99 protein-coding genes, 2 tRNA genes and 1 riboswitch (1 of these 102 running past the window's edge) are annotated in these 115,343 nt (G+C 60.0%); of the genes, 20 read left to right on the top strand and 81 right to left on the bottom strand.

Annotated elements, in window-relative coordinates; genetic code table 11:
* Nucleotides 1-2,333 carry the 5' portion of a PD-(D/E)XK nuclease family protein gene (locus ACTQX9_RS03645; protein ID WP_441540509.1) on the bottom strand. Its footprint begins 766 nt before the window's first position, so 2,333 of the gene's 3,099 nt are visible here — the first part of the coding sequence; it begins with the start codon at nucleotides 2,331-2,333; the stop codon falls past the left edge of the window.
* Nucleotides 2,334-2,573: 240 nt separating this feature from the next.
* Nucleotides 2,574-2,873, bottom strand: coding sequence for a YerC/YecD family TrpR-related protein (locus ACTQX9_RS03640; RefSeq protein ID WP_154515917.1), 300 nt, complete (start codon nucleotides 2,871-2,873; stop codon nucleotides 2,574-2,576).
* 326 nt (nucleotides 2,874-3,199) lie between these two features.
* Between ACTQX9_RS03640 and ACTQX9_RS03635 the strand changes: the two genes are divergently transcribed.
* Nucleotides 3,200-3,565, top strand: coding sequence for a phage holin family protein (locus ACTQX9_RS03635; protein WP_441063510.1), 366 nt, complete (start codon nucleotides 3,200-3,202; stop codon nucleotides 3,563-3,565).
* Between the two features lie 137 nt (nucleotides 3,566-3,702).
* On the opposite strand, the gene ACTQX9_RS03630 is transcribed toward ACTQX9_RS03635, so the two are convergent.
* Nucleotides 3,703-4,131 (bottom strand): RrF2 family transcriptional regulator, encoded by a 429-nt coding sequence (locus ACTQX9_RS03630; RefSeq protein WP_154515923.1) that lies wholly within the window; start codon nucleotides 4,129-4,131, stop codon nucleotides 3,703-3,705.
* 252 nt (nucleotides 4,132-4,383) lie between these two features.
* On the opposite strand from ACTQX9_RS03630, the gene cysK reads away from it, so the two are divergent.
* Together cysK and mnmA are read left to right on the top strand one after the other, a co-directional pair.
* Nucleotides 4,384-5,322, top strand: coding sequence for a cysteine synthase A (cysK, locus tag ACTQX9_RS03625; protein WP_441054804.1), 939 nt, complete (start codon nucleotides 4,384-4,386; stop codon nucleotides 5,320-5,322).
* Between the two features lie 17 nt (nucleotides 5,323-5,339).
* Nucleotides 5,340-6,605: a tRNA 2-thiouridine(34) synthase MnmA gene (gene mnmA / locus ACTQX9_RS03620; protein ID WP_441540508.1), complete on the top strand. Its 1,266-nt coding sequence runs from the start codon at nucleotides 5,340-5,342 to the stop codon at nucleotides 6,603-6,605.
* Between the two features lie 8 nt (nucleotides 6,606-6,613).
* Here the strand turns inward: mnmA and ACTQX9_RS03615 are convergent, their stop codons facing one another.
* From ACTQX9_RS03615 to ACTQX9_RS03600, 4 genes are all read right to left on the bottom strand, one after another.
* On the bottom strand, nucleotides 6,614-7,987 hold the full coding sequence (locus tag ACTQX9_RS03615) for a hypothetical protein (RefSeq protein WP_441540507.1): 1,374 nt from the start codon (nucleotides 7,985-7,987) through the stop codon (nucleotides 6,614-6,616).
* Between the two features lie 138 nt (nucleotides 7,988-8,125).
* Nucleotides 8,126-9,145 (bottom strand): M42 family metallopeptidase, encoded by a 1,020-nt coding sequence (locus ACTQX9_RS03610; protein WP_117635086.1) that lies wholly within the window; start codon nucleotides 9,143-9,145, stop codon nucleotides 8,126-8,128.
* Between the two features lie 264 nt (nucleotides 9,146-9,409).
* Nucleotides 9,410-10,576 (bottom strand): lactaldehyde reductase, encoded by a 1,167-nt coding sequence (fucO, locus tag ACTQX9_RS03605; RefSeq protein WP_154515935.1) that lies wholly within the window; start codon nucleotides 10,574-10,576, stop codon nucleotides 9,410-9,412.
* A gap of 229 nt (nucleotides 10,577-10,805) precedes the next feature.
* Complete coding sequence (locus tag ACTQX9_RS03600) at nucleotides 10,806-11,522, bottom strand: YoaK family protein (RefSeq protein WP_154515938.1); 717 nt, start codon at nucleotides 11,520-11,522, stop codon at nucleotides 10,806-10,808.
* Between the two features lie 250 nt (nucleotides 11,523-11,772).
* Between ACTQX9_RS03600 and ACTQX9_RS03595 the strand changes: the two genes are divergently transcribed.
* A complete protein-coding gene (locus ACTQX9_RS03595) occupies nucleotides 11,773-13,917 on the top strand; it encodes a YgiQ family radical SAM protein (RefSeq protein ID WP_441540506.1) in 2,145 nt (714 codons plus the stop codon).
* On the opposite strand, the gene ACTQX9_RS03590 is transcribed toward ACTQX9_RS03595, so the two are convergent.
* The 3 genes from ACTQX9_RS03590 to ACTQX9_RS03580 all read right to left on the bottom strand — a co-directional run bounded on the left by ACTQX9_RS03590 (nucleotide 13,914) and on the right by ACTQX9_RS03580 (nucleotide 18,308).
* The gene (locus tag ACTQX9_RS03590; protein WP_441540505.1) at nucleotides 13,914-14,825 is read right to left on the bottom strand and encodes a CPBP family glutamic-type intramembrane protease; all 912 of its coding nucleotides are present in this window, start codon (nucleotides 14,823-14,825) and stop codon (nucleotides 13,914-13,916) included. The genes ACTQX9_RS03595 and ACTQX9_RS03590 overlap by 4 nt on opposite strands.
* A gap of 102 nt (nucleotides 14,826-14,927) precedes the next feature.
* A complete protein-coding gene (locus ACTQX9_RS03585) occupies nucleotides 14,928-15,131 on the bottom strand; it encodes a type II toxin-antitoxin system RelB/DinJ family antitoxin (protein WP_117734431.1) in 204 nt (67 codons plus the stop codon).
* Between the two features lie 972 nt (nucleotides 15,132-16,103).
* Entirely contained in the window at nucleotides 16,104-18,308 is a 2,205-nt protein-coding gene (locus ACTQX9_RS03580; RefSeq protein WP_441540504.1) for a DEAD/DEAH box helicase, read from the bottom strand.
* Nucleotides 18,309-18,951: 643 nt separating this feature from the next.
* Here ACTQX9_RS03580 and ACTQX9_RS03575 point away from each other — a divergent pair.
* The 4 genes from ACTQX9_RS03575 to ACTQX9_RS03560 all read left to right on the top strand — a co-directional run bounded on the left by ACTQX9_RS03575 (nucleotide 18,952) and on the right by ACTQX9_RS03560 (nucleotide 22,604).
* Nucleotides 18,952-21,294: a heavy metal translocating P-type ATPase gene (locus tag ACTQX9_RS03575; protein ID WP_441540503.1), complete on the top strand. Its 2,343-nt coding sequence runs from the start codon at nucleotides 18,952-18,954 to the stop codon at nucleotides 21,292-21,294.
* Nucleotides 21,295-21,441: 147 nt separating this feature from the next.
* On the top strand, nucleotides 21,442-21,663 hold the full coding sequence (locus tag ACTQX9_RS03570) for a heavy-metal-associated domain-containing protein (RefSeq protein WP_154515953.1): 222 nt from the start codon (nucleotides 21,442-21,444) through the stop codon (nucleotides 21,661-21,663).
* A 48-nt stretch (nucleotides 21,664-21,711) separates the two neighbouring features.
* Entirely contained in the window at nucleotides 21,712-21,984 is a 273-nt protein-coding gene (locus ACTQX9_RS03565) for a metal-sensing transcriptional repressor (RefSeq protein WP_441540502.1), read from the top strand.
* A gap of 146 nt (nucleotides 21,985-22,130) precedes the next feature.
* Nucleotides 22,131-22,604 (top strand): hypothetical protein, encoded by a 474-nt coding sequence (locus ACTQX9_RS03560; RefSeq protein ID WP_441540501.1) that lies wholly within the window; start codon nucleotides 22,131-22,133, stop codon nucleotides 22,602-22,604.
* Nucleotides 22,605-22,694: 90 nt separating this feature from the next.
* Here ACTQX9_RS03560 and ACTQX9_RS03555 read toward each other — a convergent pair whose 3' ends face one another.
* The 5 genes from ACTQX9_RS03555 to gltB all read right to left on the bottom strand — a co-directional run bounded on the left by ACTQX9_RS03555 (nucleotide 22,695) and on the right by gltB (nucleotide 33,302).
* Nucleotides 22,695-24,065, bottom strand: coding sequence for an amidohydrolase family protein (locus ACTQX9_RS03555; protein WP_441540500.1), 1,371 nt, complete (start codon nucleotides 24,063-24,065; stop codon nucleotides 22,695-22,697).
* Nucleotides 24,066-24,556: 491 nt separating this feature from the next.
* Complete coding sequence (locus tag ACTQX9_RS03550) at nucleotides 24,557-25,633, bottom strand: hypothetical protein (RefSeq protein WP_441540499.1); 1,077 nt, start codon at nucleotides 25,631-25,633, stop codon at nucleotides 24,557-24,559.
* Nucleotides 25,634-25,985: 352 nt separating this feature from the next.
* Entirely contained in the window at nucleotides 25,986-26,693 is a 708-nt protein-coding gene (locus ACTQX9_RS03545) for a hypothetical protein (RefSeq protein WP_427747714.1), read from the bottom strand.
* 424 nt (nucleotides 26,694-27,117) lie between these two features.
* Nucleotides 27,118-28,599: a glutamate synthase subunit beta gene (locus ACTQX9_RS03540; RefSeq protein ID WP_427747713.1), complete on the bottom strand. Its 1,482-nt coding sequence runs from the start codon at nucleotides 28,597-28,599 to the stop codon at nucleotides 27,118-27,120.
* 5 nt (nucleotides 28,600-28,604) lie between these two features.
* A complete protein-coding gene (gltB, locus tag ACTQX9_RS03535; RefSeq protein WP_441540498.1) occupies nucleotides 28,605-33,302 on the bottom strand; it encodes a glutamate synthase large subunit in 4,698 nt (1,565 codons plus the stop codon).
* Nucleotides 33,303-33,779: 477 nt separating this feature from the next.
* Between gltB and ACTQX9_RS03530 the strand changes: the two genes are divergently transcribed.
* The gene (locus ACTQX9_RS03530) at nucleotides 33,780-35,072 is read left to right on the top strand and encodes an Nramp family divalent metal transporter (protein ID WP_441540497.1); all 1,293 of its coding nucleotides are present in this window, start codon (nucleotides 33,780-33,782) and stop codon (nucleotides 35,070-35,072) included.
* Between the two features lie 469 nt (nucleotides 35,073-35,541).
* Here the strand turns inward: ACTQX9_RS03530 and ACTQX9_RS03525 are convergent, their stop codons facing one another.
* The 6 genes from ACTQX9_RS03525 to ACTQX9_RS03500 all read right to left on the bottom strand — a co-directional run bounded on the left by ACTQX9_RS03525 (nucleotide 35,542) and on the right by ACTQX9_RS03500 (nucleotide 38,152).
* Entirely contained in the window at nucleotides 35,542-35,685 is a 144-nt protein-coding gene (locus ACTQX9_RS03525) for a rubredoxin-like domain-containing protein (RefSeq protein ID WP_035137395.1), read from the bottom strand.
* Between the two features lie 90 nt (nucleotides 35,686-35,775).
* Complete coding sequence (locus ACTQX9_RS03520) at nucleotides 35,776-36,279, bottom strand: flavin reductase family protein (RefSeq protein ID WP_427717758.1); 504 nt, start codon at nucleotides 36,277-36,279, stop codon at nucleotides 35,776-35,778.
* Between the two features lie 232 nt (nucleotides 36,280-36,511).
* Nucleotides 36,512-36,982, bottom strand: coding sequence for an SsrA-binding protein SmpB (gene smpB / locus ACTQX9_RS03515; RefSeq protein WP_006235325.1), 471 nt, complete (start codon nucleotides 36,980-36,982; stop codon nucleotides 36,512-36,514).
* Nucleotides 36,972-37,889, bottom strand: a complete 918-nt coding sequence (locus ACTQX9_RS03510; protein ID WP_154515983.1) for a hypothetical protein — start codon at nucleotides 37,887-37,889, stop codon at nucleotides 36,972-36,974. The genes smpB and ACTQX9_RS03510 overlap by 11 nt, the downstream gene beginning before the upstream one ends.
* A 95-nt stretch (nucleotides 37,890-37,984) precedes the next feature.
* Nucleotides 37,985-38,061, bottom strand: a tRNA-Glu gene (locus ACTQX9_RS03505).
* Between the two features lie 17 nt (nucleotides 38,062-38,078).
* A tRNA-Gln gene (locus ACTQX9_RS03500) sits at nucleotides 38,079-38,152 on the bottom strand.
* Between the two features lie 308 nt (nucleotides 38,153-38,460).
* On the opposite strand from ACTQX9_RS03500, the gene ACTQX9_RS03495 reads away from it, so the two are divergent.
* Complete coding sequence (locus ACTQX9_RS03495; protein ID WP_441540496.1) at nucleotides 38,461-38,652, top strand: hypothetical protein; 192 nt, start codon at nucleotides 38,461-38,463, stop codon at nucleotides 38,650-38,652.
* A 212-nt stretch (nucleotides 38,653-38,864) separates the two neighbouring features.
* Here the strand turns inward: ACTQX9_RS03495 and ACTQX9_RS03490 are convergent, their stop codons facing one another.
* The 14 genes from ACTQX9_RS03490 to rpmE form a co-directional block, all read right to left on the bottom strand.
* Nucleotides 38,865-39,230, bottom strand: coding sequence for an arsenate reductase family protein (locus ACTQX9_RS03490; protein WP_441063541.1), 366 nt, complete (start codon nucleotides 39,228-39,230; stop codon nucleotides 38,865-38,867).
* Nucleotides 39,231-39,346: 116 nt separating this feature from the next.
* Complete coding sequence (locus ACTQX9_RS03485; RefSeq protein WP_441540495.1) at nucleotides 39,347-39,922, bottom strand: VanZ family protein; 576 nt, start codon at nucleotides 39,920-39,922, stop codon at nucleotides 39,347-39,349.
* Between the two features lie 111 nt (nucleotides 39,923-40,033).
* Nucleotides 40,034-40,639 carry a recombinase family protein gene (locus ACTQX9_RS03480; protein WP_427717749.1) on the bottom strand — a complete coding sequence of 202 codons (606 nt, stop codon included), beginning with the start codon at nucleotides 40,637-40,639 and terminating at the stop codon, nucleotides 40,034-40,036.
* Nucleotides 40,640-40,813: 174 nt separating this feature from the next.
* Entirely contained in the window at nucleotides 40,814-42,949 is a 2,136-nt protein-coding gene (locus ACTQX9_RS03475) for a ribonuclease R family protein (RefSeq protein ID WP_441540494.1), read from the bottom strand.
* Nucleotides 42,950-43,216: 267 nt separating this feature from the next.
* Nucleotides 43,217-44,137, bottom strand: a complete 921-nt coding sequence (ftsX, locus tag ACTQX9_RS03470) for a permease-like cell division protein FtsX (protein WP_154515997.1) — start codon at nucleotides 44,135-44,137, stop codon at nucleotides 43,217-43,219.
* Nucleotides 44,124-45,341, bottom strand: a complete 1,218-nt coding sequence (gene ftsE, locus ACTQX9_RS03465) for a cell division ATP-binding protein FtsE (RefSeq protein ID WP_441540493.1) — start codon at nucleotides 45,339-45,341, stop codon at nucleotides 44,124-44,126. The genes ftsX and ftsE overlap by 14 nt, the downstream gene beginning before the upstream one ends.
* A gap of 449 nt (nucleotides 45,342-45,790) precedes the next feature.
* Nucleotides 45,791-46,732: a transketolase family protein gene (locus ACTQX9_RS03460; protein WP_427793358.1), complete on the bottom strand. Its 942-nt coding sequence runs from the start codon at nucleotides 46,730-46,732 to the stop codon at nucleotides 45,791-45,793.
* Nucleotide 46,733: 1 nt separating this feature from the next.
* Complete coding sequence (locus ACTQX9_RS03455; protein ID WP_154516003.1) at nucleotides 46,734-47,564, bottom strand: transketolase; 831 nt, start codon at nucleotides 47,562-47,564, stop codon at nucleotides 46,734-46,736.
* 207 nt (nucleotides 47,565-47,771) lie between these two features.
* Nucleotides 47,772-48,662, bottom strand: coding sequence for a YitT family protein (locus ACTQX9_RS03450; RefSeq protein WP_441048319.1), 891 nt, complete (start codon nucleotides 48,660-48,662; stop codon nucleotides 47,772-47,774).
* A gap of 162 nt (nucleotides 48,663-48,824) precedes the next feature.
* Nucleotides 48,825-49,973 carry a peptide chain release factor 2 gene (gene prfB / locus ACTQX9_RS03445; RefSeq protein WP_441540492.1) on the bottom strand — a complete coding sequence of 383 codons (1,149 nt, stop codon included), beginning with the start codon at nucleotides 49,971-49,973 and terminating at the stop codon, nucleotides 48,825-48,827.
* Complete coding sequence (gene secA / locus ACTQX9_RS03440) at nucleotides 49,973-52,780, bottom strand: preprotein translocase subunit SecA (protein WP_441540491.1); 2,808 nt, start codon at nucleotides 52,778-52,780, stop codon at nucleotides 49,973-49,975. Before secA ends, prfB begins: the two co-directional genes overlap by 1 nt.
* A gap of 157 nt (nucleotides 52,781-52,937) precedes the next feature.
* Complete coding sequence (locus tag ACTQX9_RS03435; RefSeq protein WP_427794657.1) at nucleotides 52,938-53,210, bottom strand: hypothetical protein; 273 nt, start codon at nucleotides 53,208-53,210, stop codon at nucleotides 52,938-52,940.
* Nucleotides 53,197-54,300: a hypothetical protein gene (locus tag ACTQX9_RS03430; RefSeq protein WP_441044638.1), complete on the bottom strand. Its 1,104-nt coding sequence runs from the start codon at nucleotides 54,298-54,300 to the stop codon at nucleotides 53,197-53,199. Before ACTQX9_RS03430 ends, ACTQX9_RS03435 begins: the two co-directional genes overlap by 14 nt.
* 191 nt (nucleotides 54,301-54,491) lie before the next feature.
* Nucleotides 54,492-54,917: a 50S ribosomal protein L31 gene (rpmE, locus tag ACTQX9_RS03425; RefSeq protein WP_154516018.1), complete on the bottom strand. Its 426-nt coding sequence runs from the start codon at nucleotides 54,915-54,917 to the stop codon at nucleotides 54,492-54,494.
* A 349-nt stretch (nucleotides 54,918-55,266) separates the two neighbouring features.
* Here rpmE and ACTQX9_RS03420 point away from each other — a divergent pair, with 349 nt between their 5' ends.
* From ACTQX9_RS03420 to ACTQX9_RS03410, 3 genes are all read left to right on the top strand, one after another.
* Complete coding sequence (locus ACTQX9_RS03420) at nucleotides 55,267-55,554, top strand: ACT domain-containing protein (protein ID WP_006235289.1); 288 nt, start codon at nucleotides 55,267-55,269, stop codon at nucleotides 55,552-55,554.
* Nucleotides 55,555-55,628: 74 nt separating this feature from the next.
* A complete protein-coding gene (locus ACTQX9_RS03415) occupies nucleotides 55,629-57,047 on the top strand; it encodes a citrate synthase (protein ID WP_441540490.1) in 1,419 nt (472 codons plus the stop codon).
* 87 nt (nucleotides 57,048-57,134) lie between these two features.
* Nucleotides 57,135-57,977 carry a Cof-type HAD-IIB family hydrolase gene (locus ACTQX9_RS03410; protein ID WP_441042310.1) on the top strand — a complete coding sequence of 281 codons (843 nt, stop codon included), beginning with the start codon at nucleotides 57,135-57,137 and terminating at the stop codon, nucleotides 57,975-57,977.
* 118 nt (nucleotides 57,978-58,095) lie between these two features.
* Here ACTQX9_RS03410 and ACTQX9_RS03405 read toward each other — a convergent pair whose 3' ends face one another.
* The 4 genes from ACTQX9_RS03405 to ACTQX9_RS03390 form a co-directional block, all read right to left on the bottom strand.
* The gene (locus ACTQX9_RS03405; RefSeq protein ID WP_441540489.1) at nucleotides 58,096-58,890 is read right to left on the bottom strand and encodes a Cof-type HAD-IIB family hydrolase; all 795 of its coding nucleotides are present in this window, start codon (nucleotides 58,888-58,890) and stop codon (nucleotides 58,096-58,098) included.
* A gap of 205 nt (nucleotides 58,891-59,095) precedes the next feature.
* A complete protein-coding gene (locus ACTQX9_RS03400) occupies nucleotides 59,096-60,916 on the bottom strand; it encodes an adenine deaminase (RefSeq protein WP_441540488.1) in 1,821 nt (606 codons plus the stop codon).
* A 358-nt stretch (nucleotides 60,917-61,274) separates the two neighbouring features.
* Nucleotides 61,275-62,486: a tyrosine--tRNA ligase gene (tyrS, locus tag ACTQX9_RS03395; RefSeq protein ID WP_117769435.1), complete on the bottom strand. Its 1,212-nt coding sequence runs from the start codon at nucleotides 62,484-62,486 to the stop codon at nucleotides 61,275-61,277.
* A 96-nt stretch (nucleotides 62,487-62,582) separates the two neighbouring features.
* The gene (locus ACTQX9_RS03390; protein ID WP_441540487.1) at nucleotides 62,583-64,541 is read right to left on the bottom strand and encodes a U32 family peptidase; all 1,959 of its coding nucleotides are present in this window, start codon (nucleotides 64,539-64,541) and stop codon (nucleotides 62,583-62,585) included.
* 160 nt (nucleotides 64,542-64,701) lie between these two features.
* On the opposite strand from ACTQX9_RS03390, the gene ACTQX9_RS03385 reads away from it, so the two are divergent.
* Nucleotides 64,702-66,882 (top strand): transglycosylase domain-containing protein, encoded by a 2,181-nt coding sequence (locus tag ACTQX9_RS03385; RefSeq protein ID WP_441540486.1) that lies wholly within the window; start codon nucleotides 64,702-64,704, stop codon nucleotides 66,880-66,882.
* Nucleotides 66,883-67,054: 172 nt separating this feature from the next.
* Here the strand turns inward: ACTQX9_RS03385 and ACTQX9_RS03380 are convergent, their stop codons facing one another.
* The 24 genes from ACTQX9_RS03380 to yqeB form a co-directional block, all read right to left on the bottom strand.
* Nucleotides 67,055-67,492: an arginine repressor gene (locus ACTQX9_RS03380; protein WP_154516043.1), complete on the bottom strand. Its 438-nt coding sequence runs from the start codon at nucleotides 67,490-67,492 to the stop codon at nucleotides 67,055-67,057.
* A 132-nt stretch (nucleotides 67,493-67,624) separates the two neighbouring features.
* Entirely contained in the window at nucleotides 67,625-68,674 is a 1,050-nt protein-coding gene (locus ACTQX9_RS03375; protein ID WP_441540485.1) for a glycosyltransferase, read from the bottom strand.
* A gap of 146 nt (nucleotides 68,675-68,820) precedes the next feature.
* The gene (gene truA, locus ACTQX9_RS03370; protein WP_427717709.1) at nucleotides 68,821-69,645 is read right to left on the bottom strand and encodes a tRNA pseudouridine(38-40) synthase TruA; all 825 of its coding nucleotides are present in this window, start codon (nucleotides 69,643-69,645) and stop codon (nucleotides 68,821-68,823) included.
* 92 nt (nucleotides 69,646-69,737) lie between these two features.
* Entirely contained in the window at nucleotides 69,738-70,220 is a 483-nt protein-coding gene (gene rplQ, locus ACTQX9_RS03365; protein ID WP_271742473.1) for a 50S ribosomal protein L17, read from the bottom strand.
* 30 nt (nucleotides 70,221-70,250) lie between these two features.
* Complete coding sequence (locus tag ACTQX9_RS03360) at nucleotides 70,251-71,192, bottom strand: DNA-directed RNA polymerase subunit alpha (protein WP_154516055.1); 942 nt, start codon at nucleotides 71,190-71,192, stop codon at nucleotides 70,251-70,253.
* Between the two features lie 32 nt (nucleotides 71,193-71,224).
* Nucleotides 71,225-71,821 carry a 30S ribosomal protein S4 gene (rpsD, locus tag ACTQX9_RS03355; protein WP_006235275.1) on the bottom strand — a complete coding sequence of 199 codons (597 nt, stop codon included), beginning with the start codon at nucleotides 71,819-71,821 and terminating at the stop codon, nucleotides 71,225-71,227.
* Nucleotides 71,822-71,840: 19 nt separating this feature from the next.
* Nucleotides 71,841-72,245, bottom strand: coding sequence for a 30S ribosomal protein S11 (rpsK, locus tag ACTQX9_RS03350; RefSeq protein ID WP_006235274.1), 405 nt, complete (start codon nucleotides 72,243-72,245; stop codon nucleotides 71,841-71,843).
* Nucleotides 72,246-72,259: 14 nt separating this feature from the next.
* Entirely contained in the window at nucleotides 72,260-72,634 is a 375-nt protein-coding gene (gene rpsM / locus ACTQX9_RS03345; protein ID WP_154516058.1) for a 30S ribosomal protein S13, read from the bottom strand.
* 14 nt (nucleotides 72,635-72,648) lie between these two features.
* The gene (rpmJ, locus tag ACTQX9_RS03340) at nucleotides 72,649-72,762 is read right to left on the bottom strand and encodes a 50S ribosomal protein L36 (RefSeq protein ID WP_006363204.1); all 114 of its coding nucleotides are present in this window, start codon (nucleotides 72,760-72,762) and stop codon (nucleotides 72,649-72,651) included.
* Nucleotides 72,763-72,912: 150 nt separating this feature from the next.
* Nucleotides 72,913-73,131: a translation initiation factor IF-1 gene (gene infA / locus ACTQX9_RS03335; RefSeq protein ID WP_035137443.1), complete on the bottom strand. Its 219-nt coding sequence runs from the start codon at nucleotides 73,129-73,131 to the stop codon at nucleotides 72,913-72,915.
* A 232-nt stretch (nucleotides 73,132-73,363) separates the two neighbouring features.
* Nucleotides 73,364-74,152, bottom strand: coding sequence for a type I methionyl aminopeptidase (gene map, locus ACTQX9_RS03330; RefSeq protein WP_329738298.1), 789 nt, complete (start codon nucleotides 74,150-74,152; stop codon nucleotides 73,364-73,366).
* Nucleotides 74,149-74,775 (bottom strand): adenylate kinase, encoded by a 627-nt coding sequence (locus ACTQX9_RS03325; protein ID WP_441540484.1) that lies wholly within the window; start codon nucleotides 74,773-74,775, stop codon nucleotides 74,149-74,151. Before ACTQX9_RS03325 ends, map begins: the two co-directional genes overlap by 4 nt.
* A gap of 18 nt (nucleotides 74,776-74,793) precedes the next feature.
* Nucleotides 74,794-76,080, bottom strand: coding sequence for a preprotein translocase subunit SecY (gene secY / locus ACTQX9_RS03320; protein WP_370450586.1), 1,287 nt, complete (start codon nucleotides 76,078-76,080; stop codon nucleotides 74,794-74,796).
* Nucleotides 76,074-76,523: a 50S ribosomal protein L15 gene (gene rplO / locus ACTQX9_RS03315; protein ID WP_006235267.1), complete on the bottom strand. Its 450-nt coding sequence runs from the start codon at nucleotides 76,521-76,523 to the stop codon at nucleotides 76,074-76,076. The genes secY and rplO overlap by 7 nt, the downstream gene beginning before the upstream one ends.
* A gap of 3 nt (nucleotides 76,524-76,526) precedes the next feature.
* On the bottom strand, nucleotides 76,527-76,709 hold the full coding sequence (rpmD, locus tag ACTQX9_RS03310; protein ID WP_154516067.1) for a 50S ribosomal protein L30: 183 nt from the start codon (nucleotides 76,707-76,709) through the stop codon (nucleotides 76,527-76,529).
* Between the two features lie 2 nt (nucleotides 76,710-76,711).
* Nucleotides 76,712-77,236 carry a 30S ribosomal protein S5 gene (rpsE, locus tag ACTQX9_RS03305; protein WP_154516070.1) on the bottom strand — a complete coding sequence of 175 codons (525 nt, stop codon included), beginning with the start codon at nucleotides 77,234-77,236 and terminating at the stop codon, nucleotides 76,712-76,714.
* Between the two features lie 14 nt (nucleotides 77,237-77,250).
* Nucleotides 77,251-77,619, bottom strand: coding sequence for a 50S ribosomal protein L18 (gene rplR / locus ACTQX9_RS03300; protein WP_118270231.1), 369 nt, complete (start codon nucleotides 77,617-77,619; stop codon nucleotides 77,251-77,253).
* Nucleotides 77,620-77,694: 75 nt separating this feature from the next.
* Nucleotides 77,695-78,231, bottom strand: a complete 537-nt coding sequence (gene rplF / locus ACTQX9_RS03295) for a 50S ribosomal protein L6 (RefSeq protein ID WP_370450587.1) — start codon at nucleotides 78,229-78,231, stop codon at nucleotides 77,695-77,697.
* A gap of 33 nt (nucleotides 78,232-78,264) precedes the next feature.
* The gene (rpsH, locus tag ACTQX9_RS03290) at nucleotides 78,265-78,663 is read right to left on the bottom strand and encodes a 30S ribosomal protein S8 (RefSeq protein WP_006235262.1); all 399 of its coding nucleotides are present in this window, start codon (nucleotides 78,661-78,663) and stop codon (nucleotides 78,265-78,267) included.
* Nucleotides 78,664-78,782: 119 nt separating this feature from the next.
* Entirely contained in the window at nucleotides 78,783-78,968 is a 186-nt protein-coding gene (locus ACTQX9_RS03285) for a type Z 30S ribosomal protein S14 (protein WP_022094280.1), read from the bottom strand.
* 79 nt (nucleotides 78,969-79,047) lie between these two features.
* Nucleotides 79,048-79,605 carry a 50S ribosomal protein L5 gene (rplE, locus tag ACTQX9_RS03280; RefSeq protein WP_154516073.1) on the bottom strand — a complete coding sequence of 186 codons (558 nt, stop codon included), beginning with the start codon at nucleotides 79,603-79,605 and terminating at the stop codon, nucleotides 79,048-79,050.
* Nucleotides 79,606-79,990: 385 nt separating this feature from the next.
* On the bottom strand, nucleotides 79,991-81,304 hold the full coding sequence (locus ACTQX9_RS03275; protein ID WP_441038792.1) for a uracil-xanthine permease family protein: 1,314 nt from the start codon (nucleotides 81,302-81,304) through the stop codon (nucleotides 79,991-79,993).
* 298 nt (nucleotides 81,305-81,602) lie between these two features.
* Nucleotides 81,603-82,646 carry an XdhC family protein gene (locus ACTQX9_RS03270; protein ID WP_441540483.1) on the bottom strand — a complete coding sequence of 348 codons (1,044 nt, stop codon included), beginning with the start codon at nucleotides 82,644-82,646 and terminating at the stop codon, nucleotides 81,603-81,605.
* 9 nt (nucleotides 82,647-82,655) lie between these two features.
* Nucleotides 82,656-83,450 carry a selenium-dependent molybdenum cofactor biosynthesis protein YqeB gene (gene yqeB, locus ACTQX9_RS03265; RefSeq protein ID WP_441540482.1) on the bottom strand — a complete coding sequence of 265 codons (795 nt, stop codon included), beginning with the start codon at nucleotides 83,448-83,450 and terminating at the stop codon, nucleotides 82,656-82,658.
* A gap of 102 nt (nucleotides 83,451-83,552) precedes the next feature.
* Here yqeB and yqeC point away from each other — a divergent pair, with 102 nt between their 5' ends.
* Entirely contained in the window at nucleotides 83,553-84,290 is a 738-nt protein-coding gene (yqeC, locus tag ACTQX9_RS03260; protein ID WP_441540481.1) for a selenium cofactor biosynthesis protein YqeC, read from the top strand.
* A gap of 113 nt (nucleotides 84,291-84,403) precedes the next feature.
* Here yqeC and hydA read toward each other — a convergent pair whose 3' ends face one another.
* The 6 genes from hydA to dpaL form a co-directional block, all read right to left on the bottom strand.
* Nucleotides 84,404-85,771: a dihydropyrimidinase gene (gene hydA, locus ACTQX9_RS03255; RefSeq protein WP_441540480.1), complete on the bottom strand. Its 1,368-nt coding sequence runs from the start codon at nucleotides 85,769-85,771 to the stop codon at nucleotides 84,404-84,406.
* 8 nt (nucleotides 85,772-85,779) lie between these two features.
* Nucleotides 85,780-86,394, bottom strand: a complete 615-nt coding sequence (locus tag ACTQX9_RS03250; protein ID WP_441032350.1) for a nucleotidyltransferase family protein — start codon at nucleotides 86,392-86,394, stop codon at nucleotides 85,780-85,782.
* A gap of 180 nt (nucleotides 86,395-86,574) precedes the next feature.
* Nucleotides 86,575-87,525 carry a carbamate kinase gene (arcC, locus tag ACTQX9_RS03245; RefSeq protein WP_441032353.1) on the bottom strand — a complete coding sequence of 317 codons (951 nt, stop codon included), beginning with the start codon at nucleotides 87,523-87,525 and terminating at the stop codon, nucleotides 86,575-86,577.
* A 14-nt stretch (nucleotides 87,526-87,539) separates the two neighbouring features.
* The gene (ygeW, locus tag ACTQX9_RS03240) at nucleotides 87,540-88,742 is read right to left on the bottom strand and encodes a knotted carbamoyltransferase YgeW (RefSeq protein WP_441032356.1); all 1,203 of its coding nucleotides are present in this window, start codon (nucleotides 88,740-88,742) and stop codon (nucleotides 87,540-87,542) included.
* 201 nt (nucleotides 88,743-88,943) lie between these two features.
* Nucleotides 88,944-90,329 carry a YgeY family selenium metabolism-linked hydrolase gene (locus tag ACTQX9_RS03235; protein WP_441032358.1) on the bottom strand — a complete coding sequence of 462 codons (1,386 nt, stop codon included), beginning with the start codon at nucleotides 90,327-90,329 and terminating at the stop codon, nucleotides 88,944-88,946.
* A gap of 239 nt (nucleotides 90,330-90,568) precedes the next feature.
* Nucleotides 90,569-91,783 carry a diaminopropionate ammonia-lyase gene (gene dpaL / locus ACTQX9_RS03230; RefSeq protein WP_441032361.1) on the bottom strand — a complete coding sequence of 405 codons (1,215 nt, stop codon included), beginning with the start codon at nucleotides 91,781-91,783 and terminating at the stop codon, nucleotides 90,569-90,571.
* A gap of 277 nt (nucleotides 91,784-92,060) precedes the next feature.
* On the opposite strand from dpaL, the gene ACTQX9_RS03225 reads away from it, so the two are divergent.
* The 3 genes from ACTQX9_RS03225 to ACTQX9_RS03215 all read left to right on the top strand — a co-directional run bounded on the left by ACTQX9_RS03225 (nucleotide 92,061) and on the right by ACTQX9_RS03215 (nucleotide 94,311).
* Nucleotides 92,061-92,714, top strand: a complete 654-nt coding sequence (locus tag ACTQX9_RS03225; RefSeq protein WP_441540479.1) for a helix-turn-helix transcriptional regulator — start codon at nucleotides 92,061-92,063, stop codon at nucleotides 92,712-92,714.
* 46 nt (nucleotides 92,715-92,760) lie between these two features.
* Entirely contained in the window at nucleotides 92,761-93,525 is a 765-nt protein-coding gene (locus ACTQX9_RS03220; RefSeq protein ID WP_441540478.1) for a hypothetical protein, read from the top strand.
* Nucleotides 93,526-93,789: 264 nt separating this feature from the next.
* Nucleotides 93,790-93,880: riboswitch (SAM riboswitch) on the top strand.
* An 8-nt stretch (nucleotides 93,881-93,888) separates the two neighbouring features.
* Nucleotides 93,889-94,311 (top strand): hypothetical protein, encoded by a 423-nt coding sequence (locus ACTQX9_RS03215; protein ID WP_441540477.1) that lies wholly within the window; start codon nucleotides 93,889-93,891, stop codon nucleotides 94,309-94,311.
* Between the two features lie 245 nt (nucleotides 94,312-94,556).
* Here ACTQX9_RS03215 and ACTQX9_RS03210 read toward each other — a convergent pair whose 3' ends face one another.
* The 11 genes from ACTQX9_RS03210 to ACTQX9_RS03160 all read right to left on the bottom strand — a co-directional run bounded on the left by ACTQX9_RS03210 (nucleotide 94,557) and on the right by ACTQX9_RS03160 (nucleotide 111,388).
* Nucleotides 94,557-95,141, bottom strand: coding sequence for a DUF4230 domain-containing protein (locus tag ACTQX9_RS03210; RefSeq protein ID WP_441042527.1), 585 nt, complete (start codon nucleotides 95,139-95,141; stop codon nucleotides 94,557-94,559).
* The gene (locus ACTQX9_RS03205) at nucleotides 95,134-95,862 is read right to left on the bottom strand and encodes a DUF4230 domain-containing protein (RefSeq protein ID WP_441042526.1); all 729 of its coding nucleotides are present in this window, start codon (nucleotides 95,860-95,862) and stop codon (nucleotides 95,134-95,136) included. The genes ACTQX9_RS03210 and ACTQX9_RS03205 overlap by 8 nt, the downstream gene beginning before the upstream one ends.
* Nucleotides 95,863-96,312: 450 nt before the next feature.
* On the bottom strand, nucleotides 96,313-96,948 hold the full coding sequence (locus ACTQX9_RS03200) for a hypothetical protein (RefSeq protein WP_427795000.1): 636 nt from the start codon (nucleotides 96,946-96,948) through the stop codon (nucleotides 96,313-96,315).
* A 14-nt stretch (nucleotides 96,949-96,962) separates the two neighbouring features.
* Nucleotides 96,963-97,958 (bottom strand): restriction endonuclease, encoded by a 996-nt coding sequence (locus ACTQX9_RS03195; RefSeq protein WP_427795001.1) that lies wholly within the window; start codon nucleotides 97,956-97,958, stop codon nucleotides 96,963-96,965.
* Nucleotides 97,959-98,076: 118 nt separating this feature from the next.
* Nucleotides 98,077-100,218: a BREX system Lon protease-like protein BrxL gene (gene brxL, locus ACTQX9_RS03190; protein WP_441540476.1), complete on the bottom strand. Its 2,142-nt coding sequence runs from the start codon at nucleotides 100,216-100,218 to the stop codon at nucleotides 98,077-98,079.
* 8 nt (nucleotides 100,219-100,226) lie between these two features.
* A complete protein-coding gene (gene pglX, locus ACTQX9_RS03185; protein ID WP_441540475.1) occupies nucleotides 100,227-103,694 on the bottom strand; it encodes a BREX-1 system adenine-specific DNA-methyltransferase PglX in 3,468 nt (1,155 codons plus the stop codon).
* Nucleotides 103,695-103,704: 10 nt separating this feature from the next.
* Nucleotides 103,705-106,284, bottom strand: a complete 2,580-nt coding sequence (gene pglZ, locus ACTQX9_RS03180; protein WP_441540474.1) for a BREX-1 system phosphatase PglZ type A — start codon at nucleotides 106,282-106,284, stop codon at nucleotides 103,705-103,707.
* Between the two features lie 5 nt (nucleotides 106,285-106,289).
* The gene (gene brxC / locus ACTQX9_RS03175; RefSeq protein WP_441540473.1) at nucleotides 106,290-109,862 is read right to left on the bottom strand and encodes a BREX system P-loop protein BrxC; all 3,573 of its coding nucleotides are present in this window, start codon (nucleotides 109,860-109,862) and stop codon (nucleotides 106,290-106,292) included.
* 11 nt (nucleotides 109,863-109,873) lie between these two features.
* Nucleotides 109,874-110,479, bottom strand: coding sequence for a DUF1788 domain-containing protein (locus ACTQX9_RS03170; protein ID WP_427795007.1), 606 nt, complete (start codon nucleotides 110,477-110,479; stop codon nucleotides 109,874-109,876).
* Nucleotides 110,476-111,084, bottom strand: coding sequence for a DUF1819 family protein (locus ACTQX9_RS03165; protein ID WP_441540472.1), 609 nt, complete (start codon nucleotides 111,082-111,084; stop codon nucleotides 110,476-110,478). The genes ACTQX9_RS03170 and ACTQX9_RS03165 overlap by 4 nt, the downstream gene beginning before the upstream one ends.
* Nucleotides 111,074-111,388, bottom strand: coding sequence for a YlcI/YnfO family protein (locus ACTQX9_RS03160; protein ID WP_441540471.1), 315 nt, complete (start codon nucleotides 111,386-111,388; stop codon nucleotides 111,074-111,076). Before ACTQX9_RS03160 ends, ACTQX9_RS03165 begins: the two co-directional genes overlap by 11 nt.
* Nucleotides 111,389-111,506: 118 nt before the next feature.
* On the opposite strand from ACTQX9_RS03160, the gene ACTQX9_RS03155 reads away from it, so the two are divergent.
* Nucleotides 111,507-113,444, top strand: a complete 1,938-nt coding sequence (locus tag ACTQX9_RS03155) for a hypothetical protein (protein WP_441540470.1) — start codon at nucleotides 111,507-111,509, stop codon at nucleotides 113,442-113,444.
* Between the two features lie 32 nt (nucleotides 113,445-113,476).
* On the opposite strand, the gene ACTQX9_RS03150 is transcribed toward ACTQX9_RS03155, so the two are convergent.
* Nucleotides 113,477-114,211, bottom strand: a complete 735-nt coding sequence (locus tag ACTQX9_RS03150; RefSeq protein WP_441540469.1) for an exonuclease domain-containing protein — start codon at nucleotides 114,209-114,211, stop codon at nucleotides 113,477-113,479.
* A gap of 496 nt (nucleotides 114,212-114,707) precedes the next feature.
* Here ACTQX9_RS03150 and ACTQX9_RS03145 point away from each other — a divergent pair.
* On the top strand, nucleotides 114,708-115,343 hold a 636-nt coding region (locus ACTQX9_RS03145), incomplete at its 3' end, for an IS110 family transposase (protein ID WP_441540468.1).

The raw sequence follows: 115,343 nt of genomic DNA, 5'->3' as shown, positions 1-115,343 counted from the left end.
AGGTTTTCGGGCGTCACACGCTCCATGCCCTCTTGGGGCAAACGGGCATGCAGATGTTCCAGCACGTCGTGGACAAAGTTGCCCTTCTCCATGTTGCCAAAACCCGCGTCGATAGACTGGGGCTTAACGCGATACGAGACGAACCAGCACAGCGGGCAGGTGGAATAGGCCTCGATCTGCGAGGCAGACGTCAGACGCGGTACAAGCGGCGCGTCCTCGCCCTCGCCGTCCCGACGGCGCAAGACCAGATATGGCACGGCCGCCTCGCTCAAATGCTGAGGAGCCTCGCATGCCACGCGCTCGCGCTTGAGGCCCTTGCCGGCTGCAGGGTCAAAATCACCTACGATATCGCCCTCGCCCACGCATGTCACCTGAGCGGCACCGGTGGCCTCGGCATGCGCCCGCAACTCGGTCCACACGGCAGCCGGATAGCACTCGCGCGCCTGGCGATCGTGCGTCACGCGCGCAAGCGCAACCGGGCCACGTGCCGCCCGCATCGCGTGGCCAAAGCGCACGCGCAACAAGGCCGCAGGCTCAAGCGTCACGCCCTCGCGACCAAGGCTCGCAGCCAACGTGGCCAGCGGTCCTTCCTCGTGTGAGAGCGGATAGCTGTCCAGATCGACATCGGCAAACAGCACGGCATCGTAGCTGCCGGGGCGCAGAGCCGCCACATCGGCAAGCGAGGCAAAGCGAACCTGGGCACGTGGCGCACCGTCAACCTCGTAGGTCTCGTAATCGTAGGCGGTGCTACGCTTGTCCACCTTGGTGCGAATGCCATCGAGCACGGGCACGGTCGCGGCCTGCGACACGTCGAGCGCGCGGGCGTCATTCATAAGGATGTCGATGGCGTGGCGCAGCAGGGCCGCCTCCGCTTGGCGACGAGCTTGGCCATCCAGGCTGCCCAGCGAGCGATCGGGCAACGCCTCGGCAACGGCAAGCATGGCCTTGAGCGCCGTCACGGGCTTGTCGCGCCACAGTGCCTGGAACACGTCCGAGACCACACACGGTACGTTCTTAAACCAGTTTTCGTCGCTCGCCGCCTTGCGTGCGCCCCTCACCTGGCCTTGCACGCTCTGCAGCAGGCTCTTAACGCCCGCGGTAGTCTTGCTACGCGAGAGACGCATATTCTTATCGAAGATACGGGCATTGGCTGCATCAGCGCCCGAAAGCGGGCTGTAGATCCAGTCGGCAAGCTCAGGCGCGGGCCACCACTCGGTCTTTGACGCCACACCCTCATCGGCCGCCTTCATGCGCTCGATCAAGCTGGCAAGCGCCGCAAACTGCCTGCCCGCAATGGATTGGGAAAACGCCGTGAATTCAGTTGTCTCGGCAGCGATATGACGAGCCGCCAGACGAGAGGCGAGCTCACCGAACAGCTGGGGTGCCCGGGCAGAAACAACGAGCACGCGTACGGGGTCGGCGGAGAGGCCGGCGGTATCGTCGGCCCCGAAACCCTGGCGCGCTTTTACCAGATCATCAATTGCGTCCGCATAAGCATGAGCGCGGGCGTGGGGGCCCGCGACCTCAATAAAGGCAGGCTGAGCGGTAGCTCCACAAGCGGCATCAGACGCGACGGCGTCCTCCCTCAGCGGCGCGACCTCAAACAGCACACCGCTGGCATCAAATGCCGCGGCAAGTTCCTCGCGCATCGCCGCCTGCTCGCGAGCAAGCAGCACGACGACCTCTCCCCCACTGTTCGCCACAGCAGACAGCAGCTCGAGCAGACCGTGCGTAAACGACGTGACGCCGCGTACACAGACGGCACGGGCGCACGCCGGCAGATTATCGGCCAGAGCGCTGGCCATAATGTCAGCCGCCTCGCAGGGCTCGACCATATCTCGACGGTCCAAACCGCCCGCGTAGGCACGCAAAAGCTCGAACACACGAGCCTCGGCATCGCTTTTTGGCTCAGGCCGGCAATTGTTGCCACGGCATCGCTCGGCAGCTGTCCCCGCCACACCTGGCAGCACATCGCGGGCCATACGCGCAAGCATGCGCACCGTGCCCTGGCTGCGCGAAAGCGGCTGCAGGTCGACATCATCGAGACGCGTGACCATGTCCGAAAACAGCATCTGGCGCTGCAGGTTGTCGACGAAACCGCGCCCGTCGCCCAAAAGCTCCCAAAGCGAGCGAAGCCACGACGCGGGCGTCTTGTAATCGATGCCCAGCGAAACGCCGGCTTCCGCCGCATCATGACGGCACAGGTCGAGCTCGGCAAACGTTGGCGCCAGCAGCACGGCACGCCCGTGGCGGGCAATAAGGTCGGCAAGCAGCGCCGACTCGGCATCGCTCAAATCCGTGCCGGCATTAGTGGTATAGATTCGAACAGGCATGGTCCTCCACTCAAACTGTTCGCAATAATCAATGCATCCATCCTACCCGCCCAAGCGGACACATTGCCACCGCAGCTTCATCTTTTGGCGCTTTGGAGACAAGTCGCTTTGCACCACGTTGGTGCCAAGGGGGCGGACTCGTCCGTTGGTGCAAGCGAACCTGGCCCCTTTGCACCAATTATTCGGCATATAAAAACCGCCCCCGGAGGAGCGGTTTTTCACAATTCGTTTTGCCGCGGCCTATTCGCCATCCTCCAGCTTAATGAGGATCTTGCGGTAGCCACCGTACTCGCCGTTGAGCGCCTTGGATACACGGCTCACCGTGGTGGACGAAGCGCCGGTACGGACCTGAACCTCGACATAGGGCTCGCCCTCGTCCAGGTAGCGCGCGACCTGCAGACGCTGCGATAGATCGCAAATCTCGCGCGGTGTGCAGATATCGGTCAAAAACGCTTGGATATCTTTCTCGTCGTCCAAAAGACTAAATGCGTGGACTAGCTGCTTGACATCAGGCTTGTCAAACATGTTCTCGATATTCATCGATCACCGCCAAACCCGCCAAAAGGCATCGAAGTTGATACTGGCACCGGGCATCGTTCGCCCATTCTATGCAATAGGGCAACGCATGTGGCTTTTGCCCGTAGTAGTTTAGCACACCACCAAACTAAAGTGACAAGACTCTCTGTCAGTGGCGCGTTTTTTAGGACGAACGCCGTTTTGAAACCGAATGCGCACGCAAGCTCCACGAATATCTGAGACAATGGGCGCCCAACGCAGAGGCGCGCGCCAAGGCAACCATCCGATTCGCCGCGGCAAACGAGCTTACGCGCCACCAACACGTCACGCGCACCGGAAAGGAACCCACCATGCGCTTCTTGCTCAACTGGCTTTTGACCTCAATCGCTATCGCGATCGCCACGTTCCTCGTCCCCGGCATTCAGCCCTTCGGCATGGCCGACGCCTGGGTCTGCTTTGCCTTTGTGGGACTGTTCCTCAACATCGTCGACTCGCTCGTCAAGCCGCTCCTGACGGTCATCTCGCTGCCGCTCACCATTATCACGCTGGGTATTTTTCAGCTTGTAGTCAACAGCTTTATGCTCGAGCTTGCCAGCTACCTATCGGTAAATCTGCTGGGAGCGGGCATCTCCATTGCCAGCTTTGGGTCGGCCTTTATGGGTAGCATTTTGGTGTCCATCACTCGAAGCATCTTCGACAGCATCGCCAGGAACTAAAGCAACCGGATACGGACCGCCACAACACGCCAAAACGAAGGCCGTCCATCGCAACGATGGACGGCCTTCGCCTTTGTCAAGCCTCAGAGGACAAAAGAATCTACCATTTCTACCCCGTCCCCAAATGGCTGGTGGGGCTAGATGACGTAGTCGTAGCCCCCGTTGGGGGCGACGAGCGCATCGAGCGTCACACCGTCGAGGTAGTCGTTGATGAGCTTGTCCAGGTTCTTCCACACGTCGAGCGTGGGGCACTCATCAGATCGCGAGCAGCCCTTGCAGTCGCCATCCAGGCAGGCGACCGGCGCCAGGCTGCCCTCGGTCAGGCGCAAGATCTCTCCCACCGTGTACTGCTCGGGCGGGCGCGTGAGCACGTAGCCGCCGCCCTTGCCACGCATGCCCGAAAGCATGTTGGCGCGCACGAGCGTAGCCAAGATGTTCTCGAGATATTTCTCGGAAATCCCCTGTCGCGCCGCGATCTCTTTGAGCGGGATGCGACCGGCCGCCTGGTGCTCGGCCAGGTCGACCATAACGCGCAGGGCGTACCTGCCCTTAGTAGAAACCAACATATATAGTGCTGCCTTTCGGTCTTTTAATCCGTTGAAATTCTAGCCGAAAAATTGGCTTTGAAAATACCCATTCCAGTCAAGGTGGTTAATCGGCTCGTAATAATCTCCTATTTCCTATTGCATTACTAGGCTTTAGTGTCTACTATGCTTGCCAACAGCTAAATGAACAACCTATAAGGTTTATGGGTTTAGCTACTAGGCCACCGTAAAACCACACGGTATCCAGTCATTTGAACACTTTGGAGGTTCACCATGAGCAAGGTTTATACGTCCATCGATCAGCTTATCGGCCACACCCCGCTTTTGGAGCTCACTCACTTTGAGGCCGATGAGGACCTCAAGGCCCGCGTGCTCGTCAAATTGGAATACTTCAACCCCGCCGGGTCCGTCAAAGACCGCGTCGCCAAGAACATGATTGACGAGGCCGAGAAGGCCGGCAAGCTCGTGCGTGGCGGCGACTATACCATCATCGAGCCCACGAGCGGCAACACTGGCGTCGGCATCGCCTCGGTGGCGGCGGCTCGCGGCTACAAGGTGATCATCACCATGCCCGAGACCATGTCCGTCGAGCGCCGCAAGCTTATGCAGGCATACGGTGCACAGCTCGTGCTCACCGACGGCTCCAAGGGCATGAAGGGCGCTATCGCCAGGGCCGAGGAGCTGCAGAGGGAGACCCCCAACAGCATCATCGCCGGCCAGTTCGTGAACCCCGCCAACCCCGCCATCCATAAGGCCACGACCGGCCCCGAGATCTGGGACGACACCGACGGCAAGGTCGACATCTTCGTCGCCGGCGTTGGCACCGGCGGCACCGTGACCGGTGTGGGCGAGTTCCTCAAGGAGCAGAACCCCGAGATTCAGGTTGTCGCCGTCGAGCCCGCCACCTCCCCGGTACTCTCCAAGGGCCAGGCCGGTCCGCACAAGATCCAGGGCATCGGTGCCGGCTTTGTGCCCGACGTCCTCGACACCCAGGTCTATGACGAGATCATCCCCGTCGAGAACGACGACGCCTTTGCCACCGGCCGCGCCGTGGGCCACAAGGAGGGCGTGCTCGTGGGCATTTCGTCCGGTGCCGCCGTGTGGGCCGCGCTGCAGCTGGCCAAGCGCCCCGAGAACGAGGGCAAGACCATCGTGGCACTGCTCGCCGATACCGGTGAGCGCTACCTGTCCACGGCACTGTTCCAGGACTAGAGCCTTTTTCCCATAGGTTGAGCTCAGGGACGAACCTGCCTCCTCTCTCTCCCGACGGTCTGAGCCCATCCCGTCAGGGTGTCCCACGAGACGTCCGAACTTGCTACAATGTCTGCGGCGCGGAACCAGCCTCCCGCGCCGCTTTTCTTTTTTGGCCACATGCCACCAAGGAGAACCTCCCCATGCACAACAAGCGCGTGCTCGTCGCCATGAGCGGCGGCGTCGATTCCAGCGTGACTGCCTATCTGCTCAAGTGCCAAGGCTACGAATGCGTCGGAGCCACTATGCGCCTCACCTGCCCTGCGCCCGATCCCGTCACGGGCATGAGCAAGGTCGACCGTGACATCGCCGATGCAAAGGCCGTCGCCGATCGCCTGGGGATACCTCACCATGTGCTCGACCTGCAGCAGGCCTTCGACCGCAACGTTATCGAGCGCTTCGTGACCGCCTACCAGGAGGGGCTGACGCCCAACCCGTGCATCATCTGCAACCGCCATATTAAGTTTGGCGCGCTGCTCGACGCGGCACTCGATATGGGCTGCGACTACATTGCCACGGGTCACTACGCCAAAACGAGCCAAGCGCCCGATGGCACCTGGCAGCTGCACCGCGGCGAAGACTCCAAGAAGGACCAGAGTTACTTTTTGTATTCGCTCACGCAAGAGCGCCTGGCACGCACAATCTTTCCGCTGGCAGGGTTGGACAAAGAGCGCGACGTGCGCCGCATTGCCGCCGAGCAGGGCTTCATCAACGCCAAGAAGGCCGAGAGCGAGGATATCTGTTTTATCGCGGACGGCGACTACGCGGGCTATATCGAGCGCCGCTGTGGGCATGCCGCCGAGCCGGGCGATATTGTATGGCGCGACGGCAGCGTGGTCGGACGCCACAACGGCGCACTGCGCTATACCGTCGGCCAGCGCAAGGGCCTGGGCGTCGCGATGGCGCGCCCCGTGTATGTAACGGGCGTCGATGCCGCCAACAACATTGTGCATCTGGGCGAGGCTGAGGACCTGACGGCGACAGCACTCACGGCCAACGACTGGATTTGGAGTGCCCCTGCCGACCGCATGGAGGCAGAGCTCACATCCGGCGACATTCGCGTGGACACCAAGTACCGCTACCGTCAAAAGGACCAGGCAGCGACCCTTACACGTGGCGCCGACGGACAGATGCTTCTGACCTTTGACGAGCCGCAGCGCGCCGTCGCCCCCGGCCAGGCCGTCGTTATCTATCGCGGCGACATCGTCCTGGGCGGCGGCACGGTAACTGCCGCCATCAGGTAGCCGCAGGATTATCGCCGCACGTGCCGAAGCACTTCAACAGCAGCATTCACCTCGATTACGCGACGCTCGAGGCCGCGGCAAATGGACTCGAGCCGGCCCTCCGCTGTGGCCCATTCGCTCTGCGAAAGAATCTCAATCGCCTCATCAACAAATCCGTTGAGCCGCGATGAATCGAACCAATCGAGTGAGTCCGCAAGCGCCAGCTGGACGGAAGGGTCGGGCCCAAACGGCTTAGCAGAAAACCCAAACTCCCCAGCTGCGAGCACGGCAGTTGGTACGTTGTACCACAGGCAGTTGCCGCTATCGAACAGCGGAGCAGGCCTTATCTCCAGGGTGTCGACATTGCGGATGATGCCGAAGTTTCGCCAATGGCGATCGCTGTTGGCCAAAAGGGCATCGCAGACAATCATCTGCGACATAGACCTTCTCACGGCAGCCTCGTCTGCTCCATGCTTACCAAGGAAGCGGCAGTACCGGTCGTATGTCGAGTTTCCCCGCTGGCTACCAAGTGCGCCCTTGACGTAAACAGCCGGAACGTATTCCTCGCGGCCGTCAAGAAAGTCGTCGCACAGACACACAGGGCCATCGAACATCCGCTCAACCGTATAAGGAACAAACTCGCCCTCCGACAACAAGCGACGATGTAGAGCCGTTGCAACCGCCTCGTTAAAGGGACGCTGATCGTCCATGCCGCGCCCCTTGACCAGAACGCGAACAGCATTGCGAATCATCCACGATTTAGGAAGCTCGCCCTCGGATGTGTTGTCGGGATTTTTAAGACCGATGCCCTCCAGCCAACCCGAACGTCCCTCGGGCGCCGATCGCTCAAAATCATTCTCGAAGTAATTGAGGTTTCGCCATTTGAGCCCGTCGCATTCTGCCGGCCGCAGCCAATAGCAATCCGAAAGCGAGAGGCCCAGGCACTGAACCGGGACCTCGATGCCACTGGCAATTCCCAGTTCACGATAGCGCGAGACGAGTCCGGGGCGAACATCGGGCACCGACCGATGGCTCCACCACACGTTGAGCTCCCGTTTATTCACCGTAGGAGAAGAGCTCGAGCACGTGCCAAACGGCATTCGTTGTGCATCGAGGACCTCCGCGATTTCGAAGGGAAATTCGCGCGACGGATCAAATGAGACATGCGCGACCTCATGGTCGGCCGACATCAGCGTAAACTTGCGCCCCACATCGGCCGCAGGACGGCGTCCACGTTTGCGGACCTTTTGATAAGCGACCGCGGAATTGTACTCGACCATCTTCCGTCCGCCCACAATATCGCACGCGAGCGTTCCCGATGCGGCAAGTTGAGATATGCGGGCTTTCGTAACGCCCAGCAGGCGGGCAGCATCACCCATAGACAAGTACTCAGACGTATCCATACACCGCATCACCTCGTTAAGTAATTTACACGTTTAGTTAATAGATTACATATATCATAATACTAAACGACCAAAAGCGAAAAAAAGCCCGATAAATCGGGCTTTAGCGATTGGTCAGCCGAGTCGCAAGCTGCTCCCCTAGCGCTGAACGTAGGCGCGAACCAGCTCGTAGGTATTGCGCACGCCGTCGATGTGGCTGCGCTCGTAGTTGTGGCTCGCGTACACGCCAGGGCCGATCAGGCCGTGACGGATGTCGTAGCCGGCAGAAAGCGTGGCCTCAACGTCCGAGCCGTAATGCGGGTACACGTCGATGGCGTAATCGAGCTCCAGCTCGCGCGCGATATTGGACAGCGTGGTCACCAGATCGTAGTTGTAGGGGCCGCCCGAATCCTTGGCGCAAATCGACACCATGCGCTCGGTGCAGCCCAGATCGTCACCCACGCAACCCATGTCCACGCTGATCATCTCGCGCGTGTCGGCCGGCACGAAAGCGCCACCGTGGCCGACCTCCTCGTACACCGTAAAGAGCAGTGAAACCTTGCGCGAAAGCGTCACCTCGCCAGCGGCGACGGCACGCGCCAAGCCCAGCAAAATGGAGGCCGACAGCTTGTCATCCAGGAAGCGGCTCTTAATGTAGCCGCTCTCCGTCACCGTGGTACGCGGGTCCATAGCGATGATGTCGCCCGTCTGAATGCCCAGCTCAAGCACGTCATCCTTGCTGTCGACATTCTCATCGAGCAGGATTTCCATGTTCTTCTCGATGGTCTTGACCGGCTCGTCGGCCACGTGCGCCGAAGGCTCGGTATTGAGGACCACACCCGTGTACACATTGCCATCGCGCGTGTAGACGGTGCAGTTCTCGCCATCGGCCGTAGACCACTGATGCCCGCCGAGCGTCGTGGGACGCAGGCGACCATTGTCCTTAATGGAGCGCACCATGGCGCCCAGGGTATCGACATGGCTCGCCAACACAAGCGGCTCGCCCTCGCCGCCAAGCTCAACCAGCACGTTGCCCTTATTGGAACGCTCGGGGCCAAAGCCCATATCGCGCAACGTTTCCATTAGATAATCAGTCGCCGCACGGGTATAGCCCGTAGGCGAAGCAATCGAGGTAAGCGCCTTCAACTGGTCAGTAATATAGGAGAGCGTAGAATCCATCTTGGACACCAAAGTCACCCTTTCATATCGAATTAAACCCACAGCAACAATACCACCGCGAACCATCTTTTTACCTAGCGAGACAACCCATCGGGCTTCTCAGAGCAGCGCCCACCACGATAACGAGCCGGCGGGCCCCGCCCGTTAGCCCCAGAATCTTTCCGCAGGACAGAAGGAGGCCCCGCCGCACGTAGTGCGCAGCGGGGCCTCCGACATGTCCGAGGACGATTGTGGGGCTAACGGGCAGGGGACCGCCGAACCATGTTAGGCAGCCGGGCAGATCTTCTTGAAGAGCTCGATGACGTCGTCGAGCGTCGCCTCGCGCGGGTTGCCCGGGAAGCAGGCATCGGCCATGGCGTCCTTGGCCAGGACCTCGATCTCGTCAGCCTTCATGGCCTCGCAGACGTGCGGGATGTTCACGTCAGCGGAGAGCTGCTTAACGGCGGCGATAGCGGCGTCGGCAGCCTCATCGGTGCTCATGCCCGTGGTGTCAACGCCCATGGCGACGGCGACCTTGGCCAGGCGCTCGGCGCAAACCGGCTTGTTGAACTCCATGGCAATCGGCAGCAGCATGGCGCAAGCGACGCCGTGAGGGGTGTCGTAGTGAGCGGACAGGGTGTGAGCCATGGCGTGATCGATACCCAGGCCAACGTTAGAGAAGCCCATGCCGGCGACATACTGACCAAGAGCCATGCCCTCGCGGCCGGAGCCGGGCTGGCCGGACTTGGCCTCGGCAACGGAGTCGCGCAGGTTCTCGCTGATCAGCTTGATGGCCTCAAAGTGGAACATGTCGGAGAGCTCCCAAGCGCCCTTGGTGGTGTAGCCCTCGATGGCGTGGGTCAGAGCGTCCATGCCGGTGGAAGCGGTCAGGCCGGCGGGCATGGAAGCCATCATGTCGGGGTCGACGACGGCGACCTCGGGGGCGTCGTTGGTGTCGACGCACACGAACTTGCGGACCTTTTCGGGGTCGGTGATGACGTAGTTGATGGTCACCTCAGCAGCGGTACCGGCGGTCGTCGGCACGGCGATGGTGAACACGGCGTGGTTCTTAGTGGGAGCAACGCCCTCGAGGCTGCGGACATCGGCGAACTCGGGGTTGTTGATGATGATGCCGATGGCCTTGGCAGTGTCCATAGAGGAGCCGCCACCGACGGTCACGATAGCATCAGCCTCGGCGGCCTTGAAGGCCTCGACGCCGTCCTTGACGTTCTGGATAGTGGGGTTGGGCTTGATCTCGGAGTAGAGGCTCCAAGCGATGCCGGCGGCATCGAGCTCATCGGTCACCTTAGCGGTAACGCCAAACTTGACCAGATCGGGATCGGAGCAGACGAAAATCTTCTTGTAGCCGCGACGCTGGAGCTCGCCGGGGATCTCCTTGATGGCGCCGGAACCATGATAAGAAATGGTGTTGAGAACGAAACGATTAGCCATTGATAGCCTCCCATCGTGTGCGGGGCACCCATTACGCCCCACGCTATGGCTCCCATCCTAACGCTTTTGAAGCGAAAAACGCGTGAGAACGTCAGATTATTTAAAGCGTTTCAACAACTGGTATCGTCACCGCCTGACCACTAAACAAAAAAGGGGCGGCCGAGATGACCGTCCCCTCCCCATTATTGATCAGTGTGGCAAGGGGTCAGCCCCTTGCCACACCCTGCCGCTATTTTTGGCAGGCCTCTTTCCAATCTTCGCAGGCGCGCTTCCAGCGAAAACGCAGGTCGCGCTCGCGGTCGATAAACATGATGGCAAACGCCACGAACAGCAGCACGCTCGCCACCGCAATAGCGTGCAGCCCCATGCGCTCAATACACCAGTTTCCCAGCACAGCGCCAAACACAAAGGTAAAGATCACGCCAAAGTACAGCAGGCCGTTTTCCAAAAAGCCGCGCTTGTGGGTGATGATGTAATCGTCCACGTTTTGCAGCGCATTGCGCAGGTTACCGATGCACATGGTCGTGGCAATGCCGTGACCGTGGATCTTGCGGAAGCTCTCGACCTGCATACCGCAGGCAAACGAGATGAGGCAGTTGGCGAGCAAGTTGTAGCCGCCACCGGGGATAAAGCTCACGCCCAGCAAGATGACGGCTTCAAAGAACACCGTCACCTGGCGCCAGTGAATCACGCTGCCAAACCGTTCGTGTACCAGGTCGGCAAGCATAATGCCCACGGCAAACGACACCACAGGGAAGAAATAGCGCCCCGCGAGCGCCCAATTGCCCTCCGAGATGCTCACGCCCACCAGCAAGATGTTGCCCGTCTGCGCGTTGGCGAAAACATGGTCGCGCCCAATGTACGAATAAACGTCCATAAAGCCACCGGCGAGCGCCAAGATGATGCCCAGCTCAATAGACTCCGATATCTGTTTGGCACGCTGCATCGTCGTGCGCCCTCCTTGTTGACGACCCTCTCGTGCGTTGGCGGAAACATAGCCGCCGTTCATACTGTAACCCATTGACAACATGGCGCGCCCGCGAGACGGACTCCCCAACGCGCAGATACACCGTCTGGAAACAAACGGCGGGCGCGGCATCGACACCCGACACCTCATGTACTCCACCAGTCTTTTTAGACCCGTCCCAAAAAGACTGGTTACAATTACGTGCAGCATACAAACACCGGGAGGAATCGTGGCAAAAAAGCCCCAGGACGCTCAGCACAACCAGCACGGCAAGCATGCCCAACGCGGCCAGCAGCAAAAGCGTGGAAGCAAAGCCCAGGGCTCGCGCCCCGCGCATGCCCCGGCAGCGCCTGTCCGCCCCTGGCGCCCGGGCCGCGATAAGTTTCTCCCCGTCAGCCGCGCCGACATGGATGCGCGCGGCTGGGACCAGTGCGACTTTGTCTACATCTGCGGCGACGCCTACGTGGACCATCCCAGCTTTGGCATGGCCATCATCAGCCGCGTCCTCGACGCGCACGGCTACAAGGTGGGCATCATCTGCCAACCCGACTGGACCGACCCCGCCAGCATCACCGTGCTCGGCGAGCCGCGCTTGGGCTTTCTCGTCAGCGCCGGCAACATGGACTCCATGGTCAACCACTATTCGGTGACCAAGCACCGCCGCCACACCGACGCCTATACCCCCGGTGGCGAGGAGGGGCACCGCCCCAACCGTGCCGTCACGGTCTACGGCAACCTCATCCGCCAGACATTCAAAGACGCCCCCATCATCATCGGCGGCATCGAGGCAAGCCTGCGTCGCTTGGCCCACTACGACTACTGGCAGGACAAGCTCAAGCGCTCGGTACTGCTCGACTCGGGCGCCGACATCCTCATCTACGGCATGGGCGAGCACGCGATTGTCGAGATCGCCGACGCGCTCGACGCGGGACTGCCCGTCGATCAGATTACCTATATCAACGGCACCGTCTACCGCACGGGTTCGCTCGACGAGGTCTACGACTACGACCTGCTGCCCAGTTGGGACGACCTTACCGCCGACAAGCTCAACTACGCGCGCAGCTTTAACGTGCAGCAGCAGAATATGGACCCCATCACCGGACATCGCCTGGTAGAGCCCTACCCCAACAGCGTCTATGTGGTGCAGAACCCGCCGTCGGCGACGCTCACCACCGACGAGATGGACGAGGTGGCCGAACTCCCCTACGCACGCGATTGGCATCCCGATTACGACGCAGCGGGCGGCGTGCCGGCCTTTGCCGAGATCAAGTTTTCGATCAGCTCCAACCGCGGCTGTTTTGGCGAGTGCTCGTTTTGCGCGCTCACCTTCCACCAGGGTCGCGTGCTGCAGATGCGCAGCCACGACTCGATCATGCGCGAGGCCGAGCTGCTCACGCGCGATCCCGAGTTTAAGGGCTATATCAACGACGTGGGCGGGCCGACGGCCAACTTTAGCCGTCCCGCCTGCGACAAGCAGCTCAAGCACGGCGTATGCAAGAACAAGCGATGCCTGTGGCCGAGCGTGTGCAAGAACATGGTGGTCGACGAGAGCGGCTACACCCAGCTGCTGCGCGACCTGCGCCAGCTGCCGGGCGTCAAGAAGGTCTTTGTCCGCAGCGGCATCCGCTTCGACTACACCATGGCCGATGCCTCGGACGAGTTTTTGCGCGAGCTGCTGGAGCACCACGTCTCGGGCCAGCTACGCGTAGCACCCGAGCACGTGAGCGACGCGGTGCTTTCCGTGATGGGCAAACCGAGCCGAGCCGTCTACGACGCATTCTGCCGTAAATTTGAACGTCTGAACCGCGAATATGGACTCAAGCAGTACGTGGTGCCGTATCTGATCTCGAGCCACCCCGGATCGACGATGAAGGAAGCCGTGGACCTTGCCGAGGCCGTGCGAGACATGGGCTACATGCCCGAGCAGGTGCAGGACTTCTACCCCACGCCGTCCACCATGTCGACGTGCATGTACTACACCGGCGTGGACCCGCGCACCATGGAGCCGATCTATGTGGCGCGCGACCCGCACGAGAAGGCCATGCAACGCGCGCTCATCCAGTATCGCAAGCCCGAGAACTACAAGCTCGTGCGCGAGGCGCTAGAGAAAGCTGGGCGTCGCGATTTGATCGGCTACACCAAGCATTGCCTGATCCGCCCCGTGCCGCCACGCCCGGGCGAGACATCTGCCGGCGGCGGACATGGTACCGGCAAGAAGGGCGGCAAGGGCCACGGTGGCACTGGCGGCGCTGGAGCCAAGGGGCCCAAGGGCGGCAAGGGCCACGGCGGCATGTCGCGCGCGCAGAACACCGCCGGACGCAACCGCGCAGCTCAGGGGCGTCAGGGTGCCAACGGAGGCGGTCGCCGCAACTAAGGCAGCAATGCGCTCGCTGCGTCCATCCCACACGCGTGGCGCAGCGAGCGCATTGCCTCAACGAGGATGACGCCGGCGATGGCGACCGTAATTGCCACGTCGAGCGGCGTGTTCACAAACCAGAGCAGGCCCATGAGATACGACCCGGCATTAAAGGCAAAGTGCAGCAGGATCGTGTAGCGGAGCTTTCCGGTCGTCACGAGCACCCAACCAAAGATGAGGGCGGCGGCACCCGCGTAGCAACCCTGCACCCAATTCATGTGCATAAAACCGAAGATTGCCGCCTGCAGCACAATCGCCGCGGCGACACCCCACGTGCTTGGGGCCGCCCAGGGCACTATGGCGCCGTCTTGCGCACTCGCACGACGCCGGCGCTTCCAGAGCGGACGGCACTGGGGATTAAACGCACGCAGCGAAAACTCAAAGATAACACCGCGCACCAGGAGCTCTTCGCAAAACGGCGCGCCGAGCACCGTGGTCAGGACGGCAAGAGGACTGGTGTCGCCCATGCCCGTTTCCTCGACAAGCTCGCTGTAGTCGGCCGCGGCATCGGGCAACAGCGACAGCACGGCGTCGGTCACGTAGCTAACGACCACCTGCAGGGCAAGACCGATCACGATAACGCAGGCGATGCGTTTCCACGCCCCACGCGCTCCCCCGCCGAGCGGATGCTCGCTTTGCGAACGCGCCATAAACGAGCGCGGCCACAGATAACGCCACCACAGCAGCGCCATCAAAAACGACGCCGTCTGAGCGGCGGCCTGAAGCAATTGAATGTCGAGGTCATCGATCGAAAAACCCATGAACACCGATGCGACGCCAAGGGCGGAGAACAAAACGACGCTCAGGGCAATATCGACAGCGACGACGCCAAAACAGGCAAGCGCCCAAATCATCGCATTGAGCATGCCAACCTCCTCCCGACAGGTAGTCATTTAAGAACGTCCCCAACGACTACCCTAACTGCCGGCAGACAAGTAACGTCCCCAAGTACCGGCAGTTTGGGACAGTCATTGTTGATGAGAATCGGGTGCAGTGCCAAAGGCCCCGTTGGGCGAGATGTCGAACGGGAAGGTGCCGCAGCGATTGAACGCGGCGATAAACATGCGGATGGCGTTGGACGGCGTGGTACCCACGAGCTGGGTTGCCGCCGCGAAGGCCGCCTTTTCCTCGGGCAAGACCTTCGCGACAACCGGGGTCATGTGTTCTGCCATGGCGCTTCCTTTTTGAAACAACGGTAGTGCGGATAGATGCGGGCCACGCGGCTGGGCGACGGGCTGTGAAGGCAACCCGATTGGCCCGCATCTGGAGTTTGTTTCTGCGGCGTTGGTATTACTTGGTATTCCTAAGTTATACCCAGCAGATAGAATACCACACCCGGCCCCATGGGGACGGAGAAAAGACGGATTATTTTGTTGCTGGGTTAGTATTTAGAGCGTGATGATGTCCGAGATATCGAGGGCCTAAGCGTCGGCGTATGGCGCGCCCAGGCTGGGTATCCGACGCATGGCGCCCTATTGTCTTGCATAATTTCGCTTATGCCATGCATAAAAAGACGGGGGCACCCCTTCTCGTCCCAACGTACCCCCGCTTGTACCGTGCAAAAACCGGAGTTTTCAGCATCGTGGCCCCCGCAGGCGGTGCCGAAAATCGTGGACGCCGCGCGATTGGTGTCGTTTTGGAGCACGGTGCGACGCGAAACGCGCGTTATCGCCGCGCCGGACGCCGTCAGCCAACCCAAATCGCCTGCCGAAGGATCCCGCTGGCTCAAATAGACGCTTCCGGCGCGTATGCAGTCACCCCGGCTTGCTGAAAACTCCCAAAAATGCACGGCGCGCCCCGGGGGACCCGTGCGCGCCACGAAAAACACGCCCGCATCCAAAAGAATGCGAGCGCGAAAGCCGGATGGCGGCAAGGGCGCCAGGCAGCGGGCGAAATCCCCGGCGTGTCCGCCCGGGCACCGCAGCCGCCGCGCGTCAGCAGAAAACCTCATGCCCTGCGTCGATGTCGGCCCCCGCGTACGCGAATCTCCAACTAGATCGATAGCCCGTATCTCTTGCCGCGACCGTCTCCGCGCGTTTCCACGAAGAAGACTCGCCCCAACTAATACTGAGCCCACTAAAAGGGCCCCGAGCATAGTCTGCTCGAGGCCCAAACTCGTGTCGCCTTACCGCGCGACGCGTATGTTACTTGCGCTTGCCGCCGCCGTCACCGGGGCGACGGGAGCTGCCGCCGCGCTTGCCGCCACGATTGTTACCATAGCTGCCACGGTTATCGCGACCGCCGGCACGGCCACCACGGGAGCCGGCCTGGTTGCCGCCGCGACCGCCACGGTGGCCGCCGCGACGCTCTTCGCGGGTATCGTCGTAGTTGCGCCAGTCATCGCGACGATCTCGACTGGCACGCGGATCGCGACGATCGCGCGACTCGCCAGAACGGCCGGCGCCACTGCGGCCGCCATTGCCGCGAGCATCCTCGCGACGCTCACCGCCGCGGCCGCCGCGCTCTTCAAAGCGCTTGCCGCCACGGGACTCGCCGCCGCGGCCACCGCGCTCGTCATCGCGACCGGAACGACGACGGTCGCCCGCGCCGCGCTTGCCGCCGCGCGAGCCACGGCCCTCGTCCTCGCGCTCAACACGGCGTCGACCGCCGCGGTCCTCGTCCTCACGACGACGGCGGTGCGCCTCGCCCTGGAACTGCTTGGCACGGCGCTCGGCACGGTTGCCGCGCGGGGCCGGCTCGACGGCACCAGCACCTGCACGCTCCTCGGCAGCCACCTCGCGGGCCACGCTCTCCACGGCCTCGTCCACGCGAGCCTGAATGCCCTCGCGCACGCGGGTCTTGCCGCCGCGCTTGGGACGGCTCGGGCGCTCGCTGTCGCCACGACGCTCATCGCGACCGCGGTTGGAACGACCGGCCACATCGCCGTAATCGTCGCCGTTGCGCTTGCCGTCGCGACGCGCCTGCTCAAGCTTCTTCTTGCTCTTGGACTTACCGCGCTTGGTCTTCTTCTTCACCTTAAAGGCCGCAGGGTCGCGCTCGGGATCAACCGCGGGCGGATTGGGGCCCACGTGCAAGTCGCCGGCCTCGTAGATGTCGGCAGTCTTGTCCATGAGCTTCTCGATCTCGTAGAACTCATCCACGTCCTGCTCGGTCACAAACGTGATGGCCCAGCCCAGCTCGCCGGCGCGGCCCGTACGGCCAATACGGTGGATGTAGTCGGTCGGCTCGGCCGGCACGTCAAAGTTCACGACGTAGCGCACGTCGCTGATGTCGATGCCGCGGGCGAGCACGTCGGTTGCCACCAGCACGTCGACGGTACCGTCGCGGAAGGCCGAAAGCGCGCGCTCGCGCTGGGCCTGGCTGCGGTTGCCATGAATCGCGGCAGCCTTGATGCCCTTGCGCTCCAGACGACGGCAGCAGCTGTCGGCACGGTGCTTGGTGCGCATAAAGACGATGGTGCGCTCCGGGCCTTCCTTTTTGAGGAACTCGGGCAGCAGGTTGTTCTTGGCCTCGATGGACACCGGGAACACAAACTGGTCGACGGTGTCGGCGGTCGACGTGGCGGGCGCGATCTCCACGCGGGCCGGGTCGCTCACCAGATCGGTGATCTCGCCCACGGCCTCCTCGTCGAGGGTCGCCGAGAACAGCAGCGTCTGGCGCTCGGCCGGCGTCTCGCGCACAATACGGCGAACGGCGGGCAAAAAGCCCATGTCGAGCATGCGATCGGCTTCGTCGAGCACCAGCACCTTGACCTCGTCCAGGTGGCAGGCACCCTGTTCGATCAGATCGACCAGACGGCCCGGCGTTGCGACCAGGATATCGCAGCCGTACTTGAGAGCAGCGGTCTGCGGCTTGTAGCTCACGCCGCCCACGACGGTCACGGCAACATGGCCGGTGACGTCGGCGATCTTGCTCGCGACCTCGTCGATTTGCTGGGCGAGCTCGCGCGTAGGGGTGATGACGAGCATCACGGGGCCGCGGCCGTTGCCCTCGGGCTTTTTAGCACCGCGACGACGGTTACGGCCGCCGCGCTCGCGCACAGGTTTGGGAGGAGCGATGTGCTCCAGATTGTTCATGGTCGGCAGCAAAAAGGCGGCCGTCTTGCCGGTGCCGGTCTGAGCGGCGGCAAGCAGGTCGCGGCCCTCGAGCACCACGGGGATCGAGCCGGCCTGCACGGGCGTCGGCGCCGTGTAACCCAGGTTCTCGATGGCACGAAGTATCTCGTCCGAAAGACCCAGCTCATCAAAGGCGGGCAGGTTCTCGGTAGCGGACTCGACGGTCTCGGCGGCGCTGGCCTCGTCGGCCGCATCGAAGGCAGCCTGGGCCATGGCCTCGCGGGTCTCGTCCAGGATCTCGGCGTCGGTGACGTCGGATACAGAATTACGCATATGTTGTTGTTCCTTATCTGCACGCGCAAGGGGCACGGCATGCGGCCGCGCGGGCGTGCTTGGTAGTGCGCTAGTACATACAAAAACGGGTGCGCACAGAGAGGACGTTGCTCAGCACGCTGGCGATCGCTTTGGCAGCCCTATCACGCGCCGTCCAGACGCAGCAGCTCTAAGCGATGGAGCAGATTCGCCGCCGGTTAGTATACCCGTACTCCGTATGCCCCCACGTAAACCACAGATGACGGGGCGGACGGGGCGAGTCTGGGCCAATTGTCTCAATCTGTAACAGTTACGAGGCAAAACCAGGTCTACACGTTACGAATCGAGACAAACCAAAACCTCGTAAAACAACATCTCGATCTGTAACAGATAGAGGTCATTTTCCCTGCCAGATGTTACAGATCGAGATGTTAAGCAACCGCCGAATTGTTTGTCTCAATCTGTAACAGTAACTCGGCAAAAATGGAACTAGATGTTACAGATTGAGACGAAGGGCGAGGATGGTGCGCTAACTTGGCAGTCGACACCCGTATCGGAATGTCATACATTTCAACTTTTGCCATACACCCCCAGGGGGTATGGGTGTATAGTATCGGCATGTTAACAATTCCAACACCAAACCAAACTACAGAAAGGAGAGGCCATGGCTCAAGATAAGTTCGACGTAGGCGGCATGACATGCGCCGCCTGCCAGGCACACGTGGACCGTGCCGTGAGCAAGCTCGACGGCGTCCAAAGCGTCGCAGTCAACCTACTCGCCGGTTCCATGATGGTCGACTACGACCCCGCGAAGGTCTCCCCCGACGATATCTGCACCGCCGTCGACCGCGCGGGCTACTCGGCCTCACCCGTCAGCACGGGCACCGGTGCCGCCGGCTCAAACGGCAGCGCACAAGCCAGGTCTGGCGCCGCCCATATGGAGTCGCCCACTAAAAAGCTGGAGGCCGCCGCCTCTGCCATGCGCACCCGCCTCATCGTCTCGATCGTCTTCCTCATCCCACTGTTCTACATAGGCATGGGACACATGCTCGGCTGGCCGCTGCCCGGCATTTTCACCGACCATATCCACAGCATGACGCTCGCCCTCACCGAGCTCGTTCTGCTCATCCCCATCGTCTACGTCAACGACGCATACTTTATCAACGGGTTTAAATCGCTCGCGCACGGCGCGCCCACCATGGATGCCCTTATTGCCGTGGGCGCCACCGCTTCCATTGCCTGGTCGCTCTATGCCATGTTCATCATGGCCGACCAGCTGGCCACGGGGCAGGTGCACGAGGCCATGATGACAGGCATGGACAATCTGTATTTTGAGAGCGCGGGCACGATCCTGTCGCTCGTCACCGTGGGCAAATACCTCGAGACGCGCAGTAAGTCCAAAACCGGCGGCGCCATCGAGGCGCTCATCGATCTGGCGCCTAAAACCGCGACCGTCGTTGCCAACGACGGCAGCGAAACCACCGTCGACGTCGATAGCATCCTTCCCGGCCAGGTCCTGCGCGTGCACCCCGGCGAGTCAATCCCCGTCGACGGCGTGGTGCTCGAGGGTAGCTCGGCCGTGGACGAGAGTGCGCTCACCGGCGAGTCAATCCCCGTGGAAAAGGCCGCCGGCGACACCGTCAACGCCGCCACCGTCAACCGCACCGGCTCGTTTACCTTCCGCGCCACGCGGGTTGGTGCCGAGACATCACTCGCCAAGATTATCCAGCTCGTCGAGGACGCCAACGCCACCAAGGCGCCCATCGCCCGCATGGCCGACAAGGTCGCCGGCGTGTTCGTGCCCGTGGTGTTCGTGATCTCGGCCGTGACCTTTGCGGTGTGGATGGCACTGACCGGCAGCATAAACGAGGCGCTCACCTCCGCCGTGGCCGTGCTGGTGATCAGTTGTCCCTGCGCGCTCGGCCTAGCCACGCCCGTCGCCATTATGGTAGGCACCGGCAAGGGCGCCGAGATGGGCATTCTGTTTAAGAGCGCCGAGGCGCTGGAGAACCTGCGCGGCGTGGGTACCGTGGTGCTCGATAAGACGGGTACGGTCACCCGCGGCAAACCCGCCGTGACCGATATCGTGGTAGCCACGCGCGCCGATGGCTCGCCCGCCATGAGTGAAAAGGCGTTACTGAAGCTCGCTGCCGCGCTGGAGCGCTCGAGCGAGCATCCGCTGGCCGAGGCGATTATGACCGAGTGCGAGGCGCGCGGAATCGTGGCGCGCATGGTCGAGGACTTTGCCGCCGTGCCTGGACGAGGCGTTACGGCGCGCGAGGGGCAGAATACCATCGCAGCCGGCAACGTGCGTCTGATGAACGAGCTGGGCGCGGAGGTGCCCTCAGGACTTGCGGAGCGATTCGCCGCCGAGGGCAAGACACCGTTGTTCTTTGCCAAGAACGGCGAGCTTGTCGGCACCATTGCCGTGGCTGACGAGGTCAAGGAGACGAGCGCCGAGGCCATCGCTGTAATGCGTTCGCTCGGCGTCGACGTGCATATGCTCACCGGCGACAACCGCGTCACTGCCGAAGCAATCGCCCGCCGCGTAGGACTGAGCAGCAAGCAGGTCATCGCCGACGTGCTTCCCGCCGACAAGGAACGCCACGTGCGCGAACTGCAGGATGCGGGCGGCAAGGTCGCCATGGTGGGCGACGGCATCAACGACTCCCCCGCCCTGGCGCGCTCCGACGTGGGCCTTGCTATCGGCACCGGCGCCGACATCGCCAAGGAAGGGGCAGATGTGGTACTCATGCGTAGCGACCTCATGGACGTCGCCCGCGCTATCGAGCTTTCGCGCGCCACGATTCGCAACATCAAGCAAGACCTGTTCTGGGCGCTGTTCTACAACGGCATCGGCATTCCGCTCGCTGCGGGCGCGTTCTTCCCCCTCACCGGCTGGCAGCTCTCGCCGATGTTTGGCGCCGCGGCGATGAGCCTGTCGAGCGTGTGCGTCGTGTCCAATGCTCTGCGCCTGAAATCCTTTAAGCCTAAAGTGGCAAAATAGGCTCACCATTACGTCCATTTAGAACGGGTTTTCCAGGTGCACGAGATTGACCTGAAAGAGGAGCGACGCGTACTTTGGTACGCGAGCGACGGCTTGAAGGTCAAGGTCGGGTGCCTGGGAAAGCCAACATAACAGAGAGGAATACCCATGCGTTACACAATTAAGACTTCCGGCCTTATGTGTGGCCACTGCGACGCTACTGTCGAGACGGCACTGCTCAACGTTGCCGGCGTGACCGACGCCGATGCCGATCACGAGACTCAGACGGTACAGGTGGAGTGCGCCGACACCGTGGCCGCCGAGCAGCTCGCTGCCGCCGTCGAGAGCGCCGGCGAGAAGTTCCACGCCCTGTCCGTGACCGCAGCCTAGCAGCTACCAGAAGCATTCGACCCCATCGACCAGAAACGAGGACCCGCCATGATGGCAGACCACAAATCGGTGAACCGTATGCTCAGGACGGCGCGCGGCCAGATCGACGGCATCCTGCGGATGGTCGAGGAGGACCGCTACTGCGTCGATATTTCCACGCAGCTCATGGCCACACAGGCACTCCTCGCGCGCATTAACGCCGACGTGCTCAAGGCGCATATCGAGGGCTGCGTGACTTCGGCAATCGAATCGGGCGACGAAGACCTCAAAGCCGCGAAGCTCGCCGAGATCGAACGCGTCGTCGACAAGCTCTCTAAGTAATCGGCGCATTGGGGACAGACCACTTTGCACCGTCTTGATGTTCCGAGGACGGGTATGTTTGCACCACATTGGTGCAGATTAACCTGTCCCCCTTGCTCTAAATCGGGTATAAAGGCGTGCGGCATATCGAATGAAAGGCAATTTGCATGAATGACTTTATGAAGGGCCGCAATGGCGCCGACGAGCTCACCATCGTGATGGGTTTTGCGGGCATCGTCATCGCGATGATCGGATCGATGGCCCGCATCCAGTGGCTCAGTTGGATCGCCATCGCCGTCATCGTGATCGGCGTGCTGCGCGGCCTGTCCAAAAACATCGACGCACGTCGCAAGGAGAACGAGGCCTTTGTCGCCGGCTCGGCTAAGGTCCCCGGCTTGGACAAGTTTGTCGCCAGCTTGGGTGGCGGCGCTGCAGCGGCCAGCACCTCACGCGCGGCCGGCACCAGTAAGGAAGACTTTGAGCGCGCCAAGCGCACGGCCAAGAAGATGTGGAAAGGTCGCAAGACCACGGCATACCTCAAGTGCCCCAACTGCGGCCAGATGCTCTCCGTCCCCAAGGGCAAAGGCAAAATCCGCGTCACCTGCCCCAAGTGCCACGCCAAGATGGAGACGCGCTCGTAGCCGCCATACCGCAGGACAAAATAAAAGCCGAGGTCTCGCACTGGGACCTCGGCTTTTTTAAATGCGACAAAGGGCCCGCCCCCGTCACACCTACGCCACGCCGTCGCGGGCAAGCTCCTCGGCAAGCGCCTCGGCTGGCATGGCCATAATCGTGTCGAGCTCGGCGTCCACCTCGGGAATACGCTTCACCTTGAGTTTGCGCACCAGATCGCCACGACACATCACGTGCATCGGCTCGCGCAGAGCGCACAGGTCATCGAGCGGGTTCTCGCGCGTCACCAGGATATCGGCAGCCTTGCCGCACTCGATCGCACCGGTCTCGCCGCCCAGCCCCAGCAGCTCAGCATTGACCTGCGTAGCCGTATGCAGCGCAAACGCATTGCTCACGCCCACGTACTTGGCAAAATAGGCCACCTCGCGCCACATGTCGTACTGGGTCACGAACGGGCAGCTCGAATCCGTACCCAAACCTACCTTGATACCGGCTTCCAGCGCCGCACGAGCGCTCTCGATAATGCCCGAGCACACGATATCGCCGTTCTTCTTTTGCGTTTCGGTCGAATGAGTCTTTTCCGGATCGAGCAGCACAAACGGCAGTGCGGGGCTGATCGTGCAGGTCACACTCGGCGCACGCCCCTCGAGCTGAGTTCCCGCGGCGCCGCGGTACAGCTCCAGGATCTCGGGCGTCAACGGAGCGCCGTGCTCGATCGTATCGACGCCGGCCTCGAGCGCGGCCTTCACGCCCTCGGTGCTCTCGACATGAGCCATAACCGGAAGGCCCATATCGTGCGCCGCCTTGCACGCCGCCGCGGCAACCTCCACCGGCATACGCAGCACGCCCGGCTCGCCCACCTCGGTCGCATCGAACACACCGCCCGTTACGAACAGTTTAATGACGTCGGCACCGCGCGCATACAGGTCGCGCACCTGTTCGGCCGCCTCGGAGGGACTGTTGGCCACCTGGGCGAACAAGCCCGCGCCGTGGCCACCCGGCACCGTGACGCCCGTTCCCGGCGCCACCAAACGCGGACCCTGATATTTGCCGGCATCGATGGCATCGCGCACGGCCAGATCGGCAAACAGCGGGTCGCCCGCGCCGCGCACCGTGGTCACGCCACTTGCCAGCTGCTGTTGGGCGCTGCCCTTAAGGATGCGGCGGACAATGGCGCGCCCCACGGGATTATCGAGCTTCTTCATCAGCGCGCCCGCATCGCCCGCCGAAACCGGCTTGCCCGAGCCGCACAGATGCACATGCATATTGATGAGGCCCGGCATGAGATACGCCCCGGCCAGGTCGAGGACCTCGGCACCTGCAGGCGCCTGCGCAACAGCACTCGGCCCCATCCACGTGATGACACCGCGCTCAACGGCCACGGCCATGTCGGGCTGCGGCTCCATATGCTCCGAACCATCCAGGACGGTCGCATTGATAAACAACGTGGAACGATCGGCAGACGCCATATCGAGCTCCTCCCTCACGATTAACTTGAACATTTGTCCATTATCACCTAATGCAGCAAACTAAAGTCGAATATATCGGTTAACGGAGGGACGAGAGAGCTGTGAGGGCAAACGGAGACAGCACGGCAATGCTCCGGCCGTTCCAGCAAAACGTCTTGATTTGTAACAGGTAGACCAGGTTTTAGCAGCCAGATGTTACAGATCGAGATCTTTCGGCACCGCGTCCAGCCTTTGTCTCAATCTGTAACAGTTGGGTCGAATTTTGGCCGTTAGATGTTACAGATCGAGATATTCTCCAGCCCTGTCGTCAAACATCTAAATCTGTAACATGTAGACGGGTTTTCGGCCTCTAGATGTTACAGATTTAGATCTTTTAGCGGCAGCCAACCTTCTGTCTCAATCTGTAACAGTTACGAGGCCAAACGGCCCCTTGTTGTTACAGATCGAGACAAACTCGACAGGAACAACCACATCCGCGTTGGTCGTACCCCTCAGCGCCCATACCACTGACGCTTCCATCCCTCAGCCAAATTGGCCCGCTGCGAAATACCCGCAAGCCTTATCTTTTCAGCCAGCTTCCCCGGGTTCTTGAGCTCATCAAACGTGAACCTCAGCACCTTGTGCCCGAGCATTGTCAGATGAGATTCCCGCTGACGCTCTGCTACGAACGGGTCGACCGACTCCCGATCCCCACCATCCTGCAGGGTATACTTTCCTCTTCCGTCGAGCTCGCCAATCACGCACGTCCCGTCCTCGAGCCTCCAGAAATAATCGACCCGAAACACCTGGCTCGAATCGAGCGGATCGCGAAACTCCACCTGCAACTCTGGCACCGGAAAACCGTATGCAATAAAGAACGCTCGGAACCGAGACTCGCCACCGTTTTCGGACAGCCCGTCCGCATGCGACGCAATCACCTGAGCTCTGCGATACCCGCGTCTGCCCTCGCAATCGGCCTGGAGCCGTTCGCAGAGGTCGTCGCGCGATATGCCCTTCGCCCGCAGCGCAGAATCGGCAATCGCCAGACCATATGAAAACGGCGCACGCAGCAGACAATCCTCCACCGTGCGCCAAAACGGTGTCACTCGCACGCCGTCGACGCGCTCAAGCGCACCCGACGCCTGCGGACGCAGCAGCCTATATCCCGTACTCAACGCCACCGAACAACCCGTCTTGACCAAGTAACGCGGCCCGAGCAGATCATTCGGCACCTCCAGACCCCATATCAGCGCGGCGTCATACCCCCAAAACGCCCAATCGGGATGAAACTCCGCAAGCCCCTTGATGGTCCGCCGAGCCCGCTCCGGCGGCGTCAACGCATCCCATTCATGCTGAAAACAGAATAGGTGCGATTCGGGCTCCGCAATATCGTCTGTGCCCACATGGCGCCGCAGCCACATGAGCTCGGCATTGTCGTGCGTCGCAAGCAGCACGCCTTGTTCAGCCGCCTCCGTGAGCCTGGCAAGCATCCTATTCCGCGCCAAGGTGCTACGTACTGCATGTTTGTGTTTGAAAACGGTATTAGACACTTTCATCACCACCACGTCAGACAAATGGACCATCGTCACCGTTGCCTCCGCTGACAAATGTCTTGATCTGTAACAGGAAGACAGTCTTTGAGCCTCTAGTTGTTACAGATTTAGATTGTTCGGCACCGCGGCCAACCTTTGTCTCGATCTGTAACAGTTAGGTCGAATTTTGGCCTGTAGATGTTACAGGTTGAGACATTTCCCCAGCTAGGTGCCAAACGTCTCAATCTGTAACAGTTAGGCGTTCTCCAGACCCCTAAACGTTACAGATTTAGACAAACCAGCGGCGCCCAAACATTCGTCTCGATCTGTAACAGGTAGACCGATTTTTTGTCCCTAGACGTTACAGACCGAGACAAATAGACGGGCGGCGGCGGCAGATGCCCATCCCCTACTCCCATTCCTGTTTGTAGATGTTGAGTGACTTTACGTAGCGCCCCTGGGCGCCCATGATGTCGCGAACCAGCCGTAAGAAGAAGCTGATACACGAGGTATCGAAGCCATCTTCTAGGTCCTCAGGATGCACGGCGCCAGGCCCGTCGACCGCCGTATCGCTCAGGCGCGCAATGTCGTAGAGGTAGAGCTGCCCCGCCGTCAGCCAGACGTCGTCGACGCACGCGAGGCGCACCGCAATCGCGCCATCGCGCCAGTGTTCCTTTTGCACGATATGCGGATCGTAGACGTCAAAGCGACGGTCGGTACGCGTGTCACGCAGCGCGACCATACCGGTCGCGGGATCCTTATCCAAAATGCCAAAGCGAGAGAAATAGTGCGTGCCGCGCACCTGCTCGAGCCGTCTGAGCGAGACGGGCGAAAGCGATGCCGGCGGCTCGTCAACATACAGCTCAAGCAGCGTCTTGCCATGGTAATAGGGACGCTCGAACAGCAGCCAATCGGTAAATGCCATGTTATAGGCCATGATTTCATTTTGCGAGGGCTCCTCGCAATAGCTGAGCCATGGATCGACTATCACTTCGAACTGTGTACGCGCCGACTCCAAAAACTGAAACTTGCGCAGCATCCAAAACTGGGCCATGCCGGCGATATCGTCACCGACGGCCTCGGCCAGACGTCCCCGGTCCAAAACATGATCAGCCATGGCATCCTCCTCAAACTGATAAACCTCAATTTGAGCTTACGAGGAGGGCGGGTGGTCGCCGCCATCACGGGCGAAATGGGCATCGGGCTGCAAACCAGATGCTGACCAAGCACTTGACGGGATACTTGCAGATTATGCAAATTGCCACAAAATCGCGGGTAGAACTAGACGAATCACCCGCGCCGCTGTCCGCAAACAACTAAAGCCGCCACATAAACAGCAGAGCGCAACGAGCGCAAACGCCAACGGGTAGGCAGCCAAACGTCGGCAAACGAGCAAAACGCTCGCAAACCCGCAAGGAGTGTCCCCGGATGCCGGCACGTAAGGAACGTCCCCAGCTGCCGGCACTTGGGGACGTTCCTTATATGCCGGCCGTTGGGGACAGCCCTTGCCGATTCGATTGTTGAGTAACTCCGTGATTGTCTTACAACCCCAGCGCCTCGGCGACCTCGGCTGCGCAGGCGAGGGCATCGGCCATGGCACTCACCACGAGCGAGCTGCCGTTGCGGGCATCGCCGGCCACATACACCGGCGCGGCATCCGCGGCAACGCCATCCACGCGAGCCGCAAGATGCGAGTCCTCGGAGGCCATCACGGGCAACGGACGGCCCGCCGTGGCAATAGGCACGTCAACAGCGTCGAACACGCCGTGCTCCGGACCCGTAAAGCCACAGGCGATCAGCACCAGCTGGGCCGGCACCTCGTGCTCGGAGCCCGCAATGCGCTCGGGCTTGCCGGCCGACCAGTCCAGATCGACCACGCGCAGGCCCGCGGCAGCGCCCTTCTTGTCCAGCAATACCTCGAGCGTATCCACGCCCCAAGCACGCATCTCGCCGCCCATGGCAGCGATAGCCTCCTGCTGACCGTAGTCGGTCTTCTTAACGTTGGGCCACTGCGGCCAGGAATTGCTCGCCGCACGCTTATCGGGTGCGGCCGGCAAGAACTCAAACTGACGCACACTGCGTGCGCCCTGGCGCACCGCGGTACCCACGCAGTCGTTGCCGGTATCGCCGCCGCCAATGACCACAACGTCCAGGCCGCGCGCGTTCACCGCGGGCTCACCGCCATCGAGTACCGACACGGTCGAAGCCGTCAGGTAGTCCACGGCATACACCACGCCCGGGGCATCCACATTCGTAGCCAAAAGACCGCGGGGCGTACGAGCACCGGCAGCCACCACAACGGCGTCAAAACCATTGAGCTTGGCCGCCACCGCAGGGTTCGTAACGTCAGTACCCAGCTCAAAGACAATGCCCAGCTCGCGCATGAGCGCCACGCGGCGCTCGACCACGGACTTCTCGAGCTTCATGTTGGGAATGCCGTACATGAGCAGACCGCCTGGGCGGTCGTCGCGCTCAAACACCGTCACGCGGGCACCGCGACGCGCAAGTTCCCATGCAGCCACCAGGCCAGCCGGGCCGGAGCCCACCACGGCGACCGAGGGCGCGTCCTCCCCTGCCGGCTCAAAGCGACGCGGGCCGCCGTTTGCCCATTCGTGGTCGCTGATCGCGCGCTCGTTATCGTGAATCGTTGTGGGCTGGCCGTCGACCGAACCCAGGTTGCACGCAGCCTCGCACAGTGCCGGGCACACGCGGCTCGTAAACTCGGGCATGGGCGAGGTGAGCGACAGGCGCTCGGCCGCCTCGTCCCAGCGACCGCGATACACCAGCTCGTTCCACTCGGGAATCAGGTTGTGCAGCGGACAGCCACTCGGACGCGCCTTGCCAAAGCTCGCGCCCATCTGGCAAAACGCCACCCCGCACATCATGCAGCGGCTCGCCTGGGCGCGGCGCGCATCGTCGTCGAGCTCCACATACAGCGGATCGAAATCGCGGCTGCGCTCCTCCACGGGGCGCAGCTCGTGGGTCACGCGATCGATATCAAGAAAAGCACCGGGCTTACCCATGGCACTTACGCCTCCTTCTTGGTCGAAGCAACAGAGCTGACAGCCACGGGCGCAGTGCCCGCTGCACCGCCCGCGACATCAAAGCGAGCGACATCCGCGGCGCTCGCGCGGCCGGTCACGATGTCAAACGCCAACTCCTCGGCCTGCGCATGCGTCTTGCCCACGGCCTCGGCCGCAGCAACAATCGCCAGCACGCGCTCGTACTCGGTCGGAATGACCTTCACAAAGTGCTTGCTCATCGAGTCGAAGCTGTAGAGCAGCTTAATGCCGCGCGGGCTCTGCGTCGCGTCCACGTGCTCCTGGATGAGCGCGCGAATCTGCGCCAGCTCGCCAGCCGTCGGGGCCTTGAGTTCCACGCTCTCGTGGTTCACACGGGCTTCGAGCGTGCCGTACTGGTCAAAGACATAGGCCACGCCACCCGTCATACCGGCGGCGAAGTTCTGCCCGACCTCGCCCAAGATGAGCGCCAGGCCGCCCGTCATGTACTCGCAGCCATGGTTGCCGCAGCCCTCGACCACCACAGTGGCACCGGAGTTACGCACGCCAAAGCGCTGGCCTGCCAGGCCGTTAATAAAGCCGCGGCCGCTCGTGGCGCCAAAGAACGCCACGTTGCCCACGATGATGTTCTCGTCGAACTTGTAGGTCGCATGCGGGTTGGGGCGCACCGACACCTCGCCGCCCGAAAGGCCCTTGCCAAAGTAGTCGTTGGCGTCGCCGCACACGTTGAGCGTAATGCCGCGCGGCAGAAAGGCGCCAAAGCTCTGACCGGCCGAACCATCGCAATCGATGGTGATGGAGCCGGCGGGCAGGCCCTCGGGATGCGCCTTGGTCACCGCATTGCCCAGGATGGTGCCCACGCAACGGTTGACGTTGGCGATATCGGCGCGGAACCGAATCGGGCGCAGGTGCGCACGGGCATCGGCCGTATAGGGCACGAACAACGTGGAGTCGAGCGTCTTGTCGAGCTCGCTGTCCGCAGCCATCTGCGGCAGGAAGTGGCGACCGTCGGCGCCCGGGATATGGGCACCGAACTCGCAGGTCGCGCTCGCCAGCACGGGCGACAGATCAAGCAGGTTGGCCTTGCGGTTGCCCGGTACCTCGATCTGGCGCAGGCACTCGGGATGGCCGACCATCTCGTCGACGGTGCGGAAGCCCAGGCTCGCCATGACCTCACGCAGCTGCTCGGCAACAAAGAGCATAAAGTGCTCAACGTGCTCGGGCTTGCCGCGGAAGCCGCGACGCAGGCGACAGTTTTGCGTGGCGATGCCGGCCGGGCAGGTATCCTGCTGGCAGTCGCGCTGCATGAGGCAGCCCATGGAGATGAGCGGCATGGTCGCAAAGCCAAACTCCTCGGCGCCCAGCAGGCAGGCGACGGCAACATCGGTGCCGTCCATGAGCTTGCCGTCGGCCTCGAGCACCACGCGGGAGCGCAGGCCGTTTTGCAGCAACGTCTGCTGAGCCTCGGCAAGGCCGAGCTCCAGCGGCAGGCCGGCGTGCCAAATGGAATCGCGCGCCGCGGCACCCGAGCCGCCATTGTGGCCGCTGATCAAGATCTTGTCGGCGGCACCCTTGGCCACACCGGTGGCGATGGTGCCGACGCCGGCCTCGCTGACCAGCTTGACCGACACGCGCGCACCGGGGTTAGCGTTCTTAAGATCAAAGATCAGCTCTGCCAGGTCCTCGATGGAGTAGATGTCGTGGTGCGGCGGAGGCGAGATCAGGCCGATGCCGGGCGTGGACTGACGGACCTCGGCGATCCAGGGGTAGACCTTCTTGCCGGGCAGGTGGCCACCCTCGCCGGGCTTGGCGCCCTGGGCCATCTTGATCTGAATCTCGAAGGCGCTGCACAGGTAGCGGCTCGTTACGCCAAACCGCGCACTTGCCACCTGCTTGATGGCGGAGTTCTTGGAGTCACCGTTAGCCAGCGGGGTCTCGCGACGCGGATCCTCGCCGCCCTCGCCCGAGTTAGAGCGTCCGTGCAGGCGGTTCATGGCGATGGCCATGCACTCGTGCGCCTCTTTGCTGATAGAACCGTACGACATGGCACCGGTGTTAAAGCGGCGGACGATGTTGCGCGCGGGCTCCACCTCGTCGAGCGAAACCGGCGTGCGGCCGTTGGCATTAAAGTCGAGCAAGTCACGCAGGCGCACGGCACGGCCGGTGCGGTGCAGGCGGGCGCTGTACTCCTTAAAGGTGTCGTAGCTGTCCTCACGACAGGCGGTCTGCAGCAAGTAGACAGTCTGCGGATCAATAAGGTGATCCTCGCCGCCGAGCGGGCGCCACTTGGTCAGACCCAGCGTGGGCAGCTGATCGGGAGCCGGGCTCTTAAGGATAGCGAGCGCGGCGTCGTAGCGCTCGTTTTGCTCGCGCTCAACGTCCTCGACACCCATACCGCCCACACGGCTCACCGTGCCGGCGAAGTACGCGTTGACGAACTCCGGCGTAAAGCCCACGGCCTCGAAGATCTGCGCCGAATGGTAGCTCTGCACCGTGGAGATGCCCATCTTGGACATGATGGAAACGATGCCGGCAGTCGCAGCCTTATTGTAGTTGGCGATGCCCTGCTCGGCTGTCACGTCCAGATCGCCGTGCGCCGCCAAGTCGCGAATGCACGCATGCGCGTTGTACGGATAGATGCCGCTCGCGGAGTAGCCCACCAGCGCCGCAAAGTCGTGCGGAGACACGGCGTCGCCACACTCCACCACAATGTCGGCAAAGGTACGCACGCCGGCGCGGATCAGGTGGTTGTGCACGCAGCCCACGGCGAGCAGTGACGGCACGGGTACCTCGCCCGCTCCGGCGCGATCGCTCAACACCACGATGTTCACGCCGTCGCGGACCGCAGCCTCAACGTCCTCTGCAAGCTGCTTGAGCGCAGCCTGCAGCGCGCCCTCGCCGGCATCGCGGCGGTAAACGGCACGGAAACGGCGGGTCTTAAAGCCAACACGGTCAATCGCGCAAATGCGGTCGAACTCCTCCTCGCTCAGCAGTGGGCGCTCCAGACGCACGAGTTGGCAGGCCGTACGAGAGTCCTCGAGCAGGTTGCCGTGGTTGCCCAGGTAGAGCGTGGTCGAGGTGACCATATGCTCGCGCAGGGCGTCGATCGGCGGGTTCGTGACCTGGGCGAACAGTTGATAGAAGTAGTCAAAGAACGAGCGTGTCTTCTTGGACAGGCAGGCCAGCGGCGCATCGATACCCATCGAGGCGAGCGGGGCCTTGCCCTGCTGGGCCATGGGGCGCACGACCTCGTCAACATCATCCCAGTGGTAGCCGAGCTTGGCCATACGCACGGCGGCAGGCACCTCGGCATCCTCGGCGGGCGTTGCCGCGGCGGGCTTGTCGAGCGCGTCAACGGTCAGCGTCTCCTCGGCAATCCAATCGCGGTAGGGCTTTTCCTTGGCATAGCGGGCGCGCAGCTCGTCATTGTAGATCACACGGCCGCGGGCAAAATCGACCTCGAGCATCTGGCCCGGTCCCAAACAACCGCTTGTCAGGATATTCTCGGGGCGCACCTCGATGGTGCCCACCTCGCTTGCCAGCATAAAGCGGCCGTCGCGCGTCACGTAGTAGCGAGCCGGGCGCAGGCCGTTGCGGTCGAGGGCGGCACCCAGCGTACGGCCGTCGGTAAAGGCGATGGCCGCCGGGCCGTCCCAGGGCTCCATGAGCATGGACTGGTAGGCATCGTAGGCGCGACGCTCCTCGCTCAGGTTGTCGTTGTGGTCCCACGGCTCGGGCAGCAACATGGACGCGGCACGCGTGAGCGGACGGCCGTTCATGACCAAAAACTCGAGCACATTATCCAGAATCGCGGAGTCGGAACCCTCACGGTTGATGATGGGCATCACACGCTCAAGATCATGCTGCAGCACGGGGCTGTACAGGTTAGGTTCGCGGGCGCGAATCCAGTTGACGTTGCCCTTGAGGGTGTTGATCTCGCCGTTGTGGATAATAAAGCGGTTGGGATGTGCGCGCTCCCAGCTAGGCGTGGTGTTGGTGGAGTAGCGCGAGTGGACGAGCGCCACGGCCGTCTTGACGGCGGCGTCGTTGAGATCGATAAAGAAGCGGCGCATCTGCGTGGCGACCAGCATGCCCTTGTACACGATGGTGCGCGAGCTCATGGAGCACACATAGAAGATCTTGTCGCGCAGGGCAAACTCGGCGTCGGCCTTCTTTTCGATGGTACGGCGGCACACGTACAGGCGACGCTCAAAGGCATCGCCGGCGGGCGTGTCGTCCGGACGGCCCAGGAAGGCCTGCAGGATGGTGGGCATGCAGGCGCGGGCCGTCTCGCCCAAATCGTGAGGGTCGACCGGCACCTCGCGCCAAAAGAGCAGCGGCACGCCGGCCTCGGCACAGCCTTCCTCAAACACGCGGCGGGCATCCTCCACGCCCTTGTCGTCTTGCGGAAAGAACAGCATGGCCACGCCATAGTCGCCCTCTGCCGGCAGAATCTGGCCGCACTTTTGAGCCTCTTTGCGGAAAAAGTGATGCGGAACCTGGAACAGGATGCCGGCGCCGTCGCCGGTATTCTTCTCGAGTCCCGTGCCACCGCGGTGCTCCAAGTTGACCAGAATGGACAGCGCATCGTCCAGAATCTGGTGGTGGCGCTCACCGTTGATATCGGCAAGCGCGCCGATGCCACATGCATCGTGGTCGAATTCGGGGCGATAAAGGCCCTGCTGCTGAGCGGAATCTGCCTGCATCGCGATCCTCCCCTAGATATTTAGACAGTCAGTTGAATAGGCATACTAGAAGCATCGCCGGCCCATTGTGTTTCCCGCCCGTTTCGAAACAATTGCGTAACGCACGCCCTACGAGTGGACACCGCCGACCTCAAGGGCAACAACAAGGGCCCCAGGTTCGGCCTGTAAGCTCACCGCTTCAAACATCTCAATCTGTAACAGGAAGATCCAATTTCGACGACTAACGGTTACAGATTGAGATGTTCTCGAGAGACGGTTACGAATGTCTCAATCTGTAACACGAGGGGCCGGTTTTGGCGGTCAGCTGTTACGGATCGAGATTTTCCATAGGACCATTTCTTCCTGTCTCGATCTGTAACACCTAGGCCCAATTTCCATCCCTAGTTGTTACAGATCAAGACATTTCGGCAACCCCCTTTTACCATCACAACAATTTTGTTAGTCATGATCAAATTTTGAGCCTAAAACGGGTATCCTTTGCGGCGTCAAACAAACGGCACGCAGGAGTGCACCATGATCGACCATCTCAAACATCACTTTGGCTCCCCGCGCACCGGCGGCCACGGCGGACTCGACATCGCACGGCATATCGGCCCCGGGCTGCTCGTGACCGTCGGCTTTATCGACCCGGGCAATTGGGCCTCCAATATGGCCGCCGGCTCGCAGTTTGGCTACGCGCTGCTGTGGATCGTCACGCTGTCCACGATCATGCTCATCGTGCTGCAACACAACGCGGCTCACTTGGGCATCGCCACGGGCATGTGTCTTGCCGAGGCCACGACGCGCCACCTGCCCCGCCTCGTCGGGCGTGCGATACTCGGCAGCGCGTATCTAGCCACGGTCGCCACCGCCATGGCCGAAGTCCTGGGCGGTGCGATCGCACTTCAAATGCTCTTTGGCCTGCCCGTACGTGCCGGCTGCATCATCGTGGCGGCGGCATCGATTGTCATGCTCATGACAAGCTCCTACAAACGCGCCGAACGCTGGATCATCGCCTTCGTGGGCGTGGTGGGACTTTCGTTTTTAGCCGAGCTTCTGCTGGTAAAGGTCGACTGGCCGCAAGCCGCCACAAGCTGGATCACACCCAGTATGCCCACCGGCTCAGTCGCGATTATCGTAAGTGTCCTAGGCGCGGTCGTTATGCCCCACAACCTCTTCCTGCACTCCGAGGTCATCCAATCCATGCACTTCGAAGGCCAAGGCGAGCAGGTTATCGAAGAACGCCTGCACTACGAGCTCTTCGACACGCTCTTTTCGATGGGTGTGGGCTGGGCAATCAACTCGGCCATGGCCATCCTGGCCGCAACGACCTTCTTTGCGCACGGCATTGTCGTAGACGACCTCGCCGTCGCAGCGGCCACGCTCTCCCCCATTCTGGGCCCGGCAAGCTCGACCATCTTTGCGGTGGCGCTGCTGTTTGCGGGCATATCGAGTAGCGTGACGGCGGGCATGGCGGCGGGCACCATCACCGCGGGCATATTCGACGAGGAATACGACATCCACGACCGACATTCCTCGATCGGAGTGGCGGCCTGTTTCGTCGGCGCAGTGGCGGCGTGCCTGATCGTCCCGAATCCTTTTGAGGGTCTCATTTGGAGTCAGGCACTGTTGTCGCTTCAGCTGCCGATTACGGTCTTTGTGCTCATACGACTCACCAGCTCGCCCCGCGTCATGGGCAAATACGCCAACTCGCGCCCGCTCAACGCGTTGCTCGTAGGGATCGGTGTCATCGTGACGATTCTCGACATCGTGCTGCTAACGGGGATGTAATGGGATGGCGTGACTGTCCAGATATAACGTCTCAATCTGTAACACGTGAGGCCGTTTTGAGCCCTTAGATGTTACAGATTGAGATTTTCTGAGAGATAGTTTCAGTTTGTCTCGATCTGTAACAAGTGGACCCAATTTCCGCGCCCAGATGTTACAGATCGAGATATTTCTTCAGCCCCAACCTTTTGTCTCGATCTGTAACAAGTAGAGGGGGTTTACGTGCCTAAATGTTATAGATTGAGATTTTGAGAATGATGGTTTTGGTTTGTCTCGTTCTGTAACAGGAAGACCCGTTTTGAGCCGTTAGATGTTGCAGGTTAAGACAAAAGGTCGGCCAGACTCACAACAGACAGGATCGGCTAATAGCAGCCGTGATCCCTTGGGGACGGAGGAAAAGGGCCCCGGCCGGGATATCCGACCGGGGCCCTTGGACAGAGCTATATGTTGCTGCAAGTCGTGTGTCTACGAGCTACTCCTCGACGAGCTCAAACTGATCGGGACCGACGCCACACACCGGGCACACGTAATCCTCGGGCAGCTCGGGCGTGTCGACCTCTACCTCGTAACCGCAAACGGTGCACACGAACTTGTACGTCTTCTTTTCCTCGGCCATGATGTTCTCCTCTCGAACGTGGCTGCTGGTGTACTTTGTTTAATTAGTATATATTCTTAATAATATAATGCAAGCGGTTTTACCGCATTTCTACCCTTGGTACGAAGACGCCTTGGGCGGCGTCTTGCCCTTCAGGACCTTATGGTAGTAATCGTAGGTGAGCGGCGTCTCGTCGCTCAGGCGCTCGGCATCCTCGACCTCGCCGATAAACAGTAGATGCGTGCCCACATCCACTGTGTCGATCAAACGGCAGCTAAACAAGGCCGCCGCATGCTCGGGAACATAGGGCATGCCCAGTGCGGTCTCGCGCGTCTCGTACTTGGCAAATTTGTCATAGTTGCTGCTGGTACGGAATCCAAAGTTACCAATGTAGGGCATATCGGCCGTCTGATCGATCACGGTCAGCGCAAAGGCCTTGGCAGACGAGATAACGCCAGACGTGACATTTTCCTTGTTCACGGCAACCGAAATGCGCGGCGGCGTGGACGTCACCTGCACCGCGGTGTTGATAATGCAGCCGGCGCGAGACCCATCTGCCGCGGCACTCACCACATACAGCCCGCACGGCATCGTAAAGAACGCAGTTTTATCCAAAACGATCACTCCCCTAACTCGGAATAGAGCCTTGCAGACGTATATACCCACAATGAGACATATGTGTCAGAACGGTAAGAAAAATGAGCCACACGCAGTTGCGGTGAAAAAGTCCCTGTTTAAGCCTGGATACCCAACAAACAGGAACTATTCCACCGCAACTTGCGAGGAGCAGACCTGGAGTACGACAACAGTGATGGATGAACATCCCCGCCCGCCCGGATATCAACCCTTAGCGATTACGCTCCTTAAGCGCGCGATCGATTTCGCGCTGAACGTCACGTTTGGCCATGTCCTCGCGTTTGTCGTAGAGCTTTTTGCCACGGCCCAGGCCCAACAGCAGCTTAACGCGACCATCGGTATTAAAGTAGAGCTCGAGCGGCACCAGTGCATAGCCGCGGTTGCGTAGTTTGCCGTCAAGAAAATCAATCTCCTTGCGATGCAGCAGCAGACGGCGCCGGCGATCGGGATCACGGTTCCACACGCCACCGTGACTATAGGGATGGATGTGCAAACCCACCAGCCAGCACTCGCCGCCGCGAATCAGCGCAAAAGTATCGGTAATCTGACAGGCGCGCTCGCGAATCGACTTGACCTCGGTACCGCTCAGCTCAATGCCGCATTCGAATGTCTCGTCGATAAAGTATTCGTGATGCGCCGAACGATTCTTGGAGATGAGCTTGCGCTCGCGCTTACTGGGCATCGCCGGCCTCCTCGGCGTCATCGGCTTTCCCGCTCGCGGCCTCGCGTTTGGCCTTGCGCTCGGCGTTGAGCTCGGCATCGCTTTCGCGCACCAGCTTAATGATCGCCGCGCATGCCTCCTCGCCTACCAGGTCGCGGGCACGGACCGTCAGGCGCGTAGCCTCCTGCTTGTCACCGTCGCTCGCAGCGTCGGTCGCACACATAATCAGACAAATGGCAATCTCGGCCGAAGGCGAGGTCGGTACGCCCTGCAACGCCAGCTCGCCCATCACATGCTCATCACTCTCGTCGGCAGCATCCGGATAGGTGGCATGGATCTTGCTGAGCAAGCGCGTCGTATGTGAATCGCCAGGGGCCAAGCGCAGCGCCAGACGTGCGCAACCCACGGCCGCCGAGACGTTCTCGGTCTCGGGCTCCAAAAAGTACTGGCCCAAGTTGGCGTAGGCGCGGGCGGCGCACCTGCCGTCACTCGCACGCTCCAGCACCGAAAACGAAAGCGAAGCCCACTCCTGCTTGTCCTCGAGCGCACGGAACAGCTCGGCCAGATCCAGTCGGTAGTTGCAGTTCATGGGGTCCCAGCGCACGGCCTGCATCAAGGCATTGCGGGCGCTCACATAATCCTGCTGACGGATGTAGGCAAACGCCATGTCGGAGTACAGGCGGTCAAACGGCACCTCGACCTGCACCAGCTCGCGTGGATCCTTTTCCACGCGGCGGTAGGCCAGGCGCTCAAACTTGCTATCGAAGCTAAAGTACTGGCGGTTCTCCTCCGTTTTGCACTCGGCATCGATATACTCCTCGGCGAGCTCCACCAAACGCTCCAGCAGCGGCGTCGCCGTGGCCAGGTCTCCCTGCGCCAGGTAATTCTCGGCATACGTAATGTCTTGTAGGCTGATGGGCAGGTCCATGGCAACTCCTCGGTCCAGGTGAAACGCGGCTCATTCCACACATGCGGTGTATACACAAAACCCGGGTCTCTTGCGAGGCCCGGGCATTCAATTTGTGGTAGCCCGTACCAGATTCGAACTGGTGATCTCCGCCTTGAGAGGGCGGCGTCCTAAACCGCTAGACGAACGGGCCATATGTAGCAAATGCAATGGCTGGGATGGAGGGAGTCGAACCCCCATTGACGGAACCAGAATCCGCTGTCCTGCCATTAGACGACATCCCAATGATTGCATCGCTGCGCTCGGCTGTGCCTTTGCGCAAGAAAGAAATATACGGGAAGCATCGCAATGACGCAAGTCTTAATTTTGACTTTTTTAAAATTCGGTCAAATTGGCCTAATTTCGTCCAGCCCGTGAAGGACCTGTGAAGCCGACCGCTGTGCACGAAGGGCAAAACGCCGCGAGCGGTAGCCGTCAACCGTTGGCAGATACTAACGCGAAAACGATAGCACCAGGCAACACAATCGAAGTATTTTTTGATCATGCGGACGTCATGGCATGCGGCGCTCCCCGACCTCAAGCGTATCCAGGCATGCCGACCGTCATATCCGAGACGAACCTGGAGCGGCGGCAGCGCGAGCGCCTGCAGCGGCAACGAATTCCGTTTATCTGCCCCGGCATTCAGGCATACCTGCCCTTTATGGACGAAGAGTACTGGAGCGACACGCCCGACAAGCACGTAAAGATCTACGACCCACACGAATGGGCGCAGCTGAAGGACTGACTGGGGCAGGCCCACCCTGGAGTAGGCCCGCCGGCAGAAAGCGCATCCCAGATTTCAAGCTCAAACTGGTCCCCACTTTCCCGTCGAGCCCTCAACCGGAAACCGTGTCCCAGAATCAGCGCTCGAAACGGGATGTCATTTCCGATAGAGCCCTCAACCGGAAAGCACATCCCAGAATCAGCACTCAAAATGGGACGCACTTTCCGCAGTCGCTACAGCAACGCCTCGGTCCAAGCCGCTTCCCTAAAGCCGGGGATCGCAAAGTCGTCGCCCACCAGCAGCGGGCGCTTAACCAGCATGCCGTCAGTCGCGAGTAGCTCAAAGCACTCCTGGTCCGTCATACCCGCATCCAGGCGCGCTTTCAGACCAAGCTCTCGATATTTCATGCCCGACGAGTTAAAGAAGCGTCGCACCGGCAGCCCCGAACGAGCAATCCAGGTCGCAAGTTCCTCAGCCGAAGGATTGTCTGTAACAATATCGCGATCGACGTACTCAACCCCATGCTCGTCCAACCAGGCCTTGGCCTTTTTACACGTCGAGCATTTGGGGTATTCAACAAACAGCACTGCCATGGGGATTCCCTTCTTAGAAAAGACAAGTGTCTGGCAAACAGCGCATCGATGGCCGTCTGCGACCGATGCCGATATTGTAACCAGCGCCGACGTACAGGCGGTCGCGATTTTCCATCTTGAGGTTAGTGCCTCGCATGGGCGCCAATGGGACAGGTCGCGCGCTGAACCAGCGCGGCAGCCAACAGCACCAACAGCATGGCGACAACGTAACCCGCGGCATCGAAGCCCAGGTCGATCATGTCGAAATGACGACCAGGAACAAAGATCTTGTGCACTTGGTCACTGACAGAGCAGACGGCGCAAAAGAGCAGAGCGAGTACGTACCGGAATCGCGCGCATGGCAGGCACTCGCCCAGGCATGCCACTGTCGCCGAAGCAAACAGTCCTACAAAGAAGAACTCAACGGTATGTGCGACGCGACGAATGTTGGCACCCATCCACAGACGAACGGGCGCAAGCGGGTCGGGATGAACAGTGGCAGTCGTTGAATCCGTGCCCTCGACGGCATCCCCCGCCTGGAACTCCTGCGTGGCGTCGGGCCGCACGTCCGCGGCCCGTCCTTCCACCGCACGCGCGGTGGACTCGCTGAGCGACGACGTCTGCTCCACGTTTTGCTCCGTCAGCATCCAAATACTTGCCAGCGTCACGACCAGCAGGACAACCGAAATCCATCCGACTATGTGCTTCGCACGCGCCAAGGGCTAACCTCCGTCATATTTTGAGCAGCAGCGAGTGTACCCCCAAATGCAGTTGTCGCCGTAGCGAAATCCAAAATGTTCGAATCGGGGCGCCAAAGGACCGTGGCGCCCCTACTCCATCTCGCGCATCCAGCGATCGAACGTCCCCACGCACACGCCTAGCCGCTTTGCCGCCTGACTCCGCGTGATATCACCCGCCTCGTAGGCATCGCGTACCAGCTCGAATTGCGGGGGACAGGGCTTGCGGGGCCGGCCAAAGCGCACGCCGCGCGCTCGCGCCGCCGCAATGCCCTCGGCTTGGCGCCGGTGGATGTTCTCGCGCTCCACCTGTGCCACATAGCTCAGCAGCTGCAAAACAATATCGGCAATCAACGTACTCGTCACGTCCGACCCACCACAGTCTCTGGCGCGCGTGTCGAGCAATGGCATGTCCAGCACCACGATGGCGGCGCCGAGCTCTTTGGTTATGCACCGCCATTCCTCGAGGATCTCGCTGTAGTTACGGCCCAGCCGATCAATGGAAAGTACCACCAGCACATCGCCGGAATCCAACGCGCACAGCAGCTCGCGATACCGCGGTCGATCGAAGTCCTTGCCACTCGCATGGTCGGCAAAGATATTCGCCGGTTCCACGCCATAGGCGCCCAGCGCATCCAGCTGCCGATTCAGATTTTGATCACGCGAGCTCACCCGCGCATACCCGTACACCGTTGTCATCTCATCCCCGCTCTCTCGTAAACCTCCCAAAAAGGGACAGGTTTGTTTTGGTAGGTTTTATCTCCCCTATAGCAGGCGGAAGACGCAAGCGCGCGGGCGGCAAGACGATTGAACCGCCACGAAAAAGGCAGCCCCAAAAGACCGCCCCGTTCTCTATCAATCACCAAATTCCGGCTAATGAATAAGCCTGAAGTCCAAGTGCCCGCGCGTGGTATTGACGCGCGAGACCTCGATGATCACGCGTTGCCCCAACTCAAAACGGCGCCCCGTGTCGGCACCCGTCAACGTGAGCGCGTCCTCGTCAAACTCGAACCACTCGCTTCCCAAGCTCTTAATCGAGACCAAGCCCTCGACCTGTGTCAGGTCGAGGCGCACAAAGAGGCCCATGCTGCTGACCCACGAAATGGTTCCGGCATAGCGCTCGCCCAGACGATCCTCGTAATACTGGGCAATCTTGATCTTTTGCGTCGCATGGCTGGCGGCGTCGGCCACACGCTCGGCATCGCTGCATGCACGGCAAATCTGCGGCAAGATGCGCGGCAGCGACTCGCGACCCTTGCCGATCAGCCGCGGCGTGCGCGCCAAGGCATCCTTGCCGCCCAGCTGCTCATACGCCAGCTGCAATTTGAGCACGCGATGGACAACAAGGTCCGGATAGCGTCGGATAGGGCTCGTAAAGTGGCAGTAGCACGGTGCGGCGAGCGCAAAGTGGCCCTCGTTGCGCGGCTTGTACAGCGCGCGCTGCATACTGCGCAATAGTAACGTGTTGACAAGCGGGGCATTTGCCGTGCCAGCGGCAGCGTCAACCGCCGCCTGCAGCTCATCGGGACTTCCCAGGGCAATGCCGACCGCGCGGCGATCGTCGATGATACCCAGCTGTGCCAGCGCCACAGCGGCCCCGTGCAAGCTGTCGGGGCTGGGATCCTCATGCACTCGATAGCATGCCTCAATATCGCGGTCTGCCAGCCACTCGGCAACGCACTCGTTGGCAAGCAGCATAGCTTCCTCGATGAGCGACGTGGCACACGAGCGCTCGCGGGCCACGATCTGCACGGGAACGCCGTCCTCGTCCAACAAAGCGCGAATCTCCGCCGTGTCAAAGTCGACCGAGCCGCGCGCACGGCGAATGCGACGGCGTCGCTCGGCAAGCTCGTTGGCAGCAACTAGGAAATCGCTCAGATCCACGTCGTAGTCGCGGGCGGTCTCTTCGCAAGTCAAACCGCGCTCAAGCGCCTCCTCGCGCGACGCCTCGGCTGCAGCAACATCCTCGGCGGCACCTTCCAACACGGAGTACTCCACCGCACCGGCACGCACCAGCAGTGCCTCGGCACCGTCATAGTCCATGCGCACGCGCGAGCGAATCACGCTGGGATACGGATCGTAGTGGCGGACGTGCCCCTGCTCATCGAGCTCGATGTCGACGGTAAACGCCAGGCGATCCTCGTCGGGGCGCAAGGAACACAGGTCATTCGACAGGCGCTCGGGCAACATGGGGAGCACGCGATCGGCAAGGTACACCGACGTCGTGCGATGGCGAGCCTCTAGGTCGATGTGTCCGTCCCAGGCCACATAATGCGATACATCGGCGATATGGACACCCAGCTTGTAGCCGCCCTGCGTCGTGCGCTCCAAAGAGATGGCGTCGTCAAAGTCGCGCGCGTCGACCGGATCGATCGTGATGATAAAACGGTCGCGCAGATCACGGCGAAGTGGGTCCTTAAGAGCTGTCGCCACGTCGAGCGATAGCTCCTCGGCCTCGGCAAGGGCGGTCTCGGGATAACTATCGGTATAGCCGTAACGAGCCATGACATATTGAACGCCCAAGTCGGGTGCATCGTCGCCGCCAATGCGGCGCTCAAGAGTCACGGTGCCCGATTCCAAGCGTGTCGGATAGCTCAAAATGCGTGCGACGACTGCATCGCCCGGATGCACGCCCAAACGCTCCGCCGAAGTATCCTCAGGCAAAATAAAGAAATCGGCCTTGAGACGCGAATCAAGCGGCTCGATCACACCGAGCGGGCCTGCCGTCTGATACGTGCCCACCACGCTTATGGCCGCGCGCTCGACAACGCCCTCGATCACGGCACGGCGATCGCCGCGCGGTCCGGTCTTAATGCTCACGGCCACGATGTCGCCGTCCATAATCTCGCGCTTGCCGCGACCCATAACCTTATAGTCGCCATTATCGGTGACAACATAGGCGCTATGCTCATGGAGCTGCACGCGGCCCGTCAGGCTGGGACGCCGCTCGCTGCGCACCAGCGCGCGCTTGTTGCGAGCGCTACGCTTATGTTTGTTATTGCGCCCCATGGCGCCTCCTTACTATCTGTTGCGGGGCCCGCAGGCGCAACCGCATCATGTCAAAACACCGTGCAGGCCTAAACCGCACGCATCAAAGAGTCTACCCAATCAACAACAGGGCACGCACCTCGCGTCATGATCCCTATGTGACGGAGAAAATCGAATTATCGAAACAAGCCGAACTGCCGGTGAGCCCTTTTCCTCCGTCGCACGGGATCAAAAAACGGGCCGCCCCAGAGCGGGACGGCCCGTTAGCAAAACTAATTCCAGCTGTGTCTACACGCGCAGGTAGCGACGCATGGCAATGGCGGAACCAAAGAGACCGATGATCACGCCGACCAGGATCAGTGCGGCATACGTCACCAGGTAGTATTGCATCGGCAGCGCAAACGACATCCAGCCAATGCTCTCCTGAAGACGCGGAACCAACAGGTTGCGAAGCAGCTCCAAAACACCGATGGAAAGCAGCGAGCCCAAAACGGCCTGCAGCACGCCCTCGGTGATAAACGGACCGCGAATAAAGCCATTGCTGGCGCCCACCAGGCGCATGATAGCAATCTCGCGGCGGCGAGCCGTAATCGACAGGCGAATCGTGTTGTTGATAAAGATGAACGCGATAAACGTCAGCAAACCAACAAGCACAACGGCAGCGATGCGGATGTAGTTCGTCACCTGGAACAGGCGGCTCACTTCCTCCTGACCGTACAGAACGCTCGCGTCAACGTCACCGTCATCCGCGATCTTCTGGAAATCGGAGTTCTTCTTGAGCTTCTTGGCCGTGCTCTCGACCTGGGACGGATCGTCCATCTCGATCGCGAACGAAGCAGGCAGCGGATTCTGGCCATCAAGTGCGCTCAGAGTGGCGTCGGCGTTACCCGACATCTTGCTCGTGTACTCGGCCAGCGCGTCGTCCTTGTCCTTATAGGTCACGGACTTAACGTTGTTCCACGTCTTGAGCTCACTCTCGAAAGCCTGGACGTCGGCCTGGTCGGCGTCATCGCTAATAAACGCGTTGATAACAACCTGATCCTCAACGGTGCCGATCACGGAGTTCAGCATCGCGGAACCCATGATGAACAGGCCGATGATAAACAGCGAAAGGAAAATCGTGATGACGGCGCCGAGCGAGGTGGTCCAGTTACGGAAGAAGTGGCTCATTGCCTCTTTGAGCGAATAGCCCACGTTAGTTGGTGCCATAGTTGCCGTAACCTCCCCTCTCCTGGTCGCGGATTACGTGGCCGCCCTCGAGGGCGATCACGCGACGATGCATACTATCGACCATCTCGCGATCGTGGGTAGCCACGATCACGGTCGTGCCGGTGCGGTTAATGCGCTCGAGCAGCTTCATGATGCCGAGCGAAATTGCCGGGTCGAGGTTGCCCGTTGGCTCGTCGCAAATCAGCAGCGGCGGACGGTTGACCATGGCGCGGGCGACGGCCACGCGCTGTTGCTCGCCGCCGGAAAGCTGATCGGGCAGCGAGTCCATCTGATCGGCCAAACCGACCAGACGCAGCACCTCGGGCACCTGGCTGCGAATGACGCCCTTGGGCTTGCCTATGCACTGCAGGGCAAACGCCACGTTTTCATAGGCGGTCTTTTGCGGCAGAAGCTTAAAGTCCTGGAACACGGCGCCAATCTGGCGGCGCAGGAAGGGAACCTTGCGGTTCTTGATTTTCATGAGATCCTGACCGGCGACCAAAATGCGACCGCTCGTAGGCCTGACATCACGGTTGAGCGTGGAAAGCAGCGTGGTCTTACCCGATCCGGAATGACCGACCAAGAAGACGAACTCACCCGGATAGATCTCGATGTTGATGTCGTCGAGTGCGGGCTTGTTGGGCTGTGCCGGGTAGATCTTGGTGACATGCTCCATCAGAATGACGGGCTCGACACCGGCCTGCTTGGCCATCTTCTTGCGACTTGCCTGCGGATCGATAGGCGCGAACACCGACGTAAAATCGGGGTTGTTGAGCGCATTGTCAAGACTTGCGACCTCGGCAGCCTGATCATTCTCGACCATGGGCGCAGCGGGCTGCGTAGGATCGGGAATGCCGGCAAAGAGGCCGGACTGCGCCGGCTGCGGCGCGGGCGTAGCAGGAACCATGGGATCGGGAATGCCCGCCATGGTCGGCTGAGGCTCGGCTGACGTCTGAGGCTGGTTCACGCGAGCAGTCACCTTTTGGACGGGCTCAAAGCCCGCAGCGGCAGAAAGCTCGGCATCGCTGGTGGGATTGTAGGCAAAGGGATCGGTTGCCGGCCGTGCCTGATCTGCCGGCTGTGCGGGGGCCTGGGCAATATGCTGGCCCTCTGAATCCGGAGTGGCGAAGCGTGTGCCCGGGACACCTTGCCGTGTCTTGGGGGCCTCATCGCCCGCACCGGAGGTACGGAAGTGGTTACCCACTGGTGCTCCTTATCATCGTGCGTTTAAACTACATGAGCGCTTTGTATTTTAGCAGCATTAGCTTCACTGCACATAAGAAGCATGGCAGGGTTTTGGTCTCACCGGCCGCGCACAGGGCTACCTCCCAAATCGTCCTCGGACATGTCGGAGTCCCCGCTGCGCGCTTCGCGCTGCGGGGACTCCTCCGTCCTGCGGAATGATTTGGGAGGTAGCCCTGTGCGCGGCCTGCGGCTACTAAGGAGTCGCCGCGTTTTTCTTGGGGTGCTGCATATACAAAGTTGGAAGGGCTGAGTTGCACTTTGCTGATATGGGCCCGCTTCCCGGAGGAAGCCCTTGCTTGGTGTGGGCCTGATTTGTTTGTTGCCGAAAAAACAGGGGCGCCCTCTTTGGGGGCGCCCCTGTTCTGGCTTGCTTACGGTTGCTAAAGCGATACTTTGCCTCGTCTTGCCCTAGGCCAAGAACTCCTTGGTGGTTGCCACGATGTTGGCGGCATCCAGGCCGTACTTGTGCAGGAGTTCGGCGCCCGGACCGGACTCGCCAAAGGTGTCGTTGACGCCAATCTTCTTGAGCGGCGTCGGGCACTGCTCGCAGAGCACGTCGGCAACGGCGCTGCCCAGGCCACCGATCACGGAGTGCTCCTCGACGGTCACGACGTGGCCGGTCTTGGCGGCGCTCTTGACGATTAGATCGGCGTCGATGGGCTTAATGGTGTGCATGTTGATGACCTCGGCGTCGATGCCCTCGGCAGCGAGCTGCTCGGCAGCCTCGAGAGCCTCGCCAACCATCAGGCCGCAGGCGATGATGGTCACATCGGCGCCCTCACGCATGACGATGCCGCGGCCCAGCTCGAACTTGTAGGTCTCGGGGTCGTTGATGACCGGCGAGGCCAGGCGGGCAAAGCGCATGTACACGGGGCCGTCGCACTCGTAGGCGGCGCGGACCACGGCGCGGGCCTCTACGTCGTCGGCCGGGACAATCACGGTCATGCCAGGGATAACACGCATAAGGGCGATATCCTCGCAGCACTGGTGCGTGGCACCGTCCTCGCCCACCGAAATACCGGCGTGCGTGGCGCCGATCTTGACGTTGAGGTGCGGATAGCCGATGGAGTTACGGACCTGCTCAAAAGCGCGGCCGGCGGCAAACATGGCAAAGGTGCTCGCAAAGGCAGTACGACCGGTGGTCGCGATACCGGCGGCGACACCCATCAGGTTGCTCTCGGCAATGCCCACATCAAAGAAGCGGTCGGGGCAGGCGGCCTTAAACTTACCGGTCTGCGTGGCGGCAGCCAGGTCGGCGTCGAGGACCACAAAGTCGTCGTGCTCGGCAGCGAGCTCAACGAGGGCCTCGCCGTAGCTTACGCGCGTGGCGATTTTCTTGACGTCTGCCATCCTAGAGCTCCTCTCCGGCGGCCGTGAGCTCTGCCATGGCCTGCTCAAACTGTTCATCGTTGGGGGCCTTGCCGTGCCAACCAACCTGGTTTTCCATAAAGGAAACGCCCTTGCCCTTCATGGTCTCGGCGATAATGGCGGTAGGCTGACCCTTGGTGGCGCGAGCCTCGGCAAAGGCGGCGCGAATCTGACCGAAGTCGTTGCCGTCGGCGAGCTCCACCACGTGGAACTTAAAGGCGCGGAACTTGTCGGCGAGCGGCATGGGATCGTTGACCTCCTCGACGGGACCGTCAATCTGCAGACCGTTGTGGTCAACGATCACGCAGAGGTTGTCGAGCTGCTGATTGCCGGCAAACATGGCGGCCTCCCAGACCTGGCCCTCCTCGCTCTCGCCGTCGCCCAGCAGGGCGTACGTGCGGTAAGTATCGCCCCAGTGCTTGGCGGCGACGGCCATGCCCACGGCGGCGGAGATGCCCTGGCCCAGCGAGCCGGTGGACATGTCGACGCCCGGGGTATCGTTCATGTTGGGGTGGCCCTGCAGGTGGCTGCCGATATGGCGCAGCGTCTCGAGGTCCTCCTTGGGGAAGAATCCGCGCTCGGCGAGCACGGCGTACAGACCCGGAGCGCAATGGCCCTTGGAGAGCACAAAGCGGTCGCGGTCGGCCTTGCGAGGATCGGCCGGGTCGACATTCATTTCCTCAAAGTACAGATAAGTCATGATGTCGGCAGAGCCGAGCGAACCGCCCGGATGGCCGGACTTGGCAGCGTGCACGCCGGTGACGATGCCCTTCCTTACCTCGTTGGCAACCTTTTTGAGCTCTTCGTCGCTCATTGTGCCTTCCTTTCATCCTCTTTAGACAAGATGCGCACGGCGCAGAAGGTAATCCCAACCCTGCCACAATGCACGTGCGCCATTCATTATGCTGGAAACTGAAGGCTTTACCAGAGTTTTTATCATTATTTGAATAATTTAGCAGGCAGAACCGCTGATGAATCGGTTTATCAATGTGAACGTCTTTTGGATGGAGCGCAGTCTGCCCTACGCGTTAATGTCCTTGAACCCCTCGCCGAAGGCTTCCGTAACGTCGGCGACCGTCACGATAGCTTGAGGATCGCGCTCGCGCACGATGGTCTTGAGTGTATTGAGCTCGCGGCGGCTAACGATCACCATAATCACCGGCTTCTCCGCGCCCGAATACATGCCGGTCGCCTTAAATTTAGTGCAGCCGCGACCCAGGCCATACATGATATCGGCCGCGATATCGGGGAAATTCTCCGAGATGATGAGCACCATACGGCGCTTGTTGCCGCCGTCGACCACAGCGTCGATCACATAGCCGCTAATTACCATCGAAAGCCCTGCATACAGCGCGTTCTCCAGAGAGAAGACGGGGGCCGATGCCGCGCATACGGCGACATCGATCGCCATGACGGTCGAACCCACCGGCAGCGAGGTATTACGCGAGATAATCTGGCCGATGGTGTCGGAGCCGCCGGTGTTGGCGCCGGCGCGTAACACCATGCCGTAACCAATGCCCGTGATAATGCCGCCCCACATAGCGGGAAGCATCAGGTCTGCATCTGCCAGAGGCGCTACAAACGGGGCAAACAGGTCGGTAAAGAAGCCCAGTAGCACAAAGCCTGTCGCCGTCTGTACCACATAGAACATGCCGCCCTCGCGCATTACGACCAGCAACAGCAAGGCATTCATCACGATGGTTTGGATACCGACGGGCAGCGACACGCCCCGCGCGGCACCGACCGCCTGGATAATAGTCGCAAGGCCCGTAACGCCACCGGCGGCAAGACCGTTGGGAATCAAAAACAGGTCGGTCGCGATGGCCGCCAAAGCGCATCCAAGCATGATCTGGGGTAGATCGCGGAAGAAGTTCATTGAAAGAATGCGCTTGATATCCAGACGATATGCCATGCTACCTCCCTCAAAAAAGCGCACCCCCTTGGGTGCGCATTGAACTTCTTACCGTATTCGATTCTACCGATTCGCCGAGGAAAAACCACCCCGCGGCGGGTTTGCTCTGGATATAAAACCGCCTGTCCAGAGTTTAGTGTCGGTCCGTGACTCACCCGGGGCTTAAGCGGACGGAGACTCCGCATCAGCATTGCCGGTAGCCCAGCGATGGTAGCCGATCACAAACGGATCCAAGTCGCCATCGTCGAGAACGGCGTCGACGTTGCTGGTCTCCACGCCCGAGCGCAGGTCCTTGACCATCTGATACGGATAGAGCACGTAGCTGCGGATCTGGTTGCCAAAGCCAATCGTGGTCTTGGGACCGCGGATCTCGTCGAGCGCCTCGGCGCGCTTCTCGAGCTCAATCTCGTACAGGCGGGCCTTGAGAATCTGCATACACGCGGCCTTGTTCTGAATCTGGCTGCGCTCATTTTGGCAGGTCACTACAATGCCGCTGGGAAAATGCGTCACGCGCACGGCGGAGTCGGTGGTGTTGACGCCCTGGCCGCCCGGGCCGCTTGCGTGGTACACGTCGACGCGGATATCGTCGGGGTTGATCTCGATATCGATATCGTCGGGCAGCACCGGAATGACCTCGACGCCGGCAAACGTAGTCTGTCGACGCTTCTTGTCATCGGTGGGGCTAATGCGCACCAAACGGTGAACGCCGGCCTCGGCACGAAGCATACCGAAGGCATCCTTGCCCTCAACGGTAAAGGTCGCGCGATCAATGCCAATGACCTCGGCAGCGGGGCAATCGTTGATGGTGACCTTCCAGCCGCGGCGTTGGCAGTACTTCATGTACATCTTAAAGAGCATGAAGGTCCAGTCCTGCGCCTCCAAGCCGCCCTGTCCGGGCTTGATGGTCACAATCGCGTCACCGTGATCGAACTCGCCGGTAAACCAGCTCGAAAGTTCGAGCTCATCGATGGCGCGCGCCAGACGATCAGCCGTGGCGGCAGCCTCCTCACGCAGTGCAGCGGCATCGGGGTCATCGCCCATTTCCTCGGCAAGTTCCAGCGCCGCGCGGGCATCGGAGAGCTCGCCGCGCGCGGTATCCACGGCGGCGATATCCTCCTTGGCGCGCGCAATCTCTTCCATCGTGGCGCGAGCGGCATCGGCGTCGTCCCAAAAGCCGGGAGCGACGCTCTTGGCCTCAAGCTCGGTCACGTGGGTGCGCTTCTCGTCCAAATGAAGATACGACTCAACCTCGCCGAGCCGGTCCGCAAACTTGTCCAGCTCGGCGGGCGTTACCTCTAAAGCATCCGCCATTAACGATTCCTGCCGTGGCAGTACTTGAACTTCTTACCGCTGCCGCAAGGGCACGGTTCGTTGCGGCCCACGTTGACATACGGGTCGTCGCTCTCGGACTTGCGGTAGGTGGTCACCTTAGCGCCGTTGTTGACAGCTGCCGGTCCGCCCTGGACGGCCGTGCGAGCCTGCGCCCGTGCCTCCTTGCGCAGGACCGAGTTGCCGTTGTCGCCATCGACGTCGGCGGGGCCGGAGAAGCGCGCACCCTCGAGCGCGGGGTCCTCCTTGCGCTCCACAGCCTGCGGGGCGGCCTTGATCTCGATGCGCAGGACGGTGCGCAGGTAATCCTCGTACATGGTGTCAACGAGCATCTGGAAGGCACCATAGGCCTCAGTCTTGTACTCGACCAGCGGGTCGCGCTGACCAAAGCCGCGCAGTCCGATACCGGTCTTGAGATAGTCCATCTCCTGCAGGTAGTTCATCCAGCGGGTATCGATAACGCGCAACATAACCTGAGTATTGAGCTCGCGCATGAGGTCCTCGCCCAGCCGCTCGGCCTTCATGTTGTAGCACTTCTCAACGTAGGTCAGGACATCGGCGGCCAGGGCCTCGTAATCCTCGTCGGGGAACTTGGGCGTATCGATATGGCCGGTCAGCTCCACGACCCACTTGCGCAGGCCATCGAGGTCGCGCTCGCCGTCGTGGCTGTCCTTAGTGCAAAACTCCTGCACGCAGCGGTACACGGTGTCGTGCATGACCTCGGTGATGTGGTCGGTCAGGTCCTTACCGTCCAGAATCTTGTTGCGCTCGGCGTAGATAACCTGGCGCTGCTTGTTCATCACGTCGTCGTACTCAAGAACGCTCTTGCGCATGGAGAAGTTGATGCTCTCGACCTTGTGCTGGGCGCTCTCGACGGCCTTGGAGATGATCTTGTGCTGGATGGGCATGTCGTCGCCCATTTCTGCCGTGACCATCATCTTGGAGACGCGGTCCATCTTGTCGCCACCGAACAGGCGCATCAGATCGTCCTCGAGCGACAGGTAGAACTGGGTCTCGCCCGGATCGCCCTGACGACCGGAGCGGCCGCGCAGCTGGTTGTCGATACGACGGGACTCATGGCGCTCGGTGCCGATGACGGTCAGACCGCCGGCGGCAAGCACGCGCTCGCGCTCGGCCTTGCAGGTCTCTTTGGCCTCGGCGTTAAACTGCTCGAGCTGCTCGGGCGTCACGTCCTCCATGGTCAGGCCCTCGTACTCAAGGCGCTCGCGCACCAGCTCGTCGGGGTTGCCGCCCAGCAGGATGTCGGTACCACGACCGGCCATGTTAGTAGCGATGGTCACGGCGCCGTAGCGTCCGGCCTGGGCAACGATATGAGCCTCGCGCTCGTGGTGCTTAGCGTTGAGGACCTCGTGCGCGATGCCGCGCTTGGTAAGGGCGGCCGACAGCTTCTCGGAGCTTTCGATGGAGACGGTGCCCACCAGGACCGGCTGGCCCTTGGCGTGACGCTGCTCGACATCATTGGCAACGGCGTTGTACTTGGCCTGGATGGTGCGGTACACCAGGTCCTCGTGATCGACACGCTGCACGGGCTTGTTGGAGGGAATGACCTCGACGGGCAGCTTGTAGATCTCGCGGAACTCGGCGTCCTCGGTAAGCGCCGTACCGGTCATGCCGGAGAGCTTGTCATACAGACGGAAGTAGTTCTGCAGGGTGATGGTGGCAAGGGTCTGGTTCTCCTCGCGCACGAGCACGCCCTCTTTGGCCTCGATGGCCTGATGCAGGCCCTCGGAGTAGCGACGGCCCTCCATGATGCGGCCGGTGAACTCATCGACAATCTTGACCTCGCCGTTGGTAACGACGTACTGCTTGTCGCGGTGGAACATGTATTGGGCCTTCAACGCCTGCTGCAGGTGGTTGACCAGCTGGCCCGAAAGGTCGGCGTAGATGTCCTCGATACCCAGGCGGCGCTCGATCTTCTTGAGGCCGCGCTCGGTGGCGGCAATGGTGTGCTTGGCCTCGTCCATGACGTAGTCGCCCGTGGGCTCCACGTCCTCGGTGGCGGTGAGCATATCGTGCGACACGTCCTCGCCGCGCTCCAGCCCGCGCACGGCGCGCGCGAAGTCCTTGTAGGTGCTGGCCGACTTGGTGCCGGCGCCCGAGATGATCAGCGGGGTCCTGGCCTCGTCGATCAGGATGGAGTCGACCTCGTCGACGATAGCGTAGCTGTGGCCGCGCTGGACGCGCTGCTCGGGGCGGGTGACCATGTTGTCGCGCAGGTAGTCAAAGCCAAACTCGGAGTTGGTGCCGTAGGTGACATCGGCCTGGTAGGCCGGGCGCTTAAGCTCGAGCGGCATGTTGTTCTGCAGCAGGCCGACGGTCATGCCCAAATACTTGTAGATGCGGCCCATCCACTCGGAGTCGCGCTTTGCCAGGTAGTCGTTGACGGTAACGACATGCACGCCCTTGCCGGCGATGGCGTTAAGATAGCCGGCCAGGGTGGAGACGAGCGTCTTGCCTTCGCCGGTCTTCATCTCGGCGATATGACCCTCGTGCAGCGCCATGGCGCCGATGAGCTGTACGTCAAAGTGACGCATGCCCGTGATGCGCTTTGAAGCCTCGCGCACGGTGGCAAAGGCCTCGGGGAGCATGTCGTCAAGCGACTCGCCGTTAGCATAACGCTCGCGGAACTTATCGGTCTGGCCGCGAAGCTCCTCCTCGGTCATCTTCTCAAACTGAGGCTCAAGCCCGTTGATCTGGTCAACGATCTTGTAGTAGCGCTTAAGGTCCTTATCGGATCCAAAGGACAGCAGCTTTGACATGAATCCCATGTGGTTTTCCTTTTTTGGCCATCGCCCGTAGCGCACTGCACTGGGCGAGTTAAACACAGATAGTTGTACTTTAGCCAAACGGGACGCACGCTATACGCTCGACCTCATCCCCCACGTAATAACTACGACCGACCTGCCAAAAAGGGACGTTTTATTTTTAGTGGCTACGGCCCAGATAGGCGCCGATAACTTTGCGCTGCTCGGCGCTCGCCCGATAGTAGACGCGAAGCTCGCCTTCGGCATTCAAATCAAAGCGCGCCTCGTCAATCAGGCCATTCTTGTGCGCGGTCATGAGCGCCTCCTGCATGCGCGGCCTTGCAAAGGCGGCAAACGATGCATACTCGGCCGCGAGATCGGCCATCACATCGTCGACGCAAGCCTCGTCATGGCAAACAAAATAATCGAGCATGGCATAGTTAAGCGGAAGCATCCCGATCACCGTCCTTTTTAACCATGTCGAGGGGATTCACGGCGATCAGGCAAATGCCGACGAGGTTGACGACGGCCGCCACCCATGCAACGGACGGAAGCGCGTAGCCGTCAAAGCCCAAGACCAGGCCGACGATAATCCACGTAAACAGCGGCGCTGTAAAGGTATAGGTGCCGTTGATGGCCATGCCCAGCGCCGTGCCGCACATGGAGTTGGCGCGATACCAGCTCATAAACGAAAAGTAGGCGGCAAAACCGGAGCAGGCGAAAAACACGACGGAGGATTTGTCGGTGAGCGCTTGGGCGACAAGGACGTAACTCTGACCAAGGGGCTCTCCGCATGCCAAGGTTAGGGCCGGCAGTACCAAGCACAGGTTGCCGACGCCCGAGACAAGCTGACGGATGTTGATGGCGATCTGAGGATCGATCATGCAGGTGGCGCGGCCGCCCACGCATCCCTCGACGCCCCAGCACAGGGCGGCTAACAGCGCCAGGCCCAGGCCAAGCGCCATGCCGAAAGATGCCTGCCCGCTCAGGCCGGCGCTACCGATCATGGCGCCGGCGACCACGCAGACAACGATGCCGGTAACGACACGGGGGCTAAGCGGCTGTCGGTAGAGCACGCGGGCGAGCACCGCACCGATCGCGGGGTTGAGCGCGGCGATGGGCACGGCAAGCGTGCCTGCCTGCGAAAGCGCGATAACGTAGGCGGCAGAAGCGATGGGCCCGCCAATGAAGGCGGCGGCGATAACGATGACGCCGGGCTTTGAGGCGATGCAGCGGCCTAGGTCGGCGAGTTTGCCCTGACCGGCAGTGAAAAACGTGGCCCAGACGGCACTCAACACGTCATTGACGCCCGAGGCGATTGTGGGCAAGATGAATACCGCCAAAAGGCCGGAGGGAGCAAATGCATCGAACCAACCGGCCCAAACGCCAAAGAGCTGACCGGCGGTAACAAAGGCCGTGTACAGCGCATACATGCAGCTCGAAAGCGCCGCGACAGCGATACCCTTCCTAAAATAGGCAGCATCGAGCGCACGCTTCTTTGCCACCGCGAGCTCGCGATTGCCCAAGGACGTCGATGTGTCCACGTAGCCTCCTATCGGTTACCTGCCAAAAAGGGACAGGTTTATTTTGGCAGGTTTTATCTGGGCAAACGAAAAATCCCCACCGTTCGGTGCAAAGAGGACGTGCTACTTTGCGTCGATAAGAAAAGGGCCGTGCACCCAATTGGATGCACGGCCCTTTTGCCATGAATGCGAGCGATTCCTCGGCGAGCTATTTACTCAGCAGCCTCGGTGGTCTCGGCCTCGGCAGCGGCCTCCTCGACGGGAGCCTCTGCGGGAGCCTCGGCGGCCTGCTTGGCAGCCTCCTCGGCAAACTTAGCGGCACGCTTGGCCTTCTCGGCAGCCTTAGCCTCAGCGGCGGCCTTGCGAGCGGCCTCGGCCTCAGCAGCCTTGGCGGCCTTGGCGGCCTTGGCCTCCTCGGCCTTCTTGAGCTGGGCGGCAGCGGCGCCACCGAACTTGTCGGCGAAGCGCTGGACGCGTCCACCGGTGTCGACGAACTTCTGCTGGCCGGTGTAGAACGGGTGGCACTCGTTGCAAAGCTCGACCCTCATCTCGGACACGGTAGCGTGCGTCTTGAAGGTGTTGCCGCAGGAGCACGTCACCGTGCACTCGACATACTGGGGATGGATACCCTGCTTCATGGTAGGACTCCTTATTGGTCAGGCGCTGGTTACCGATCAGCGCATAAGGCGTCTTGGTTTCCGACCAAGACAACAAACTCGGCTATGTTACCACGGTGTAGAGCGTCCCACAAAAGGTTCACGGTCTTTACGCCGGAGCGCACAGGCGAATCTACCCGATCGCGGCGCCAACAGAGCCGCCCGATCTGTCCAGGGTGCCAAAAAAACACCCTACGAGACAAGCGCTCCATGTTGCAGACGTGTAACGCCGCAGCAAAGGTGCCCCTTTTTGCACGGGACAGGTACAATGATGAACACTGTACCGCAGCGGAGCGCCGCCGCGCGCCGCTAACACGCGAAAGGGTTTCCCATGGCCGAGATCTCGTCCTCCCGTATCGTCATCACCGTCCTTGGCAAGAACCGCCCCGGCATTGTCGCCGGCGTCACCCGCGTCCTGGGCGAAGCCAATGTCGACATCCGCGACATTACGCAGTCCATTATCGAGGACATCTTCACCATGACCATGCTGGCCGACACCGCCGAGTCCAAGCTCGACTTCGCCGAGCTGCAGAAGGCCCTGGCCGAGGCCGGCGAGCTTTCGGGCGTCAACGTGTCCATCCAGCGCGAGGACGTCTTTAACTTTATGTACCGCCTGTAGCAAACAGGCTGCGTGACGACGGCCCAACGTGCGCCCAGGCGCAACGTCGCCACATGGCCCGGAGAGGAGCGCACATGGCCTACGACGCCAAGAAAATCTATTACCGCTTCGACGACCACCTGAGCCGCCTGGTCTTGGACTACGAAGCAAGCCGCCAGATTTCGCCCGAAAGCGAAAATCTATACTACGGCATGCCCACCGAGCCTTATGACGAGGGCCTGTTTGTCGAGCACAATGTTAAGCGCGGTCTTCGCAATGCCGACGGATCGGGCGTGGTCGCGGGCCTCACCCGTATCTCGGACGTGCACGGCTACAACAAGGTCGACGGCCAGGTCGTGCCCGACAAGGGTCGACTCACGCTGCGTGGTTACAACATCGAGGACCTCGTCAACAATGCCCAGGCCGAGGACCGCTATGGCTACGAAGAGGTCGCCTACCTGCTCATTACGGGCTCGCTGCCCAACAAGGATGAGCTCGACGGCTTTTGCGGGCGTCTGGGCGCGTTTAGGCACCTGAGCGACGAGTACGTTAAGGAATTCCCGATGACCACGGTGTCGTCGAGCATCATGAACGTGCTTCAGCGCGCCGTGCTGCTGCTCTATGCCTTCGACGCCGAGCCCGACGTGATCACCCCCGAGCACGAGATCGATGTTGCCATCTCCATGCTCGCCCGTCTGCCCCGTATTGCCGCCTTCGCGCACATGGCTTCGGTCGCCAAGCGTCGCGGCTCCGAGGTGCATGTGCCGCACCCCACGCCCGGCCTGTCCACGGCCGAGACCATTTTGCAGGTGCTGCGCGGCGGCATGGCGTTTACCCGCGACGAGGCGATGCTGCTCGACGTGATGCTTATGCTCCATGCCGAGCACGGCGGCGGCAACAATTCCACGTTCGCCTGCCGCGTACTGTCGTCGTCGGCCACCGACCCGTATTCGGCCTACGCCGCGGCCATCGGCTCGCTCAAGGGCCCACGCCACGGCGGCGCCAACGCCAAGGTCGTATCCATGCACGAGGACATTCGCGCGCACGTTTCCAACTGGGAAGACGACGACGAGGTCGCTTCCTATCTGGGCAAGATCTTGGACAAGCAGGCCTTCGACGGCACGGGGCTCATCTACGGTATGGGACATGCCGTCTACACGCTCAGCGACCCGCGCGCCGAGGTCTGCCGCCACTACGCGCGCACGCTGGCCGCCAAGAAGGACCTGGGCGAGGAGTTCGCGCTCATCGAGCGTATTGAGCGCCTAGCGCCGCAGGTGATGCGGGACCACGGCATGACCAAACCCATCTGTGCCAACATCGACCTGTATACAGGCTTTATTTACAAGATGCTCGGCGTGCCCGAGACGCTCTTTACGCCGCTGTTCGCCGTCGCGCGCATGGCAGGCTGGTCGGCGCACCGCATGGAAGAGCTCTTCTGCGCGCATCGTATTATTCGCCCGGCATACCGTCCGGTAATCGAGCCACTGGAGTACAAGCCACTCGCCGACCGTTAGGACGCGCACCGTTATAGAACACGAGCGTGGCCAGGGCATCACCGCCCTCGGCCACGCTTTTTATGCCAGCAGAAAGGGCTGTATCGAATGATTGTTTTTTCCGATATGGATGGAACACTGTTGACGAGTGACAAGCAGATGAGCGACGCCACCTGGACGATGCTCGACGAGCTCGCACGTCGCGGCATTGAGTTTGTACCGTGCACGGGGCGTCCACTGTCGGGCGTCTTTGAGGCCATCCTCGCCCATCCCGCCGTGCACTACGCGGTCTGCGCCAATGGTGCTAGCGTCTGGCAGCTCGACGAGGATGTGCCCACCGATGCCTCACGCGCCACGTGCATATTGAGCCGACCGCTCGACCGCGCCATCGCCCACCGCGTCCATAGCATTGCCGCCGGCCACGATGTGACCTTCGATATCTTCGCGGACGGGCAGTGCTTCCTCCCCCGCTCGCTCTACACGCGCCTGGACGAATTCTGCGGCGGAGATCCTCATATCGCGGCTTCGCTCAAGCGCACGCGAACGCCGATCGACATGGATATCGACAGCAAAATCGACGAGGTCGAGGTGCTCGAACGCATCGCCATGTACTGGCACGACTCAGCCGACCGCGATGCTATCGTGGCGGCGCTCGACACGCTCGAAGGCATTGAGGTCACGCGTTCGTACGCCATGAATATCGAGGTCATGGGCGGGGGCGCCACCAAGGGAACGGCATTGGCTTGGCTATGTGGGCATCTGGGCGAGCCTCTCGCCGACGCCTGGGCGTTCGGCGACAACATCAACGACATCCCCATGCTGCAGGCAGCGGGCCACGGTACGGCGATGATCAATGCCGAGCCCGAGGACCGCGAAGCCGCCGGCGCCATCACCGAATACGACAACGACCACGACGGCGTCGCCCGCGCCATCATGGCCGCCCTCGCCTAGCAGCAGCAACCCGGCGGGGTAGCTAATTTGGGACGGGGCTTTTTTAGCTACCCTGGTCACAGTAGTCGTTGGGGGCACTCTTCGCGGGGCGCTGCAAGGACTGTCCCCATCTGCCGAATTAGGCGAGACTCTCCAGCACGCGACGGAGCTCCTGCTGGACGGCGTGGTCGCGGTTGCACCCCACCACGCGATCGGCGACTGCCTTGAGCGCGGGGCGCGCGTTTTCCATCGCGCAGCCCGTGCCGACAAAGCGAATGATCTCGTAGTCGTTCATCGAGTCGCCAAACGCCATGACCTCGTCGCGTTCGACGCCATAGTGCTCCATGAGCTGTGCGATACCCGAGGCCTTCGACACACCGGGCTGCATGGCATCGATCCACGCGTTGCCCGAAGGCGCAAAGGTAAAGAACTGGCCGAGCTCGCGCTGCAGTACGTAAGCGCTGTCCATAACGGCACCATCATCGCAAAAGATACTCGCCTTGATGATATTTACGCTGGGATCGGGCAGCTCCCAAATGCGCTCGGCATTGGGAAGGTCCTTATCCACCTCGCGCACGAACTTACTCTCGTCATCGAGCAAGAAGGACTTGGTTCGGTCAAAGAGTGCAAGATGCAAATTGGGAAACGTCGCGACGGCCTGGGCGAGCTTTCGAATCGCCAAGTGCGAATACACCTCGCGGTCTACCATTTTGCCGTCGGCGTAGACCTGGGCACCGTTAGCTGCAACAAAGTCCATCTTGTCGCGAACGGGTGCAAAGAACTCGCACAGGCGATCGTAGCGGCGGCCTGACGATGCGGCAAAATGCACGCCATGCTCGCGTAGCGCCAAAATCAGTTCGTAGGTCTCGGGAGGCACCTGGCCATTTTCGTCAAGCAGTGTGCCGTCCATATCGGATGCAATCAGCTTAAACATAGAAAAGCTCCCTTCGGGCTTGCTGGAATCGAACGTGTATCCGATTCCAACGTACCCAAAGGGAGCTCAAATAAGACCCCGCAGTCATAAACGTTACATAGACCTGGCAAATAGCTCACGCGCGCCAGAGAGCCCACGGTCGCGGCGTCAGGCGACACGCCAAAGAGTGTCCCCAGCGACTAGTCGTTTAAGAACGTCCCGATGATTAGTCGGCGTAGGTGAAGGTCGTGACGTCGAACATGCCCTCGGGGCGGATGCGGAGCGTCGGGATGACCGGCAGGGGCAGGAAGATGATGCCCATGATGGGGTCGAGCGGCGGCTCAATACCCATGGCGCGCGCCTTGACCATAAAGTCGTCGTGCTGCGCTGCGACATCCTCGGCCGTGCCCTCGCTCATCAGGCCACCGAGCGCCAGCGGAATGTGCGCCACGACCTCGCCGTTGCGCACCAGCACGTGACCGCCCTGGCCCACGGCCTCAACAGCAGCCATCATATCGGCGGCGTTGTCGCCCACCACGCACACGTTGTGCGAGTCGTGGCCGATCGTGGAGGCAATGGCACCACCGGTGATGGTGAAACCGCGCACCCAGCCGCGACCGATATGCTTGCCGACCAGGCCCAGGCCATCGGGGCCGTCGCCGTCGACGCCCTCGGCTTGCAGCGACACGCCGCGGCCATGGCGCTCAATCAGCATAATGCGGCGCAGGCCCTCGGCGCTCTCGGGGCGAGCCATACCCGTGATGGCCTTACCCGGCACCACGTCAATCACAGCCTCGCCCGGCTTAAAGGCATAGTCGAAAACGTCAAGCGAAAGCTTCGGCAGCTTAACAGAGGCGCGCAGCTCGTCGGCAAGGGCTGCAACCTCAGCCATCTCGGGTGCGATCTCGCCCACAAAGGCGCCATCCTGCGCCACCAGAGCACCGGCGGCATATACGCGATGCGGGGCCGTGGCAAACGTCAGATCGTTGAGCACCAGCAGGTCGGCACGCTTACCCGGAGCGATGGCGCCGCGGAGCTCATGCGGATCGCGGCAACCGTGGTCCAGGCCAAAGGCCTCGGCCGTGGAAAGGGACGCCATGGAGATGGCAACCACGGGGTCAATACCGGCCTCGATAGCCACGCGGCAGGCGTTGTCGATCATGCCGGTCGAAAGTGCATCGGAGGGAGCGCGGTCGTCGGTCGCAAAGCAGCAGCGGCGAGCACGGGCGGGGTTTTCCAGCAGCATAGGCGACAGGTTGGCAAGATCATGGCTGCAGGTGCCTTCGCGCAGCATGACATACATGCCGCGGGATAGCTTGTCGAGCGCTTCCTCGGGAATCGTCGACTCGTGGTCGGCGATAATACCCGCCGCGGCATAGGCGTTGAGATCCTTGCCGGCAACAAGCGGAGCATGACCGTCAACCTGCTTGGACGGTGTCTGGTTGGCAGCATCGATGCGAGCGCAGGTCTCGGGGTCGGCCATAAAGACACCCGGCAGGTTCATCATTTCGCCCAGACCAAAGACGTCGCCCGGATGCTCGGCAAAAAACGCCTGCATATCGGCAGCAGTGATGACGGCACCGGCCTGCTCGTCGGGCAGTGCGGGCACGCACGAAGGCATCATGTACTTGATGGAGATGGGCGCGCGACAACCGTCCTCAATCATAAAGCGCAGGCCGTCTAGGCCGGAAACGTTAGCGATCTCGTGGCTGTCGGCAATAGCGGTGGTGGTGCCACGCGTCGCCGCCATGCGCGCATACTCGGCAGGGCGGATGTTCGAAGACTCGATATGCAAGTGTCCGTCAATAAAACCGGGTGCGAGATAGCGACCCTGGCAGTCGATGACCTCAGCTGCCTCGTACGTGCCAGCAGCTTCATCTCGACCATCGTAGAGAACACCGACGATCACGCCGTCCTTGACGGCGACGCTACCGGGCGCCACGCGCTGACCGTACACATCAACGATCTGTGCGTTGGTAAACAGCATGTCGACGGGCACGCGGCCCTCGGCGGCATCGATCACAGACCTCATGACCTCAACGGACATACATACTCCTTTAACCGTAGAAAAAAAGCTGCGGAGCGGACGGACCTTCACCGCAGCAAGCCAATAGCCATTGTATTCCCAAACGATGGGCCAGCAATACGCCCCTCTGCTTAACGGCATACACCACTTGTCGCAATGGGGACAGGCTGCTTTGTACCAAAAAGAAACGTCCCTAAGTGCCAACCGGGACAACGCCGTAGGTGGAGGACGGACAGCGAGCGGACTCCAGAGCGAACAAATTGGCATGAAAAGAGGACGGCATAGACCTTCTGGTCATGCCGTCCTCTTTGAATGACAAGTTGTCGCTCTGGAGCCCGCGCAGCGTCGACCGGTTACGCGGTTTGGTAAAACCGCGTAACTAAATCAACTTAAAGCCTTTGCGCTTGCCCACGGAGAGGGTGTCGCCCAGCTTGAGGGCACTGGGGTCGATGTTGTAGCTCTTGGGAGCCACGGCCTTGCCGTTGATCTTGACACCGCCGCCGTCAATGTCGCGACGAGCCTGGCCGGCGCTGGCCGAAAGACCCAGGTCCTTGAGCAGGCCGGCAAGGTAAATCTGGCCCTCGTCGTTTACGGTCAGCTCAACATGCTTCTCGGGGAAGTCGGCGAGCTGGCCCTCCTTGAACACGCGGTCGAACTCGGCCTGAGCCTCGTCGCCGGCACCGGCGCCGTGGTAGGTGTCGCACAGGTCGCGGCCCAGAGCGCGCTTGAGCTCATAGGGATCGGCAGAGCCATCGGCCAGGGCAGCGTCGATCTTGTCGACCTCGGCCGGGGTGAGCGAGCTCGCCAGGCGGTAGTACTTGCCGATCATCTCGTCGGGGATGGACATGGTCTTGCCGAACATATCCTTGGGCGCGTCGGTCAGACCGATGTAGTTGCCATAGGACTTGGACATCTTACGGACGCCATCGGTGCCCTCGAGCAGCGGCATGGTGAGCGCGATCTGCGGCTCCATGCCCATCTTCTCCATGAGCTCACGGCCGGCGAGCAGGTTGAAAAGCTGGTCGGTGCCGCCCATCTCCACGTCAGCCTTGATCATGACCGAATCGTATGCCTGCATCACGGGATACAGGAACTCGTGCAGGGCGATCGGCGTCTGGGACTGATAGCGCTTGGTAAAGTCATCGCGCTCAAGAATGCGGGCGACGGTGAACTTGGAGCATACCTGCAGCAGACCGGCCAGGTCCATCGACAAGATCCAGTCGCCGTTGTGCACGATGGTGGTCTTCTCGGGGTCCAAGATCTTCATGGCCTGGCTCACGTAGGTCTCGGCGTTGGCCTCGATCTGCTCCTGAGAAAGCTGCGGGCGGGTGGAGTTCTTGCCCGAGGGGTCGCCGATCAGTGCGGTACCGTTGCCGATGATCAGGGTGACGTTGTGGCCCAGGTCCTGGAACTGGCGCATCTTGCGCAGGGGCACGGCGTGGCCCAGGTGCAGGTCGGGGCTGGTGGGATCAACGCCGAGCTTGATGTTGAGGGGCTCACCCTTCTCAAGCTTCTTACGAAGGTCGGCCTCGGGGACGATCTTCGCGGCGCCCGAGGTGATGATACGCATTTGCTCGTCAACAGACAGCATTGGGTATCCTCCTTTTGCTATAGCACCCTCGCCGAAAACGGCGGTGCTGGAAGTCCATAAACTCTCATATGATAACAAACTGACGCGACGCAGCACCTACGACAGGAAAATCCTCGTCCTGCCGCATGCGTCGATGGCAACTGGCAGACGCGTACCGTCACGATCGACCAGATAGCGCGTCTGCCGGCGACGCAAGCAGTCGCGGCAACAGGCCTGTCCCGTCGCATCGGTGGCACAGACGCCCTCGGCGGTCAGCAGGCAGTGCTCGCACACCATGAGCTCGGGACGATCGGTATCGACGGGGCCCAGGACGCCAGGACAGGCGGCAAGCTCGGCAACGCGTTTCGCATCGTGAGCGACAAGTTCGGCAGGCAAAAACACGCGCTGCGCCCCAAGCCCCCGCAACCAGGCGAGCGTTGCCCGGTTCGCACAGAACACCGGCGCTGCCACGTCAAAGACGACGCGCAGTTCGCGAGCTATCGCCACTTGTCCCAGATTACGACAGACGATGCGGCCGGCGCGCGTCATGAGAGACCGAGTCCGCTCGATATCGCCCACACGGCAGACCTCGTCGAGCACAACAGTCGCACCGGACAGGTCGAGCTCTTCGTTCGGGTCCTGGTCCATCAGCTGCCAGGCAAAGACCAAGCGAGCGGCGACAGACTCTGCAGGTTCTTCCGGCTGCGCGCCACCATCCATCAGAACGCCCGCAAACGGCAGCGTCTCGACAGCGCGTTTCGCAAGCACGACCGCATCGGCCTCGGCCCGCATGCGCTCCAGTGCCGCCGCCGTTTGCTCAAGCACACCAGCGCTGCGAATCAGATACACTTCGCAGCCCGCGTCGACCTTGCGCTTGCAATGGACAACGATGCGCTCCCCCGCCGCGGCATCCACCGGGCAGGGAACTTGCGGCCAGCGTTTAGGTACATCGGACCGAGCGTCGGCGCCCGGGTAAAACCTGATCTCGAGCGTATCGCCCGCCGCCACGGCGGCATCGAGCTCGACGGTCACTTCCTCGTGTCCCACGGCAACCAAACGGCCCACACGCACGCCCTGGTTGATCGCGCGTTCAAAACTCATAAGCTCCGCGCCCGAGCGGCCTCGCAGATACGCGTCGGTAAACCCGCGGTTAAACGACCTTCCCAGCTCACGTTCGAGCGCTTGCACGGCATCGGGATCCCACGCGCCATCACGCAGCATATCGAGCGCCCGGCGCCACGCCCGCACCACGTTGTAGACGTAGTCGGGGTTCTTCATACGCCCCTCGATCTTGAGCGACGCCACCCCGGCAGCAACAAGCTCGGGTAAATGAGCAATGCCCAGATAGTCACGCGGGCAGAGCAGACGATCGCCTTCGACGGCAACGACGCTCTCCCCAGCCTCATCCACCAAATCGTATGCCAGGCGGCACGGCTGCGTGCAGTCGCCACGCATCGCCGACCGTCCGCGCCGCAGGGCCGAAAACTCGCACGCGCCCGAATATCCAATGCATATGGCGCCATGGCAGAACACCTCGATGGGCACACCGGTAGCGCAGAGCATCGCAATCTCTGCCACGGTCAGCTCGCGCGCCGTCGTCACGCGCTCGACCCCCAGCTCGTCAGCCGCCAAACGCACGGCCCCCTTGCTATGGACGCCCGCTTGGGTGGACAGATGAATCTCGACCCCCGGAATTGCCGCATGCAGTGCGCGGGCTAGGCCCGCATCTGCCACGATCAGTGCATCGGCGCCCAGCGCATGCGCATGTGCCCCCAGTGTCACGGCATCGGACAGCTCGTCGTCGAACACGAATACGTTGAGCGTCACGTACACGCGCACACCATGGGCGTGCGCCACGGCACACCCGCGCGCAAATTCGTCGTCACTAAACCCGTGCGCACTCACGCGGGCGTTAAATCCGCTCAACCCGGCATAAATGGCATCGGCACCTGCCGCGATCGCGGCGAGCATCTGATTGAGCCCGCCAGCAGGAGCCAACAGCTCGGGCAGTGCCAGCCCCGATGTTGGCGTCCCATTCCCGCATTGTCTGCTAGGCTCCGTCGCCCAAATCGCCATCGGCAAACTCCCTACCAAGGTATGCAATCGCTCTGTTAATTGCCGTCAACCAGCATACACGAGGCTTCGCGCGGCTCGATTGGTTTATCGTGTAATAACTTATGTCCATCCTGCCCGACGCACACCCGCCGCCTGGCACGACATACTTGGAGGTCAACATATGGGTCCTCGCCAACGACAGGGACACGGTCGCTCTAAGACGCACGTCCTGCCCGTCATCCTGCTTTCGCTTTTGGGCTTTTTGCTCATCGCGGGCGTAGCATTTGGCATCGGCATGATCGGCAACGTCAACCGCTGGCTGTCCGACCTGCCCGACTACACCGACGCCAACGCCTATCTGGTCAGCGAGCCCACCGAGATTGTTGACTGCAACGGCAACAAGATCGCCAGCTTCTATACCCAAAACCGCAAGTCCATCACCAAGGACCAGGTCTCCCCGTACGTCCTGCAGGGCACGATCGACGTCGAGGACGAGCGTTTCTACGAGCACGGCGGCATCGACCTCTTGGGCATCGCGCGTGCCTCGGTGGCAACCCTTGCCGGCGGCCACGAAGGAGCCTCGACCATCACCCAGCAGCTGGTGCGCAACACCATCCTGCAGGAGGAGCAGTTCGACTCGACCATCGAGCGTAAGGTGCGCGAGGCCTATATCGCCATCAAGATGGAGGACATGTACTCCAAAGACGAGATCCTCATGATGTACCTCAACACCATTTACTATGGCCACGGCGCCTATGGCATCGAGGCCGCCGCCGAGACCTACCTCTCCAAGAGTGCTTCCGACCTCACCCTGAGCGAGGCCGCGCTGCTCATCGGTCTGCCCAACTCGCCTTCACAGTACGACCCCACGGTCAATCCCGACCTGGCGCTTTCCCGCCGCAATAAGGTGCTCGACAACATGCTGCGCCTGGGCCACATCACGCAGGAAGAGCACGATGCCGCGCAGGCTGAGCCCATCACCCTCAACGTGACCGAGATCTCGGGCAGCGGCGTCGACGTATACTCACAGCCCTACTTTATCTCCTATGTCAAACAGCTGCTCGAGCAGGAGTTCTCCACCGACGTGCTCTTTAAGGGTGGCCTGACTGTTAAGACCACCATCGACCCCACCATGCAGCAGGTGGCCGAGGAGGCTGTGCGCTCACAGCTCGACACGCTTTCGCTCGATGGCCTGGACATGGGCATGGTTGTCGTTGACCCCAAGACCGGCTACATCAAGTGCATGGTGGGCGGCTACGACTACAACGCCGACGAGAATCACGTGAACCACGCTACGGCAAAGCGCCCCGTGGGCTCCACGTTTAAGGCCTTTACGCTGGCAACTGCCATCCAAAACGGCATGAACCCCAACGTCAGTCTCAACTGCAACTCGCCACTCAAGGCCAAGGGCACCACGACCGAGGTGCAAAACTATGGCAAGCAGAGCTATGGCAACATCACGCTTAAGCAGGCAACGGCATACTCATCCAACACCGGCTACATTCAGGTGGCCGAAGCCATCGGCAATGACAAGATCATGTCGCTCGTCAAAAAGCTCGGCATCGATCCCGCCAAGGACAATATCGAGGACGTTCCCGTCATGACGCTCGGCACCGGGTCCATCTCACCGCTCGAGATGGCATCGGCCTACGCCGCTTTTGCCAACGGCGGCTATTATCGCCAGCCGATCGCCATCACCGAGATCGACTCGCGTACCGGCTCGGTTCTGTACCAGCACACCGACAATCCCACGCGGGTGCTCACCGAAGGCGAGGCTGCCGCGGTTACCGACGTTCTATCCGGCGTCATGCAGGGCAGCGGCACGGGTGCCGCCGGCGCGCTGAACGTCAACCAGCCCTATGCCGGCAAAACGGGCACCACTGACAACACCACCAACCTGTGGTTCTGCGGCTACACGCCGCAACTGGCATGCGCCCTGTGGACCGGTTATTCCGCAGGCGAGATTCCCATCCAAAAGTACGGTTCGGACCTGCTGGGCGACAGCACCAACCTGCCCGTCTTTAAGAAGTTCATGAACACCGTTCTTGCGGGCGCCGAGCGCGAGGAGTTCCCGACCGGAACGGCTCCCACGTACAAGAACAATAACGTCTGGAAGTTCTACGGCACAAACAACAAGAAGAAGGAAGAGGGCGAGGATAAGGACGAAGACGAGGAAGAAGAGGAGGAGACCACCGGCGGGAGCGGCAGCGAGGGCGGTAACACCGGCGGCGAAGGCGATGGCGGCAGTACCACCCCTACTCCCGACCCCAGCCCCAGCCCCGATCCCAGCCCCAGCCCCGACCCTGGCCCGACCCCCGATCCCAGCCCTAGCCCGACCCCCGATCCCTCCACAGATCAGTAGATAGCAAAGCGCCCGAGCAACTCAAATGCTCGGGCGCTTTTTGCTGGGACATACATGGCATATCGCGCGCAATCGAGATGCCACGACAGGAGCGTCACAAAAAGGGCGTCGGCTCAAAACCGACGCCCCTGTATTTCCACCGTCTTAGCTGGCGTTGTTTACGCGCGTAAAGCTATTTACGCGCGGCACTGAGCTTGTTAATCAGCGCTTCGAGGCGTTCGCCATCCTCGGCAGTCTGAGCGATAACCAAAATCGTGTCATTGCCGGCAAGCGATCCGAGCACATCGGGCAGCTCGGCCGCATCGACAGCCGCGGCAATGCCCGAGGCGGTGCCGGGCTGAGCCTTAATCATAACCAGGTTGTCGGTGCGCAACACACCGGTAACCAGCTCGGAGACCATGCGCTGCAGGTGCAGGTCCTCAGCCAGAACATAGATGCCCTCGGGCAGTTTGCGCAGCCCCATATCGGCGATGTCACGCGAAACCGTCGCCTGCGTGCAATCAAAGCCCATGGCGCGGAGTTCGTCCACCAACACGCGTTGCGTACGCACGTCTTTATTGCGCACGATATCTCTGATGGCATCCTGGCGCCCGTTGCGTTTTTTAGCCATATAAAACCTCACTCCATAGATGGCGAAGACAATCTATCAGTGATTGAATAGTTTAGCGCTATTTGAGGCTATTTGTGAATAAGAACGCATTTCGAAACAATTATATGCAAATTATTTTCGAATATGACGCAGCTAGGCTATCCTTGCGCCCGTTCTGTTCAAAAAAGCAGCCAGATGCGCATACATAACGCAGCGCATAGGCTTAACGTTGGCAATCGGCCCAAACAAAAGTCCAAGGCCTCGGCGCTCTCCCTTAAGGGCCACCGCCATCTGGCGGGTCCGCACGTCATTGAGCATATCACGCAATCGTGCCGTGCGCTCAATTGAAGACACCCCATGGGGGCTCAGGCACAAATTCTCGATACAAGCAACCAAGCGGCCATAGTAAAACCGTTGGCAGGCCAGCTTTAGATGGTTATCGTCATCTATTGCGTCAAATGGCACGCAAAGCTCTTCAAGCGCCTTGGCGTCATCGGAAAGTCGCGAGAACATGGTGGGGTCGAATGAATCCGCAACCGATGGCGCGGCCGTATGGAAACAAGCTTCGGCGCACCCAAATACGCGTTCCGCATGCGAAAGGGCAGGCGCCAAAAAGGCGATCGCACGATACGACTCGGCATGCTGCAGACACAACTCAAACAGGGCGCGTTCATACATCACGCCGGAATGTTGACAAACCAGACCGCTCTCGACCAGCTTGGCCAGGCCTAAAGCCCGGTCTCCATCGTCGGCAAGGGCAATGGATTGCGCGTCCAACATACGAGAATGGCGTTCCCGATGCGTATCGTAGCGATCGAGCGACACCGAGGGAAATACGATATCTGCCGAGGTCTCACAAGCGACATCGAGCATTGCCAAAAACGCGTGCGGCGCAAACCACTCATCGGCGCTCATTGCGATAATGTGGGCCCCGCGCGAAGCGGCAAAACCCTCGCGAAGGCAAGCTCCGCTCGACGGATCGTCAACGTCTATCAAATCGATGTGAATATCTCTGCCCGCGGCAACATCGAGCGAATGACGAACGCCCGGCGCAGCGTTGCGACATGCAACGACAATCTGCATATCGTAGAGGTCTTGGTTTTGGACGCTTTCGAGTGCGCGCATCGCGTAGCTGGGCGAACCCTCCACAACAAGGATCACCGAAAGTCGCGGAAGCGAGCCACGTCGAAGCAAGTTATCCATCCTCTCGACAGCAATAATCAACTGCCGTTCATGGTACACCCCGGCAATAAACGCAATGAGTCGCCTGATGCGCTGCACGCCAAGAACAGATGTTGCACACGGCTCGCCCACACGAGCAGCATACTTAGATGGCTCTCGCTTCTCCCCTATTCGAGCGCGACGAGCTCGGTGGGGTCATAATCTACGCCCATAAAGGTAAGGCCGCACGCCGGCGCCGTGGGACCCGCAGCAGTACGATCGCAAGCGTCAATCACCTCGCGCATCCACTCGGGATCGCGGCGATGCATGCCGATCTCGACGAGCGTTCCCACGATGGTGCGCACCATCGAATGCAAAAACGCATTGCCTTCGATGGTAAACGTAAGGATATCCTCGCCAAAGGCGACCTCGTGGCCAAACTCGGCACGCATCACGCAACGATGCGTTGGCTTGCCCACGGCAGAAGCGACCTTACAAAAGCTCTTAAAGTCCTGTTCGCCCAAAAGCGCTGGGCAGGCGGCTGCCATCGCATCCACGTCCAAAGGATAACGATGCCACCATACCGCACCACGCGATAGCACCGGACGCGCATCGCGATCGGCAATGCGGTAGGTATAGGTCCGAGAACGTGCGTCAAAACGCGCAGAAAAGCCCTTACGGGCCTTGTAGACCTCATTAACGGCGATATCTTTGGGCAGCAGCGCATCCATAGCTCGCAGCCACCTGCGGCGCGTTAAAGCGAGCTCTGCGTCCGTAACGGGCACGCTGATGTATTGGGCCACCGCATGCACCCCTGCATCGGTGCGCCCGGCACACGTCAAATCGACTGAACGGCGCAAGAGCGTCTCTATGGCAAGACGCAGCTCTCCGGCAACCGTCGTCTGCCCCGGCTGCTCGGCAAATCCGCTATAGGACGAGCCGTCATAGGCAACACGAAACACCAACGTGGCATCGAGCTCTGGAGTCAAATTGAAATCAGACGGCGCGGTCATGGGCGCTCCCAACAAACAAACAACGATATCGCGACAAAAAAAGAGGGGTACGCGAACGTACCCCTCGAATATAGCCTATGCAGACGAATTGTCTACTCAGCGGTCTCCTCAGCAGGAGCCTCCTCGGCAGCGGTCTCCTCGACAGCCTCGACCTTCTTGGGAGCAGCGGCCTTCTTGGGGGCCGGAGCAGCCTTCTTGGCCTTGGGCGTGCAAGGCTCGGTGACGAGCTCCATGATAACGATGGGAGCGTTGTCGCCCTTACGGTTACCGAGCTTCATGATGCGGGTGTAACCGCCGTTGCGATCCTGCCACATGCCCTGAGCAGCCTTGTCGAAGATCTCGGCAACGAGCTGCTTATCGCCGAGCTTGGCGATAGCCAGACGACGAGAGTGCAGGTCGCCCTTCTTGGCCCAGGTGATGATCGGCTCGACAACCGAACGCAGCGCCTTAGCGCGGGTCTCGGTGGTCTTGATGCGGTCGTTCTCGAAGAGGGCCTTGGCCAGGCTCTTCTTCATGGCCTTGGTGTGGCTCGCATCGGTGCCGAGCTTCAGGCCCTTCTTAACGTTGTGACGCATGGTCTAGTTTCTCCTCAAATATGCGAAGCATTAAGCCTTCAGGCTCAGGCCCATGGACTCAAGCTTGTCCTTCACTTCCTCGATCGACTTAACACCGAAGTTGCGGATGTTCAGAAGATCATTCTCCGAGAACTCAACGAGCTGACGGACCGAGTGAATGCTGGCACGCTTAAGGCAGTTGTAGGAACGGACAGAAAGGTCCAGATCCTCGATCTGCTTGTCCAGCTCGGCGTTGTCGTTGGTGACCTCGGGAGCGAAGATCGAAACCTCCTCCTCGACCTCGGGGGTCTCGGCAAGGTTCATAAAGGCAGCCATATGCTGGTTGATGATATTGGCAGCCTGGACCACGGCGTCGCGCGGGGCGATGGAGCCGTTGGTCTCGATCTCGAGGACAAGGCGGTCGTAGTCGGTATGCTGACCGACACGGCAAGCCTCAACGAGCTTGGCGCAACGGGATACCGGCGAGTACAGCGAGTCGACGTGGATCACACCGATGGGATCGTTGTCGCGCTTGTTGGCCTCGCCAGAGACATAGCCGCGGCCATAGCCGATGCGCATGCTCATGGTGAGATGGCCACCCTCGGTGAGCGTAGCGATGTGCTGCTCGGGGTTGACCAACTCAAACTCGGACGGAATAAAGAAGTCCGCACCGGTGACCTCGCAGGGGCCGTCAACCGAGATGGTGGCGGTCGCCTCGTCGGTCGTGCCGAGAGCCCTGAAGACAAGACCCTTGACATTCAGGACGATGTCAGTGACATCCTCGACCATGTTAGGGATGGTCATGAACTCGTGCTGCGCACCATCGATCTGAATAGCCTCGACGGCGGCACCCTCGAGCGAGGACAGAAGAACGCGACGCAGGGAGTTGCCCAGCGTATCGCCGTAACCGCGCTCGAGCGGCTCGACGGAGACACGAGCAGACGTCTCGTTGATCTCTTCGACCTGAACCTGAGGCCTAATGAATTCTGACATGTATTACCTCCAGCCTCAGCAGCCCGGATGGACTACTTAGAGTAGAGCTCGACGATGAGCTGCTCGTTGATATCACCGCTGATCTGCTCACGCGTCGGCAGAGCGAGCACGTTACCAGACAGCTTCTCGATATCGACCTCAAGCCAGCCAGGGACCTCAAAGCGCTCGGAGGAAATCAGAGCCTCCTTGATGGGGAGGAGGTCACGGAACTTCTCGCCGACAGCGACGACGTCGCCGGCCTTGACGCGGTAGGACGGGATGTCCACGCGCTTGCCGTTCACGGTGAAGTGACCGTGGCGGACGGACTGACGAGCCTCTTTACGGGTGCGAGCGAAGCCAAGACGGAAAACAACGTTGTCGAGGCGAGACTCAAGGATGATCATGAGGTTCTCACCGGTGACGCCGTTCATCTTACGGGCCTTGTTGAAGTAGCCGTGGAACTGCTTCTCCAGAACGCCATAGATGAACTTGACCTTCTGCTTCTCGCGCAGCTGCATGCCGTACTCAGATTCCTTGCGACGGCGCTTGGGCTGACGGATAGATTCCTTCTTGCTGCTGTAACCGAGCTCAGCGGGATCGATCCCGAGCTGACGGCAGCGCTTAAGAACAGGAGTCCTGTCGATTGCCATATTGATACGATCCTTTCAGTTACACGCGGCGACGCTTCTTGGGGCGGCAGCCGTTGTGCGGGATGGGGGTCTTGTCCTGAATGCTCGAGACCTCGAGGCCAGCAGCCTGGAGGGAGCGGATGGCGGTCTCACGACCGGAGCCGGGGCCCTTGACGAAGACGGAAACCTTCTTCATACCGTGCTCCATGGCCTGCTTGGCAGCAGCCTCGGCAGCCATCTGGGCAGCGAACGGCGTGGACTTACGGGAGCCCTTGAAGCCCACCTGGCCAGCCGACTTCCAGGAAATGACGTTGCCCTGGGGATCGGTGATCGAAACGATCGTGTTATTGAACGTAGAACGGATGTGAGCCTGGCCCACGGAAATGTTCTTACGGTCCGCGCGCTTCAGACGGGCAGCGCGAACGTTCTTCTTAGCAGTAGCCATCTATCTAGCGCTCCTTATTTCTTCTTCTTAGCACCGATCTGACGCTTCGGGCCCTTGCGGGTACGAGCGTTAGTGTGGGTGCGCTGGCCGCGGACCGGGAGGCCCTTGCGGTGACGAAGGCCGCGGTTGCAGCCGATGTCCATAAGGCGCTTGACGTTCTGGTTGCGCTCACGGCGGAGGTCACCCTCAACCATGATCTGGTTCTTGTCGATATACTCGCGGATGGCGTTAACCTCATCCTCGGTGAGGTCCTTAACACGCGTATCCACGTTAACGTTGCACTCGACGCAAATCTTCGTCGCAGTGGTGCGGCCGATGCCGTAAATGTAGGTCAGACCGATCTCAACGCGCTTCTCACGCGGGAGGTCGACACCATTAATACGGGCCAACGTAGTCTCCTCTCTTAACCCTGACGCTGCTTATGACGGGGGTTCTCGCAAATGACGAGGACCTTGCCATGGCGCCTAATGATTTTGCACTTATCGCACATCTTCTTGACCGAAGGACGTACCTTCATCGTTCTTCCTTTCGGTAGCGCTCAAACTACTTCCCTACTATCTACTCGCCCAGCCGCAGGCGTTTAAAACTATGGCTGGTCTTCACACACAATCCGACCGTAGGTTGAGCTAAGCCTGCAGTCGGAAATAGAGTGTGTGTATGCGTGCCGCTATTTGTAGCGATAGGTGATGCGGCCGCGGGTCAGGTCGTACGGGGAAAGCTCCACGACAACCCTGTCACCGGGGAGAATACGGATGTAATTCATTCGAATCTTGCCAGAAATGTTGCACAGAACCGAATGACCGTTCTCGAGCTCGACCTTAAACATGGCATTAGGCAACGGTTCCTTTACCGTACCCTCGAGCTCAATTGCGTCTTCCTTCTTCACAAGCAATCATCTTTCTCTAGAAAACGACAGCGATTGAGTATTCTACAACACGTATACACGCATCGTAATAACTTCGTAATGGCTCCACAACTACGTGGAACTTGTTACATTTGAAATGTAAAACAAAGCCGTTCCCTGATGCCCAAGATCGCCTTGAAATGAGAAGGCATAGACCTTGGGGTCATGCCTTCGAAATTGAAAGGCGAGGTTGGGCATCAGGGGGCGGCGACTTTTACATTTCTCCGCCTTGGAGAGAGCACCAGGATCCTTGCGCATCGGTGGTGAGAATCACCGGACCGTCATTGGTGATGGCGACGGTGTTCTCGTAGTGCGCGGCGGGCAGGTGGTCGTTGGTAGTGACGATCCAACCGTCGGAGCCCGTGCTCACATGGTTGGAACCCATCGTTACCATCGGCTCGATGGCAATGACCATACCGGCCTGGAGGCGAACGCCCCTCCCCTTCTTTCCATAGTTAGGAACGTTGGGGTCCTCGTGCATCACGCGGCCAATGCCATGGCCCACATAGTCACGAAGCACGCCATAACCGTGAGACTCGGCGAGGGACTGGACGGCATAACCAACATCCCCGATATGGTTACCGGGAACAGCCTGCTCAATGGCAGCCTTAAGGCAATCGCGCGTAACCTCGCACAGGGCCTTGGCCTCGGGCGTAGGGGTGCCGACGAAAAACGTCCAGGCGTTATCGCCAACCCAACCGTCAACAACGGCTCCCGTATCGATGGAGATGATATCGCCATCGCGCAGGATCATATCGGGGTTGGGAATACCGTGGACCACGGCATCGTTGATCGATGCGCAAATGGTCCCCGGGAACCCGCCGTAACCCTTAAAGGCCGGGGTGCCGCCATGCATGCGGATAATCTGCTCCGCGAGCTGATCGAGCTCAAAAGTCGAAACGCCGGGACGCACCATGGCTCCAACGTGGCGGAGCGCCATCTTAGATAGCGCTCCTGCCTTCTTCATCTGCTCGATTTGCGTTGCAGACTTAATCTTAATCATAGACCGAGGGCCTCTTTGACATCCCCGTATACGGTCTCGCGAGCCTGGTCACCGTTGACCGACTTGAGCAGACCCTGGCCACGATAGTAATCGACAAGCGGGCTCGTGGACTTCTCGTAGACGTCGAGACGGTTCTTGATGGTCTCGGGCTTATCGTCGTCGCGCTGATACATCTCGCCGCCGCATTTGGGGCAGGCAACATCGGCAGCAGTGCCGGTGTAACCGCAGGCGCGGCAGGTGCGACGCGAAGACAGACGATCGATGATGACCTCGGGGGCCACGTCGACCAGAAGGGCGCAGTCGATCTCGCGACCCATGGCGGAGAGCTCGGAATCGAGCGTCACAGCCTGGGCGGTGTTGCGCGGGAAGCCGTCGAGGATGAAGCCCTGCTGGGCGTCATCGGCGGCAAGGCGCTCCTTGACAAGGTCGATCACGAGCTGGTCGGGAACGAGCTCGCCAGCGTCCATGTACTTCTTAGCCTGAATACCAAGCTCGGTTCCACCCTTGACGGCAGCACGCAGCAGGTCGCCCGTGGAGATGTGGGCGACGCCAAACTCGGCGACGAGCTCCTGTGCAACGGTGCCCTTACCGGCACCCGGAGCTCCGAGCAATACGAGGTTCATGAGCAATCCTCCTCTAGCCTATTTAAAGAATCCATCGTAATCATACATCTTGATCTGGCCTTCGAGCTTGTCGACCGTGTCGAGCACGACGCCGACCATGATGAGGATGGACGTGCCGCCAAATGCCTGGATCAGCTGATTGCCCGTGAAGGAGAAGATGATCGAAGGCACGATGGCGATGAGCGCCAAAAAGACAGCGCTGGGAAGCGTAATCTTGTTGAGCGCGTTCTTGATGTAGGCCGCGGTAGCCCTACCCGGACGAACGCCCGGAATAAAGCCGCCCTGCTTCTTAAGGTTGTCGGCCGTGTCATCGGGATTGAACACCATGGAGGTGTAGAAGTACGCGAAGAACACGATGAGGACAACGTTAAGCACCCAGTTGAGCCAACCGGTCGAAAGCGCAGAGGCAACTGCCTGAATCCAGCCGATGCCGGGGAAGAACACGGCAACCTGAGCCGGGAAGTACAGCAGCGCCGAAGCGAAGATGATCGGCACGACACCCGCGGTGTTGACCTTGATGGGCAGGTAGGTGGTCTGGCCACCCATCATGCGACGGCCCACGACGCGCTTAGCGTAGGAGACCGGAATGCGGCGCTGGCCGCGCTCAAGGAAAACAATCAGCGGGATAACCAGCAGGATGATGGCGCAGATGATCACCATAGTGATGATGCCACCGCCATTGCCCTCGGTGCTGGAGAAGATCGCCTGCGGTAGACCGGCCATGATGTTCGCAAAGATGATCAGCGACATGCCATTGCCGATACCGCGCTGGGTAATGAGCTCACCAATCCACATGATCAGCATGGCGCCCGCGGTGAGCGTGCCGACGATCATGAGGTCGAAGATGATCTCGGGAGCGGCGGCGCCATTAAAGCTGATGCCGAAGCTCTTAAAGAGGAAGAGGTAACCCACGGAGTTGAGGATTGCCAGAGCCAGGGTGAGGTAACGCGAATACTGCGTAATCTTGGTCTGACCGACCTCGCCCTCGCGGGCAAGCTCATGCAGGGAAGGCACAACGGCCTGGAGCATCTGGAGGATGATCGAGCTGGTGATGTAAGGCATGATGCCCAGCGAAAACACCGACACATAGCTCAACGCGCCGCCAGAGAAAAGATTCAGGAGGGCCATAGCACCTGCGGCGACCGAATTGTTATCGGTCGAGAAAAGGCCCAGCATCCCCTGGAAGGGAATGCCGGGCACAGGAACGTGCGCACCAATGCGGTACACGACGAGCATAGCTATGGTAAAAAGAATCTTTTCGCGCAGTTCTTTGATGCGGAAAGCATTCTTAAGACCATTTAGCACGGCAGCTCGACCTTTCCGCCGGCGGCCTCGATCTTGGCCTGCGCAGAAGCGCTGACCTTGTCGACCTTGACCGTGAACTTCTTGGTAAGCTCACCATTGCCGAGCACCTTGACGGGCTCGAACTCGCTCTTGGTGATGCGAGCGGCCTTAAGAGCGGCACCGTCGATCACAGCGCCATCCTCGAACTTACGCTCGAGACGCTCAACGTTAACAGCGGTGTACTCGATACGACGGGGATTGCGGAAGCCCGGAAGCTTGGGCAGGCGCATAGCCAGCGGAGTCTGGCCACCCTCGAAGCCGGCACCCTTGGTGCCGCCAGAGCGAGAGCCCTGGCCCTTCTGGCCGCGGCCAGAAGTGGTGCCGTGACCCGAAGAATTGCCACGGCCAACGCGCTTGCGGTTCTTGGTGGAACCGGGCGCGGGAGTAAGATCGTGAAGCTGCATTTGCTACTCCTCTACAATCTCGACAAGGTGCTTGACCTTGAAGATCATGCCGCGGACGGACTCGTTGTCAGTAATCTCGCGAACCTCGCGGATCCTGTGGAGACCGAGGGCACGGACAGTACGGACCTGGTCCTGCTTGCAACCGTTGGTGCTGCGGACCTGCTTGATCTTGATGGTGTCAGCCATGCTTAGTTCTCCTTACCGACGAACATCTCGGAGACCGTCAGGCCACGGCGAGCCGCGACGTCCTCAGGGCTGGAGAGCTCCTTGAGGCCCTCGACGGCAGCCTTGATGATGTTGAGGCCGTTGTCGGTACCGAGGGACTTGGACAGGACGTTCTTGATGCCAGCAAGCTCGAAGAGGGGACGCACAGCGCCGCCGGCGATAACGCCGGTACCCTCGACAGCGGGCTTGATGATGATGCGGCCGGCACCAAAGTGGCCGATAACCTCGTGCGGAATGGTGCCCTCTTCGGTCACCGGCACGTGGAACATGTTCTTCTTGGCATCGAGAGACGCCTTGGAGATGGCCATGGGCACCTCAGCGGACTTGCCCATGCCAACGCCGACGTTGCCCTTGCCGTCGCCAACGACGACGAGAGCGACGAGGCTCATGCGACGACCGCCCTTGACGGTCTTCGACACGCGGTTGATGTAAACGACGCGCTCCTCGAACTCGGAGGCCTCGCGCTGCTGCTTCTGATTACGAGCCATGTGCTACATACCTCCTAGAACTCGAGACCGGCGGCACGAGCACCGTCGGCGAGGGCCTTGACGCGGCCATGGTAGATACGGCCACCGCGATCGAAGGCGACCTTGGTGATGCCGGCCTCGATGGCACGCTTGCCAACGAGCTGACCGACCTTCTCCGCAGCCTCCTTGTTCGAGGTGTGGGTGCCCTTGAACTCGGCCTCGAGGGTCGAGGCAGAGACGAGCGTCAGGCTGGAGCCCTTGCTGTCGTCGATGATCTGGGCATAGATGTTGGCGTTGGTACGGGTCACGCGAAGACGCGGACGCTCGGCGGTACCCGAGATCTTGCCGCGAACACGACGCTGACGACGCTTGAGGCCTTCCAGCTTCGCCTTATGCTTGTTCATACGTAAACTCCTAAAAAGGTTGATCTTGCCAGCACCTAACGGGGTGCTGGTCTTATGCGAGTGAGTCGGTTACGACTACTTGGCGGCCTTACCCAGCTTGCGGCGGATGTGCTCGCCAACGTAGTGGATACCCTTGCCCTTGTAAGGCTCGGGAGGACGATGGCCGCGGATCTCAGCGGCGATCTGACCGACCTGCTGCTTGTTGATACCCTTGACGTTCACGTGGGTGTTGTCGGGAACCTCGAAGGTGATACCCTCGGGAGCCTCGACGATCACGGGGTGCGAGAAGCCCAGGGAGAACTCGAGGTTCTTGCCCTTCTGCTGCACGCGGTAACCGACGCCGGCGAGCTCGAGCTTCTTCTCGAAGCCCTCGGAAACGCCAACAACCATGTTGTGGATGAGGGCGCGGGTGAGGCCGTGGCGGGCACGGGTCTCACGCTCGTCGTCGGGACGGGAAACGGTGAGGACGTTGTCCTCGATGTTGATAGCGAGCTTCTCATAGACATCGAGCTCGAGCTGGCCCTTGGGGCCCTTGACGACAACGTTGTTGCCGTTGACTGCCACTTCGACTCCGGCGGGAATCTGGACAGGCTTATTACCGATACGAGACACGGTGATCTCCTTTCCTTCTACCTACCGAGCGAATTACCAGACGTAAGCGATGATCTCGCCGCCGACGTTGTGCTTGCGAGCATCGCGGTCGGTCATGACGCCATGGCTGGTGGAAATAATCGCGGTACCAAGGCCACCGCGGACGCGGGGCATGTCGGCAACGCCGGTGTACTTACGCAGGCCCGGCTTGGAAATGCGGCGGATGCCGTTGATGACCTTAGCCTTCTTGGGGCCATACTTAAGCGTGATGTGCAGAGTCTTCTGGGGAACGGTGTCCTCGACATCGTAGCCCTCGATGTAGCCCTCCTCGTGCAGAACACGAGCGATCTCGACGAGCTTCTTGCTGCTCGGCATGGAGACCGTGGCCTTGTTCACAGAGTTAGCGTTACGAATGCGCGTAAGCATATCTGCGATCGGGTCTGTAAGGTTCATACAGATTCTCCTTCGTTCTTGATGAACACGTGCTCTTGGTTCTTCGCCGCCCTTAACGGCAAAGCCTAACTAGCACGTTTTCCCTGTTCCAAACGGATGCTTGAAACGCTGGTAGTGACTTACCAGCTGGCCTTCTTAACGCCGGGAAGCTCGCCCTTGAGTGCAAGCTCGCGGAAGCAGACACGGCACAGGCCGAACTTGCGGTACACAGAGTGCGGACGGCCGCAGCGCTGGCAGCGCGTGTACTCACGAGTAGAGAACTTCTGCTTGCGATTGCACTTGACGATCATCGATGTCTTAGCCACTTATATCCTCCTCACATAGAGTATTGTTCGCCCCAAGCGCCGCCCCCTTGTGGGAACGGCGCTTATAGGGCAGGTGAACCTATTTCTTGAACGGGAAACCAAAGGCGTCCAGAAGGGCCTTGGCCTCCTCATCGGTGTTGGCGGTGGTCACGAAAGTGATGTCCATACCACGCTGGTGATCGACGGAGTCAAAGTCGATCTCGGGGAAGATGAGCTGCTCGGTGACGCCCATGGAGAAGTTACCACGGCCGTCGAAGCTCTTGGCGGAGATACCGCGGAAGTCGCGGATACGGGGGATAGCGACGGAGGTCAGACGATCGAAGAACTCCCACATGCGGTCGCCACGCAGGGTAACCTTGCAGCCGATCGGCATACCAGCGCGCAGGCGGAAGGTAGCGATGGACTTGCGGGCACGGGTGATCATCGGCTGCTGGCCGGTGATGGCGCGCAGGTCGCGCACGGCACCGTCGATGGCCTTGGAATCGGTAGCGGCCTCGCCGACACCCATGTTCACGACGATCTTCTCAAACTTGGGGATCATCATGACGTTCTCGTACTGGAACTTGTCCTGAAGCTGCTGCTTGACCTCGTTGTTGTACTTGGCCTTCAGACGCGGCACATACTTCTCTTCTGCCATTGTTCACTCCTTCTTGGGGTTTTAAGCACGGGGCGTGGCCACGGTGGGTTGTCCTCGTGCCTCCTGACTGCATCCGCGCCGCTCATGGCATTTCGCGGTTTGGACTCGACGCAGCAGGAGCCGACAAAACAATCGGTACTATACGCGCATTGGGTGCGTATTTCCAGAAAAACATCGTCTGCCTGCACAACTCCACAACTCCCTCGCACATATTGATCCCTAGGGGACGGAGGAAAACGGATCACTTGGGTCGCCTGGCCCTCTGAGTGATCCGTTTTCCGCCGCCCCCAGGGGATCAAAATGGAAGTCGCGGTGAAATAGGGACTGTTTGACGGCTTAACCGGCTTAAACAATCCGTATTTCACCGCAACTCATATATGGGGCGTTATTTTTGGCGAGGCAGGACCAGGTTGAGGACGACGGCGACAAGTGCGGCGACGGCAATGGAAGATCCGCCAAAGACGGTGTCGACCCATGCGGGGAATCCAGCGCCGGCAAGCGCGCCGGCCGTGCGCTCAATGCCCGTGCCAAAGGCGATAGAGAGACCCATGAGCGTGGTATCGCGCTGAGACAGGCCGTGGCGGGAAAACATGACCACACCGTTCATGCCGATGGTTGCGAACACGCCGATCGTGGCGCCGCCGATCACCGGCTGCGGAATGGACGTGAGCACTGCCGCGCACTTGGGCAGCAGGCCCGCGACGAGCAGAATGGCGGCTGCGAGCGTAAAGACCATACGGTTGACGACCTTGTTCTCGGCGATGATGCCCACATTCTGGCCAAAGGTTGCCGTGGGGACGCCGCCCAAAAAGCCCGAGAGCATACCGACGAGACCATTGGCGATCAATCCGCCCGAGATCTGACTATCGGTCGCGGGGGTATCGAGCGCCGCAGAGGACACGGCGGCAAACTCTCCCATAACCTGCACGGCGTTCACGATGGCCACAACGCCCACCACGGCGCACGCCGCTGGATCGAACACCAGACGATGGGCGCCAAACGCCGGTGGGGCAAACCAACTTGCAGTCGCGACAGCCGAGAAGTCGACCATGCCCAACACCGCCGCAACGACAAAACCTGCGCAGATACCGGCCAGGATGCTGCCCAGCTTGAGCGCGCCCTTGCCGTAGTTACCGACCATAAAGGTAACGACAAACGTCACGAGCGCGACGGTCCAGTTGGTAACGCTGCCAAAATCGGCCGCGCCCTCCCCGCCTGCCATGGACGCCACGGCAACCGGGCACAGCGACAGGCCAATGACAAAGATTACGGTGCCGAGCACCGGAGCTGGGAACAGAAAGCTTACGCGCTTAAACAAAAGACCGAAGAGCACGACGAGCGCGCCGCCGATAACTTGAGCGCCCAGCACGGCCTCGAAACCAAGCTCAAGACCGACCGCTTTAAGTGCCGGCACGAAGGTAAAGCTCGCGCCCATCACGATGGGCAGGCCCGAGCCGACGATGCCTTTTATGGGGAACTGTTGAAGGAAAATGTCAAGCGCCGAGAGGACCAGCGACGCCTGAATGACGGCGGCTTCCTCTTGAGGGGTAAAGCCGCAGACCGACGCGATGATGATAGCGGGCGTAACGATACCCGCGAATGCCGCCAGCACATGCTGCAGTGCATGGGGCAATACCTGCACAAACGAAACTTTTCCCGTACGCTCGAACAGGGCGTCCCCTGCCACCGACTCTGCCATTTGCGCCTCCCATACCCTAGGCAGCGGCCCTATGCCGCCCAACGGGCGGACATTATAGGGCATATGGCACAGGTAACATTTTGACCCGCATGCGACAGAGGGCTGGGGTAGCTAATTTGGGACGGGGCTCTTTTAGCTACCCAACAGTGAGCGAACGCCTCGAGATGATTTTTCTGGGACGGTGATTTAAAAATCATTGCGTACCTAATGATTTTTAAATCCCCGTCCCAGAAAAATCATCGAGCAGGCAGGGTAGCTAAAAGAGCCCCGTCCCAAATTAGCTACCCCTGGGATGCGACTAGCGCTTGCGGGGGACGAGCTTGGTGCGACGCAGATGGATCATCTCGGCGGCGATGGAGATGGCGATCTCTTCGGGGTCCTCGGCCTGAATGGCAACGCCGATCGGCAGGTGCAGCTCGTCGATCTGGTCCTGCGTAAAGCCCTCCTGCTCCAAGCGAGCCCGCACAAAGGCCGTCTTGCGGCGCGAACCCAGGCAACCCAAATAGGCGGGCTTGGCGCGCAAGGCCTGAATCACCACATCGATATCGGACTTGTGGCCCGCCGTGGCGACGACTACCAGATCGCGCGGACCGATGGGGCATTGCTCGTCCAGGTTCTTGTAGTCGACCAGACGACGGTCGTAGACGCCGGGCACCCATTCGCGTGTCAACGTGCCGGGGCGGTCATCGCACGCCACAACGGCAAAGCCCGCCGCCGTGAGCACGCGCGCCGTCGCGGCGCCCACGTGACCGCAGCCAAAGATGTAGGTCAGGCCCTCGGGGCAAAGCGTCTCGATGTGCGCCGGGGGAATCTCGGAGGCGGCGTTGGTGTAGGTGACCTTACTCCCCTCTTCCGTCAGCGAAAGCCCGGGGCAGCCCACAATGGTGCGGCGCGACTCCTCGCCATGGTATTCGGCAGCGTCGCCTTCGAGCGCGCTTGCGATAAACGGTTCAAAGTCGATGACGAAGTCGCCGATGCGTCGATACGCCAAGACGTCGGCAACCGACTGGAACAACGGCGCCTGCGATGCATCCAGATGCAGATAACACAGGCAGATGGCTCCGCCGCAGATCATGCCGGTATCGGAGTTCTCGCCGCCCATGGTGTAGCGGACCAGGCGCGACTGCCCTGCAGCCAACAGCTCGCGCGCCTCGTCCAGCGCAAAGAGTTCGATCTTACCGCCGCCGATGGTACCCGCTTGGCTGCCATCGGCAAAGACGGCCATCCAGGCGCCCACGCCGCGCGGCGATGACCCTGCCGTGCCGGCAACTACCACCAGCTCGCACGTCCTACCAGCCTTCAGAGCGCCAAGCGCAGCATTCACCACATCGAGCTTTTCCATCGTCGCTTCCTATCCCCTAAAAACGTCGGTGAACATAGCGAGCGCCTCGAGTACGCCGCCGCCGACCGACGTCGCCTTGTCCGAAATATAGTTGATATAGCTGGCATCGCCGCGTGGATCGACATCGGCACATTTAAAGCCCTCGGTCACCAGAACGCCGTCGGCCAAAAGGCCGCGCAAGCAGCCGTCAATCTGCGTGACCATGGGCGTATCGCCCGCATACCCAATCACATCACCGGCACTCACGATGTCGCCGATCGCGCGGTCGGACCTAAACACACCGGCGGCGGGGCTGTGGATAACGCGCTCCTTGCCATAGCCGGCGATGACACCCGGCACGCCCGTATTGGGCTGGGGCGAGCCCTGGGTGATGACGCGGCCGAGGAAATGACCGCGCATGGTCTCGACCACGGCATCGCAATCGAGCGGCGCGGTAAAGCCCGGTCCTACGGCGATGACGACAGGCGCCATATCGCGCGTGGTGCCCAAGTTGCGCTTGGCCAGGATCGCGTCGACCACGGCAGCGGGCTTAAGTTCGCCGAGCATCTTGGCCTGGGGATCCACCACAACGGCGACATCTCCGGCCTGGGTAATTGCAAGCGCCTCTGCCGGCGTCTGCGCCAAGCGAGCGCGAATGCCCTCAACCTGAACCTCGCCCAGGCGAATGGCCTCGCAAAAACTGATTGTGCGACGGATGCACGTGGGAACCGCGATATCGGCCATGACAACCGACACGCCGGCGCGCACCAAACGGGCGGCGACGCCCGTGGCGATATCGCCGGCGCCGCGAACATAAACGAGCATTTCCGGGGCACCTCCCTGTGCTACGGTTTGAGCAGAGCAAAAGCGGTTCGACCGCTACTCTAATGATTATTTATTATCACAGTATTATACGGCGGTGAACAGATGGAAACGGTTAGCGGCAATCTCTCCTCGGCGCTCAGGATCGAGCCGGGCATTACCGCGATTATCGGCAGCGGCGGCAAGTCGACCTTGCTAAAGGCGCTCGGCCTTGAGCTTATGCGCGCGGGCGGCCGCGTGCTCCTCTGCACCACCACGCATATGTTTCCCGTCGCCGGCGTGCCATGGGACGGGTCGAGTCGTCGCCTGGACGCCGCACCTTGGAAGCCGGGCGCCGCACATGTCCCCGGTTGCACCTGCGAGGCCTGCGCGGGCCTTGCGCGGGGAAGCATCTGCCAAGCAGGTGTCTTGGACCCCGAGACGGGCAAGCTCTCTGCCCCCGCCGAGCCGCTCGGCGGGCTGGCACAGCGCTTTAACTACGTCTTGGCCGAGGCGGACGGCAGCAAGCGGCTCCCGCTCAAAGCCCACGCCGCCTGGGAGCCGGTGATTCCCTCTGGCACGGTCAACATCGTCTGGATCGTCGGCGCCTCGGGGCTCGACAAGCCCATCAACGAAGCCGTCCACCGCCCCGCGCTCTTTTGCGAGCGTTGCGGCTGCGAGCCCACCGACATCGCCACGCCCGAGCGCGTCGCCCAGGTGCTCAATGCCGAGATGCAGGCGCTGAGGCTCGACACCGCGCACGTCATACTCAACCAAGTCGACACGCTCAGCGACCCGGCTATGGCCGCCCGCTTCGAAGCAGCCCTCGGCCGCCCCGTCGTCGCCACCAGCCTCCAGGGGTAGCTAATTTGGGACGGGGCTCTTTTAGCTACCCCATGTTGAGAGAAAAATCATCAGGTAGGCAGGGTAGCTAAAAGAGCCCCGTCCCAAATTAGCTACCCTGGCGGCACCCCCTGCTAGCGGGGCACGTAGCGACCGGGCTGGGCTCCGGTGGGCTCGCCATCGCGCGCCACCAGCACGCCGTTGACGTAAACGGCCTTGGCGCGACCATGCGCCTCAAAGCCCTCGAGCGGCGTGTAGTCCACAGCCTGATGCTGCGTCGCCGCGTGAATGGTCCAGCGCGCCTGGGGATCCCACACGCACACGTCGGCATCGGAGCCCTCGGCAAGACAGCCCTTGCGCGGGTACATGCCAAACACGCGCGCCGGGTTCTCGCTCATCAGGCGGCAGAGGTCCTCGGGGCCCAGCTGCCCCTCAAAGCTCGTAGCAATCGCGACAGGACGATGCTCCACGCCGGGCCCGCCGTTGGGAATCGCGCGGAAGTCGTCGCGCCCGCGGTCCTTTTGCCCGTGCAGATTAAAGCTGCAGTGGTCGGTGGCGATAGTATCGATCTCGCCGGCCACAAGTGCCTCGCGCAGAGCCGCACGGTCGCCGGCATGGCGCAGTGGCGGACTCATCACATACTTGGCACCCGCAAAGCCGTCCTCTCCCTGCTCCAGATAGCAGGTGTCGTCGAGCATCAGATACTGAGGACAGGTCTCGACATAGATGTTCTTCTGCCCGCGCGCCTTGGCAGCGCGAATGGCCTCGAGCCCCAGCTTGGTCGAAAGATGCACCACGTTGACCGGAGCGTCCCCTGCCAAGTGCGCCAGATACAGCAGACGGCTCACGGCCTCGGCCTCGCACACGTCCGGCCGGCTGAGCGCATGCCCCTCGGGCCCATGAATCCCCTGCTCGTACACGCGCTTCTGCAGTTCATTCACCAACGTGCCGTTCTCGCAATGCACGCACAGGATACCGCCCACGCGCTTGAGCTCCTCGAGCACCTCGAGCGTCTCGGCATCGTCCAAGCGCAGGTGGTCGTAGGCAAAGTAGGTCTTGAACGACGATACACCCGCCTCGCGCATGGCCGAAAGGTCGGCGCGATTGCGCTCATTCCACTCGGCGAGTGCCATATGAAAAGCGTAGTTTGCCGTGCAGGTGCCGTCGGCGCGGCGATGCCACTCGGCAAAGGCATCGGGCATGGTCACGCCGCGATCGGCCGTCGCGTAGTCCACGATGGTCGTCGTACCGCCGCAGGCAGCCGCGCGCGTACCGGTCTCAAAGCTATCGGCCGTCCAATCCATGCCAGTCCAGCACTGCATGTGCGTGTGGCCGTCGATAAAGCCGGGGAACACCCAGCAGTCGGTGGCGTCCTGGACGGTATCGCCCTCGGCCGGCTCGATTGATGCGGCAATCCGCACAATCTTGTCGCCCTCCATGGCAAGATCGGCGCGGCGAAGCCCCTGGGGCGTCACGAGCGCGCCGTTTTTGATGATGATCATGTTGCTCCTTATTGATTCATACAGTTGGCCACGCGATCAAAATACGAGCAGGCCGCGATATGCTCCGTTATGCGTCGCTGTCCCTTGGCGGTATCGACGTCCCACAGCTCGTAGGCACGCGCCTCGACCAGCACCACGTCGGTGCGGTCCTTGAGGATCGAACCGCCGCCGTCCTTGCCCTCAAGACACATAAGCGCATCGAACAGTTCCGTCGGAAAGAGCACCGGGCTCGAAGGCTCACCGTTGCACGCAAGACGTACCGGGTGCTTGCGGCCGTGCTCGTCAAACGCGCGAACCATGGCCTCAAAAGAATCCGCGCTCACAAGCGGCTGGTCGCCCGGCAAAAAGAGGCAACCTTTCCAGTTGTGATCGACTCCCCACGAAAGGCCCGCACGGACGCTTTCGCTGCGCAGCTCACCCTCGTGCAGCGCGCACGGGCAATGCTTGTCCTCGCAAATCTGAGCAACCTCGGACCAACGCGTCGAAACCACAACGTCAAAGCCCCGGGGAACCGAATCGATGGTCCGGGCAATCAGCGGCTCGCCATAGATATCGGCAAGCATCTTGTTAGAGCCAAACCGCTTGCCCTCGCCCGAAGCCATAATGACGCAACCAAGTTTCATCTTCGCAAACCTCCCCTGGTTGCCTTGGACACCATAGTTGCTATACCCACCATACCAAGCTCGCACTCCGTCGGAACAGGCGCACGCTCGTTTTTCCAGCGAGCGCCCCTCGGCTCTCTGTAACACAAAGGAGGGCATCCCGCAGCGCAGGACACCCTCCTCTACATCAGTACGATATGCCTACTCGGCGTTGTCAGTAAACGTGGTACCGGTCTTGCCGGCAAGGCCATCGCGCGCCTTCTCGAGCAGCGTGATGAGCGCCGTGCGGCCCGGCTTGCTCTCGGCAAACGTCGAGGCGGCCTGAACCTTGGGCAGCATGGAGCCGCGACCGAACTCGTTGGCCTCGGACAGACGCTTAACGTCGGCAGCGGTCAGCGTGTCGAGCCACTGCTCGTGGTCGGTGCCAAAGCCAATGGCAACCTTCTCCACAGCCGTCAGGATGATCAGGGCATCGGCGTCGAGCTGCTCAGCGAGCTTCTCGGCCGCAAAGTCCTTATCGATGACGGCGGCAGCGCCCTTAAGGTGGTTGCCCTGGGACTTGGTGACGGGAATGCCGCCACCGCCGCAGGAGATCACCACATGGTTGGACTCGACGAGCGACTTGATGGTGTCGAGCTCGACGATGTTCACGGGCTTGGGCGAGGCAACCACGCGACGGAAGCCCTGCTTCTCGTCGTGGATGAACTGATAGCCGCGGTCGGCCTCCAGCTCCTTGGCCTCGGCCTCGCTCATCCACGGACCGATCGGCTTGACCGGGTCGGCAAAGGCCGGGTCGTCCGCCGCAACCTCGACCTGGGTGAGCACGGTGGCGACACCCTTGTCGATATTGCGGTCGAGCATTTCCTCGCGCAAGGCGTTTTGCAGGTCATAGCCAATGTAGCCCTGGCTCATGGCGCCGCAAACGGACAACGGGCAGGGAATGTACTTCTGAGGGTTAGAGCGCGTGAGCTCGGCCATCGCATTGGCGATCATGCCCACCTGGGGGCCGTTGCCATGTACGACGACGACCTCGTTGCCCTCCTCGATCAGGTCGACAATGGCCTTGGAAGTCGTCTTGACGGCCTCCATCTGTTCGGGAAGGTTGGCGCCGAGGGCGTTTCCGCCCAAGGCGACAACAATACGCTTAGCCATTTCTCAGCCCAGCTTTAGGCCTGGAACCAACGGGCGGTGTTTCGCTCGTCGAGGGCCTTGAGGGTGGCGGCGGGATCGGCAACCTTCTGCAGGAACATCATGGCAGCAATGGCATACGGCTTGTAGCTGGCCTCCTTGTACATGCCCACGCGGTGCATGTCGAAGACGTCGGCGTTGACCTCGCCGTGCTCGCAGGAGACACCGGAGATGTCGGCGGGCAGCGGGTGCATAAAGATGGTGTCCTGGCCGTTGGCAGTCTTCTCCATGAGCTCGGTCGTGGAGCACCAATCCTGGTGCGTGGCGTTCTGGGCAAGCAGCTCCTTCTCGAGCGCTGCGATGCCGGCGTCGTCGCCCTCGGCGTACAGGTTGGTGCGCTTCTCCATGGCGGCAAACGGAGCCCAGCTCTTGGGAATCACGATGTCGGCACCCTCGAAGGCCTCGGCCATGGTGTTGACCTGCTTAAAGGTGGTGCCGGACTCGGCGGCATAGCCGCGGGCGCGCTCGACGACCTCGGGCATGAGGTCGTAGCCCTCGGGGTGAGCCAGGGTGACGTCCATGCCAAAGCGGGGCAGCAGGCTGATCAGCGACTGCGGGCAGGACAGCGGCTTGCCGTAAGAGGGCGAATAGGCCCAAGTGACGGCAACCTTCTTGCCCTTGAGGTTCTCGAGACCGCCAAACTCGTTGATGAGGTAGAGCATGTCGGCAGAGGACTGCGTGGGGTGGTCAGAATCGGACTGCAGGGAGATGAGCGTGGGACGGTGATCCAGAACGCCGTCCTCGTAGGCCTGCTGCACGGACTCGGAGACCTCGGCCATGTAGGCGTCGCCCTTGCCGATGTACATGTCGTCGCGGATGCCGATGACATCGGCCATGAAGGAGATCATGGTAGCGGTCTCGCGGACGGTCTCGCCGTGGGCGATCTGGGACTTCTTCTCGTCAAGGTCCTGCAGCTCAAGGCCAAGCAGGTTGGCGGCCTTAGAGAAGGAGAAGCGTGTACGGGTGGAGTTGTCGCGGAACAGCGAGACAGCAAGACCGGAGTCGAAGATCTTAGACGAAACGTTGTTCTCACGCAGCTCGCGCAGGGCGTCGGCGACGATGTAGAGAGCCTTGAGCTCATCGGTGGTCTTGTCCCAGGTGTGCAGGAAGTCGCTGCCGTACATACCCTTAAAATCGAGGCCGTTCAGCTGCTCGACGAGCTCGGTAAACTTAGCGTCCATGTAAATATCCTTTCTAAAGGTGAAGCGATCGCAATGAGTAGATGTGCTCCGGCATGCGCGTGTGGCTAGAACATGCAGAGCACCATGACGAGGACCCGCCACCGTTGAGGAAGCATGGGAGATAACGACCGCGGGCCCCAAGTCAACAGGGGGTGCCGGGGACACGAGCGGCCCCCGGCTCAACAAAATCGAGGAATGGGACTAATCGATCTTGTTGTTGGTCAGACCGGCGCGGAACACGGTGGCGTCGCCATCGGCCTGGCTCGGATCGTAGAGGTTCAGGGCAGCAACGTACATGGCGGCAGCGGTGACCAGGTCGTCCTTGTAGGTGACCTCGTTGGGAGCGTGAGCCTGAGACTCGGCACCCGGGCCAAAGCCCACGCAGGGGATGCCGTAACGGCCCTGGATGGAGACGCAGTTCGTGGAGAAGGTCCACTTGTCGCACAGCGGGCGACCGGTGCGCTTGTCCATGCTGGGCTCGCAGCCGATACGCTCGTCACCAAACATGGCCTTGTGGGCGTCGACGAGGGCCTTGACGTGCGGAGCGGTCTCCTTGTTGATCCACGTGGGGAAATAAGCCTCGGTCTCGTAGACCTCGCCGGTCCAGGACGGACGGTCGTACATGTACATGGAGACCTTCACGTCGTCGCCGTACTTCTTGGCGGCCGGCAGGTTGCGGATCTCGTCCAGGCAGGACTCCCAGGTCTCACCGGCGGTCATGCGACGGTCGATGGAGATGGCGCAGGAGTCGGCCACGGCGCAGCGGCTGGGGCTGGTGTAGAAAATCTGGCTGACGGTGCAGGTGCCGCGGCCCAGGAAGCGAGCATCCTCGTAGTGCTCGGGGTTGTACTTGGGGTCGAGCATCTTGACGAGACCCTTGATGTCGGTCGACTCGTCGCAGCCGTTGTTGTTGAGGGCACGGACGTCGGCGATGATGTCGGCCATCTTGTAGATGGCGTTGTCGCCGCGGTCGGGAGCGGAGCCGTGGCAGGAAGTGCCGTGAACGTCGACGCGGATCTCCATGCGGCCGCGGTGACCGCGATAGATGCCGCCGTCGGTGGGCTCGGTGGAAATGACGAACTCGGGCTTAATGCCGTCCTTGTTGTAGATGTACTGCCAGCACATGCCATCGCAGTCCTCTTCCTGGACGGTACCGACGACCATGATCTTATAGCCCTCGGGGATAAGGCCCATGTCCTTCATCATCTTGGCAGCGTAGGTAGCAGAAGCCATGCCACCCTCCTGGTCGGAGCCGCCGCGACCGTAGATGATCTCGTCGGTCTCGTAGCCCTCATAGGGATCGGCGTCCCAGTTCTCGATGTTGCCGATGCCGACGGTGTCGATGTGGGAGTCGATGGCGATGATCTTGTCGCCCTCGCCCATAAAGCCCATAACGTTGCCCAGGCCGTCGACCCTGACCTCGTCATAGCCGAGGTTCTCCATCTCGGCCTTGATGCAGGCGACAACCTCGCCCTCCTCGCAAGACTCAGAGGGATGGGAGATCATAGCGCGCAGGAAACGCGTCATATCAGCACGGTGGGACTCAGCAGCAGCCTTGATAGCGTCGAAATCGAGTTCTTTAGCCATAACAGTCAACCTTTCTACAAGGGTTTACCTACAGGTAGATATTTCAGATAGATCACTTGTGCCAAGCAGCGTGAGGTCGAGTACCCGGCAAGCAAGTCAACGAAGGGTGGCGGAGCATATGTTTGCTCCGTCGCGAGTTCCGCACGCAAAGGAAAGCACTTAATGTGCTTTCCGTCTTGCGCAGGACTGTTCGAGCAGCGGAGTAAACATATGCTCCGCCACCCGGACAGGTCGTCCTGCTAGCAGGTGGGGTACTCGCCCTCCCAGACGATGCGACGGTACTGATCCGGATCCGTGTCGCCCTCGGTGGAGAAGCAGAGCACGGAGCTCGTCTTGTCCAGGCCGATGAGCTCCTTGAGCTCGGCGTACTCGGGGTCGAGCATGATGGTCTCGACCAGGCCGGTGGTCACAGCGCCGGACTCGCCGGAGATAACGCGCGGGTCGCCCTTCTCGGGAGCGCCCAGGGTGCGCATGCCGCGAGCGGTAACCCAGTCGGGGCAGGACACGAAGGCGGTGGCGTGGTTGCGCAGGATATCCCAGCCCAGGATGTTGGGCTCGCCGCAGCACAGGCCGGCCATGATGGAGGGCATGTCGCCGTCCACGATGCGCGGGTCGCCGTCGCCGGCGGCAGCGCCCTTGTACAGGCAGGCGGCAGGCGCGCACTCGACCACGACGAATGTGGGCGGGTTATCGGGATACAGGTTGGTGAAGTAGCCCACCACGGCGCCGGCCAGCGAGCCTACGCCAGCCTGGACAAAGACGTGCGTCGGGCGGTTGATGGCCATCTCGCGCAGCTGCTCGGCAGCCTCGGAAGCCATGGTGCCGTAGCCCTCCATAATCCAGGACGGGATCTTCTCGTAGCCCTCCCAGGCGGTGTCCTGGACGATGACGCCGCGCTCGCAGGCGTCGGCCTCGGCGGCGGCCATGCGCACGCACTCGTCGTAGTTGACCTCTTCGATGGTCACCGTGGCGCCCTCGGCGGCGATGTTATCAAAGCGGGGCTTGGTGGAACCCTTGGGCATGTGCACAACAGCCTTCTGGCCCAACTTGTTGGCAGCCCAAGCCACGCCGCGGCCATGGTTGCCGTCGGTGGCGGTAAAGAAGGTGGCCTGGCCAAAGTCCTTGGCAAGCTGATCGGAGGTCAGGTAATCGAAAGTGCACTCGGCAACGTCCTTGCCGGTCTCGTCGGCAATGTAGTTGGCCATGGCAAACGAACCACCCAGGACCTTAAAAGCATTAAGGCCAAAGCGATAGCTCTCGTCCTTGACGCACAGATTGGACAGGCCCAGGCGCGCGGCCTGGCCGTCCAGGCGGGCAAGCGGAGTGACGGTGTACTGGGGGAACGACTGGTGGAAGGCGCGGGCCTTCTTCACGTGGTCGAGGCTCATGATTCCCATGTGCTTGTCATCGCTCTTGGGCATCGTGTTGCCCGCCCACTGGATCTTATCGGCCATACGGTGAACTCCTTAAGTCCTCTCTTGCCGGCCCCCGCATACGCGTTTCAGCCCATTCCCATTCATGCGACTGAACTTTTATGTGGATGCCAAACAAAAAGTTTGTTAGCAATGTTCTATCATACTTTTTGATTGGTAAACCTAACAAATTGTTTGTTGCCGTAATCGGTACCTTTTCCCCGACGAACGGTCACATAACGCAGCGGCACTTTCGTTATTTGCGAACAAGTGGGGTTTATGGCAAAGTGTGCCCAAACTAATTTTTAGGAAGGCACCCATGACCCCCGCACAGATTGAGTTTTATAAGCGCCTTGCACACGGCCTAGCGCTCCAGTTTGGCCCCAACTGCGAAGTCGTCGTCCACGACCTGGAGACCGAGGACGTGGATCACTCCATCGTGGTGATCGAAAACGGCCATGTAAGCGGGCGCAAACTGGGCGACGGTCCCAGCCATATTGTGTTTGAGTCCATGCACGAGGACGCCACCGACGTGCACGACCGCGAGCCATACCTCACCAAAACCGCCGATGGCAAGCTGCTTAAGTCCTCGACCATCTTTATCCGCAACGACGAGGGCAAGCCTGTCGGCATTTTGGGCATTAACTTTGACATTACGCTCATGAAAGCTTTTGAGCGCTCGCTCGATGCCTTTACCGGCACCGACGGCACGGGCTACACCGAGCCCGAGCCCATTACCAAAACCATCGGCGACTTGCTCGAAGATCTGCTGCGCGAGTGCGAGCAATACGTGGGCAAGCCCGCAGCCCTTATGACCAAAGATGAGCGCATTCGCGCCATTGGCTACCTCGACCGTCGCGGCGCCTTCCTCATTTCCAAGTCGAGCGAGCGTGCCTGCGAGTTCTTTGGCATCTCTAAGTACAGCTTCTATAGCTACCTCAACGAGGCCAAGGCGGCGGCCGGCGACAAGTAGGCAACTCGGCCGGATCGCCCCTCCCCTTTTGGGCGTGAGTTCTGGAATGCACGAATCCAAGACTCGGCCGCAAGGCAAGTTCCATATAATCGAAGGGCTAGACAGTTCGAAAGGATGGAACAAGATGGGGTCGAACAACGCATTACGCAACGGCCGCGGAGGCTTCGCTTCTGGCGCCAGGCATGCGAAACGCGTGTTTGACGAGGGCGAAGACGATCTGTTTGCGTTGAGCCTCGACGACGTGATGAGCGATCGCCCCTGGACAGCCGACGAGCCCATGAGCGGCAAAACCCATTCGGCAGGCGATCCTTCCGAGACGGCATCGTTTATCGCCGCGGCGCAGCATCTTGCGCCCGAACCGCCCGTTGCAGATCTCGACGACTTTGCGACCCGTCAGTTTGCCTTCGATTCCTGGGCTGATGCCGATCTGGACGAAACATCTGCCGGCGCGCCGACGCTCGGCGAGCCGGTAAATCCGCTTGTCGCCGCGTCCGCTTCCAGATACGAGCCGGACGACCATGCGCAAGCTATACCCACATCCTCATACACCGATAGCCACACTGATAACGACGATTATTATGGCGACTACTACGCCGCGGAAGAGGCGCCGCGCTTTTTGGATTTCAATCCAGTAGCAAAGATTGTCTTTATAGCGATTGTCGTAGTGCTGCTTGGCGTCATTGCGTTTGAGGGATTCCAGCTGTTCCGCAGCCCCGTCGAGTCCGAATCGGCAACGCAGCAAAAAGAGGACGACAACGACTACTTGGATATCAACAACCTCAAGGGCGACCCCAACGACGGGGACGAGTAGCGGGGGCTGAGGGCGGCTGAAACGTCCATATGTAGCACCGGCTTCTACGTGCTGTTTTGTTATCCGGTTACACTTTTCCGAATGTTGAGACCGTCAGATTCGACACTTTTCCGTACTTTCTTACGGCCGATTTCGACACTTTTCCGAATGTTGGCCGAATAATTGCCGCGTAATCAAGCGCCGTCTGCACATCATTTCGCAGGCGCGCTTGATTTGTGTCCGCGCGCGCTGATAGACTCCATCGTGCCCGCAAGGAGCGGGCGCGTTTTATCCAGAGTCGGGGTAGAGAGTTGGCTCCACGATCCCGACGCCAACCGGCCAAGAGGCACGGTGGCCCTGCCAACATCGATGAAAGGAGTCCGTATGAACAATTTCTCCGTGCGCAGTGAGCGCAATTTCCACAACTTGGCAGCCAAGCCAAAACGAATGCATCTTCTGGACAAGCCGAGCGGCTATGCCTCGGCCATGGTCAAGAGCAGCCTCTCCCACCAGATGCGCTTTACCGTGCAGGTGCTCGAGGAAGAGCTCTGCGCTGCCGGCGACCCGCACGTGCTGCAGATCAAGCTGCTCGGAGACGATTCACGCGAGCCGTCTAGCTGGAAGCTCTTCGCCGACGGCGTGTGCGTTGCGGACGGATCTGGCACCTTTGCCCGTGAGTGCTTCTGCGAGGGCGCTGAGGTGTTTTTGGACCTGTGCCGCGACGCCGTGTGCGCGGCCGAACTGCGCCAGTGGAGCCAGAGGGAGTACGAGCTGCTGAGTGCCGCGCGCGGGATTGCGGGGATGTAGGCAGACGCAGGCGGCGTGCAGCCGTTGCACGCCGCCGCCCAGGCCACACGATGTCAAAAGACTGGCACTTGTGTATGCCTTTTGACAGTCCGAAAGCGCTAGCGAAGTTCATTGATGCCGTGGCTAGATACGCAGCAGTAAAGAGACGTTGAATACAAAAAGAGGCCTCCCATCTCTAACACAACCAGAAATGGGAGGCCCTTCATATCCGAAGCCCCTCTCAAGCAAGGCAATTGTAAGTCAGCCTATTCTGCATCCTTAAACTGAACTTCGTACTTCTCGCCCATCCGCTCACCAATTCCAGTGACGTACTGGCTCAAGAGAGTTTTAGCTCTTTCACGGGCGCTGTTCATCAATGCTGAATTGCCCTCGGCACTTTTTATCATTTCATTTTGGGCTTCTTCAAGCGCAGCAGACTGGTCAACTGTCGTAATAGGAGTTAACAACCCGGTATCGCTATAGATATCGGAAAAGGTGCTCTCGTCGGCTTGGGGCTGACCGAGGACCTGCGCATTAGGGACCGTGATAGTTACGACATTGTTCTCGTCCGGCCTACTGAGATCTACCTTGGAGACGTCAACGCCCAGTTGCACCGTTCCGTCATACTCGAACCACGCTTTCTTGTATCCCACGTTTATCCCAAACAACATATTGGTGCCGTCGTTATAGATTTCCGCGACGTTATGGAATCTGCACTCAACGGTAGCAAGCTCGGCAATCTTCGTATAATCCGAAAAATCAGGCTCTTCGTCTTTTTTTGCGCAACCCGAAAGCCCAGTAAGTGACAGCGCCGCCACGAGGGCAAAGCATACCAACCATGGTTTACGCATTGGAGTCAGCCTCCCCCTTGTAATCGGCCAACGGTTTGAAATCAAGCTCGTACTCACCCTCGATAAGCGGCAGCGTCAGCGCCTTTACGGTATCCCGCAAGCTCGCGTCCGCCTGTTTTTTAATCTCCTTTTTATCAACTTCGTCTGCGGCATCTTTGCGACAAAGTGACAGAACATCTTTTATATCTGCAGTTGCGTTTTCGGGAAGGTAGCCAAACTTACTATTGTCGAGCTGAGGCTCGCCAACCTGCGCTTTGGGGAGATAGGCGGTAACGACCTTATTCTCTTCGTCGATGCCAAACTGGATGTCGCTCATCGTAAACGATGCACGAATGTGAGCCTCGTATTTAACGCGATATTCCACGCGATCCATCCAGAGGAACCTGCCGTGTTTCTCGACGATGCCGTGGTAGGTGTAATCAACCGTAGAAAGACTGTCGATATCTACAGCAGACTTAAGATCCGATGTCGTGAGGTACTGAGTTTCGTCGTTATCGAGCATTGAAGGGAGGATGAAGCCGAAAAATCCGACAAGGGTCACCGCTATGACCACGACCAAAGCGATCTTTACCTTGGTCGACAGCTTTCCAAAAAACTTGGCAACCTTCTTACCCCACTTGTCATTCGCCTCGACCACTTCTTTTCGAGACACTTCCACACGCTCATCATGCCCGGAGGTACATTCGGACTGAACGCCCCTCTCATGTTTGCTATGTTCCAAAACACGCCTCACTCATACCGTTGAGTAGTAATCTGCTGGTAGAATTCTATCAGCAGTTATTGAACTCATTTCTTCCAGTTCGGCAGGAGGCAAAATGAAGCAGTTGTATGCAGTTTTGGCAGTTGTGATTGCGTTGATAGCCCTCATTCTTCTCGCCAGCACCATTGGCATTATCAGCATCAGGCTTTAGCTCGCCATCAGATACCTCGCACCCATCCCTCAGCAGATTCAGCCTCAGCCTTCAAATTAGGCAACCACAACGGCATGCGCAACGTCTGCGGGCTCACCGAGATCGGTGAGCCCGCTTTCCGCAATCTGGTTGCCAAAATGTCGGTGGTCAGAATCTCCCGAGTCAATCACGAGCGATGAGCGAACATAGACAGCTGCAGAGAGCTCGAACGCTTGACGTACGAGAGTGTAGAAACCCATATCTCGAATATAGCGGCTCTTCTATGCCGCTCTCAAAAGTATCCCTCGTTGGGTATTCAGACACTCCTTCAGTCCCTCAATATCGTTCGGCTTCTTTTCGAACAGGCCGAGAATGACGTTAGGTGCCTTCTCACCATTTGCCTTCGAAAGACGCTCTGTGTAGTCGCGCACGGACTTAACAATGTCCTCAAACTGCTCGCCCTTAATTTCGACCGAAAAGCCTTCCTTACCGCCATTAAGGGCAGTTATGGCGCCTTCCAACCTGTCAATCATCTCGATTGTGAGTTCGCCATCCCCCAAAGCCTTAAGGTATTCCGAGAATGTGGAGTTAAAGTCTGCCATCTGCTTCTTTCGCATCGCGTCTTCTTTGCTGTGGCGCACATGAGTCATTCCCGCATAGATGCCTCCGCCGACCGCAGCTACGCCCGCAACCGCAAGCGCGGCTATAGCAACTTTCTTGTTCTGCTTCGCAAGCTGAACTGCCTGGTCAGCTATGCGCAGCGCTTTGTTGGCCCCATTTTGAACATCTGCAGGCTTAAGATGCCGAACAATATGACCAGCGCCATCGCGCACAACACCGCCCCATTGGACATACTTACCAGTAGCTAGGCCCACCGCTATTTCTGCGGGAACTTCGAAAGCAACCTGTTGAATCATGGCAATGTCTCCTTTTATGCTGGCCACCAGATACGGGTGAGCGGAAGAATGGAACGGGTATCGTCATCGGTCTTGTCATAGATTTCGACATAGTGCCGCACGAAGGCATCCAGATCGAGTAGTCGAACGGGAATGTTCGCGCGATCGGCCTCGTAGCGCGCCTCTTTCGTAAAGCCCCCAGTTGACACATACAGTCCACGGTCGCCTGCGCGAAGGCCACCGATAAAAGCACGGACTGCCGGAGCGCCCATGGCGCCCTTACGGTGTTTGACCTCAGCGACAATACGAGGCGATTCCAATCCGAGAGCATCCGGAGACGCCACCACATCGCGACCACCATCAGGACCCTTGGGCATAACGCGAGCGCAGTAGCCCATGGCCTTGAGCAAGCCCGCTACCAAGCGCTCCATATCCTCCCAATCGAGCTGGTTAACGCGATCTTTAATGAGCTCAATACCATTGTCATAGGTTGCTGCGAGGGTTTCTTCGTCATTTGTCGCGTTGTTATCATCGATGGCGGAATCATTCGAAGGCACCGCCGACTTATCCTTTGCGGCGTTCATGAGATCGGCCATAACTTCATCAGACACGGCAAAGATGGTTTGGATGCCGCCAAGTGAATTCTTAGAAGAAGGCGAGAGCACGTCACGTGGAGCGGTTTCACCCCATTTGACGTCTCGCGTGTAGGTCACTCCGTCCATATCGCAGACGGCAACGCAGGGGCCAGTGATAACGCCAAGGTGATAAAGGCGGCTCTCTGGATCGTACATGACAACAGTCAAGCCCGTCGTCATATCGTGCGCAAAGCGGTAAACCTGGCCAACACCCGCCGCGACTTTACCCTTGCTGTCACCGGGATGCGCCTGGCCATATGCCGCCCTAATCTGTTCGCGATCCATAGCGGCAATATCGGCACCATCGAAATCCCAACCGATACCTATGACGCCGCGCTCGAGCCAGTCGGACGCATATACGCCGCCGCGCCCCGCACGAATCATCCAAGCACCCACGCGAAACCTGCCTTCCCGCCATAGCGCATCTGTGTTGTGACACCATGGCTTAACTCAAAACCCCAAAGATCACTTCGACGACATTCGCTGCATTGGCAAATGACAACAAGCGGCCCTATTACTCGCTCACCTTCATATAGGTGAGCTCAAATGCCTTTACGCGACGCATTTCGGGTAGGCGGTTCTCGATGCTAAAAGCGTTGCCGCTGTCGAAGCGTTGCCAAATATCCAACCCGCGATCGAGCAGGATGTCCCATTTGCCATCGATCTTGAGATGTCGCGCATGAAGCGTACCGCTGCGATCAATCTCCCAAGTAAAATCAAGGCCCAAGGGAGACATGGACTCCCTGATTTGCTCCAGGTATTCCTCCTGCTTGGAATCGGGGTATTCGTCGGGAGCTGTAATCAGATGCACCTTTACCGAAGTCACGTCAAACTTGCAATGGCGCACGACCACTTCGAGCAGTTCCATTACGTTGCGACATTGATGGAACGTGCGCACGTACGGATCAATAATCTCGACATTCTGCGCTCCCTCCAAGTAAGCACCAAAGAGCTTCTCATAGGAAACACCACGCTGATTCTCGCGCAGGGCAATGTGTCCAGCTCCAGGCTTACGCACCGCTGGCTTCGGCTGAGGCTGCGCTGCGGGAGCAGTTTCAGCCTCAGTAGGCACGACAGACGCATCAACGGGCGCCTCGGCGGCGTGTCTATCGGCTTGAACAGAAATCTCGAGCCCGTCGTTAGTGAGCATTCCGCTCTTGTCGCCCTCCCAAGGCACCTTGTCCAGTGAGTGATACGTCGCGGGATAGTCCAGCTCTTCGAGCGTTGCCACCTGTTTCCAGGCGCCGCCCTCTTTGGACCGATAGGCAAAGTCGACACGCTCGAAGGTCTCGTCAATGCGAATGAGCGTGTCTTTCACGCGCTTGCGCAGCTCTAACGCAAACTCGACGATCTCAGCGGCCTCCTCGGCGGTCTCGTTGCGCCCGGGGAACAGGATTTTCATCAGACCCGCGCACGTCTTCACCACGCCGTCGCGATCGCGTGTCGAAATGCTACTAGAAAGCTCAAAGAACCGGTCAACCTCACCCGAATAGTCCATGGGGCGCATGGCACGCAAGGCCTCGGCAAGGTAGTCAACGATAAAGCCAAAATCACTGCAAAACATGTCGCCACGGATGATGTCCATCTCCCAGCCGGGGATGTACGCATGCAGGCGGTCGATAAACGCCGGGTCGTGGTAGACGGTGGGCAGATCCTCGAGCAGGTCCGTCTTGTTAATCATGTAACTCACATCGTGGCTCGTGTTCCCCACGAACACCATGGATGCCTCTGCCGTTACCTGCTCGATGCCGCGGCTAAAGCTCTTGTTGGCCATATAGTTCTTCATGATGTCGACAATGTCTGCCTTGGGCTTCTTGTTTTTACCGGCGAACTCGTCGAACGCCACGCAATCCCAGTAGCCAACCAGGCCGATCTTACCCGTGGAGTTATTCACGAACAGCTTTGCCGGCGTCACCTCGCCACCCGAGATAAGAATACCGTGTGGACTGAACTCACTGAACACATGACTTTTACCGGTGCCCTTGGGACCCAGCTCAACCAAGTTGTAGTTACGCTCGCAATAGGTTACCAAGCGCGTCAGCTGGAACAATTTGGCACGGCGACCCAGCTGATTAGGATCCAAGCCAATCGAGCGGATGAGTACGTCAATCCACTCGTCCTCAGAAAATTGCGAACGGCGTGCAACGAAGCCCTCAAAGTCGAAACGCGACATCTGAATAGGCTTAAGCGAATTGAGGACATAGGGCGATTCATCGCGCGCCTCATTTGCCTCGTAGGATAAATCGGCGATGCACCACACGCCCGAAACGAGCAGACGACGATTCTTCTTAACTGTGTCAGAGCTCACGAGAACCTTGGATACACCCAAGTTCTCAAAGGACGCCTCATAGGCATCGCGCTTCTCGTTGAGTATGACGGAAACCTTGTCGATGATACGCTTCTGGCCAATTTGCTTAATATCAGAACGTATAGCGCCAGCCTCGGCACGTTGCACGTAGTGCTTGGCAAGGATGCTGCGCACGCGCTCCACGCCCGCCTCAATCTGGCTTTCGTCATCGGTGGCGCAGTTCTGCCCCAGCAGGTACTCAAGCACGTAGCTAGGCACCGCTGCATTGCCCTTCACGAGCTTGACGAGGTCCTTACGGACTACGTAGCCCGTAAATACATCGTTCAGTTTCTTGTCCAATGCGTCCATGCGCAGCCCTACTTCCACGTGCTCAGACCCGTAACCTTAGCTAAGGCGTGCGGGAACTTGTTGTAGTTGACCTTAACGCCGTCGTCCAGGTCAATGCCGATTCGCTCATTCGCGAGCGGGTAGATGACGTCGCGCTCCCAGTCGGTAAGCTCGCGCACCACCGCACGATATTTGTCCGCCTGGCGGTTGTCTGCAGCGCGGTCACTCTGCTCCAGCTGGCCGATCTTCGCATTGAGCTTCTCGACGTACTCGCGCAGGTACTTGGTCAGAATCTGGCCGACCGTGCTCGGCGTGTAACGATGCATGTAAACAAGCACCTGGAAGCTGCCCCTAGGGCTCGCGAACATCCAATAGATGGGGCGCTTACCGCTGCCCGTCACCTGATAGGTCGCGCAGTGGTCCTTGTAGAAGTCCTTCACGAAGTATTTGCGCAAGTCCTTGCCCAAGGCTTCCTCGATGAACCTCACGTTCTCATCGAGCGTCTCGGCACCATAGGTCACTTCAAGCCACTTGCGGAACTGAGCCACGATGTCGTCGCCGAACCACTCGCCGTCAAGCACGGGGAGGATGGCGTCGGCGTCGGGCAGGAACCCAGCATTGGGAACTTTTGTCTTGAAGTCATCCACGGTCTGCTGAGCATCCGCCAGAATCAGTCCAGGCGCGAAAGTCGAGTAGCGGCCCATGATGCAGCCGACGCCATAGGAGACGAGAGACTTCACGTCACGCACGAGGTCGGCGCGACGCACCGAGACCTTGTCGTCGGGCACCTCGATGGGCACCTCGCCCTCCATGCCGTAGATTCGCGCGAAAATGCGGTTGAGCTCCTCCTCGTTGGACTTGAGCTGGTTGAAGCGCTCGTCGCAATCGGCGCTCCAGCGCTTAAACCTCTCCGAAATCAGCGAAACGGAGGCCGCGCGGGCGCTGGAGTTCATGCCGTAGGAAAGTTGCTCAGCACGTTCGCGTGCGGAGGGTGCAAGAGGATGACACTCGAAGTCCCATGAGGTTTCAAAAGCGTCCCAATCAGCACGGCTCAACCTTATGCACTCAGAAACAAAAAAAGGGACAGAGGTATTTGTAAGAGCTTCTTCAGCAATAGGCACATTTCGTAGGACACCAACCTCATAATTTAAAGTCGGCGCCATAAGTCCCATCAATTCCATGCTTACGGAAGAATTAAACATCGCAAGCAGAACAGGCTCAGAATTAGGGTTAGTGAATAGGCTGCAACCCGCAACATCATAAACAAAACCTTTAGGGAAAAGGCGCATTGCAAGCTGATCAGTAGACACTTTCGACCATGATAGATTTTGACGGAAATACGTATCCCGATTATCGTGACGATGACCCGCAAATGAATCCATCAGCCGATCAAATTCTTTATCATATCCCAAGACAAACGCCTGGTTCCCCCACCATTTACGAAATTGGCCTCCCTTGTTGTAGGGTACAAACCGAGCGCCGCTTGTGTAAAAATCCTCATGTGACCCAGCATCGAAGCAGATGTCACACAGCCTGACTTCCTGCCATTGCCGCAAGACTTTTTCATTTTTACCCGTGCTCATGCCGTGCTTGAACTCGGCAATAGCTCCTGCATTGGTCCCAGTCAAAAAGGCTAGGCGCGTTTGTTCGCTGGCCCAATAAGCAATCGGCGAACCCGGAATGGCTCCAAAAGTAGATTGCCTTGATTCAAACCTCCATGGACAAGAAGATCTGTCGGCAGCACACCGTAAGGCGGCTTGTTTCTCTTCACTGTTGCCGAACCCAACAAGTCGGACATAGCAACCCATTATATTATCGCGCGGCGCAGCATTAAAAAAAACGCTAGCAGTAACTTGTACGACCTCTCCGCCAATCTGCAAAAATGCGCGGGACCCAAGATGCACCATGGAGACAATCATCTTATTGCAAAGAATCGACTTCCTCATCTGCTCAAAAGAACCAAGGAACATCCAAGAATGCATCGTAACCATGGAGCTATAGCCATAACTACGCACAAGGCTAAAACCACGACGAATAAAACAAGCGCACAAGTCGCTTTTCTCGTCCGGATAGCGCCCCCTAATCCAATCCCTCATATAATCGTTAAAGTGGCTGCTCCCCAAATACGGCGGGTTCGCGACCACGCAATCGACTCTGCGAGACAGCGCCTCAAGCACGCTCTTCATCGTGTGGAGCTTCCTGAGCACGCCGGCGCCCAGCAGGTCGTCCTCGCTGAAGCTCGCAATGGCGTTGTCCACGGCGGCAATGTCGCCGGGGGCGGGCACGTAGAGACTGCCGACCTCGGTCATGTGCTCGAAGGCGTCGAGGAGCTCGGTCGCCCCCGCGAGCGGGCCCGCGCTGGCAAGCGCGCCGGGCTCAAACGCGACGGGCTCGAGCACCGTCACGTTCGCGTCGATTTTCTTCTCGAAGAAATCGGGGTCCTTCTCGCGCGCTTTCATCTCGAGCGCGAACTTGGCGATCTCGGCGGCGCGGCCGTCGATTTCCATGCCGAAGAGGTTGTTCTGCAGGATGAGCGCCGGGACGTCCTCCGGGAAGTAGCCCTCCTCCTGGTAGATCTCGAAGAGCAGGTCGAAGGCGTACACGAGGATGTGGCCCGATCCGCACGCCGGGTCGCACAGCGTTAGCTCCTCGGGCGAGTAGACCTTGATGTAGTCCTCGGTCTCGCCCTCGGGTGCTATGTAGTAATCCATCTTGCAAGCGAGCGCCGAGCCCGGGTTGTTGAGCATCCACAGGCGCCCGAGGGAGTTCTCCACCAGGTATTTAACGATCCAGTCGGGCGTGAACAGCTGCGTGGCGGGCGCGATGTCGTCCGCGGTCGCCTTGCGGCCGCTGTCGTTGTACTCCGCCTTGCGTTCCGCCACGTAGAACTGGTAGAGCCAGCCCAGTACCTCGACGGTCTCGCACTCCGCATCGTCCATGTCCTCGACGATGCGGCGCAGGATCGAGCCCTCGGCGAGGAGGCCCTGCGGCATGACGAGGCTCGACGCCGCCGCCTCACCAAACAGGTAGGGCATCGCTGCGGCGTAGCGGTCGCATACTGCCACCAGTAGCTCGCCGTAGGCCGCCTCGGTGCGGTTCGCGCCGGAGCCGCTGCCACCGGCGAGGGCGCTCTGCACGCGGTCGCGCACCAGGCGCGAGAAGCCGAAGTCCGGGTCGAACACGCCCTGGGCGGCGTCCGCGAGGATCGCGGGCTGGGTCGCGCCCGGGCGCGGCGTCACCACGGGGACGGGCGTGTAGCCCTTCGCGTCCATGAAGCGCAGCGCGCACAGGCGGTTGAACCAGGTGTACGCCGTCGACTCGATGATGGCGTCCAAACCCTTGTCGTCGATGGCGGCCTCGAGCCTCCTGACCTTCTCGGGCAGGTCGAGCCGCTCGGGGCTACCGGGCTCCAGGACGGCGTCGATCCTCGCGGCGACCTCGGCGCGCAATGCGTCGCGGGCGCCGAAGGCCAGGTTCTTTATCTTGTTGGAGTCCATGTCTGCCATCCTAGAAGTCGAAGTCGTTGCCGAACGCGCGGTTCACGGAGAGCCGCTGCTCCCACTCGGCATCGAACTGGTTGGTGTTTCCCACGCGCGCGCTTATCCTGAGCACCGCGGCGACGCAGTCGTCCACGTCGTCAGTCACGTGGAGCGTGACACGGGTCTTACGTTCCTCGGAGCCCTGAGCCGCACTTGCGAGCTCGAGCGTCTGTACCTCGGCACATAGGAGGCGGCTCGCGTCATCGGGGTCGTAGAGGCCGACGCGCACGGTCAGCGGATTCACCTTCTCGGAGCACGGCTCCGTTTGGTATACGTCGAGGGTCACCGTTGAGCCGGTAATGGCGGACCTTCCGCAAAGGAAGCCCTGAACCCCCGTGCACTCCGCCGTCTGACGAGCGTCGACTCGGTTTATGGTTACCACTGGAACGACATTCTCTTGCGGAGAGACACCGCCGTGGACATAGCGTGCGCCGCTGCCGCGCAAACGCAAGCGTGTAATACCTCGAGGGAAGGCAAACCGCCCCTCGCCACCAAGCGAAAGTTGCGCTGAAGAGTATTCAATAAGAACGTCGCTCTTTGGCAGCGTCAAGCCCATGGCATATCTTCTGCCGTGGCTAAGATTGTGACCGGAAGCATGAACAAGATCGGTAAGACCGTCCGCCGCGGCAAAGTTATACTCTTCGACTTGGCCATCTTGATAGAGGAAACCGTGATCGGCGGTCACGAGGACCTTACCGCATCCCGCGCGCAGAAGCTCACCGGCAATCTTCATCACCTGGGTGATTGCATCTTCGCATGCTGCGAAGACCTCGCCTTCGGTGTCGCGAGAGTCACCGCGCTTGTCAATCGCGTTATGGTAGACCATCACGAGCGGAGCGCCCTCGACATTGGGCAAACCCTCTTCAAGGACTTTTGACGCCTGGATGAGCATAGCGCCAGGAATCGCTGCCTCTACGACCTTTTGGCGATTGGCGAGCCCATCGGTGGCGTCACCATCCTTAAGCACGTTAGCCGTAGCCAGGTCAACCTCCATGGTCCCTTCAGGAAGTAGTGCCGCCATACCCAACTGGGTATAACTCGGCAGCATGCAGGCCATCCCCTCACAGCTCGCACTCACGAGAACACGTCCCGAAGACAAGGCTCCGCCGGCGATACGAGTCGAAAGGTCGGCGCCAACCTCATAGCGCATCGCATCGGAAACGATAACGCCCAGACGCTTGCCCTTCTCGGCCATCGGGAGTTCTTTCTCGACTTTCTCGTAGAAGAATCCCGACTGCGAGGGAATAGTCGAGGGTGGATAGACCCCCGAATCCATAAGATGCAGCTGCCAGCGATCGGTCAGGTCAACGAGAAACTTGCCATAGGCGTCATCGACCCTGGACACAAGCTCGTTGGCCCTCCTCCTAAACTGGGCAGTCGTATTGCGCATGGCATTCACAAAGCTACGGTATCCCTCGTCGATGCGGTGCCAATTGGCGCAGTACGCATCAAAGATTTCTCTCTCGGTTGTCGCCGCGGTGCATTCCGTCTTATATGCCTCGATTCCCTCAAGCGTCGTGACTGCAGCGGCCAGAGCCTCATACTGGTGGACATAGTCCCCAAACCAGTGGGTATGCAGGCGCACGTTTAGCTCGTTTTGGGCATCAGCCGCGTGCAGCGTGCCGTCGAGAGCACGTCCAAGCATATCTGTGATAATCCAGTCATCGAAGACTGCCAGAGCATCGTTGGTGCCGATAGACTCCATTGAACGCTTGTCAGTACCCACCGATGAAACGACAGCGTCGGAGTATTCGCGTGCCAGCGAGTCATATGAATCGCTAGTGCGGCTGCTGGCGGCAAGGTCAGCGAGTATTCGTGCAGCATCCGCTTTGAGCGGCACACTGTCACAAATGAGATCGGCGCAGCGTGCCTTGAGCATCTTGAGAGCAAGGTCTTCGAGGGTCGGGTCTTCACCCGTGGGTGCGGCATATCCCACTACTTCAAAGATCTCGGACCAAAGCGTTGTGACAAGCCCGCACTCGTAAATGACTCGCAACGTCCTATCCTGCCCGCGCCCAAGCTCGGCGAGGAGTTTCTTCACCACATCGCGCACGGCGTCGCGAGGAATCTCCGCCCTCGATCCTACGCACGCGGCGAGCATCGCCAAGCGAAGAGAACGGTCGTCAGTCTTACTTAGCACGCTTGCCGCAAGGGCCTTGCGACGCTCCTTTGAGTTGAAGAAGCGACCATGTTCGGCGAGTGCGTCGGCAAGGGTCATAGGAACGCCGCATTCGCTCGCCCAGATACCTTCCATCTTGCAAGTGAAGGGCGTGGCAGCGAGCTTTATGTCGTATAGAAAGTCATCCTGAAAACGCGGCTTTGCACCCGAACGATAGACAACAAGATTATGGGCAGGTCGTTCGCGAAGGATCGTCCGCTTGCATGCAAGCTCCGCACCAGTCGCGTCGAGGATAGCGCCGCCGTCCAAATCTATAGAGGCGATAGTCTCGGCATACTCGCCGGACTCGTCCTCCCAGAACAGCGTCGCATGACCAAGGCTGAACTGGCCCTTGATCCTGTCCTCGATTTCATGAACGTCGATGTCCACAGTTCCTACCTCGTAACGATGATTCCGTCGTCGACCTTGGCCTCGAGCTCAGCGCGCAGCGCCTCGAGATAGTCGTCGACATCCTGCCTACTCTTGATGGTCGGTTTACCATAAGCCCCCGCACGTAGCGAGCTCAGCGCGCAGGTCATGGGCGCTTGGGTCCGGGCGGGCTCGGGCTGCGACCCAGCGGCTTCCCCGCCAGACTCGTCGTTTTCTTGTGTGTGCGCAGAAGCGGCCGCAGGTGGATTGAGCAGGGAAACTATGCTTGCCGCCTTGGCATCCTTAAACGACTCAAGGAAAGTCCGTATGCGCAGCGATGACTGCTCTTCGGCGAGTCTCGCCGCTGCTTGATCGAAAATCTCTGCAAGCGAGATACGCGCTTCCTCTGGCACCGCATCCATGTCATACGCGCTCTCAAACGAAGCGCGATATTCGTCGAGTTCCTTAGCAACGTCGGACCTTAAGCTCTCCCTAGCACGGTCAATCTCGCTCTTCGCCCGCCTGACATCACTCGCAGCGCGAGGGATATCGCGCGATTTATAACACTGAGGGTCGTTCACGACCGCAAGCGCTCCCTCAAGGTCGGAGGTAATGTCGATGCCGAGGTCACACATCTCGGCAAGGCCGGTTTCGCCGAACCCCTTGACCTCATTCCACTTAACAGCGAGCGGCGAGCCTTCAATAAACTGCTTCATGCTCGACAGGTCTACCTTGTCCTCCGCGAGGGCGTCAGCCTTCTCGGGAAACTGGTCGACGAGCCATTTCCAATCAGCATTCACCGCGCCAAGCGCAGCGTTAAGCTTGTTAAGCTTCCCGGTAAATTCGGTGGCGAATGGATAAGTCGAGGCTCGTCCCTCGGCAGCGCGGAACGCTGGAACTTCCTGCTCGAGATAGGTCACCATCTCGCCTGCGATGGACTTGGCATCGCTGCCAACGGGATTGGTGCCCACGAGCTTTCTAAACGAGCTCTTAATCGATGCAAGACGCTCGGGAGACACGGCCTCGACCTTGGCAACGACAAGTTTATCCATATCGCGACCAACTTTGAGCGCTTGCGCGAGAGCGGTGCCCTCGAGGAGCGACCCCGCCTTACGAATCTCGACGCGACCGGCGGCGTAGAGCGTCGCCACCGCATTGCGAACGGCAACGTCGGGCCATCCGTACTCATCCTTCGTAAAGTGCGCCATCAGACTCGACGTGCCATCGCCGCCGACGGTTACCGCGTAGCCCGGACCCATGATGCCGATCCAGCTAAGTACCGTCTGGGCATACTCGGGAAGAGGAAGGTCAATCATCGATTGGGCCGGCAGACAGCTGTTGTAAACGTCTCTGTCGGTGTAGTTCTGCACAATTTGTTGCAAGCCCGTGTAGCTGCGCCGCACAAGTTCGCCCACAGCACACTCGATGGCGACCTTGCCCGAACCACTCACAGAGTCGGTAATGTTGACTCCAGAAACATAAAAGCGCGCCTCTCCAATCAGCTCATCTAAATCGGCGCGGAGTTTACGCGACTGCGCGTTGAGTACTGCCCTCTTGTCAGCGATTATCGCGTTGCGAATCTCGTTCGAACCACTCGCCTGGTTTACGTACTTATTTGTCTTTACGAACAAGGCGACATCGTTGAGAAACGCATTGGGATCGTGCAACACAACCGTGAGTGTCTTGGGGCCAGAGGTTGGAACATCCACGATACCACCGGATGAAGCATCGGTCACAATGTCAACAGTCAGGTCGTTACCCGAACGTCCGATGGCATCGCCGTTCACCTTAAGATTGTATGGGAAGGCATGCGAGAAGGAACCGTTCTCGTAGCTTGCGCGCGAGGCGCCAACGATATCCTTAAACGCATCGCCAATCTTGTCGCGTACATCCGAGGTCTGAATCTCCGTCGCACGGATTTCCGTCTCGATCTCTTTCTCATCGTCGGTAAGGTACTCATAGATGTTCGAGTTGGGATTACGACGTATGTAGAGCTGACGCTCAAGCTCGGCAAGCGCATCCTTAATTTCCTGCTCGAGCGTTGCCGTGTTCTGCTTGAAAGAGCCATACAGGAGCACGCGCAGGTTTCCCGGCGTTGCCTTGAAGTCCTTGCAGTATTTGACGAGCAGCAGTGCCTTGAGGACGCGGATTGCCATGGGCATGTCGGCAAGGTTTGTCTCGGCGATGCTGATAGCACCATAGACCTCACTCTTCAACGAGTTGCGCAGCCCTTCGAACATTGAGTCGAACGTTGCCAGATTCTGGCCCTCCGTCGAGCCGTCACCGCGGTTGAGTTCGACGCCAACCTCCTGGAACACGCCGAGCATGGAGCGGGCTCCCGTAGAATGGTGCTTGCCCGTGAAGGCATTGTAGTCGGAAAGACCACGCATCGCAGTGATGAACAAGTCAAACTGATAGGGCACAAAGGGGTACGTGCCTACAAAATCGTCCTCATCCTTATAACCCACATAGCGCTTCGAACCATCGGCGAAGTCAAAGAGCACCGGGAAGTCGTCCCTGTACTTATCGTACATGCCGTCTAAGGCAGAAACGGCATCGCGGCTTTTGGCCAAAAGTCGCTGTTTGATGACCTCCTTGGCATCCTTGGACGTGAGCTGCATCTTAATTTTGAATCGCGCTTGGATTTTGGAGAAGTCATTGGCGGACTTGTCGGTCATCTGACCGATCGTATCTTCCATGTTTTCCTGGCTGGTAACAACGACCCAGGACGCCCCGTCGCATACGGTTGCGAGCTCTTCTGCCACGGACTGCAAATTCGTCATGAGGTTTGAATCCTTGGCGATAAACTGGCCAACTTCATCAACGAAGAAATTCAGGCGGAACCCCGGCTCGTGATCATCGATGTATTCCTTCACGCGAACGGCAAACGAGTGAATATCGGGCTTATATGTTTGCTGGTAGTAGCGCACAGCATTGTCGGTGGTTCCGGGCTCGTTGCCGCACACCTCATCGAATGCTGCAGTGATCTTTGCAGCATGCAAAAGCGCTGCTTTGCGAACATCAACCCATGCCTTGCCGGTAGCCTCCTCAACTTTAGCTATAAAAGCATCGAGCAGCCCCTCCCGGTCAAGGTCATATTCCATCTTGGCAATATGCTGTTGATCACCATCGAAATAGCCGCAATGACGGTTGAAAACCTTAATGAATGCGGCAAGCAGAGCGCCGGCCTCGGTGCGTCCCTGGTTAGGCGCAATCGTATCAATATTGAAAAGGATGGACTCGCTCGGATGACGGGTGCGCGCCACTTCCATGGCGCCCCGCAGGGCAGGGTCGTCCTCGAGCTTAGGCAGGATATAGTCAACGGCGCGTTTACCGGCAACCTCCTGGTCCTCCAAAAGCACTGCGAGAATCTTGAGCATGTGAGATTTACCGCTACCGAAGAAGCCCGCGATCCATGCACCATTACCGGTGGCATCGGGATCGTTGTACTCATCAAAGAAGCGGTTAAGGTGACCGGCAAGTTCGGGAGTAATCACGTACTCGTCGAGCTCGTTAGCAAGATGCTCAACGCTGGAAGCCTTCACAACGGCATCAATCGGCCTGTCGATCGGCTTTTCGTACATATACTCGTATTTCATAGAGTTGCCCCCTAAAGGTCAAACACGTTCGTCGCGCGGTAGTAGCCGCCGTTTGCTTCGGACGGGATATTCAATATGTCAAGCGAGGTCGAACCGTCGGCGTTCTGGCGGTATTCGCCAGGGAACACCAACACGACGGGTTTATCCGTCTCGATTTCGCCGAGCAGCGTATGAGTTCGGACAAAGGGAAACGTCTCTCCAACGCCTGTGATGAACGCAATGTCGCACGCAGAGTCGTCGATAGCCGCCTCGACGGCAGGCTTAATGACGTCGCTCACGCTAATGGTGTCCTGAAGCATCATGATGAGCTCGTCGCGCGTGGCGGTTTGCTCGGCTTCACAAAGAGGCTCCCACATGCCCTCAGAATCCAGGTAGTCGAGAACGATGTCATAAAGGTTCACCCTCACAGCGCGGACGCCCCTATTGGGTAGGTCGTCGGAACAGATGGCGGCTATGAGATCTCGAGCATACGACCTCTGCGCCGGAGGATACGGCAAAACATACGTCGACTGTCGCATCGTGTAGCCCTTGCGGCCGAGAAGCGTGTCGTCGGAGAGACGCTCCACGATGAAAGCGCGCGCATCGGGCGATCCGATGTGCTCGAACTTTTTGGTCACAGCAAAACACCCGCCTTCGGGAACAGCTCGATATCCTGTGGAGCGTTCTCGCGAACAAGGTCCGCAAAATGGAGCGAGGGATAGAGCGGGGTGATGTTGCCCGCGTTGTCAAGGAGGCGGCACTCGCGAAGCATCCCGAATGCTCTGAGCTCGAGTTGTTTGAGCGACTTTTCGGTGAGGCGTGCAAGTTCGGGATGATCGACAGACTGCTCATCTACAAAAGCGGCCCATACCGTTCGGGGCACATCGGGCACCATATTGGAGAAGCGTGCAGCGACGACGTCAGTCGAAAACGAATAGAGCACCTGATAGGTTCGGCAAATGGCGAGCCACGTCATGGCAAGCTGGTCGTCGTCAACAGCATCGGCCAAAAATGCCAGCTCATCTGCGTCAAGCATCTTGAGTCGCTTAATGATCTCAGCACCGACACGCTTGCGAGTGCTCTCTTTGTTGAGGCTGATAATGTCGTCCTCGACTATGCGACGCCTAACCTCTGCCCAATCGGGGGTCTCAACAAAAGCCCTCGCGACCTCAGCAGTCTCGAGCCTGCGGGCACCAATGCTCGTAAAGGAGAGACTGTACTTCTGTCGTTCATTACCTGTCATTCGTAAGCTCCTTGATTAAACATTCGCGAACGTATGCACTTAAGCTTGTGCCCTTCAGAGAAGCGGCTTCCTTAGCGGCGTCACGCAACGTATCGGGGATGCGCACGGTTATTGCAGTCTGTTCGCCACTCACGAGAAACTCGCGAATATCCGTGGCGCTTGCATCTTTGCGCAGCAAGTCGGCATAACCCATGTTGACCATCCCTATGTTTGCGATATGCAATACATTGTTAGTAAAAAAATCGATTCCCATTGTCTTGCAATAGACTTGTGATGTCATCGCCTTTTCTGTAAATGGACCCACTTTTACCTCGCATGGTTTGTTGTTCAACAATGCTGCGAATGACGTGAATGCCTTATGATCACTCCGCGTCACCACCACCATTTAGCACGCTTACAGACGCTTTGGCACCTAACGCCCGTTGTTCGATGCGTGCCCTTTACTCAAACGCCTACACTTGAGCATTACAGGTCAATTCCGCCAACAGGCAAGCGAGGCTAACATGCGGTCCGAAAACGAGCAGATTCATTACCGAGCAAAGTTCAGGCTTTCGCCCTATTCGACCACCACGCCCTCAATCGTCGATGCGTATCGTCAGATCTACACCTGGGTGCGCGATAAAGAGCAGCGCAAGCGTCATGAGCAGAGTGCCTTTGAGTTTCTGTCGAGCAATAAAAACATCGCCTCCGATTTTATATTTGGAAACCTCAGCTATCCCGTTGGCTATTCTGGAGGCATGACCACGGGCAGCCGCGTGAGCATTTGCACTCGCGCAGCCTTTGATGACAAGCGAGGCAGGATTCCCGTCGCTTGGGCCTTCGAATATGACGAGCCCGACAGTCACTATCCGTTTCGTCACTGGCACACCTGTATTGGTCTCGAGACCTCCGAGGATGACTCATGTCTGGTCAATATCAAAGTCACCTATGCGACCCTGCCCGATTATGTGGGCTGGCCACTGCCAGAACCGGACCTCAATATTCCCCGCATCGCAAAGGTTCTGTTTTCGCTTCCCAATCATCAGGCATGCGTTGGAGAGACAGTCGTCAACACATCGTGCACGCGCCTGACGTTTGAGAACTTTGACGTCGAGTTCTCCGACAACCTTCTGAGCAGCCAGCGCGAGCTCCCTCTGATTCTAATAACCAGCGATGATGCCGGACGATATCCCGTCAAAGATCCTGGCAAGCTCGCCAATAACCTTATGGGCCTAGCCAACGTGTTTGCCGCCGACGAATCCGATGGTCGGCTCAAATCAAAGCTGTTCAATCTTTTTCTCTACGATACGCCCGCCTATCGATACAACTGCCCCAAGTCATCGCTTCGTATTTACCAACCGAACATCAATCTGTCTGACGAAGAAGACGCACGTCGACACCTCTGCATCAGGCGCGATAGGCTGAACGAGTACGGCAACAAGACATCCACGATACTTAACCGGAGCCTGGGGCGCTCGTTCTTGCGCGGCAGGGGCGATATTGTAGACACGAGCGATATTGCCTGGTACAAATCACGCCAGTCAATCGGGGCGCTACGCAACCGCATGGCAGAGATGAAACGCCATGCAGAAAATGAATCGGCTGCCGAGGCAAAACGCACCGAAGCGCTTGCCGCCTCGTACAGCCAAGAGGCAATGGACAACCTTAAAGAGTTGTTGTCAAAAGAGACTGCCGACAGGCAGCTCTGGGAGGGGCTGGCCAACGATTACGCCGACAGCAACGCCGCGTATGAGCAGCGTATTGAGCAACTGGAAAACAGCTTGCTCGAGCTGGATGAATCCGAGAACACGATCGCCAACTTAAAGTATCGACTCCAAGAGGCGCTGGAGCGAGCCGATCGCTCGGAAAAGCAGGTAGCCGCGCTCAGAGCGGAAGCATGTTTTGTCGAGGGGCTCGAGGCATTTCCGCGCACCCTTGAGGACGAGCTTAGGTTTGCTGCGAATCTCTGGCCCTCGCGCATTTTCGTTTTGCCCGAGGCATACGACTCGGCACGCCGATATGATTTTGCCGATCTTGACGAGGAGTGGCAGATCCTTAAATCCGTAGCGACCGTTATGTGGCAACTCAAGTTTGGGGAGCGCTTGACGACCGGAGACCTCTATAGCGAGTTTAGAAATCAGACCTCGTTTGACGCCGCACCGACCGAGACCAAGCTGACTAAAAACGACACCGAGCTCATGCGGCTCCGCCAACGCACTTACAACGGTAAGCAGGTTTGCATCTTGCCGCACATTAAGGGCAACGGTCGCAACCGCCGCGACCCATTCCGTTTGCACTTTTGTTTTGATGACGAGGCACAGTTAATCGTGATAGGCCACTGCGGCAGCCACCTGCCAACATCTGGAACTGCCAGGCAGTAAGGTACCGCACCAGCATGGGCGGAGGGTGCCCCCTACCTCCCCTCCGCCTTCAGCTTCAGCAGCAGGTCGCCCAGCTCGGGGCACTTGCTGGAGAGGCGCGTCTGGGCTCGCTCGCCCATCCCCCACCGCTGGCGAACTTCCTGGGCGCGCGGGCTCACGTGGTAGTCCCCGTCCATCACCTGCTTGAGCAGCTTGGCGGTCACGCGCGCATCGGCTAGGGCGCTGTGGGCATGGCCCGTCGACTCGTCGAACTCGATGCCAAACCACGTTGCCGCGTCGCCCAACGAGACGCGCCCGTGGCTGCCCACGTCCATGATCGAGGTGTAAAACGCCTGCAGGTCGGCCCAGTCCGTAGGAAATGCGGAAAGGTCGATGCGCTTTGCCTGGCACTCGGTCAAAAGCTGTCGACGGTCCGTCCCGCTCCAACAAACCACCTGGGCGGAGTAGCGGCCGATCCAATCGCTGAGCCTTTTGATCACCACATAGAGCGGATCGGCCATCGCGGTGTCCACGGCCGATATCCCTGTGAGCTCGCGGACGGGATACGCAACGCCTTCGGTAAATTCCGTCTGCACAAACTGCGAGAACTCGCCCATAACGTTGCCGTGGTAATCGAGCTTAACGGCGCCGACCTCGATAATCTCGTTGCGCAGCCCACGGCGCTGGCGCTGCTTTGGCACCGGCGCAAACTCAAAGTCCAGCACGATCTGGCGCGCAAAGTTCGTCGTATCGATAGCCGAGATACCCGGCGTCTTTTCAGCTGACACGGTTATGGCCTTTCCCCGTTGCCTGCCGCTTGCTACATAGGCGGCTACATTGCCGTAAGGATAGGCGCCCGTGCGGACATGAAAGCGCCCAGCGCGGCCACCCGGCACCCTTGCGTAAAGCCGCGCTTTGAGATGGCCACGTCGCTGTTATGAGCGAACATATATTCGTATTTATGACCGCAGTTTGATAGACTGGTTATTGTTGACGGCAGTCCCATGTGCCGGGCAGCGCCCTCCATGCGATGGGAGGTGATGCCCATGACCGATCTGATTGATTTCGTGAAGCTCCTGACCTCTTTGGTCTCGCTCCTCACGGCGCTTATCGGACTTTCCGAGGCACTTAAGCAGCGTACGAAGCAAAAGACGATATGAGAAAGCCATTTGGGTCGCCTCCCCCGCGGCGCAGCTTCTTTTCGCGGGCTCGGGATGCCACAATGGGCTTTGAGTATCGGCCCGTGCGGTAGCCCTTACCGCACCTGCGGGGAGGAGGCTTCCCATGCCCCATGTTACCTCCATCGGCCTGGACGTCCACGCGCGATCGGTCGCCGCCGCGGCGTTCAACCCCTTCACCGGCGAGGTGGCGCACCGTGACTTCGGGACGGACGCCGCCGAGATCGCGGAGTGGGCCCTCGGGTTCGAGGAGCCCAGGGCCTGCTACGAGAGCGGCCCCACCGGCTTCCACATGGCGCGCGAGCTGCGCGCGCTCGGCCTCGACTGCGCCGTGGCCGCCGTCTCCAAGATGCAGAGGCCGGCGGCGGACGCGCGCCGCAAGAACGACCGGCGCGACGCCGAGTTCATCGCCCGCATGCTCGCCACCCACAACATCGTGGAGGTCCCGCTGCCCGATGCGGCCGTCGAGGCCGCCCGGGACCTCGACCGCGCCCTCGACGACGCCACGGCGGAGTACCGCCGCGCCAGGCAGCGCCTCAACATGTTCCTGATCAGGCTGGGCCACGTCTGGGACGAGCGCAACGCCGACGGGACGAGGAAGGGATCCTGGACGCGCGCCCACTGGAGGTGGATATCCGGGATCAGGCTCGAGGGGCCCCAGCGCGACGTGCTCGAGTACTACGTCACGGCCGCGAGGTGCGCGGAGTCGGACCGCCGGCAGCTCGAGAAGAAGGTGCTCGCC

The sequence above is a fragment of the Collinsella sp. LCP19S3_F2 genome, assembly GCF_052121015.1.
Lineage (GTDB): Bacteria > Actinomycetota > Coriobacteriia > Coriobacteriales > Coriobacteriaceae > Collinsella.
The sequence above is the reverse complement of the archived record's forward strand: the minus strand, read 5'-3'. Positions and strand labels throughout refer to the sequence as shown.

What these genes read in the sequence shown, in the direction of transcription:
- ACTQX9_RS03635 (WP_441063510.1), top strand. Translation starts at nt 3,200, where the DNA reads ATGCGCTTCTTGCTCAACTGGCTTTTGACCTCAATCGCTATCGCGATC.
- rpmD (WP_154516067.1), bottom strand. Translation starts at nt 76,709, where the DNA reads ATGGCTGACACCATCAAGATCAAGCAGGTCCGCAGCACCAACGGTTGC.
- rpsD (WP_006235275.1), bottom strand. Translation starts at nt 71,821, where the DNA reads ATGGCAATCGACAGGACTCCTGTTCTTAAGCGCTGCCGTCAGCTCGGG.
- ACTQX9_RS03270 (WP_441540483.1), bottom strand. Translation starts at nt 82,646, where the DNA reads ATGGAAAAGCTCGATGTGGTGAATGCTGCGCTTGGCGCTCTGAAGGCT.
- ACTQX9_RS03215 (WP_441540477.1), top strand. Translation starts at nt 93,889, where the DNA reads ATGAACAATTTCTCCGTGCGCAGTGAGCGCAATTTCCACAACTTGGCA.
- rpsK (WP_006235274.1), bottom strand. Translation starts at nt 72,245, where the DNA reads ATGGCTACTGCTAAGAAGAACGTTCGCGCTGCCCGTCTGAAGCGCGCG.
- ACTQX9_RS03380 (WP_154516043.1), bottom strand. Translation starts at nt 67,492, where the DNA reads ATGGCTAAAAAACGCAACGGGCGCCAGGATGCCATCAGAGATATCGTG.
- cysK (WP_441054804.1), top strand. Translation starts at nt 4,384, where the DNA reads ATGAGCAAGGTTTATACGTCCATCGATCAGCTTATCGGCCACACCCCG.
- ACTQX9_RS03235 (WP_441032358.1), bottom strand. Translation starts at nt 90,329, where the DNA reads ATGGCTAAAGAACTCGATTTCGACGCTATCAAGGCTGCTGCTGAGTCC.
- rplE (WP_154516073.1), bottom strand. Translation starts at nt 79,605, where the DNA reads ATGGCAGAAGAGAAGTATGTGCCGCGTCTGAAGGCCAAGTACAACAAC.
- ACTQX9_RS03460 (WP_427793358.1), bottom strand. Translation starts at nt 46,732, where the DNA reads ATGGCAGACGTCAAGAAAATCGCCACGCGCGTAAGCTACGGCGAGGCC.
- ACTQX9_RS03390 (WP_441540487.1), bottom strand. Translation starts at nt 64,541, where the DNA reads ATGGCGATTTGGGCGACGGAGCCTAGCAGACAATGCGGGAATGGGACG.
- ACTQX9_RS03450 (WP_441048319.1), bottom strand. Translation starts at nt 48,662, where the DNA reads ATGGCATATCGTCTGGATATCAAGCGCATTCTTTCAATGAACTTCTTC.
- ACTQX9_RS03600 (WP_154515938.1), bottom strand. Translation starts at nt 11,522, where the DNA reads ATGCAGCGTGCCAAACAGATATCGGAGTCTATTGAGCTGGGCATCATC.
- hydA (WP_441540480.1), bottom strand. Translation starts at nt 85,771, where the DNA reads ATGATCATCATCAAAAACGGCGCGCTCGTGACGCCCCAGGGGCTTCGC.
- ACTQX9_RS03560 (WP_441540501.1), top strand. Translation starts at nt 22,131, where the DNA reads ATGAATGACTTTATGAAGGGCCGCAATGGCGCCGACGAGCTCACCATC.
- ACTQX9_RS03415 (WP_441540490.1), top strand. Translation starts at nt 55,629, where the DNA reads ATGGCCTACGACGCCAAGAAAATCTATTACCGCTTCGACGACCACCTG.
- ACTQX9_RS03575 (WP_441540503.1), top strand. Translation starts at nt 18,952, where the DNA reads ATGGCTCAAGATAAGTTCGACGTAGGCGGCATGACATGCGCCGCCTGC.
- ACTQX9_RS03585 (WP_117734431.1), bottom strand. Translation starts at nt 15,131, where the DNA reads ATGGCAGAACACATGACCCCGGTTGTCGCGAAGGTCTTGCCCGAGGAA.
- prfB (WP_441540492.1), bottom strand. Translation starts at nt 49,973, where the DNA reads ATGGCGGATGCTTTAGAGGTAACGCCCGCCGAGCTGGACAAGTTTGCG.
- ACTQX9_RS03410 (WP_441042310.1), top strand. Translation starts at nt 57,135, where the DNA reads ATGATTGTTTTTTCCGATATGGATGGAACACTGTTGACGAGTGACAAG.
- ACTQX9_RS03580 (WP_441540504.1), bottom strand. Translation starts at nt 18,308, where the DNA reads ATGCGTAATTCTGTATCCGACGTCACCGACGCCGAGATCCTGGACGAG.
- ACTQX9_RS03360 (WP_154516055.1), bottom strand. Translation starts at nt 71,192, where the DNA reads ATGTCAGAATTCATTAGGCCTCAGGTTCAGGTCGAAGAGATCAACGAG.
- ACTQX9_RS03435 (WP_427794657.1), bottom strand. Translation starts at nt 53,210, where the DNA reads ATGCTTCCGCTTAACTATGCCATGCTCGATTATTTTGTTTGCCATGAC.
- ACTQX9_RS03210 (WP_441042527.1), bottom strand. Translation starts at nt 95,141, where the DNA reads ATGCGTAAACCATGGTTGGTATGCTTTGCCCTCGTGGCGGCGCTGTCA.
- ACTQX9_RS03565 (WP_441540502.1), top strand. Translation starts at nt 21,712, where the DNA reads ATGATGGCAGACCACAAATCGGTGAACCGTATGCTCAGGACGGCGCGC.
- ACTQX9_RS03610 (WP_117635086.1), bottom strand. Translation starts at nt 9,145, where the DNA reads ATGGATTCTACGCTCTCCTATATTACTGACCAGTTGAAGGCGCTTACC.
- ACTQX9_RS03455 (WP_154516003.1), bottom strand. Translation starts at nt 47,564, where the DNA reads ATGAGCGACGAAGAGCTCAAAAAGGTTGCCAACGAGGTAAGGAAGGGC.
- ACTQX9_RS03325 (WP_441540484.1), bottom strand. Translation starts at nt 74,775, where the DNA reads ATGAACCTCGTATTGCTCGGAGCTCCGGGTGCCGGTAAGGGCACCGTT.
- yqeC (WP_441540481.1), top strand. Translation starts at nt 83,553, where the DNA reads ATGGAAACGGTTAGCGGCAATCTCTCCTCGGCGCTCAGGATCGAGCCG.
- map (WP_329738298.1), bottom strand. Translation starts at nt 74,152, where the DNA reads ATGATTAAGATTAAGTCTGCAACGCAAATCGAGCAGATGAAGAAGGCA.
- ACTQX9_RS03275 (WP_441038792.1), bottom strand. Translation starts at nt 81,304, where the DNA reads ATGGCAGAGTCGGTGGCAGGGGACGCCCTGTTCGAGCGTACGGGAAAA.
- gltB (WP_441540498.1), bottom strand. Translation starts at nt 33,302, where the DNA reads ATGCAGGCAGATTCCGCTCAGCAGCAGGGCCTTTATCGCCCCGAATTC.
- ACTQX9_RS03495 (WP_441540496.1), top strand. Translation starts at nt 38,461, where the DNA reads ATGCCGACCGTCATATCCGAGACGAACCTGGAGCGGCGGCAGCGCGAG.
- ACTQX9_RS03375 (WP_441540485.1), bottom strand. Translation starts at nt 68,674, where the DNA reads ATGGATAACTTGCTTCGACGTGGCTCGCTTCCGCGACTTTCGGTGATC.
- secA (WP_441540491.1), bottom strand. Translation starts at nt 52,780, where the DNA reads ATGGGATTCATGTCAAAGCTGCTGTCCTTTGGATCCGATAAGGACCTT.
- ACTQX9_RS03510 (WP_154515983.1), bottom strand. Translation starts at nt 37,889, where the DNA reads ATGGACCTGCCCATCAGCCTACAAGACATTACGTATGCCGAGAATTAC.
- arcC (WP_441032353.1), bottom strand. Translation starts at nt 87,525, where the DNA reads ATGGCTAAGCGTATTGTTGTCGCCTTGGGCGGAAACGCCCTCGGCGCC.
- rpsE (WP_154516070.1), bottom strand. Translation starts at nt 77,236, where the DNA reads ATGGCTCGTAATCAGAAGCAGCAGCGCGAGGCCTCCGAGTTCGAGGAG.
- ftsX (WP_154515997.1), bottom strand. Translation starts at nt 44,137, where the DNA reads ATGGCACCAACTAACGTGGGCTATTCGCTCAAAGAGGCAATGAGCCAC.
- rpsH (WP_006235262.1), bottom strand. Translation starts at nt 78,663, where the DNA reads ATGAACCTTACAGACCCGATCGCAGATATGCTTACGCGCATTCGTAAC.
- ACTQX9_RS03420 (WP_006235289.1), top strand. Translation starts at nt 55,267, where the DNA reads ATGGCCGAGATCTCGTCCTCCCGTATCGTCATCACCGTCCTTGGCAAG.
- truA (WP_427717709.1), bottom strand. Translation starts at nt 69,645, where the DNA reads ATGACCGCGCCGTCTGATTTCAATTTGACTCCAGAGCTCGATGCCACG.
- ygeW (WP_441032356.1), bottom strand. Translation starts at nt 88,742, where the DNA reads ATGGACGCTAAGTTTACCGAGCTCGTCGAGCAGCTGAACGGCCTCGAT.
- ACTQX9_RS03555 (WP_441540500.1), bottom strand. Translation starts at nt 24,065, where the DNA reads ATGGCGTCTGCCGATCGTTCCACGTTGTTTATCAATGCGACCGTCCTG.
- ACTQX9_RS03475 (WP_441540494.1), bottom strand. Translation starts at nt 42,949, where the DNA reads ATGGGGCGCAATAACAAACATAAGCGTAGCGCTCGCAACAAGCGCGCG.
- rplQ (WP_271742473.1), bottom strand. Translation starts at nt 70,220, where the DNA reads ATGCGTCACAACGTTAAGAAGGGCCTGAAGCTCGGCACCGATGCGAGC.
- ACTQX9_RS03200 (WP_427795000.1), bottom strand. Translation starts at nt 96,948, where the DNA reads ATGATTCAACAGGTTGCTTTCGAAGTTCCCGCAGAAATAGCGGTGGGC.
- rpmE (WP_154516018.1), bottom strand. Translation starts at nt 54,917, where the DNA reads ATGAAGCAGGGTATCCATCCCCAGTATGTCGAGTGCACGGTGACGTGC.
- smpB (WP_006235325.1), bottom strand. Translation starts at nt 36,982, where the DNA reads ATGCCCAGTAAGCGCGAGCGCAAGCTCATCTCCAAGAATCGTTCGGCG.
- ACTQX9_RS03165 (WP_441540472.1), bottom strand. Translation starts at nt 111,084, where the DNA reads ATGACAGGTAATGAACGACAGAAGTACAGTCTCTCCTTTACGAGCATT.
- rplR (WP_118270231.1), bottom strand. Translation starts at nt 77,619, where the DNA reads ATGAACAAGCATAAGGCGAAGCTGGAAGGCCTCAAGCGTCGTCAGCGT.
- pglX (WP_441540475.1), bottom strand. Translation starts at nt 103,694, where the DNA reads ATGGACTCCAACAAGATAAAGAACCTGGCCTTCGGCGCCCGCGACGCA.
- brxC (WP_441540473.1), bottom strand. Translation starts at nt 109,862, where the DNA reads ATGAAATACGAGTATATGTACGAAAAGCCGATCGACAGGCCGATTGAT.
- tyrS (WP_117769435.1), bottom strand. Translation starts at nt 62,486, where the DNA reads ATGCTGTCTGTTGACGAGCAAATGCGTATCATCACCTCGGGCGCCGCG.
- rplO (WP_006235267.1), bottom strand. Translation starts at nt 76,523, where the DNA reads ATGCAGCTTCACGATCTTACTCCCGCGCCCGGTTCCACCAAGAACCGC.
- yqeB (WP_441540482.1), bottom strand. Translation starts at nt 83,450, where the DNA reads ATGCTCGTTTATGTTCGCGGCGCCGGCGATATCGCCACGGGCGTCGCC.
- ACTQX9_RS03525 (WP_035137395.1), bottom strand. Translation starts at nt 35,685, where the DNA reads ATGGCCGAGGAAAAGAAGACGTACAAGTTCGTGTGCACCGTTTGCGGT.
- ACTQX9_RS03540 (WP_427747713.1), bottom strand. Translation starts at nt 28,599, where the DNA reads ATGGGTAAGCCCGGTGCTTTTCTTGATATCGATCGCGTGACCCACGAG.
- ACTQX9_RS03480 (WP_427717749.1), bottom strand. Translation starts at nt 40,639, where the DNA reads ATGACAACGGTGTACGGGTATGCGCGGGTGAGCTCGCGTGATCAAAAT.
- ACTQX9_RS03385 (WP_441540486.1), top strand. Translation starts at nt 64,702, where the DNA reads ATGGGTCCTCGCCAACGACAGGGACACGGTCGCTCTAAGACGCACGTC.
- dpaL (WP_441032361.1), bottom strand. Translation starts at nt 91,783, where the DNA reads ATGGCCGATAAGATCCAGTGGGCGGGCAACACGATGCCCAAGAGCGAT.
- ACTQX9_RS03400 (WP_441540488.1), bottom strand. Translation starts at nt 60,916, where the DNA reads ATGTCCGTTGAGGTCATGAGGTCTGTGATCGATGCCGCCGAGGGCCGC.
- ACTQX9_RS03640 (WP_154515917.1), bottom strand. Translation starts at nt 2,873, where the DNA reads ATGAATATCGAGAACATGTTTGACAAGCCTGATGTCAAGCAGCTAGTC.
- ACTQX9_RS03615 (WP_441540507.1), bottom strand. Translation starts at nt 7,987, where the DNA reads ATGGATACGTCTGAGTACTTGTCTATGGGTGATGCTGCCCGCCTGCTG.
- ACTQX9_RS03250 (WP_441032350.1), bottom strand. Translation starts at nt 86,394, where the DNA reads ATGAAACTTGGTTGCGTCATTATGGCTTCGGGCGAGGGCAAGCGGTTT.
- ACTQX9_RS03545 (WP_427747714.1), bottom strand. Translation starts at nt 26,693, where the DNA reads ATGGCTGATCATGTTTTGGACCGGGGACGTCTGGCCGAGGCCGTCGGT.
- rpmJ (WP_006363204.1), bottom strand. Translation starts at nt 72,762, where the DNA reads ATGAAGGTACGTCCTTCGGTCAAGAAGATGTGCGATAAGTGCAAAATC.
- ACTQX9_RS03220 (WP_441540478.1), top strand. Translation starts at nt 92,761, where the DNA reads ATGCACGAATCCAAGACTCGGCCGCAAGGCAAGTTCCATATAATCGAA.
- ACTQX9_RS03630 (WP_154515923.1), bottom strand. Translation starts at nt 4,131, where the DNA reads ATGTTGGTTTCTACTAAGGGCAGGTACGCCCTGCGCGTTATGGTCGAC.
- ACTQX9_RS03405 (WP_441540489.1), bottom strand. Translation starts at nt 58,890, where the DNA reads ATGTTTAAGCTGATTGCATCCGATATGGACGGCACACTGCTTGACGAA.
- ACTQX9_RS03570 (WP_154515953.1), top strand. Translation starts at nt 21,442, where the DNA reads ATGCGTTACACAATTAAGACTTCCGGCCTTATGTGTGGCCACTGCGAC.
- brxL (WP_441540476.1), bottom strand. Translation starts at nt 100,218, where the DNA reads ATGGACGCATTGGACAAGAAACTGAACGATGTATTTACGGGCTACGTA.
- fucO (WP_154515935.1), bottom strand. Translation starts at nt 10,576, where the DNA reads ATGGCTAATCGTTTCGTTCTCAACACCATTTCTTATCATGGTTCCGGC.
- ACTQX9_RS03225 (WP_441540479.1), top strand. Translation starts at nt 92,061, where the DNA reads ATGACCCCCGCACAGATTGAGTTTTATAAGCGCCTTGCACACGGCCTA.
- ACTQX9_RS03590 (WP_441540505.1), bottom strand. Translation starts at nt 14,825, where the DNA reads ATGCTCAATGCGATGATTTGGGCGCTTGCCTGTTTTGGCGTCGTCGCT.